The sequence below is a fragment of the Mesorhizobium sp. P2_C7 genome, assembly GCF_056404515.1.
The window spans coordinates 57,672-169,877 of the sequence record NZ_JBFUDW010000007.1; the positions used below are offsets into that span (position 1 = coordinate 57,672).

Annotated in this window: 116 protein-coding genes, 1 tRNA gene and 1 pseudogene (1 of these 118 cut by a window edge); 69 read left to right on the forward strand and 49 right to left on the reverse strand. The window is 60.8% G+C overall.

All coding sequences use genetic code 11. The features are described 5' to 3' along the window. The 29 genes from AC1D2G_RS16035 to AC1D2G_RS16175 form a co-directional block, all read left to right on the forward strand. Window positions 1–15, forward strand: partial view of a hypothetical protein gene (locus tag AC1D2G_RS16035; RefSeq protein WP_477415206.1) — the final stretch only. The gene continues 435 nt to the left of window position 1, outside the view; 15 of the gene's 450 nt are visible here — the last part of the coding sequence; the start codon falls outside the window, past its left edge; the stop codon is at window positions 13–15. Between the two features lie 204 nt (window positions 16–219). Further along, entirely contained in the window at window positions 220–387 is a 168-nt protein-coding gene (locus tag AC1D2G_RS16040) for a hypothetical protein (RefSeq protein WP_256754852.1), read from the forward strand. A gap of 135 nt (window positions 388–522) precedes the next feature. Continuing rightward, window positions 523–963 carry a hypothetical protein gene (locus tag AC1D2G_RS16045; RefSeq protein ID WP_477415208.1) on the forward strand — a complete coding sequence of 147 codons (441 nt, stop codon included), beginning with the start codon at window positions 523–525 and terminating at the stop codon, window positions 961–963. Window positions 964–1,585: 622 nt separating this feature from the next. After that, a complete protein-coding gene (locus AC1D2G_RS16050; RefSeq protein WP_477415209.1) occupies window positions 1,586–1,912 on the forward strand; it encodes a DUF736 domain-containing protein in 327 nt (108 codons plus the stop codon). Window positions 1,913–2,089: 177 nt separating this feature from the next. Beyond that, window positions 2,090–2,350, forward strand: coding sequence for a DNA -binding domain-containing protein (locus AC1D2G_RS16055; RefSeq protein ID WP_112099290.1), 261 nt, complete (start codon window positions 2,090–2,092; stop codon window positions 2,348–2,350). Between the two features lie 136 nt (window positions 2,351–2,486). Next, window positions 2,487–2,735, forward strand: a complete 249-nt coding sequence (locus tag AC1D2G_RS16060) for a transcriptional regulator domain-containing protein (RefSeq protein WP_082583225.1) — start codon at window positions 2,487–2,489, stop codon at window positions 2,733–2,735. Then, the gene (locus AC1D2G_RS16065) at window positions 2,707–3,252 is read left to right on the forward strand and encodes a DUF2285 domain-containing protein (protein WP_477415212.1); all 546 of its coding nucleotides are present in this window, start codon (window positions 2,707–2,709) and stop codon (window positions 3,250–3,252) included. Before AC1D2G_RS16060 ends, AC1D2G_RS16065 begins: the two co-directional genes overlap by 29 nt. A 141-nt stretch (window positions 3,253–3,393) precedes the next feature. Next, entirely contained in the window at window positions 3,394–3,675 is a 282-nt protein-coding gene (locus AC1D2G_RS16070) for a helix-turn-helix transcriptional regulator (protein ID WP_008877975.1), read from the forward strand. A gap of 17 nt (window positions 3,676–3,692) precedes the next feature. Beyond that, a complete protein-coding gene (locus tag AC1D2G_RS16075) occupies window positions 3,693–4,853 on the forward strand; it encodes a replication initiator protein A (RefSeq protein ID WP_477415214.1) in 1,161 nt (386 codons plus the stop codon). Beyond that, complete coding sequence (locus tag AC1D2G_RS16080) at window positions 4,850–5,338, forward strand: DUF2840 domain-containing protein (RefSeq protein ID WP_477415215.1); 489 nt, start codon at window positions 4,850–4,852, stop codon at window positions 5,336–5,338. Before AC1D2G_RS16075 ends, AC1D2G_RS16080 begins: the two co-directional genes overlap by 4 nt. Then, window positions 5,335–5,880, forward strand: a complete 546-nt coding sequence (locus AC1D2G_RS16085; RefSeq protein WP_477415217.1) for a S26 family signal peptidase — start codon at window positions 5,335–5,337, stop codon at window positions 5,878–5,880. Before AC1D2G_RS16080 ends, AC1D2G_RS16085 begins: the two co-directional genes overlap by 4 nt. A gap of 70 nt (window positions 5,881–5,950) precedes the next feature. Further along, complete coding sequence (locus AC1D2G_RS16090; RefSeq protein ID WP_477415219.1) at window positions 5,951–6,286, forward strand: DUF736 domain-containing protein; 336 nt, start codon at window positions 5,951–5,953, stop codon at window positions 6,284–6,286. Between the two features lie 3 nt (window positions 6,287–6,289). Beyond that, window positions 6,290–7,063, forward strand: coding sequence for a lytic transglycosylase domain-containing protein (locus tag AC1D2G_RS16095; RefSeq protein ID WP_477415221.1), 774 nt, complete (start codon window positions 6,290–6,292; stop codon window positions 7,061–7,063). A 243-nt stretch (window positions 7,064–7,306) separates the two neighbouring features. Beyond that, window positions 7,307–9,046, forward strand: coding sequence for a relaxase/mobilization nuclease domain-containing protein (locus tag AC1D2G_RS16100; RefSeq protein WP_477415223.1), 1,740 nt, complete (start codon window positions 7,307–7,309; stop codon window positions 9,044–9,046). Between the two features lie 27 nt (window positions 9,047–9,073). After that, window positions 9,074–11,056, forward strand: coding sequence for a conjugal transfer protein TraG (locus tag AC1D2G_RS16105; protein ID WP_477415225.1), 1,983 nt, complete (start codon window positions 9,074–9,076; stop codon window positions 11,054–11,056). A 7-nt stretch (window positions 11,057–11,063) separates the two neighbouring features. Beyond that, window positions 11,064–11,519 carry a ribbon-helix-helix protein, CopG family gene (locus AC1D2G_RS16110; RefSeq protein WP_457152980.1) on the forward strand — a complete coding sequence of 152 codons (456 nt, stop codon included), beginning with the start codon at window positions 11,064–11,066 and terminating at the stop codon, window positions 11,517–11,519. A gap of 398 nt (window positions 11,520–11,917) precedes the next feature. After that, window positions 11,918–12,265 (forward strand): type II toxin-antitoxin system RelE/ParE family toxin, encoded by a 348-nt coding sequence (locus AC1D2G_RS16115; protein WP_420107526.1) that lies wholly within the window; start codon window positions 11,918–11,920, stop codon window positions 12,263–12,265. Further along, complete coding sequence (locus tag AC1D2G_RS16120) at window positions 12,262–12,579, forward strand: helix-turn-helix domain-containing protein (protein ID WP_023707464.1); 318 nt, start codon at window positions 12,262–12,264, stop codon at window positions 12,577–12,579. The genes AC1D2G_RS16115 and AC1D2G_RS16120 overlap by 4 nt, the downstream gene beginning before the upstream one ends. A gap of 215 nt (window positions 12,580–12,794) precedes the next feature. Next, on the forward strand, window positions 12,795–13,811 hold the full coding sequence (trbB, locus tag AC1D2G_RS16125) for a P-type conjugative transfer ATPase TrbB (protein ID WP_477415227.1): 1,017 nt from the start codon (window positions 12,795–12,797) through the stop codon (window positions 13,809–13,811). A gap of 35 nt (window positions 13,812–13,846) precedes the next feature. Then, a complete protein-coding gene (locus AC1D2G_RS16130) occupies window positions 13,847–14,140 on the forward strand; it encodes a TrbC/VirB2 family type IV secretion system protein (RefSeq protein WP_245331107.1) in 294 nt (97 codons plus the stop codon). A gap of 29 nt (window positions 14,141–14,169) precedes the next feature. Then, a complete protein-coding gene (locus tag AC1D2G_RS16135; RefSeq protein ID WP_477415229.1) occupies window positions 14,170–14,436 on the forward strand; it encodes a VirB3 family type IV secretion system protein in 267 nt (88 codons plus the stop codon). Window positions 14,437–14,449: 13 nt separating this feature from the next. Then, window positions 14,450–16,903 (forward strand): conjugal transfer protein TrbE, encoded by a 2,454-nt coding sequence (gene trbE, locus AC1D2G_RS16140; RefSeq protein ID WP_477415231.1) that lies wholly within the window; start codon window positions 14,450–14,452, stop codon window positions 16,901–16,903. Further along, entirely contained in the window at window positions 16,900–17,658 is a 759-nt protein-coding gene (gene trbJ / locus AC1D2G_RS16145; RefSeq protein WP_477415233.1) for a P-type conjugative transfer protein TrbJ, read from the forward strand. The genes trbE and trbJ overlap by 4 nt, the downstream gene beginning before the upstream one ends. A gap of 8 nt (window positions 17,659–17,666) precedes the next feature. Further along, the gene (gene trbK-alt / locus AC1D2G_RS16150; RefSeq protein WP_477415235.1) at window positions 17,667–18,062 is read left to right on the forward strand and encodes a putative entry exclusion protein TrbK-alt; all 396 of its coding nucleotides are present in this window, start codon (window positions 17,667–17,669) and stop codon (window positions 18,060–18,062) included. A gap of 1 nt (window position 18,063) precedes the next feature. Beyond that, complete coding sequence (trbL, locus tag AC1D2G_RS16155; RefSeq protein ID WP_477415237.1) at window positions 18,064–19,425, forward strand: P-type conjugative transfer protein TrbL; 1,362 nt, start codon at window positions 18,064–18,066, stop codon at window positions 19,423–19,425. A gap of 2 nt (window positions 19,426–19,427) precedes the next feature. Beyond that, window positions 19,428–20,111 carry a conjugal transfer protein TrbF gene (gene trbF / locus AC1D2G_RS16160; RefSeq protein WP_128287979.1) on the forward strand — a complete coding sequence of 228 codons (684 nt, stop codon included), beginning with the start codon at window positions 19,428–19,430 and terminating at the stop codon, window positions 20,109–20,111. After that, window positions 20,108–21,247 (forward strand): P-type conjugative transfer protein TrbG, encoded by a 1,140-nt coding sequence (trbG, locus tag AC1D2G_RS16165; protein ID WP_477415239.1) that lies wholly within the window; start codon window positions 20,108–20,110, stop codon window positions 21,245–21,247. Before trbF ends, trbG begins: the two co-directional genes overlap by 4 nt. After that, a complete protein-coding gene (locus tag AC1D2G_RS16170; protein ID WP_477415241.1) occupies window positions 21,244–22,488 on the forward strand; it encodes a TraB/TrbI/VirB10 family type IV secretion system protein in 1,245 nt (414 codons plus the stop codon). Before trbG ends, AC1D2G_RS16170 begins: the two co-directional genes overlap by 4 nt. Window positions 22,489–22,490: 2 nt before the next feature. Continuing rightward, window positions 22,491–22,715: a DUF2274 domain-containing protein gene (locus tag AC1D2G_RS16175; protein ID WP_352846406.1), complete on the forward strand. Its 225-nt coding sequence runs from the start codon at window positions 22,491–22,493 to the stop codon at window positions 22,713–22,715. Between the two features lie 57 nt (window positions 22,716–22,772). Here AC1D2G_RS16175 and AC1D2G_RS16180 read toward each other — a convergent pair whose 3' ends face one another. Then, window positions 22,773–23,720, reverse strand: coding sequence for a LysR family transcriptional regulator (locus AC1D2G_RS16180; protein ID WP_477415243.1), 948 nt, complete (start codon window positions 23,718–23,720; stop codon window positions 22,773–22,775). An 11-nt stretch (window positions 23,721–23,731) separates the two neighbouring features. Continuing rightward, a complete protein-coding gene (locus AC1D2G_RS16185; RefSeq protein ID WP_477415245.1) occupies window positions 23,732–24,727 on the reverse strand; it encodes a class I SAM-dependent methyltransferase in 996 nt (331 codons plus the stop codon). Window positions 24,728–25,005: 278 nt separating this feature from the next. Between AC1D2G_RS16185 and AC1D2G_RS16190 the strand changes: the two genes are divergently transcribed. The 4 genes from AC1D2G_RS16190 to AC1D2G_RS16205 all read left to right on the forward strand — a co-directional run bounded on the left by AC1D2G_RS16190 (window position 25,006) and on the right by AC1D2G_RS16205 (window position 30,510). Then, entirely contained in the window at window positions 25,006–25,893 is an 888-nt protein-coding gene (locus AC1D2G_RS16190) for a helix-turn-helix transcriptional regulator (protein WP_477415247.1), read from the forward strand. Window positions 25,894–26,000: 107 nt separating this feature from the next. Then, window positions 26,001–27,206, forward strand: coding sequence for an MFS transporter (locus tag AC1D2G_RS16195; RefSeq protein ID WP_477415249.1), 1,206 nt, complete (start codon window positions 26,001–26,003; stop codon window positions 27,204–27,206). Next, entirely contained in the window at window positions 27,172–28,608 is a 1,437-nt protein-coding gene (locus tag AC1D2G_RS16200; RefSeq protein ID WP_477415251.1) for a hypothetical protein, read from the forward strand. Before AC1D2G_RS16195 ends, AC1D2G_RS16200 begins: the two co-directional genes overlap by 35 nt. Window positions 28,609–29,136: 528 nt before the next feature. Continuing rightward, on the forward strand, window positions 29,137–30,510 hold the full coding sequence (locus tag AC1D2G_RS16205; protein ID WP_477415252.1) for a PleD family two-component system response regulator: 1,374 nt from the start codon (window positions 29,137–29,139) through the stop codon (window positions 30,508–30,510). 197 nt (window positions 30,511–30,707) lie between these two features. On the opposite strand, the gene AC1D2G_RS16210 is transcribed toward AC1D2G_RS16205, so the two are convergent. Both AC1D2G_RS16210 and AC1D2G_RS16215 read right to left on the reverse strand, forming a co-directional pair. Beyond that, window positions 30,708–32,144, reverse strand: coding sequence for a Cap15 family cyclic dinucleotide receptor domain-containing protein (locus AC1D2G_RS16210; protein ID WP_477415254.1), 1,437 nt, complete (start codon window positions 32,142–32,144; stop codon window positions 30,708–30,710). After that, entirely contained in the window at window positions 32,137–32,589 is a 453-nt protein-coding gene (locus AC1D2G_RS16215; RefSeq protein ID WP_477415256.1) for a hypothetical protein, read from the reverse strand. Before AC1D2G_RS16215 ends, AC1D2G_RS16210 begins: the two co-directional genes overlap by 8 nt. Window positions 32,590–32,858: 269 nt before the next feature. Here AC1D2G_RS16215 and AC1D2G_RS16220 point away from each other — a divergent pair, with 269 nt between their 5' ends. From AC1D2G_RS16220 to AC1D2G_RS16245, 6 genes and pseudogenes are all read left to right on the forward strand, one after another. After that, a complete protein-coding gene (locus AC1D2G_RS16220) occupies window positions 32,859–34,313 on the forward strand; it encodes a hypothetical protein (protein WP_477415258.1) in 1,455 nt (484 codons plus the stop codon). Next, complete coding sequence (locus tag AC1D2G_RS16225; RefSeq protein WP_477415260.1) at window positions 34,306–35,124, forward strand: hypothetical protein; 819 nt, start codon at window positions 34,306–34,308, stop codon at window positions 35,122–35,124. Before AC1D2G_RS16220 ends, AC1D2G_RS16225 begins: the two co-directional genes overlap by 8 nt. Next, entirely contained in the window at window positions 35,124–36,437 is a 1,314-nt protein-coding gene (locus AC1D2G_RS16230) for a hypothetical protein (RefSeq protein WP_477415262.1), read from the forward strand. The genes AC1D2G_RS16225 and AC1D2G_RS16230 overlap by 1 nt, the downstream gene beginning before the upstream one ends. After that, window positions 36,434–37,474, forward strand: coding sequence for an OmpA family protein (locus AC1D2G_RS16235; RefSeq protein ID WP_477415264.1), 1,041 nt, complete (start codon window positions 36,434–36,436; stop codon window positions 37,472–37,474). The genes AC1D2G_RS16230 and AC1D2G_RS16235 overlap by 4 nt, the downstream gene beginning before the upstream one ends. A gap of 58 nt (window positions 37,475–37,532) precedes the next feature. Then, window positions 37,533–37,679 (forward strand): annotated as a pseudogene (locus AC1D2G_RS16240) (DUF4236 domain-containing protein); the annotation flags it as partial. 126 nt (window positions 37,680–37,805) lie between these two features. Then, window positions 37,806–38,687 (forward strand): hypothetical protein, encoded by an 882-nt coding sequence (locus AC1D2G_RS16245; RefSeq protein ID WP_477415606.1) that lies wholly within the window; start codon window positions 37,806–37,808, stop codon window positions 38,685–38,687. Between the two features lie 30 nt (window positions 38,688–38,717). Here AC1D2G_RS16245 and AC1D2G_RS16250 read toward each other — a convergent pair whose 3' ends face one another. Next, complete coding sequence (locus AC1D2G_RS16250; RefSeq protein WP_477415266.1) at window positions 38,718–39,545, reverse strand: thermonuclease family protein; 828 nt, start codon at window positions 39,543–39,545, stop codon at window positions 38,718–38,720. 36 nt (window positions 39,546–39,581) lie between these two features. Continuing rightward, window positions 39,582–40,031 carry a Ros/MucR family transcriptional regulator gene (locus tag AC1D2G_RS16255; protein WP_477415268.1) on the reverse strand — a complete coding sequence of 150 codons (450 nt, stop codon included), beginning with the start codon at window positions 40,029–40,031 and terminating at the stop codon, window positions 39,582–39,584. A 697-nt stretch (window positions 40,032–40,728) separates the two neighbouring features. Here AC1D2G_RS16255 and AC1D2G_RS16260 point away from each other — a divergent pair. From AC1D2G_RS16260 to AC1D2G_RS16290, 7 genes are all read left to right on the forward strand, one after another. Then, the gene (locus tag AC1D2G_RS16260) at window positions 40,729–46,317 is read left to right on the forward strand and encodes a DUF3320 domain-containing protein (RefSeq protein WP_477415270.1); all 5,589 of its coding nucleotides are present in this window, start codon (window positions 40,729–40,731) and stop codon (window positions 46,315–46,317) included. A gap of 72 nt (window positions 46,318–46,389) precedes the next feature. Continuing rightward, window positions 46,390–47,649, forward strand: coding sequence for a metallophosphoesterase family protein (locus AC1D2G_RS16265; RefSeq protein ID WP_477415272.1), 1,260 nt, complete (start codon window positions 46,390–46,392; stop codon window positions 47,647–47,649). After that, entirely contained in the window at window positions 47,646–51,116 is a 3,471-nt protein-coding gene (locus tag AC1D2G_RS16270; RefSeq protein WP_477415274.1) for an ATP-binding protein, read from the forward strand. Before AC1D2G_RS16265 ends, AC1D2G_RS16270 begins: the two co-directional genes overlap by 4 nt. An 86-nt stretch (window positions 51,117–51,202) precedes the next feature. Continuing rightward, window positions 51,203–51,574 (forward strand): hypothetical protein, encoded by a 372-nt coding sequence (locus tag AC1D2G_RS16275; protein WP_477415276.1) that lies wholly within the window; start codon window positions 51,203–51,205, stop codon window positions 51,572–51,574. A gap of 18 nt (window positions 51,575–51,592) precedes the next feature. Continuing rightward, window positions 51,593–52,153: an ABC-three component system protein gene (locus tag AC1D2G_RS16280; RefSeq protein ID WP_477415278.1), complete on the forward strand. Its 561-nt coding sequence runs from the start codon at window positions 51,593–51,595 to the stop codon at window positions 52,151–52,153. Next, the gene (locus tag AC1D2G_RS16285) at window positions 52,150–52,671 is read left to right on the forward strand and encodes an ABC-three component system middle component 5 (RefSeq protein WP_477415280.1); all 522 of its coding nucleotides are present in this window, start codon (window positions 52,150–52,152) and stop codon (window positions 52,669–52,671) included. Before AC1D2G_RS16280 ends, AC1D2G_RS16285 begins: the two co-directional genes overlap by 4 nt. Further along, window positions 52,658–54,577: an AAA family ATPase gene (locus AC1D2G_RS16290; RefSeq protein ID WP_477415282.1), complete on the forward strand. Its 1,920-nt coding sequence runs from the start codon at window positions 52,658–52,660 to the stop codon at window positions 54,575–54,577. The genes AC1D2G_RS16285 and AC1D2G_RS16290 overlap by 14 nt, the downstream gene beginning before the upstream one ends. Before the next feature lie 710 nt (window positions 54,578–55,287). Here AC1D2G_RS16290 and AC1D2G_RS16295 read toward each other — a convergent pair. From AC1D2G_RS16295 to AC1D2G_RS16310, 4 genes are all read right to left on the reverse strand, one after another. Further along, complete coding sequence (locus AC1D2G_RS16295) at window positions 55,288–56,244, reverse strand: DUF4238 domain-containing protein (protein ID WP_477415284.1); 957 nt, start codon at window positions 56,242–56,244, stop codon at window positions 55,288–55,290. Then, window positions 56,244–57,011, reverse strand: a complete 768-nt coding sequence (locus AC1D2G_RS16300) for a hypothetical protein (protein WP_477415286.1) — start codon at window positions 57,009–57,011, stop codon at window positions 56,244–56,246. Before AC1D2G_RS16300 ends, AC1D2G_RS16295 begins: the two co-directional genes overlap by 1 nt. A gap of 399 nt (window positions 57,012–57,410) precedes the next feature. Beyond that, window positions 57,411–57,650, reverse strand: a complete 240-nt coding sequence (locus AC1D2G_RS16305) for a helix-turn-helix transcriptional regulator (RefSeq protein WP_477415288.1) — start codon at window positions 57,648–57,650, stop codon at window positions 57,411–57,413. 247 nt (window positions 57,651–57,897) lie between these two features. Further along, a complete protein-coding gene (locus AC1D2G_RS16310; protein ID WP_477415290.1) occupies window positions 57,898–58,134 on the reverse strand; it encodes a helix-turn-helix domain-containing protein in 237 nt (78 codons plus the stop codon). A 71-nt stretch (window positions 58,135–58,205) separates the two neighbouring features. Between AC1D2G_RS16310 and AC1D2G_RS16315 the strand changes: the two genes are divergently transcribed. Next, window positions 58,206–58,814, forward strand: a complete 609-nt coding sequence (locus AC1D2G_RS16315; protein WP_477415292.1) for a helix-turn-helix domain-containing protein — start codon at window positions 58,206–58,208, stop codon at window positions 58,812–58,814. A 16-nt stretch (window positions 58,815–58,830) separates the two neighbouring features. Here the strand turns inward: AC1D2G_RS16315 and AC1D2G_RS16320 are convergent, their stop codons facing one another. The 4 genes from AC1D2G_RS16320 to AC1D2G_RS16335 all read right to left on the reverse strand — a co-directional run bounded on the left by AC1D2G_RS16320 (window position 58,831) and on the right by AC1D2G_RS16335 (window position 62,481). Then, window positions 58,831–60,084 carry a CapA family protein gene (locus tag AC1D2G_RS16320; protein WP_477415294.1) on the reverse strand — a complete coding sequence of 418 codons (1,254 nt, stop codon included), beginning with the start codon at window positions 60,082–60,084 and terminating at the stop codon, window positions 58,831–58,833. A gap of 74 nt (window positions 60,085–60,158) precedes the next feature. Beyond that, window positions 60,159–61,007, reverse strand: a complete 849-nt coding sequence (locus AC1D2G_RS16325; protein ID WP_477415296.1) for a transporter substrate-binding domain-containing protein — start codon at window positions 61,005–61,007, stop codon at window positions 60,159–60,161. Between the two features lie 51 nt (window positions 61,008–61,058). Then, window positions 61,059–61,808 (reverse strand): ABC transporter permease, encoded by a 750-nt coding sequence (locus AC1D2G_RS16330; RefSeq protein ID WP_477415298.1) that lies wholly within the window; start codon window positions 61,806–61,808, stop codon window positions 61,059–61,061. 13 nt (window positions 61,809–61,821) lie between these two features. Beyond that, window positions 61,822–62,481: an ABC transporter permease gene (locus AC1D2G_RS16335; protein WP_477415300.1), complete on the reverse strand. Its 660-nt coding sequence runs from the start codon at window positions 62,479–62,481 to the stop codon at window positions 61,822–61,824. A 272-nt stretch (window positions 62,482–62,753) separates the two neighbouring features. On the opposite strand from AC1D2G_RS16335, the gene AC1D2G_RS16340 reads away from it, so the two are divergent. Then, a complete protein-coding gene (locus AC1D2G_RS16340; RefSeq protein WP_477415302.1) occupies window positions 62,754–63,647 on the forward strand; it encodes a LysR family transcriptional regulator in 894 nt (297 codons plus the stop codon). A gap of 797 nt (window positions 63,648–64,444) precedes the next feature. On the opposite strand, the gene AC1D2G_RS16345 is transcribed toward AC1D2G_RS16340, so the two are convergent. Next, window positions 64,445–65,137, reverse strand: a complete 693-nt coding sequence (locus tag AC1D2G_RS16345; protein WP_113192528.1) for an SOS response-associated peptidase — start codon at window positions 65,135–65,137, stop codon at window positions 64,445–64,447. Continuing rightward, a complete protein-coding gene (locus AC1D2G_RS16350; RefSeq protein ID WP_477276202.1) occupies window positions 65,137–65,418 on the reverse strand; it encodes a hypothetical protein in 282 nt (93 codons plus the stop codon). Before AC1D2G_RS16350 ends, AC1D2G_RS16345 begins: the two co-directional genes overlap by 1 nt. A 92-nt stretch (window positions 65,419–65,510) precedes the next feature. On the opposite strand from AC1D2G_RS16350, the gene AC1D2G_RS16355 reads away from it, so the two are divergent. Continuing rightward, window positions 65,511–65,804 (forward strand): hypothetical protein, encoded by a 294-nt coding sequence (locus AC1D2G_RS16355; RefSeq protein ID WP_477276200.1) that lies wholly within the window; start codon window positions 65,511–65,513, stop codon window positions 65,802–65,804. Between the two features lie 3 nt (window positions 65,805–65,807). Then, the gene (locus tag AC1D2G_RS16360) at window positions 65,808–66,038 is read left to right on the forward strand and encodes a hypothetical protein (protein ID WP_477276198.1); all 231 of its coding nucleotides are present in this window, start codon (window positions 65,808–65,810) and stop codon (window positions 66,036–66,038) included. Between the two features lie 541 nt (window positions 66,039–66,579). Here the strand turns inward: AC1D2G_RS16360 and AC1D2G_RS16365 are convergent. Next, window positions 66,580–67,023 carry a Ros/MucR family transcriptional regulator gene (locus AC1D2G_RS16365; protein ID WP_477276196.1) on the reverse strand — a complete coding sequence of 148 codons (444 nt, stop codon included), beginning with the start codon at window positions 67,021–67,023 and terminating at the stop codon, window positions 66,580–66,582. Window positions 67,024–67,141: 118 nt separating this feature from the next. Further along, on the reverse strand, window positions 67,142–68,236 hold the full coding sequence (locus AC1D2G_RS16370; protein ID WP_477276194.1) for a site-specific integrase: 1,095 nt from the start codon (window positions 68,234–68,236) through the stop codon (window positions 67,142–67,144). 128 nt (window positions 68,237–68,364) lie between these two features. On the opposite strand from AC1D2G_RS16370, the gene dusA reads away from it, so the two are divergent. Then, entirely contained in the window at window positions 68,365–69,360 is a 996-nt protein-coding gene (gene dusA / locus AC1D2G_RS16375; protein WP_477415304.1) for a tRNA dihydrouridine(20/20a) synthase DusA, read from the forward strand. Between the two features lie 15 nt (window positions 69,361–69,375). On the opposite strand, the gene AC1D2G_RS16380 is transcribed toward dusA, so the two are convergent. After that, the gene (locus AC1D2G_RS16380) at window positions 69,376–70,080 is read right to left on the reverse strand and encodes a TIGR02281 family clan AA aspartic protease (protein ID WP_477304100.1); all 705 of its coding nucleotides are present in this window, start codon (window positions 70,078–70,080) and stop codon (window positions 69,376–69,378) included. A gap of 13 nt (window positions 70,081–70,093) precedes the next feature. After that, the gene (locus AC1D2G_RS16385) at window positions 70,094–70,327 is read right to left on the reverse strand and encodes a DUF1289 domain-containing protein (RefSeq protein ID WP_095091520.1); all 234 of its coding nucleotides are present in this window, start codon (window positions 70,325–70,327) and stop codon (window positions 70,094–70,096) included. A gap of 198 nt (window positions 70,328–70,525) precedes the next feature. Between AC1D2G_RS16385 and AC1D2G_RS16390 the strand changes: the two genes are divergently transcribed. Then, the gene (locus AC1D2G_RS16390; protein ID WP_477415306.1) at window positions 70,526–71,524 is read left to right on the forward strand and encodes a nicotinate-nucleotide--dimethylbenzimidazole phosphoribosyltransferase; all 999 of its coding nucleotides are present in this window, start codon (window positions 70,526–70,528) and stop codon (window positions 71,522–71,524) included. 25 nt (window positions 71,525–71,549) lie between these two features. Here AC1D2G_RS16390 and AC1D2G_RS16395 read toward each other — a convergent pair whose 3' ends face one another. Then, window positions 71,550–73,070 (reverse strand): sensor histidine kinase, encoded by a 1,521-nt coding sequence (locus tag AC1D2G_RS16395; protein WP_477415308.1) that lies wholly within the window; start codon window positions 73,068–73,070, stop codon window positions 71,550–71,552. Window positions 73,071–73,144: 74 nt separating this feature from the next. On the opposite strand from AC1D2G_RS16395, the gene AC1D2G_RS16400 reads away from it, so the two are divergent. The 4 genes from AC1D2G_RS16400 to AC1D2G_RS16415 all read left to right on the forward strand — a co-directional run bounded on the left by AC1D2G_RS16400 (window position 73,145) and on the right by AC1D2G_RS16415 (window position 75,693). Then, complete coding sequence (locus AC1D2G_RS16400; protein ID WP_477415310.1) at window positions 73,145–73,765, forward strand: thermonuclease family protein; 621 nt, start codon at window positions 73,145–73,147, stop codon at window positions 73,763–73,765. 50 nt (window positions 73,766–73,815) lie between these two features. Continuing rightward, the gene (locus tag AC1D2G_RS16405; RefSeq protein ID WP_477415312.1) at window positions 73,816–74,427 is read left to right on the forward strand and encodes a glutathione S-transferase; all 612 of its coding nucleotides are present in this window, start codon (window positions 73,816–73,818) and stop codon (window positions 74,425–74,427) included. Further along, a complete protein-coding gene (locus AC1D2G_RS16410) occupies window positions 74,367–75,092 on the forward strand; it encodes a uracil-DNA glycosylase family protein (protein ID WP_477415314.1) in 726 nt (241 codons plus the stop codon). Before AC1D2G_RS16405 ends, AC1D2G_RS16410 begins: the two co-directional genes overlap by 61 nt. Before the next feature lie 109 nt (window positions 75,093–75,201). After that, the gene (locus tag AC1D2G_RS16415; protein WP_006205209.1) at window positions 75,202–75,693 is read left to right on the forward strand and encodes an Lrp/AsnC family transcriptional regulator; all 492 of its coding nucleotides are present in this window, start codon (window positions 75,202–75,204) and stop codon (window positions 75,691–75,693) included. Between the two features lie 15 nt (window positions 75,694–75,708). On the opposite strand, the gene AC1D2G_RS16420 is transcribed toward AC1D2G_RS16415, so the two are convergent. The 13 genes from AC1D2G_RS16420 to moaA all read right to left on the reverse strand — a co-directional run bounded on the left by AC1D2G_RS16420 (window position 75,709) and on the right by moaA (window position 85,392). Then, window positions 75,709–76,278, reverse strand: a complete 570-nt coding sequence (locus AC1D2G_RS16420; RefSeq protein ID WP_477415316.1) for a DUF3299 domain-containing protein — start codon at window positions 76,276–76,278, stop codon at window positions 75,709–75,711. A gap of 46 nt (window positions 76,279–76,324) precedes the next feature. Then, a complete protein-coding gene (locus tag AC1D2G_RS16425; RefSeq protein WP_477415318.1) occupies window positions 76,325–76,840 on the reverse strand; it encodes a GNAT family N-acetyltransferase in 516 nt (171 codons plus the stop codon). A gap of 25 nt (window positions 76,841–76,865) precedes the next feature. Then, window positions 76,866–77,570, reverse strand: coding sequence for a DNA alkylation repair protein (locus AC1D2G_RS16430; protein ID WP_477415320.1), 705 nt, complete (start codon window positions 77,568–77,570; stop codon window positions 76,866–76,868). A gap of 8 nt (window positions 77,571–77,578) precedes the next feature. After that, window positions 77,579–78,448: an NAD(P)-dependent oxidoreductase gene (locus tag AC1D2G_RS16435; RefSeq protein WP_477415322.1), complete on the reverse strand. Its 870-nt coding sequence runs from the start codon at window positions 78,446–78,448 to the stop codon at window positions 77,579–77,581. A 111-nt stretch (window positions 78,449–78,559) separates the two neighbouring features. Next, window positions 78,560–79,429, reverse strand: coding sequence for an ABC transporter permease (locus AC1D2G_RS16440; protein ID WP_477415324.1), 870 nt, complete (start codon window positions 79,427–79,429; stop codon window positions 78,560–78,562). Beyond that, the gene (locus AC1D2G_RS16445; protein WP_095091530.1) at window positions 79,426–80,145 is read right to left on the reverse strand and encodes an ABC transporter permease; all 720 of its coding nucleotides are present in this window, start codon (window positions 80,143–80,145) and stop codon (window positions 79,426–79,428) included. Before AC1D2G_RS16445 ends, AC1D2G_RS16440 begins: the two co-directional genes overlap by 4 nt. A 75-nt stretch (window positions 80,146–80,220) precedes the next feature. After that, complete coding sequence (locus AC1D2G_RS16450) at window positions 80,221–81,006, reverse strand: ABC transporter substrate-binding protein (protein ID WP_095091531.1); 786 nt, start codon at window positions 81,004–81,006, stop codon at window positions 80,221–80,223. Window positions 81,007–81,163: 157 nt separating this feature from the next. After that, window positions 81,164–81,673, reverse strand: a complete 510-nt coding sequence (gene mobB / locus AC1D2G_RS16455) for a molybdopterin-guanine dinucleotide biosynthesis protein B (protein ID WP_477415326.1) — start codon at window positions 81,671–81,673, stop codon at window positions 81,164–81,166. After that, on the reverse strand, window positions 81,670–82,302 hold the full coding sequence (mobA, locus tag AC1D2G_RS16460) for a molybdenum cofactor guanylyltransferase MobA (protein ID WP_477415327.1): 633 nt from the start codon (window positions 82,300–82,302) through the stop codon (window positions 81,670–81,672). Before mobA ends, mobB begins: the two co-directional genes overlap by 4 nt. Window positions 82,303–82,346: 44 nt before the next feature. Continuing rightward, window positions 82,347–83,267: a DMT family transporter gene (locus tag AC1D2G_RS16465; protein WP_477415329.1), complete on the reverse strand. Its 921-nt coding sequence runs from the start codon at window positions 83,265–83,267 to the stop codon at window positions 82,347–82,349. A 121-nt stretch (window positions 83,268–83,388) separates the two neighbouring features. Further along, window positions 83,389–83,748 carry a hypothetical protein gene (locus tag AC1D2G_RS16470; protein ID WP_095091535.1) on the reverse strand — a complete coding sequence of 120 codons (360 nt, stop codon included), beginning with the start codon at window positions 83,746–83,748 and terminating at the stop codon, window positions 83,389–83,391. Between the two features lie 118 nt (window positions 83,749–83,866). Beyond that, the gene (locus AC1D2G_RS16475) at window positions 83,867–84,340 is read right to left on the reverse strand and encodes a hypothetical protein (RefSeq protein WP_477415331.1); all 474 of its coding nucleotides are present in this window, start codon (window positions 84,338–84,340) and stop codon (window positions 83,867–83,869) included. A 56-nt stretch (window positions 84,341–84,396) separates the two neighbouring features. Then, window positions 84,397–85,392: a GTP 3',8-cyclase MoaA gene (gene moaA, locus AC1D2G_RS16480; RefSeq protein ID WP_477415333.1), complete on the reverse strand. Its 996-nt coding sequence runs from the start codon at window positions 85,390–85,392 to the stop codon at window positions 84,397–84,399. 199 nt (window positions 85,393–85,591) lie between these two features. Here moaA and AC1D2G_RS16485 point away from each other — a divergent pair, with 199 nt between their 5' ends. Next, entirely contained in the window at window positions 85,592–85,945 is a 354-nt protein-coding gene (locus AC1D2G_RS16485) for a gamma-butyrobetaine hydroxylase family protein (RefSeq protein ID WP_477415335.1), read from the forward strand. 66 nt (window positions 85,946–86,011) lie between these two features. Beyond that, window positions 86,012–86,623 carry a pyridoxamine 5'-phosphate oxidase family protein gene (locus tag AC1D2G_RS16490; protein ID WP_095091539.1) on the forward strand — a complete coding sequence of 204 codons (612 nt, stop codon included), beginning with the start codon at window positions 86,012–86,014 and terminating at the stop codon, window positions 86,621–86,623. Window positions 86,624–86,755: 132 nt separating this feature from the next. Here AC1D2G_RS16490 and AC1D2G_RS16495 read toward each other — a convergent pair whose 3' ends face one another. Further along, complete coding sequence (locus tag AC1D2G_RS16495; RefSeq protein WP_378916515.1) at window positions 86,756–87,208, reverse strand: MarR family winged helix-turn-helix transcriptional regulator; 453 nt, start codon at window positions 87,206–87,208, stop codon at window positions 86,756–86,758. A gap of 47 nt (window positions 87,209–87,255) precedes the next feature. On the opposite strand from AC1D2G_RS16495, the gene AC1D2G_RS16500 reads away from it, so the two are divergent. Then, window positions 87,256–88,167 carry an alpha/beta hydrolase gene (locus tag AC1D2G_RS16500; protein ID WP_477415337.1) on the forward strand — a complete coding sequence of 304 codons (912 nt, stop codon included), beginning with the start codon at window positions 87,256–87,258 and terminating at the stop codon, window positions 88,165–88,167. 13 nt (window positions 88,168–88,180) lie between these two features. On the opposite strand, the gene AC1D2G_RS16505 is transcribed toward AC1D2G_RS16500, so the two are convergent. After that, the gene (locus AC1D2G_RS16505; RefSeq protein ID WP_184874214.1) at window positions 88,181–88,576 is read right to left on the reverse strand and encodes a rhodanese-like domain-containing protein; all 396 of its coding nucleotides are present in this window, start codon (window positions 88,574–88,576) and stop codon (window positions 88,181–88,183) included. 58 nt (window positions 88,577–88,634) lie between these two features. After that, window positions 88,635–89,249, reverse strand: a complete 615-nt coding sequence (locus AC1D2G_RS16510; RefSeq protein WP_477415339.1) for a TetR/AcrR family transcriptional regulator — start codon at window positions 89,247–89,249, stop codon at window positions 88,635–88,637. A gap of 99 nt (window positions 89,250–89,348) precedes the next feature. Between AC1D2G_RS16510 and AC1D2G_RS16515 the strand changes: the two genes are divergently transcribed. Both AC1D2G_RS16515 and AC1D2G_RS16520 read left to right on the forward strand, forming a co-directional pair. Next, complete coding sequence (locus tag AC1D2G_RS16515; RefSeq protein WP_477415341.1) at window positions 89,349–90,095, forward strand: 3-oxoacyl-ACP reductase family protein; 747 nt, start codon at window positions 89,349–89,351, stop codon at window positions 90,093–90,095. A 212-nt stretch (window positions 90,096–90,307) separates the two neighbouring features. Beyond that, window positions 90,308–92,185, forward strand: a complete 1,878-nt coding sequence (locus tag AC1D2G_RS16520) for a L,D-transpeptidase family protein (protein ID WP_477415343.1) — start codon at window positions 90,308–90,310, stop codon at window positions 92,183–92,185. A gap of 45 nt (window positions 92,186–92,230) precedes the next feature. On the opposite strand, the gene AC1D2G_RS16525 is transcribed toward AC1D2G_RS16520, so the two are convergent. From AC1D2G_RS16525 to AC1D2G_RS16535, 3 genes are all read right to left on the reverse strand, one after another. Continuing rightward, window positions 92,231–92,716, reverse strand: a complete 486-nt coding sequence (locus AC1D2G_RS16525; RefSeq protein ID WP_477396630.1) for a hypothetical protein — start codon at window positions 92,714–92,716, stop codon at window positions 92,231–92,233. A gap of 101 nt (window positions 92,717–92,817) precedes the next feature. Next, window positions 92,818–93,558 (reverse strand): lysozyme inhibitor LprI family protein, encoded by a 741-nt coding sequence (locus AC1D2G_RS16530; protein ID WP_477415345.1) that lies wholly within the window; start codon window positions 93,556–93,558, stop codon window positions 92,818–92,820. Window positions 93,559–93,941: 383 nt separating this feature from the next. Continuing rightward, the gene (locus AC1D2G_RS16535) at window positions 93,942–94,199 is read right to left on the reverse strand and encodes a PepSY domain-containing protein (protein ID WP_457154209.1); all 258 of its coding nucleotides are present in this window, start codon (window positions 94,197–94,199) and stop codon (window positions 93,942–93,944) included. Window positions 94,200–94,387: 188 nt separating this feature from the next. On the opposite strand from AC1D2G_RS16535, the gene AC1D2G_RS16540 reads away from it, so the two are divergent. Next, entirely contained in the window at window positions 94,388–94,660 is a 273-nt protein-coding gene (locus AC1D2G_RS16540) for a hypothetical protein (RefSeq protein ID WP_477415347.1), read from the forward strand. A gap of 51 nt (window positions 94,661–94,711) precedes the next feature. Here AC1D2G_RS16540 and AC1D2G_RS16545 read toward each other — a convergent pair whose 3' ends face one another. After that, window positions 94,712–96,232: a winged helix-turn-helix domain-containing protein gene (locus tag AC1D2G_RS16545; protein WP_477415349.1), complete on the reverse strand. Its 1,521-nt coding sequence runs from the start codon at window positions 96,230–96,232 to the stop codon at window positions 94,712–94,714. Here AC1D2G_RS16545 and AC1D2G_RS16550 point away from each other — a divergent pair. Beyond that, window positions 96,232–96,528 carry a hypothetical protein gene (locus AC1D2G_RS16550; protein ID WP_477415351.1) on the forward strand — a complete coding sequence of 99 codons (297 nt, stop codon included), beginning with the start codon at window positions 96,232–96,234 and terminating at the stop codon, window positions 96,526–96,528. The genes AC1D2G_RS16545 and AC1D2G_RS16550 overlap by 1 nt on opposite strands. A gap of 87 nt (window positions 96,529–96,615) precedes the next feature. On the opposite strand, the gene AC1D2G_RS16555 is transcribed toward AC1D2G_RS16550, so the two are convergent. Beyond that, entirely contained in the window at window positions 96,616–96,849 is a 234-nt protein-coding gene (locus tag AC1D2G_RS16555; RefSeq protein WP_477415352.1) for a hypothetical protein, read from the reverse strand. 451 nt (window positions 96,850–97,300) lie between these two features. Here AC1D2G_RS16555 and AC1D2G_RS16560 point away from each other — a divergent pair, with 451 nt between their 5' ends. Then, the gene (locus AC1D2G_RS16560; protein ID WP_477415354.1) at window positions 97,301–97,654 is read left to right on the forward strand and encodes a hypothetical protein; all 354 of its coding nucleotides are present in this window, start codon (window positions 97,301–97,303) and stop codon (window positions 97,652–97,654) included. A 279-nt stretch (window positions 97,655–97,933) separates the two neighbouring features. After that, window positions 97,934–98,152 carry a hypothetical protein gene (locus AC1D2G_RS16565; RefSeq protein WP_477415356.1) on the forward strand — a complete coding sequence of 73 codons (219 nt, stop codon included), beginning with the start codon at window positions 97,934–97,936 and terminating at the stop codon, window positions 98,150–98,152. 1,567 nt (window positions 98,153–99,719) lie between these two features. Here the strand turns inward: AC1D2G_RS16565 and AC1D2G_RS16570 are convergent. From AC1D2G_RS16570 to AC1D2G_RS16580, 3 genes are all read right to left on the reverse strand, one after another. After that, window positions 99,720–100,394, reverse strand: coding sequence for a peroxiredoxin-like family protein (locus AC1D2G_RS16570; protein ID WP_457154210.1), 675 nt, complete (start codon window positions 100,392–100,394; stop codon window positions 99,720–99,722). Window positions 100,395–100,807: 413 nt separating this feature from the next. Continuing rightward, window positions 100,808–100,882, reverse strand: a tRNA-Val gene (locus AC1D2G_RS16575). Between the two features lie 138 nt (window positions 100,883–101,020). After that, entirely contained in the window at window positions 101,021–101,704 is a 684-nt protein-coding gene (locus tag AC1D2G_RS16580; protein WP_477415358.1) for a phosphoglycolate phosphatase, read from the reverse strand. Between the two features lie 389 nt (window positions 101,705–102,093). On the opposite strand from AC1D2G_RS16580, the gene rpiA reads away from it, so the two are divergent. The 3 genes from rpiA to gor all read left to right on the forward strand — a co-directional run bounded on the left by rpiA (window position 102,094) and on the right by gor (window position 104,928). After that, window positions 102,094–102,825: a ribose-5-phosphate isomerase RpiA gene (rpiA, locus tag AC1D2G_RS16585; RefSeq protein WP_477227217.1), complete on the forward strand. Its 732-nt coding sequence runs from the start codon at window positions 102,094–102,096 to the stop codon at window positions 102,823–102,825. After that, entirely contained in the window at window positions 102,812–103,420 is a 609-nt protein-coding gene (locus AC1D2G_RS16590; protein ID WP_457154959.1) for a DUF2059 domain-containing protein, read from the forward strand. The genes rpiA and AC1D2G_RS16590 overlap by 14 nt, the downstream gene beginning before the upstream one ends. Window positions 103,421–103,536: 116 nt before the next feature. Beyond that, the gene (gor, locus tag AC1D2G_RS16595; RefSeq protein WP_477227216.1) at window positions 103,537–104,928 is read left to right on the forward strand and encodes a glutathione-disulfide reductase; all 1,392 of its coding nucleotides are present in this window, start codon (window positions 103,537–103,539) and stop codon (window positions 104,926–104,928) included. Between the two features lie 69 nt (window positions 104,929–104,997). Here gor and mgtE read toward each other — a convergent pair whose 3' ends face one another. After that, complete coding sequence (gene mgtE, locus AC1D2G_RS16600; RefSeq protein WP_477227215.1) at window positions 104,998–106,362, reverse strand: magnesium transporter; 1,365 nt, start codon at window positions 106,360–106,362, stop codon at window positions 104,998–105,000. Window positions 106,363–106,633: 271 nt separating this feature from the next. Continuing rightward, window positions 106,634–108,526, reverse strand: coding sequence for an ABC transporter ATP-binding protein/permease (locus AC1D2G_RS16605; protein ID WP_477415360.1), 1,893 nt, complete (start codon window positions 108,524–108,526; stop codon window positions 106,634–106,636). Between the two features lie 512 nt (window positions 108,527–109,038). Between AC1D2G_RS16605 and AC1D2G_RS16610 the strand changes: the two genes are divergently transcribed. Further along, on the forward strand, window positions 109,039–109,530 hold the full coding sequence (locus AC1D2G_RS16610; RefSeq protein WP_477415361.1) for a hypothetical protein: 492 nt from the start codon (window positions 109,039–109,041) through the stop codon (window positions 109,528–109,530). A gap of 49 nt (window positions 109,531–109,579) precedes the next feature. On the opposite strand, the gene AC1D2G_RS16615 is transcribed toward AC1D2G_RS16610, so the two are convergent. Continuing rightward, window positions 109,580–110,260, reverse strand: coding sequence for a DsbA family oxidoreductase (locus AC1D2G_RS16615; protein ID WP_477415363.1), 681 nt, complete (start codon window positions 110,258–110,260; stop codon window positions 109,580–109,582). Between the two features lie 18 nt (window positions 110,261–110,278). Further along, on the reverse strand, window positions 110,279–112,099 hold the full coding sequence (locus AC1D2G_RS16620; RefSeq protein ID WP_477415365.1) for an extracellular solute-binding protein: 1,821 nt from the start codon (window positions 112,097–112,099) through the stop codon (window positions 110,279–110,281). Between the last annotated feature and the right edge of the window lie 107 nt (window positions 112,100–112,206).

A 112,206-nucleotide genomic window follows, 5' to 3' on the forward strand; every position in this document is an offset into this window, starting at 1 on the left:
TCCCGCTGCTCCTGACTTGAAGATGACCACACCCCGCGATCCATTGCGCTGATCCTTGGTCCGGTCGACGGCCTGACGCCATCAACCCGCAAGGGGTCGGACTACGCGAAGCGTGCCGCCGCTCCAGCTTCGCCTTCGCGGTGATCGCGGCCATCGGCCGAACACATCGGGCGCCTGTCAGCGGGGGAGGGTCCTCCGCTTCAAACAGGAGCCGGATCGATGTCCTTCGCCGACGCACATGCCTTCGCCTTCAGCCTCGCCGCCACTCTCATGGTCACCATCGTCATCTTTCGTGCTGGCGACGGCACTCTCTCGGTCGTGCCGTCGAACGAGTATGACGGCGACGACACCGCCATCATCGGCGAAATCGACCCGTTCGCCCCATGACGGGGCGGACATCGCGCCTGGCGATGCAAGAACACCGGCGGGTTTCGCCCGTGCTTTTCCTTTGCTACGCTGTGCACTGCGCCAGGTGGTGGTGGAAGGCGCAATCGCTAGAGCTGTTCTTTCGGAGACACCACCATGATCATCCTCGGCATTCTCCTTTGCATCGCGGCCATCGGCATCTTGTGCTGGTTGCTGTTCACGCTTGCTATCGTCGCCCTTCCGTTGTTCGTCGGCGTCAACGCAACTACATGGGCATTCAACACCGGTGCCGGCTGGTTTGGCGCGATCCTTGTCGGCATCCTCGCAACCGGGTTGACGCTCGGCGTCGGCCAAATCCTCCTCGGCGTTATCAGACCCATGTGGGCGAAGCTGGCGATCGCAATGGTCTTCGTCGCTCCCGCGATCGTTGCCGGCTACCATGCCACTCATGGCATCGCGAAGCACATGATGCCTTCGGAAACCTGGCAGATCGTCTTTTCCGCCATTGGCGCGGTCGCCGTCGGCGTCACGGCGTTTCTCCGGGTCGCGGGCATGGCCGCCGGCGACCAATCCGGTAGGGGCATGGTTCGAGCTTAAACCCGCGCGAGCGAGGCGGATGGACCAGAGCGATGAAGGCTTGGCCTCCTTGTCATCGGTGGTTGGAGCACTCGGGATGCATGCCAAGGATCGAGCAACGGCCACGCTCCACGCCGGCGCGGCCTCGTTTGTGGACTTGGACTTTCTTCGGTCGACGCCGCAAGGCAGGCCGACAAGTCGGTGGCAGGATGGCAGCGCGGCCGGTGGCTGCGGCGTTGGAGGTGCGTGGGGTTCCCGGCGCCTGGAATGCGTGGACGACGCCAGTGAACTCGTAGCGATCTGCTGGAGGTGCGTTGGACGCCAACGTCTCCGTTGCCAATCTGTCCCAAGAGCGCTCCAAACGGCCTCTTCAATGGGCTGATCTGGCCGAAGGACGGCTGAAGCCTCGACCGCCTAGGCCGCAACGCCGCGTCTCTACTTTCTTCCCCTGCCGGCTCCCACCCCATGCCGCAAGCGCATGGGGACCCCGAGCGCCGCCATTCCTCGCGAGACAAGAAAGTCGTTCTTGCGCCGTCCTCCGCGTTGCTCCGGTCGCAAGCGATGCGTCGTCGGCCGCCTCCGGCCAAGTGATCGCCATCGAGGCCGCATGGTGCGGGCTCGGAACAGAAAACGGAGACTTACAATGGCTACCATCGGCACCTTCAAGAAGTCCGCCTCGAACGAGTTCACCGGCGAAATCGTCACCCTCAGCGTCCTGGCCAAGAACGTGCGCATCGTCCCAGACAACCGCGCCACCGGCGAGAACGCTCCCAGCCACCGGGTGCTGGTAGGCCGCGCCGAGATCGGGGCCGCCTGGTCGAAGACCTCCAACGAAGGCCGCGATTACCTGGGTCTCAAGCTCGACGATCCGAGCTTCAACGCCCCGATCTACGCCAACCTCTTCGACGACGAGGAAGGTGAGGGTTTCTCGCTCATCTGGTCCCGCCCGAACGCGCGGCGGGGTGACTAAGGACCCGCGCAGGCCCCGGCCGGAAGGCCGGGGCCTTTTTTCGCGGACGTCCGGGTCGGTTCACTCAAGCCGAGAGCGATGCTGAAACCGCATCGCCTGATGCCGATCAACCATCCTCCGTCGGCGCTGTTGTTTCTATAAAATACAGGCTTTCACTCTGTGGAGACGAGGCAAGCGATGATCGAGCCGTTTGACGAAACCGCGCCGACCAGTGACGAACTCACCGAATACGATCGGGAACACGTCAAGCTCTATGTGCGCCTGCTCGACGCCGCCGACGACGGCGCGGACTGGCGCGAGGTGGTCGAAATTCTCTTCGGCATTGATCTGACGAAGGAGCCACAACGCGCCCGGCGAATCCATGACAGCCATCTGGCGCGAGCGCGCTGGATGGCGCGTGCTGGCTACCGCCATCTTTTGCGTCAACCAGGCAGCTAGCACCACCGCTCCTGTCGTTCCCGGGTGATGCCGTTTCGGCATCACCCGATGCCCGGCGAGGGTCTTCCACCAATCGCTACAACCCGGAATTGTTTTGAGGCGGGGTCTACGCGTTTCTTGCGTGAGGAGCTCTTGGATGAGGCCGGATACGTCGCATTGGCGAGACAATGCCAGCTATGATTATTTCGATACATTGCCCGTCGAAGGGCTCGCCTGGGAGTGTCTGCGGCGTCACGAACCCTATCAACGGCACTATCAGGCGCTCCTGACCACCAGGGCCGAAAAAGCACCCTTCCACTTTGAGACACAGCGGCTGTGGGGGTTGCGATTTCCCGGCCAGGCCGGATTTGTCCGCCTTGGCGCAAGACGTTCTGTGGTCGCCTGACGTCGATCCAGCTGTGGTTTCTCTCGTGCCGGCGCCGGAATTCCTGTCGTCGTTGCGATCGGCGCCTTTGACCGGTCTTGGGGCGGTCCACGACAGCCCGGAAGGACGTCACATCGTCCACAGTGCAGGCGTCGCGACCCAACTTCTCCTTCTGCCGGGCAGTGATCCGCACGGCCACGTGGCGGCGCTGATCCCCTTGGATGCAGAAACGTTGGGACGGATCGAAGCACTCACCCGTTTCTGGCGTTCCTTGCAGGGGCGCCCAACGGCTTCGGACACGCGTATGACCCCACAGCAGCGCCGCCGGTTTCGTCTGATGATGCAGGCCGCTGACGGCCGTGCGAACGGCGCGAGCTACCGCGACATTGCGGTTGCTTTCTATGGACACATGCGCATCGCCGCCGATCCTTGGAAGACCTCGGCGTTGCGCGATGCGGTGATCGGCCTGGTCGAAGGCGCCACCGCCATGATCGGCGGCGGCTATTTGCAGATCCTGCGTCATCGCCGTCGACCGTAGCGGTTCTGGCTCCGGACGAGGGGGTGGGATTTTAGCCTCCCTCAACTTCCCCATCCCTTGCGAAGCCCACTCTCCGCCACCGTGGTCGCCGTCCACCGCTGAACGCCAGCGGCTGCCCAAAACCCCACGGAGGTCCGACCCATGCGACCCGATATCGCCGTTTTGCCGCCGCGCTTCCTGCGCACCAAGGAAGCCGCGGATTTCCTCAGCCTGTCCGCCCGCACGCTCGAAAAGCACCGTACCTATGGCACTGGTCCTTCCTACCGCAAGCTCGGCGGCCGTGTCGTCTATGCCGTCGACGACCTTCAGGCTTGGGCCGAACGCGGCGCTGTCACCTCTACATCCGACCCGCGGGGATCGGTCCTGCCGGCCAAGCGTCACACGTCGACGCCGCCGGCGCACGGCGGACGATACGCACGCTGACCGCGCGCGGATTTCAAATGGTTTCGCGAAACCAATCCCTTTCGGAGCGCGGGCAACTCGACCTGTTCCGGGCGCTGCCTGGCGACTTCGCTCCACGAGACGCGCAGGATCTCATGGCCTATCCGTTCTTCTCCCTTTCCAAGACCCATCGCGTCACCCCGATCGATTTTGCCGCGGGCAACGTCACGATCCGGGTCGAAGCCGTAACCGATCATGGGATGGCGACCATCTGGGACGCCGACATCCTGATCTGGGCCGCGAGCCAGATCGTCGAGGCGCGCGACACCGGGCTTCGTACCTCGCGCCTGATGGCCGCCGCGCCCTATGAGATCCTCACCTTCGTCGGCCGCGGCAAGAGCCTGCGCGACTATCAACGCCTGAAGGCGGCGCTTGACCGGCTGCAGTCGACTACCGTCTCGACGACCATCCGTCAGCCTGCCGAGGGCAGGCGTCACCGGTTCTCATGGATCAACGAGTGGCAGGAGCGCATCGATCGCCATGGTAAACCCGCGGGGATCGAGTTGATCGTCCCCGACTGGTTCTACCAGGCAGTCCTCGATGACGCACTCGTGCTGACGATCGATCGCGCCTATTTTGACCTGACTGGCGGGCTGGAGCGCTGGCTCTATCGGCTGGTGCGCAAGCATGGCGGACGCCAGCGCGACGGCTGGCGCTTCGACTTCCGTCACCTTCACCAGAAATCCGGCAGCCTGTCGCCCCACAAGCGCTTTGCCTTCGAGCTGCGCGACATCATCCGCCGCCAGCCGCTGCCCGGCTACACGCTCTTCCTCGAAGTGGAGATGGGCGGCCGGACGCTGCTCGCCTTCGAGCGGATCGCCTCCGGTGGAAGGCCTGTGGACAGCCTCGTGCTATCGGGAACCGGACCTATCGTGCCATCGGGAACCGCAGGCACGTGCTATCAGGAACCTAAACGGGGCCTAACCCTTGGAAAGCAAAGCCGAAATCGCGCCCTTAACTTAGAGTCTAACCCAGAGTCTAACTTTGAAGCGCGCGCGCGTGATGTGCAAAGGGTCGTCCGACGAACCAGCGACGCACTCAGCATAGACACCGAAAAGGCCTCAAATGCGCGACCGGTTTCTGACGGCAGCAGCACGGCAACCGGCGTCTCCGAAGCCCCGAATCCGCCTCTTAATCCGTGCTCGGGAGCCACCCGATGAGCGCCGCCACGCACCACGCTCGCGACGAACTCGTCCATGTCGAACTGACCTGGGTCGAGAAGAAAATTGAGAACTGGATACGCTTCGGCACCCACGCCCAGGAACAGATCGTTGATCGTCGCCGGCGCATCCTGTCCTATCGCCCCGGCGCGGTCTTCGCCTTTGTGCGCTGGGCGGCGAACGACTTCGGAACGATCATCTCACGCATCGATATCGTGCGTGCGGTCGCGCGTGGCGAAGCCTATCAGACACTGCCCTTCGTGCGCCCCGGCGGCGACATCCTTCTGAAGGTCGAGAGCTGGCCCAAGGTGGAACGCGTGCTGCAGGCGATCGACGCCATCCAGCGCCTCGACATCGAGCCTGAGTTGGTGTCGCCCGATCATTGGCGGCACATCCACAACCGGATAACCGCCGGCCACGCGCCGCGCAGCTACACACTCGACCAACATCGCGCCTTCCTGCTGCGCAAAAGGACCGAGCCGTGACGCGCGCCGGGATCATCCTCGCTAGCGTTCTCGCAACCATGGGCGTCGGCTATCCCGGCCTCACTTCGATGCCCACGAAGCTCATCTGGAATGCGTCAGCCAGCGCACCGATCGGCTTCTACGCGATCGACGTCGACGGACCCTTCGAGGTCACCGATCTTGTGGCCGTCGACGCGCCCGAGCCACTCGCCGCGTTCCTCGCTGATCGCGGCTATCTGCCGAGGGGCGTGCCACTCATGAAGCGCATCCTTGGCGTTGCCGGGCAACGTGTCTGTCGCTCGAACCTCACCATCACCGTCGATGGCGTCGAGGCGGGCGCGGCGCTCGAGCGTGATCGGACAGGCCGTGACCTGCCTGTCTGGCAGGGCTGCCGCCGCATCCCCGCCGGCGAAGTCTTCCTGATGAACCGGCAGGTCCGCGACAGCCTTGACGGCCGTTACTTCGGCCTCCTCGCAACCAGCCAAATCATCGGCCGCGCCGTCCCGCTGTGGACGGACGAAACCGGCGATGGCCGCTTCGAATGGCGCGCGTCAACGCGGTGAGCGCGCGACCGGCGGCGCGCGTCGCGCCGCCAGCCTTCATCACCGCACCACTCCAAAACAGGAGCCTGACATGCAACAGATCGGGGAATTTACGCGCCAGAAGACTGGCTATAGCGGGCGCATCCACACGCTCAGCCTCAACCTGGATATCGCAATCGTGGCGGCAGAGGCGAGCGAAACGGAGAATGCGCCTGACTACCGCGTTCACGCTGGAAGCGAGGACGGCCCCGAGATTGGCGCCGGCTGGAAACGCTCCAGCGAAAAGGCCGGAGACTATGTCTCGATCCAGCTCGACGACCCGACCCTCGCGCAGCCGATACGCGCGAACCTCTTTCGCAATGGCGACGACAAGACGTCCTGGTCGCTGCACTGGGCGCGTCCGCGCGACCGCAGCGAGAAGGATTGAACGATGCGCGCTCGCCGTCCGTCGACGAGCCATCGCGGTGCGCCTGGGCCGCTTCGTGCTGCCCGGCGCATGGCTCTGCTCCTCCTTTGCGGCCTGTCCGTTGCGACCGTCATGCCGGCGCCGACCTTGGCGCAGGAAACACCTCTCACACGATCGTCGCAGCGCGAACCTTTTGGCGCGCACATCATCGAAGCCTCGCATCGCTTCGGCGTTCCGACTGCGTTGATACGCGCCGTCATGCGCAAGGAGAGTAGGGGCGACGTGCGCGCCGTCTCCAGCGCCGGCGCCCGCGGCTTGATGCAGATCATGCCCGGCACATGGGATGATCTGCGTGCCCGCTGGTCGCTCGGCCACGATCCATTCGATCCCCGTGACAACATCCTGGCCGGAACGGCGTATCTGCGCGAACTGCACGATCGCTTCGGCTCGCCGGGGTTTCTGGCCGCCTACAACGCGGGACCTGCACGCTACCAAGCCTACCTCGCCGGGCGTCCGTTACCGGCCGAGACCCGCGCCTATGTCGCAGCACTTGCCCCACTGATCGGTGAAAGCGAGGGTATGCGCCCTTTCGCAGTCGCGTCTGTCGAGGCCATTCCCTGGAAGCACGGCTCGCTCTTCGTGGGTCAGTCGGATCGCATACAAGCTGTCGCTCTCGTGCCGACCGAGCGCCCAGAAAATGACGTGAGCTCCGCGCCCAGCGTGCGCGATGTCTCCGCCATCGTGCCGCTGTCCGGAGGCCTCTTCGTGGCGCGAGCCGGCGAAGGGATCCAGCCATGAGCGCGCATGGGCGTTTTCGCGCAGCCGCAAGCTCCAGCGCACCGTGGCGTGGATGGGGGCGGGAGGGGTGCAAAACAACCGGAAGATGGCGAGATAAAAGGCCGCGAGGTGCGGCGTCGGTCGGTTGTGTTGTTTCAATAGGTTATGCAGCATTTCCACGAGGTGCGAAGATTTGGCGCACCGCGCCAGAACACCGATCTGCCTGTGATTTCCGTGGCTTGACACGATGTGCGGATCTTCGCCATGAACGGTGAGGATGGTTTCCGAATCCGGCCCGGCCGCATTCGCTCGCCCCGCGCCCAGCGGGCGAGGCCCTTCATCGCGCAGGCGCTTGCTGCCGCCCAGAAGGCCGGTGCCCATATCTCTCGCTCCGGCCGGATCAGTCCGGGCAATCGCTCGAGCTTCGGGCGTGGCCGCTCGGCGAGCGTGCGCGCGAATCGCATCCTCACCGGCCGCTCGCGAGCCGTGATCATCAAGACACGCCTTGTGCGCCATCACGCGCGCAGCGCCCCGCTTGCCGCCCATCTCGCCTATCTGCGTCGCGAAGGCGTCACCCTTGACGGGGAGAAGGCAAGGCTGTTCGGGCCGGAAGGCGGGGAGGTGGATGGCGGTGCTTTTGCCGAGCGGTGCGGCGACGATCGGCACCACTTCCGCTTCATTGTCTCGCCGGAAGACGCCGTCGACATGGCGGATCTCAAATCTTTCGCCCGCGACCTGATGGGCCAGATGGAAAAGGACCTCGGCACGAAGCTCGATTGGGCGGGCGTCGATCACTGGAACACCGACAACCCCCACCTCCACATCATCCTGCGCGGCCACGCCGATGACGGGCAGGATCTCGTGATCTCGCGCGACTACATCAAGGAGGGGATGCGCGCCCGTGCGGCCGATCTTGTTACCCAGGAGCTCGGCCCGCGCAGCGATCTCGACATCCATCGCAATCTGCAGCGCCAGGTCGAAGCCGAGCGCTGGACCCAGCTTGACCGGCAGCTTGTTCGCGACGGGCGCGACCGAGGCGTCATCGACCTTGCCACCGCCGCGAACGCCCAGTCCGACGAGTATCAGGTGCTGAAAGTCGGGCGGGTGCGCAAGCTCGAAACCCTTGGCCTTGCCGAACAGGTCGGACCGGGCCAGTGGATCATCGACGACAAGGCCGAGGCGACGCTGCGCGAGCTTGGCGAACGCGGCGATATCATCAAGCGGATGCACCGCGCCCTGACCGAACAGGGTATCGAGCGCGGCGCGGCGAGTTATGTGCTGGCAGCGGAGCGTCTCGACACGCCGATCGTCGGTCGGCTGGTCGACCGCGGTCTCGATGATGAGCTGAAGGGCAGCGCCTACGCCGTGGTCGATGGCACCGACGGCCGCACCCATCACATCAAGCTATCCGATCTGGATGCAGCGGGCGACAGCGCTCCGGGTTCGATCGTCGAACTGCGCAAGTTCCATGACGCGCAGGGACATGGGCGCGCAGCACTTGCTGTCCGTTCCGACCTCGACATTGAGCAGCAAACGACCGCCGCCGGCGCAACCTGGCTTGACCGCCAGAATATCGCCCGCCAACCGATTGCACTCTCGGAAGGCGGGTTCGGCGCCGAGGTGCGGCAGGCAATGCAACGCCGCGCCGACCATCTCGTCGAAGAGGGCCTCGGCGAGCGGCATGGCCAACGCGTCAGCTTCACGCCCAACCTGATCGACACGCTGCGTCGCCGCGAGCTGGAGGCGCTCGGGCAAAAAATCTCCGCTGAGACCGGCCAGCCCTTCAATCGCGCCCGCGGCGGCGACTACGTCACCGGTTCCTACCGGCAACGTTTCATACTCGCGTCGGGCCGTTTCGCCATGATCGATGATGGCCTCGGTTTCCAACTGGTGCCTTGGACGCCATCCCTGGAAAAGCATCTTGGCCGCCACGTCTCTGGCGTCGCTCGCAATGACGACGGCATCGACTGGAGTTTTGGCCGCAAGCGAGGCCTCGGCCTCTAACCTCATGTTGAAGAAAGGACCGCTTCCATGTCCGCCACCAAGATACTCTGGGGCCAGATCCTCGCTGTGTTGGCGATCGTACTGTTCACGACCTGGGGCGCGACGGAGTGGGTGGCCTGGCGCCTGGCATTCCAGCCCGAGCTCGGCAGGCCATGGTTCCATGTCCTCGGCTTTCCGTTTTACCTTCCGCCGTCCTTCTTCTGGTGGTGGTATGGCTTTGATGCCTACGCGCCGTCGATCTTCGTGGAGGGAGCCTTTATCGCGGCGTCGGGCGGTTTCGCCTGCGTCGTCGTCGCCATAGGCATGTCGGTCTGGCGAGCCCGCGAGGCCAAGAAGGTCGAGACCTACGGCTCCGCCCGCTGGGCCGACAAGCAGGAGGTCAAGGCAACTGGCCTTCTCGGCTCCGATGGCGTGGTGCTTGGGCGATATGACGGTGCCTATCTGCGCCACGACGGACCGGAGCACGTGTTGTGCTTCGCGCCCACACGTTCGGGCAAGGGCATCGGCCTTGTCGTCCCGTCGCTGCTGACCTGGCCGAGCTCAGCCGTCGTCCACGACATCAAGGGCGAGAACTGGCAGCTCACCGCGGGCTTCCGCGCCAGGCATGGCCGCGTCCTGCTGTTTGATCCGACCAATCCGAAATCCTCCTCCTACAATCCGCTGCTCGAGGTGCGCCGCGGCGAATGGGAAGTCCGCGACGTGCAAAACATCGCTGACATCCTGGTCGATCCCGAAGGCTCGCTCGAGCGGCGAAACCATTGGGAGAAAACCAGCCATGCCCTTCTGGTCGGAGCGATCCTGCATGTCCTCTACGCCGAGCCGGACAAGACGCTTGCCGGCGTCGCCGGCTTCCTCTCCGATCCAAAGCGCCCGATCGAATCGACGCTGTCCGCGATGATGAAAACGGCGCATCTGGGTGAGGGCGGTGCGCATCCGGTCATCGCCAGCGCCGCCCGAGAACTCTTGAACAAATCCGACAACGAGCGCTCTGGCGTGCTCTCGACCGCCATGTCGTTCCTTGGCCTCTATCGCGATCCTGTGGTGGCAGAGGTGACCCGCCGCTGCGACTGGCGCATCACCGACCTCGTCGACGACAAGCGTCCGACGACACTCTACCTCGTCGTGCCGCCGTCCGACATCAACCGGACGAAGCCGCTTATTCGCCTGATCCTCAATCAGATCGGTCGCCGCCTGACGGAAGATCTCCAGGTGAGGGCGCAGGGGCATCGGCTGCTCCTGATGCTCGACGAGTTCCCGGCGCTTGGCCGTCTCGACTTCTTCGAGTCGGCGCTCGCCTTCATGGCCGGCTACGGGCTGAAAAGCTTCCTGATCGCTCAATCCCTCAATCAGATCGAGAGGGCGTACGGCGCCAACAACTCAATCCTCGACAACTGCCACGTCCGGGTAAGCTTTGCCACCAACGACGAGCGCACCGCCAAGCGCGTGTCCGATGCGCTMGGAACAGCGACCGAGATGAGGGCCATGAGGAACTATGCCGGCCACCGGCTGTCGCCATGGCTCGCTCATCTCATGGTTTCCCGCTCGGAGACGGCTCGCCCGCTGCTCACGCCTGGTGAAGTGATGCAACTGCCGGCCACCGACGAGATTGTCATGGTCTCGGGTGCGCCGCCGATCCGCGCCAAAAAGGCGCGCTATCATGAGGATGCACGCTTCAACGAGCGTATCTTGCCACCTCCGGCGTTGGTGGCGGCTGTGGAGGGGAGACCGAACGACTGGACCAGCCTGCCTCTGCCTTCCCATCCCCGGATTGTCGAAGCCAGGTCGGCGCCGTCGGCCGGGGATGAGGATCAAACTGATTCCGAACGTCGTCGGCAACCTGAGCTCAGTCGCGTCGAGCCGGTCGTGAAGCCATCGACCCAGAACGAATTCGAGATCGATCACCTGGACGACGTGGACGACGATGTTGCCCGCAATCGTCGATTGACGCGCCTCATGCAAGGCATTGCGCGGCAGGCCTCCCTCGACCCTGGCGACGGTGTGGATATGTGAGGCTCCGATGGCAAAGGCTCCCCGCAAGCAACGCCTGTCCGTGTATCTAGATCCTAAGGCGATGAGCAGGCTGGCCGAACATGCGGCGCGCCGAGATCTTTCACGGTCGCTCGTCGCCGAGGCGGCCATCGAGTCGTTCCTCTCGCCCGATGCCGCCGAGCGACAGGAGGCGGCGATCACCAAGCGGCTCGATCAACTCGATCGCCGTACGGCACGCCAGGAGCGCGATCTTGGAATTGCCTTGGAGACGCTCGCCGTTTTCGTCCGCTTCTGGCTGGCGACAACGCCAGCGTTGCCCGAGCCCGCGGCGCAGGCTGCCCACGCCAAGGCTGGCGAGCGCTATGATGCCTTCGTCACCGCGCTCGGCCGGCGCCTGGCGAAAGGGCCAAAGCTTCGACAGGAAATCTCCGAGGACATCGATGGCCGCCTGGACACACTCCAGCCCGGCACGCCCGTGGGCTAAATGGACGGGCGGACTGAAGATTCTGCAAGCATCGATATGTCAAAACATATCAAAGCGTTGGAATGATATGTTGTTGTCATAGATCACGCCTTGCCGACCTGTCGAGTTTGGCAGAAGAGGACTAGACAGCCGCAGGGTGGCGTCGTTTCACGGGAACCACGTTGAGTCATGCTGCGGCAACCACGGGACAGATCTGGCGCGAAATCCGCAATTTAAGATCCGTGGCTACATGAAGGACCACGCCTTTCACAAGTTTCTATGATCACTTGGGAAAAACGGCTGCTTTCACCTGAATCAACTATTTTCAGCGGCTGGTCGGTGTCAGGATTCGTCGTTGATAATTATAGTCTGTATGCTATAAGGCAAGGGGAATGAAAAACCAAAAGCCCGCAGTATGGATGGGGTCGTCGAAGGCCGACCTGCGCGAGTTTCCGGTCGATGTTCGCCGATTGATGGGTGTTGCAATCAACGACGCCCAGAATGGTGAGGAGCACCCGGCTGTCAAAGCCCTGAAAGGCTTTGGGGGCCGCAGCATCCTCGAGGTGGTCGACGACTTCGACGGAGATACCTATCGGGCCGTCTATGCCGTGCGCTTTGCCGGGGTGATCTACGTGCTTCATTGCTTCCAGAAGAAGTCGAAGAAGGGCAGGGAGACACCCAAGCACGAAATCGATCTCGTGACAGTGCGATTGAAGGCGGCCGAGGCGCACTACCGCGAAAACTATGGGAAAGGAACAAAGTCATGACAGAAGACATCACCGCCGAAGTGAGCAGCGGCAACGTGTTTGCGGACCTCGGCTTTGACAATCCCGAAGAGGAATTGCTCAAGGCCAAGCTGGCCCGCGAGATCCGCGCCATTATCAAGCGCCGGCGCCTGACCCAGGCGAAGTCGGCCGAACTGCTCGGAATGAAACAGCCCGACGTCTCCGCGATCGTCACCGGGCGCACGGGCAAGTTTTCAATAGACAGGCTGGTTCGCTGTCTGGACCGCCTCGACTACAAGGTCGACGTGGTGGTTCGCCACAAGCCTCGACGGTCAACTCGTGCTGAAGCCGCTTGATCAGACGGCTTTGCCGACGAAGCATAATTGAGGGCGAGCGCCGCCCTTGCCTGAAGATCGTCAGCCTTGATCACAGGTCGGCACCGCCAATCTCCTGTATTTGCACGCTACGCCACTACGCCTCGATATTGGTGTTGAAACCACGCGAGATGCGGCTCTCTTAATCATCCCCGTCCAGGGGCCGCCCATGTTCCCCGGATCGAAACGGGGACAGGATGGCAGCTTCGCCTCACAATTCAGAAGGTCTGGCGCGCGGCGCACGCATGCTGCGCACAGCGCTGGGATCGGCGATCGCGAGCTATCTCGACGACGCGGGCATCGTCGAAGTGATGCTCAACCCCGATGGACGTTTGTGGATCGATCGCCTGTCCGAGGGGTTGTCCGACACGGGAGAGCGCCTGTCGGCAGCGGACGGCGAGCGCATCGTTCGCCTCGTTGCTCATCATGTCGGTGCTGAAGTCCATGCCGGCGCCCCACGCGTCTCGGCCGAGCTGCCCGAGACAGGGGAGCGGTTCGAGGGGCTTCTTCCTCCCGTCGTCGCGGCGCCTGCCTTCGCGATCCGCAAGCCTGCCGTCGCCATCTTCACCCTTGAAGACTATGTCGCGGCCGGGATCATGTCGGCGTGCCAGGCGGACGCACTTCGGTTGGGCGTTGCCAGCYGCGCGAACATCCTGGTCGCTGGCGGCACATCCACGGGCAAGACCACGCTGATCAACGCATTGCTGGCCGAAGTGGCCAAAACCGCCGATCGCGTCGTCATCATCGAGGACACGCGCGAACTGCAATGCGCCGCGCGAAATCTCGTGGCGATGCGAACGAAAGACGGCGTCGCCTCGCTCTCCGATCTCGTTCGTTCATCGCTGCGCCTGCGCCCCGACCGCATTCCGGTCGGCGAGGTGCGCGGAGCCGAGGCGCTCGAACTGCTGAAGGCCTGGGGCACCGGCCACCCCGGCGGCCTCGGGACGATCCACGCCGGCAGCGCCATCGGCGCGCTGCGACGGATGGAGCAACTCATCCAGGAAGCCGTCGTCACGGTCCCGCGCGCGCTGATCGCCGAAACGATCGACCTGATTGCCGTCCTTTCCGGCCGCGGCTCCGCGCGCCGGCTGTCCGAACTCGCCCGTGTCGATGGCCTTCGCCCGGACGGCGATTACCAGGTCACGCCAGCCGTCATCGCGGGCGACGACAGCCCGACTTTCCCCATCCAAAGCCCTGAAGGAGAAAATCCGTGATCCAACGCCTGCGCCTCGCGCGCCATCGTCTCGCCATGACCGTTTCCGTTCCCACGCTCATCCTGGTGATGGCCGCGCCCGCTTTTGCCTCCGGCTCGTCGATGCCGTGGGAACAGCCGCTGCAACAGATACTCCAGTCGATCGAAGGCCCGGTCGCCAAGATCATGGCGGTGATCATCATCATCGTCACCGGCCTGACACTCGCCTTCGGCGACACGTCGGGCGGATTCCGCCGGCTCATACAGATCGTGTTCGGCCTGTCCATCGCCTTCGCGGCGTCGAGCTTCTTCCTGTCGTTCTTCTCGTTCGGCGGCGGAGCGCTGATCTGATGGCGGGTTCGGTCGAACAGGGCGGCCCAATGCCCGATCATGCAGTGCCGGGCTACACGGTCCTCGTGCACCGCGCGCTGACCGAGCCGATCCTGCTCGGCGGCGCCCCGCGCGCCATCGCCATCATGAACGGGACGCTCGCGGGCGCCGTGGGGCTGGGACTGCGTCTGTGGCTGGTCGGCCTCGCAATCTGGGCGATCGGCCATGTTGCCGCCGTCTGGGCCGCCAAGCGCGATCCGCTTTTCGTCGACGTCGTTCGCCGGCATCTGCGCATCCCGGCGCATCTCACGGTCTGAGGGGGGCCATTGGATGATGAATCTTGCCGAATATCGCAACCGAAGCAGCCGGCTCGCCGACTTTCTGCCCTGGGTGGCATTGGTCGGCGCCGGAATCGTCCTCAACAAGGACGGCAGCTTCCAGCGCACCGCGCGCTTTCGCGGTCCTGATCTCGACAGCGCCGTTCCCGCCGAACTGGTTGCCGTCGCCGGCCGGCTCAACAACGCCTTCCGCCGTCTGGGGTCCGGCTGGGCGATCTTCGTGGAGGCGCAGCGCCATGCTTCGACCCGCTATCCCGACAGCCACTTTCCGGATGCGGCCTCGACGCTGGTCGATGCGGAGCGAAAGGCGGGCTTCGAGGAGGCCGGCGCGCACTTCGAGTCCAGCTACTTCCTGACGCTCACCTATCTTGCGCCCGCCGAAGACACCGCCCGTGCGGAAAGCTGGCTCTACGAAGGCCGCGAGAAGAAGGGCCTCGACCCCAATGCGGTGCTGACCGGGTTCACTGACCGCAGCGACCGCGTCCTGCGCCTTGTCGAAGCCTTCATGCCGGAGTGCCGCTGGCTCGATGACGCCGAGACGCTGACCTATCTGCATGGCTGCGTCTCGACCAATCGCCACCGTGTCCGCGTTCCCGAAACGCCGATGTATCTCGATGCCATGCTGGTCGACCAGCCGCTGACCGGCGGTCTTGAGCCGAGGCTTGGCGCGTCGCATCTGCGCATTCTGACCGTCACGGGGTTCCCGACCGCGACCACGCCGGGTCTGCTCGACGAACTGAACCGGCTGGCCTTCCCGTATCGCTGGTCGACACGCGCGATCCTGCTCGACAAGACCGATGCGACCAGGCTGCTGACAAAGATCCGGCGTCAATGGTTCGCCAAGCGCAAATCGGTCGCCGCGATCCTCAAGGAGGTGATGACCAACGAGGCGTCCGTACTCGTCGACACCGACGCCGCAAACAAGGCCGCCGATGCCGACATGGCGCTGCAGGAGCTCGGCGCCGACTATGCCGGCATGGCCTATGTCACGGCGACGGTGACGGTGTGGGACGATGATCCCGGCATCGCCGACGAAAAACTGCGCCGGGTCGAAAAGGTGATCCAGGGCCGCGATTTCACGGCAATGATCGAAACCATCAACGCCGTCGACGCCTGGCTCGGCAGCCTGCCGGGTCATGTCTACGCCAACGTCCGTCAACCTCCCATCTCCACCCTCAATCTCGCCCACATCATTCCGCTGTCCGCGGTGTGGGCGGGGCCGGAACGGGACGAGCATTTTGCAGCGCCCCCTCTGCTCTTCGGCAAGACCGAAGGCTCGACCCCGTTCCGGCTTTCGCTTCACGTCGGCGACGTTGGCCATACGCTGATCGTCGGCCCGACCGGCGCGGGCAAGTCCGTGCTTCTGGCACTGATGGCGCTGCAGTTCCGCCGCTACGCGGGCTCGCAGGTATTCGCCTTCGATTTCGGCGGCTCGATCCGCGCGGCGGCGCTCGCAATGGGCGGCGACTGGCATGATCTCGGCGGCGACCTCAGCGATGGGGCGATCGACAGCGTCAGCCTTCAGCCGTTCGCCCGCATTCATGATGTCCCCGAGCGTGCCTGGGCCGCCGACTGGATCGTGGCGATCCTGACGCGCGAGAATGTGACGATCACCCCTGAGGTCAAGGAGCATATCTGGACGGCGTTGAGCTCCCTGGCGTCCGCGCCTGTCGAGGAGCGCACAATCACCGGTCTGGTCGTGCTGCTGCAATCAAATGATCTCAAGCAGGCATTGCGCCCCTATTGTGTCGGCGGTCCCTACGGCCGGTTGCTCGATGCCGAGCGCGAACAGCTCGGATCAGCGTCAGTCCAGGCATTCGAAACCGAAGGGCTGATTGGAACGGGTGCTGCGCCCGCGGCCCTGTCCTATCTCTTCCATCGCATCGAGGACCGGCTCGATGGCTCGCCAACCCTTCTCATCATCGACGAAGGCTGGCTTGCGCTGGACGATGAGGGCTTTGCCGGCCAGCTCCGCGAATGGCTGAAGACGCTGCGCAAGAAGAACGCTAGCGTCATCTTCGCCACGCAGTCGCTCAGCGACATCGATGGTTCGGCAATCGCGCCCGCGATTATCGAGAGCTGCCAGACCCGGCTTCTGCTGCCGAACGAACGCGCCATCGAGCCGCAGATCACGGCGATCTATCGCCGCTTCGGCCTCAACGATCGGCAGATCGAGATCATCGCGCGGGCGATGCCGAAGCGCGATTACTACTGCCAGTCCCGTCGCGGCAACCGGCTGTTCGAGCTCGGTCTGTCGGATGTGGCACTCGCCCTTTGCGCTGTATCCGCGAAGACCGACCAGGCCGCGATCGCCCGCATCGTCGCCGAGCATGGCCGCGACGGGTTCCTCGCAGCCTGGCTCAGCCACCGAGGCGTCGGTTGGGCCGCCGAACTCGTTCCCGTCCTGACCAGCCCCGCCCTCACCAACAAGGAGAAGTCCCCATGAAAATGCGTCGTTCACTTGCCATGCGGTTCGCTGCCGCCCTGCTTGCCGCACCCGCCGCATTATCGCCCATCCTGGCGACGCCGGCACAGGCCTTCATCGTTTTCGATCCCTCGAACTATTCGCAAAACGTCTTGACGGCGGCGCGCTCGCTGCAGCAGATCACCAACCAGATCACCTCGCTTCAGAACCAAGCGCAGATGCTCATCAACCAGGCCCGCAATCTCGCAAGCTTGCCATTCTCCTCGCTGCAACAGCTCCAGCAGTCCGTGCAGCGCACGCAGCAACTGCTCGGTCAAGCACAGAACGTTGCCTATGACGTCCAGCAGATCGATCAGGCCTTCCAGCAGAAATACGGCAACGTCTCGCTGTCGGCTTCGGATCAGCAACTCGTCGCCGACGCGCGCTCGCGCTGGGGCAACACGGTTGGTGGCCTTCAGGATGCCATGCGTGTGCAGGCGGGCGTCGTCGGCAACATCGACACCAATCGCAGTGAGATGTCGGCGCTGGTCGGCCAGAGCCAGGGTGCGACCGGAGCGCTTCAGGCAACGCAGGCCGGCAACCAGCTCCTCGCGCTTCAGGCGCAGCAACTCGCCGATCTCACCGCTGTCGTCGCCGCGAACGGTCGGGCGCAGGCGTTGCAATCGGCAGAACAGGCCACTGCCGCTGACCAGGGCCGCGAGCAGCGCCGGCGCTTCCTGACGCAGGGCTCGGGCTACCAGCCCGGCAGTGCGCAGATGTTCTATGGCAAGAACTGAGGCCCGCGATGGACGGCAAGATCCTCGCTCGCATCGGTGCAGTCGTCTTCATCGCGGTCGCTTTGACAGTGACCGCAATCGAGATGAGCAGCAAGGACGATGAGCCTGACGCCCCGGCGATGCGGGACCGTTCCATCGCGTCACAAGACCCGCTCGCGGCCGAATTGCGCCGCTGTTCCGGGATCGGCGAGGCAGGCCCTCGCGATCCCGGCTGCCTGAAAGCGTGGGCAGACAGCCGGCGCCGGTTTCTCCGTCAACGTGACACGGCAACCGCGCCTGCCGCCGTTGCCCCGAAAACGTTATTCCCTGATGTGCCGGCATCAGCCAACCGGAAAGAAGGGGCGCGAACGGATGTGACCGCTCCCGCGATGCAGGTCGAGCCGCCCCGGCCGGAGATTCACTGACATGGGCGGCATGGGCGTCATCGACCATTTCCTCGAAGTCTTCACGCGCTACATCGACGGCGGCTTCGGCCTGCTCGGCGGCGAGGTCGGCTTCATCGCCACGACCTTGATTGTCATAGACGTGACGTTGGCGGCGCTCTTCTGGTCCTGGGGGGCGGACGACGATATCATGGCGCGCCTCGTCAAGAAGACGCTGTTCGTCGGCGTCTTCGCCTATCTCATCTCCAACTGGAACAATCTCGCCCGCATCGTCTTCGAAAGCTTCGCCGGGCTTGGCCTGAAGGCCTCGGGAACGGGTTTTGCCGTCGACGATCTCATGCGCCCGGGCAAGGTGGCGCAGACCGGGCTCGACGCCGGCCGGCCGTTGCTGGACTCGATCTCGAACCTGATGGGCTATTGGTCCTTCTTCGAGAACTTCATCCAGATCGCCTGCATGTTCTTCGCCTGGGCGCTGGTGCTGCTGGCCTTCTTCATCCTCGCAATCCAGCTCTTTGTCACCTTGATCGAGTTCAAGCTGACGACGCTCGCCGGTTTCGTGCTGATACCCTTCGGTCTGTTCGGCAAGTCCGCCTTCATGGCCGAGCGGGTGCTCGGCAACGTCATTTCGTCCGGCATCAAGGTGCTGGTGCTCGCCGTCGTCATCGGTATCGGTTCGACTCTTTTCTCCGAGTTCACCGCAGGCTTCAGCGGCAACACGCCGTCGATCGACGACGCCATGGCGATAGTGCTGGCCGCGCTGTCGCTGCTCGGCCTTGGCATATTTGGACCTGGCATTGCCAACGGTCTCGTCTCCGGCGGCCCGCAACTCGGCGCGGGCGCGGCGGTCGGCACCGGGCTCGCCGCCGGCGGCATGGCAGCAGTGGGCGCCGCGGCCGCCGGCGCCGTCGTGTCCGGAGGCGCGGCTGTCAGCGGCGGTGCAGCAGCGGCGGCCCGTGGCGGTGCCGCCACCGCGGGCAGGGCATCCACAGCCTACAATCTCGGCGCGGCCGGAGACTCTGGCTTTTCCGGCGTCGCATCCGGGCTCGGCGGTGTCATCAGCGCCGGCGCCCAGGGTGCCATCTCACCGCTCAAGCGCGCGGCCAACAATGCGGCAGGCAGCATGAAGCACAGCTACCAGTCCGGCGCTCGCGCAGCCTTCGAGACGACGGGCGGATCATCCACCGCTGGCACAATCGGCGCGAACACTGGCGAAGCCGGCTCCGCTCCCGTCGCGTCTTCCGTAGCCGAAAGTCAGCCCGCCTGGGCGAAGCGCATGAAGCGCTCGCAACAGATGACCCATGGCGTCCAGGCCGCCGCCCACGCCGTTCGCAGTGGCGACAGCCATGGCGGCGGCTCCTCGATCAACCTCTCTGAAAGAGACTAAGCATGTTCAAACGACCGTCCACGCACTACGGCAGATCCCCACAACCCGAGACGCCCTACCAACGCGCTGCACAGGTCTGGGACGAGCGCATCGGTTCGGCTCGCGTGCAGGCGCGCAATTGGCGTTACATGGCCTTCGGTTGCCTGGCGCTCGCCGCCGGGTTCTCCGCTGCGCTCGTCTGGCAATCCGCCAACGGCTCGATCGTGCCCTGGGTGGTGCAGGTCGATCGTCTCGGCCAGGCGCAGGCTGTCGCCCCAGCGGTCGGCGACTATCAGCCGAACGATCCGCAGATCGCCTTCTACCTGGCGCACTTCATCGAACAGGTGAGGTCGATCCCCGCCGATCCGGTCATCGTGCGGCAGAACTGGCTGCGCGCCTATGACTTCGCGACGCAGGGCGGGGCGCTGGCTCTCAACGACTATGCGCGCGCCAATGACCCGTTCACCAAGGTCGGCAAACAGCAGATCGCCGTCGACGTGTCGTCGGTCATCCGCGCATCCCCAGTGAGCTTCCGCATCGCCTGGGTCGAACGCCGCTATCAGGACGGCTCCCTTGCTTCCACGGAGCGCTGGTCCGCGATCCTTACAATTGTCGTGCAGCCCCCGCGCGACGCCGACGCACTGAGGAAGAACCCGCTCGGCATCTACATCAACGCCATCAACTGGTCGAAGGAGCTTGGACAATGACGCCCGCACTCTTCAAGGCCGCCCACTGGGGGTGTCCAACTTTCCTCATCCACGCAATGCCGGCTTTCCGCAAGATGGCCTTTCCAGCACTGCTGCTTTGCACTTCGGCGCTTGCAGGCTGTGCCACCAGGCAGAAGCCGCCGGAGATTTCCTATGACGATCCGATCCCGGCCGTGCAGGCCGTCGATCCGCCCCCGCCCGTCAAGGTAGTAGAGCTGTCAAAGCCGCTGCCGCTTCCAGGCCAGTTGAAGCCGGTCGGCAAGGACGCAAAGCCCGAGCCGGAACCGTCCGATCCGACCGCGCGCGTGAACCTGGCCAATGCGGCCGCGCGCATGCAGCCTGTCCGCAACGGGTTCATCAACTCGATGCAGGTCTATCCCTTCGTCGATGGCGCGCTCTATCAGGTCTATGCCTCGCCGGGACAGATCACCGACATCGCGCTCCAGCCCGGCGAGCAGCTCGTCGGCTCCGGCCCCGTCGCCGCCGGTGACACCGTGCGCTGGATCATCGGCGATACCGAGAGCGGTACGGGCGGGACCAAGCAAGTCCACATCCTCGTCAAGCCGACGCGCGCCGAACTCATAACCAATCTCGTCATCAATACCGATCGGCGTACCTATCACATGGAGCTGCGCTCGACGCCGTCGACCTATATGGCATCGGTTTCCTGGCAATACCCGCAGGACCAGCTCATCGCCTTGCGCCGTCAGGGCCAACAGGCTGAGGCTGCGCAGCCGGTCTCGACGGGCATCGATCTTGCTCGCGTCAATTTCCGCTACGATGTGACGGGCGATCACGCACCGTGGCGGCCGTTGCGCGCCTTCGACGATAGCAAGCAGGTGTTCATCGAGTTCCCGCGAGGCATCGGCCAGGGCGAGATGCCGCCACTCTTCGTGGTTGGGCCGGAAGGCGACACGTCGGAACTGGTGAACTATCGCGTCCGCGGCAACTACATGATCGTCGATCGGCTGTTTGCCGCAGCCGAGTTGCGCTTCGGCGCCGGCAAGAACCAGCAGCGCATCCGCATCTCTCGCACCGATGGGGTAAGGAGCAGTCGATTTTCATGGATGCGTGGCCCTGGTGAGACCCCGAAAGCGACGAACCTCCGAACAGACAGCGGAGGGTCGCCATCATGAGCAACAGATTGGATCCCGGGAAGGAAGAGGGCCGGGGGCCGATGAATGACGCCCGCCCGGAGGCGCCGGTCGAGGATGACGCCCGGCCGTTGACAGGCGAGCCGGCCGCGGCCATGCGGCTGCGCGCTGAGCCGCCGCGCGTGACGCGTCTGTCCCGCAAGGCGCTGGCCGGACTGGGGCTCGCCGCAAGCCTGACTGTCGGCGGGGCGCTGATCTACGCGCTGCAGAACCGTCAGCAAGGCCAGGGTCAGGAGCTCTATTCAACCGACAATCGCTCGACCCCCGATGGGCTCGCCGGCTTGCCAAAGGACTATGCCGGCGTTCCGAAGCTTGGCCCACCGCTTCCCGGCGATCTCGGCCGCCCAATCCTCGCCGCACAGAATGGCGGCCCCGCGCTGTCGACGGGCCCCATCGGCCCGGACCCGGAGGAGCAGCGCCGGGAGCAGGAACTGGAAGCGGCAAGAACCGCGCGCCTGTTCGCGTCAACGCAAACGCGGCCTGCGGATGAGGCGACTGCCGCTCAGCCGACGACAGAGACCATGCCAAGGCCAGATCTCGCCAGCCTTGGCCTCGCGCCGCAGCCAGCGACGCCCTCGGCGCAGGACCGCCAGCGCGCATTCCTCGATCAGCCACAGGACAAACGCACCGTCTCGGCCGATCGCGTCGCGGCGCCGGCGTCGAAGAACGTCCTGCAGGCGGGCGCCGTCATCGCAGCCGCCCTCATCACCGGCATTCGTTCTGACCTGCCGGGTCAGATTACCGCGCAGGTGACGGAGAATGTCTATGACAGCCCCACCGGCCATATCCTTCTCATTCCGCAGGGGACGCGCCTCATAGGCCAGTACGACAATGGTGTCGGCTTCGGCCAACGCCGCGTGTTGCTGGTATGGACCAGGCTGATTTTTCCTGACGGCCGCTCCATCGTGCTGGAACGTGAGCCTGGAGCGGACGCCGAGGGCTATGCTGGCCTTGAGGATGGCGTCAATTATCATTGGGGCGAACTGTTCAAGGCTGCAGCACTTTCCACGGTTCTGAGCATCGGTGCGCAAGCAGGCTCATCGGGCCAGGAGAGCGACATAGTGCGCGCTCTGCGCCAGGGTGCTTCCGACAGCATCAGCCAGGCAGGCCAGCAGATCGTCCAGCGGCAGCCCAACATAGCGCCGACACTCACGATCCGACCGGGATTCCCGGTGCGCGTGATCGTCACACGCGATCTCGTGCTCGAACCTTATGGAAGCTGAAAATGGCCAAGTTGAAACTGGGTCCGATCGCCGACGACAAACCCGTCAAGGTCACGGTGGAGCTTCCTGCGGCATTGCACCGTGACCTGACCGCCTATGCCGAGATCCTCGGCCGCGACGCAGGGCAACGGCCCGCCGATGCGCCGCGCCTCATCGTCGCGATGTTGGAAAGGTTCATTGCGACGGACCGGGGCTTTGCCAGGGCGAAGCGCTCGGAGGGTGGTTAAAAGCCGGACGACTGAAGTCGAACCGGGTCAGTCGCGCCTCCCAGTCATGACGTGATTTCAGAAATCTCCACTCAGCGTTCCGTACTTCCCTGGATTGACGGGGGTTGCCCCCAGGGATGTTGCGGACACCAAGTTTCTTGCGGTCCCAACCAGTCGCAAAAGCGCACGCTTTGGGTTCGATTCCAGCCACACCGCCTTGATCGAACTGACGCCGTTCGGATCGTCGATGGGTTTCCACACCGTAGCGTCGATGGCAACTGTCGTGGCAAAACCCTCGCCCGCCAGAGTCGCGCCTTGACCGAGTTGCACCTTGAGGATGACCGTCGCTTCGCTAGCGCGACATATCTGGACAGTGGGGCCACCATTCGCAGCAATATGCTCCAGCAAACCCAGATCCTGCGGCGATGCGCCTGAAACCAGCAGGCACGTATCTGCAAGATCTGCCCATGTGACCGCAAGCCTTTCAGCAAGCGGATGGTAACGTGGCAGGAGAACGAACAAGCGCTCGTGCGCAAATATCTCGCTACGGCATAGGGCGGCGTTCTCAAGCCCATGCGTGAAGACGATGTCGAGGCGCCGACGGCGTATAGCCGCCAGGCACTGTTCGACTGGAACGTCTTCGATCGCGACGCACACGTCCGGATGCAAACGGCCAAAACGCTCGATGAGACGTGCCACGAACGTGCGCCCCATCTGGGCGCATAACCCTATCCTGACCGTTCTGGCATCCTGGTGACCGCGACGACTTCCGGCCAGGGCATCGCGCAAGCCTTCATAATGAGCGCGGACAAGATCGACCCAGTCCCGACCCGCCTCGGTCAGCCGAACGCCATGGACGTCGCGGTCAAACAACTGCATGTCCAGCAATTGCTCGAGAGCAACGATGTTGCGGCTGACACAGGATTCCCTCACTCTGAGAACTCTTGCAGCCTGCCTGAGGCTGCCATGGTCGACAGCTGCGAAGACATGGTCCAAACGGCGGAGCGTGTTGTTGACCTGTCCCAAAGCTCAGGAGCCTATTCCTGCGCGGCGGCGACGTTAACCGGCAGGGTCGGATACAAGCTGGTTTCGTAGACGTACTCGTGCGGAATGGCTGGAGTGGCCATCTGGGAGAGGTACCGGTTCAGGTTTTCCTCGCTATTGCTCGCAGCCAGGCTACAGAAATTTCCGCTGTTCCACGTCAGGGAACAGTAGCTGAAATGCGCACGTATTGCGTCCGCCATCTGTGCCAAAGTCACCTCATTGCCGAACATCGTATCCAGAACGAGGGTTTGCTTCTTCTCGATTTCGTCTGGGGGAAAATAGCGCGCCTTGAAGCCGAAATCCTTCTGGTGTTCGCGACGCCGGTAATCCGGCTCCTCGGCAGCCCGGAACTTCTCGACGAAGACGAAGATTCCGTCGTGCTTGAGGTGCTGGGTCACGAACTCGATCTGGCTTGCTCTGTTTGGCGAGTACATCTGAAAGGTCGTGTCCTCGAGAATAATATCGAAGCCGTGGGCGAAATTTGCCAGTCGCGGATCTGAACCCAGGACGTCCTTGGTCAACTTATGGAAGGGGCCAATGAAGAAGTCGGCGTGCGGTGGTTCGCCATAGGCCATGAAGCTTGTGTAGTTCTCCGCGTTTGGGCTGCACGACAGCGTGCGTATCTGTCCCTCGGACAGTTCCGACAACGTTCTCGCCATCGTGCCTTCCGCCGTTCCAAGGCTGTATAGCGAAAGCGGAGTGCCACGATGGCGCGCATATTTCAGCACCGCGCGGGCCATCCGGCACTCCTCTTCCAATCTGTAGGGAATGCTGCCGTGATAGTGCTGGTCGAAAAATCCCTGGCGGGTCGCGTGCAGGGCAACCAGATCGCGCTGCAGTTCATCGCTCGGCAGTAGGCGGGCGTCGGCCACGGGCTTCCGGATTGGCATCCCGCTCTTTCCGGCGGCGGTCGCTGCGAAAAAGCCGGCTAGTCCGTTGATCCGCGGACCATGGTCGCACTCAGCCAGAAAGTCGTCGAGTCCACGCATCGCAGTATGCCTCCAGCACCGTTCCATTGGTGTGATGCCGATACGTCGATGGGGGAAATTCCACTAAGATAAGTGTGGTCTAATATTTCGCCGGGCTCAAGTATTGGCTGAGCCAACTGGTAGGCCTGCCGGATACAGGCGGCTTTCACTCGCTTGCCATTTTTTCGCTAAAGTCACATCTTCTACCAATCCAGAGTTATTTGCGTGTTGTTCAGCAACCCATGGTTCGCCACATCACGCAACGACTGGCCACTCGCCAGTAAGGAGACTGTGGATACGTGAATACTCTTGCCCTCGACCCGACCGAGAACCGCCATTCACGCCACCAATCGCTTGCCCACACGTATGAGAACTGGGGGAGCGTGCGGGCCGACGTAGTCAAAAGGACCGGGCTTGAGCGCCAGGAGACAAGAATCCTCCAGCCAAACCATGTGTTCTTGATGAACCTGAAGGGCACAGCGTGCCGCGGAGAAGACATTGTGGACGGGCGCCGGATTACCTTTTTGCCGCGCCGGGCCGGTTCGATAATCTTCATGCCCGCCGACAGTGATTGGAATGGGTGGGACGAGGGGGACGCGACCGCTTCCTACCTCCTGGTCTCGATTGAAAAAGGGTTCGCCGATGACGTGTTTGCGGGAATGGCTCGCAATCGCGCGGCAGTGCTGCCGCCTTCGATCGGATTTCGGGACACCACTGTAGAGTTGGCGTTGCAGAGGATTGTCTTGGAGCTCAAGCAGCCTGACCCCATCAGCGCAACGATGGTGGAATGCCAGGCCACGCAATTGCTCGGGCAAATGTTCAGGTTGAACGGCGTCCATCAGGAACCGGCAAAAGGCGGTTTGTCATCGTTCGATCTCAAGCGAGCGGTGGGAATGATCGAGGCCTTGTCGGGCGGCAGGCCTACGCTCGCCGATTTGGCAAAAGAAATTGGGGTTAGCAGGTTCCATTTCTGGAGGGCCTTCAAGCAGTCGACAGGCATGACACCGCACGCATTCATTGCGCAGCGCCGATTGGAGCACTCCGCGGATATGCTGCGATCGACAAATTTGTCGGCGACGGACATCGCGATGGAATGTGGTTTCGGCAGTTCGAGCCATTTCGCGACCGCCTTTAAGCGGGCCTTCGGCGCGGCCCCCACGGAATTTCGTCGTAAGTGCAGAATCTAGGTCGCCGCTTGTCGGTTCTCAGCAACTATCGGAAAAGCCCAACATCACAGTAAAGCAGGCTTGGCGGAAGAAGGTATCCATCGGCGATCAGCCCGGATACGCCGCTCATGTCAAACCTGGTTCGAATTCGTAACGGCAAAGGACGGGCCGACCGGTCCAATCCCTGCCTCGGATTCCTGGCCAGCACGCTATCGGCGGCTGTTGCCCGAAACGGCTACTACATCGCATCCGCCTGGATCCTCGTTGAGCGAGGGTACGGAACTGCCGGCGTGGCGACGTTCCTTGCGATCGCAAGCATTGTCGAATTCATCGCGAGCCCTCTGGCCGGCGTAGCTGCGGATCGATTTGACAGGCGATGCTTGAACGTTGCGGCCGACCTCGGCCGCTTCGTCGTTTTGCTGGCTACCGCTTGCGCGCTTCTCTACATGGACGTGTTTCTGATTATCTGTCTGTCAGCGGCCCTCTTTTCGTTTTGCGACCGTGTCGCGCTTACGAGCTCTCAATCAATGATCCCCGTCATCGCTGACGGCCGCGATCTTGTAGCCTCGAATTCCGCCGTCTTCTTCGTCATGCAGTTCGGCAATCTCGGCGCAGCTCTGCTTGCAGGGCCTTTGCTGGATGAGCGCTCCCCAGCCCTGCCATTCACCGTTCTTGCTGCCTTCTTCCTGTTTTCAGCGGGCTGCCTTGCCTTGATACGGCTGGAGCCGGTTTCGAGCGATGTACGCATCGCCAAAATCTCTGCAGCACAATTCGATCTGAGCCTGCGTCGTCTCATCGTCGTCTACGCGCTTCTCTATACAAGCGCTCTGCTTGTCAGCGTCATGGGATCGAGTTTCGTCTTCCAGGAGCAGAAGGGTACTGCCGTGGATTTCGGCTACCTCGAGGCAGCATGGTCGGCTGGCTCACTGATCGGCGCGGTCTCTCTGTCCCAAATTGAAAGAGCGATGGGTGCCCATGCGCGGCATCTCATGCTTTTGGCCTTAACGGCCCTGGTACTCATGGCGCTGGCATATCTGCGCACGCCCTGGACAGTGATCCTTTTTGCCGCGCTCGGATTTCTATACAATCTTGGACGCGTCAGCGTTGAAGTCACATTGCAGTCGCGTGTATCGGTTTATCTGTTGGGCCGGGCAAAAGGCATTATGCATAGTGTGGCCGTGGTGCTCGGGTTACTCGTCTTTGGCATCGCCGCCGCTGCAGGAGATCGAGCGTTTCCTTCGACGATTTTCTTCAGCTTCGGAGTGGTGCTCCTCATCAGTATTTTGTGTTTGAGCGTCGGTGCCGGTCAGCCACAAGAAAAAGGTGAATCGTGAGGTGGAAGAGCTAGCAGCAGGTGCAGATGCGAAACAGGCAGTCCTGGGGTCGCTGACCGCACTCTACCCCTGGATGAGCCCATATCATTCCCGGCCGATACGCGACTATGCGATTCGCCTGTTCGAAGCGCCAGCTTCCAGGTCCGTGCCAGAAATCCGATTTCGAGCCTTCACCAAACTACTAGACATCATCAGGAAGGCATCGACACGAAACGGGTTGTCTGACGATACCGCCTCGGAAATCTGCAGGGATTTCGAAAAGCGCCGCGTGTTGCAGACAGGCCCTCATTTGTTTCTCCTTATGGAGCCAGAAGCCTATTACACGCATATCTTCAGCCTCCTTGGTCTCTCCGCGCATGGCTGTTCGACCTATGTTTCCTACGCCGTTTCGACGGTGAATCTCGTTGAAAAGCCACGCAAGGGACCAGGCTGGCTCACCGTTGACGGGAAGCCGATCAACGTCTTCGGCCTCAGCCGAAGCCGGATGATCGGATACAGCCTGTTAGCCGGGCCGGGACCCTATAGGTTCGAGTTGTTGCCGACGGAGCCAAACACGGGGGGAGACGGCCTCACGCTGCTTCGTAGCTTTCTGCCGAAGACGCAATTCGAGCGGCCCGCGCACGCCATCAAGGCAGCCAATCTCATCCTTTGGCCAAAAATGTTCGGAGGCCGCTTTGCCTTCCTGCAGATCGACGACGAAGATGTTGCCGACCTGGTGGCCGACCATCTGTCGGACGAAAATTCCTGGCTACGCATGAGACTGCTGGAAGACCCGAAGTTCGCTTCCAACATCCTTGCCGGCCTCGACGGGCTCGCGTCTGGCCCCTGGAGCGGCTGGCTCGCTCGGGGCACTGATTTCTTCTGGTTCTATGAAAATGGCAAACGCCGTCCGCTGCGTCTGATCGCCGGCGAACTCATCGATCCTGCGACCGGTATGAAGGTGGCGGGCTTCACAGCCCCCGACATCCTCGAGCGGCTGGCAAACCGCAGCCTTGTCCCGAATCTCCTGCTGATGTTTCTGGTTTTGTCGATCCTGCCCGGCGTGCGCGCGCTTGGAGGCAGCTATCAGCCGATCTACTACCCCCTGATGCGCTACGTCGTCTGCCGGGCGCTCGAGGCCGCAGGCGTGGATGGAGATCTTCGGCAGGCTCTCGCAACCGACGACGTACCGGGTGCTTGGGGACATCGGGTAATTGAGTGTGATGATGATCCGTTCGAGCTGTTCCTAAATGGCAGGAACGGCAGGATCAGTGATCTTATCGACCATTTGGGCGACATTTCCTTCGCCGAGGCATGTGGAAGCATGAAAGGCTTCGTGTCGGACCCGTCGTGGCATGAACTTCACAGACGACTGCGGAACGGGCTGATTGCGCCGGCCGATGAGGAGTGGGCTTTTTCCTGAAATGTCTTGGGCGCTTCCAGCAGTTAGCGCGGGCACGCGGGATTGCGAATGTCTGCTTCGCGCCTCATTTCGGTCATTGACGCAATCACTACCGCAGCCTCAAAGCTGACATCACGCGGTATAGCGTCTGCAATCTTGTCTGCTTGGAAACGACGGCGAACTAAATGGAGGACGGATGCCCAAGGTCAAAGGTAAGAGCGCTCTTAACAAGGAGCGAGCCAAAACAGAGAAGCTCCTCAAGAAGGTAGGATACACGGCCTTGAAGGAGGCTGGTGTGGTATCCAAGGGACCAGAACTCCCAAATCTAAAGATTGAAAAGCGAGGGAAGTAGCGCAGCCACTCGCGCACTGGCTTACTGCGCCTCATCCAGGTCATCAGAGTTAGCTCTGCCATTGTCTCAAATCGGAAGCTAACGACGACCGCAAAGGAGATCGCGGGAGCACCTTGTTGGCTGAGCGCAGGTCTAGTGTAAAGTGTGTGCTGGTATTGTAGTCGATAGTGTTCAATCAATTCCAATCCGGGTTCGTCATGACCGCGCGTATCCTCGTCGCCGACAGTATCTCTGCCAATGCGCGGTTGCTCGCGGTCAGGCTCTTGGCCGAATATTTTGAGGTGCTGACGGCGTCCAATGGGCTCGACGCCATCGAGACCTGTGAAAACGGCAAGGTCGATGTTGTGCTGCTCGATATGATGATGCCCGACATAGAAGGGTTCGAGGTCTGCAAGCGACTGAAGAGTGGTCCGGGGACTTCACATATCCCCGTGGTCATGATCACCGCGATTGACCGGGTTACGGACCGCGTGCGCGGCCTCGAGGCCGGCGCCGATGATTTCCTTACTAAGCCGATAAACGACCTGCAGTTGATGACGCGGGTTAAGAGTCTGGTCCGGTTGAAGTCGCTGACCGATGAACTGCGTCTGCGCGCCTCGACCACCCACGACATCGGCATCGAGGCGCTTTTGAACCGTAGTTCCATGTTTGATGGCGCGACTCTGAAAGCGCTCCTGATCGACGAGCGCAAATCCTCTTTCGAACACATCCAGAAAATGTTGCACGGCAAGGCCGAACTCGACATTGCCATCGATCCGCATACCGGCTTCTTCCAGGCCGCCGAGACACCGTATGAGTGTGTGCTGATCTCGACCGCCTTTTCCGATTTCGATCCGCTACGGCTGTGCTCGCAGTTGCGTTCGCTCGATCGCACCCGCTTCCTGCCGATCATTCTACTGGCTGACATAGGCGAAGAGGGGCGTATCATCCGCGGCCTCGAACTGGGCATTAACGACTATGTGATGCGGCCGATCGACCAGCAGGAGCTGACAGCGCGGCTGCGCACGCAGGTACGCCGCAAGCGCTACAATGACCAGCTGCGCGCCAGTGTCACCGAGAGCATCGAGATGGCGGTGATCGATTCTGTAACAGGTTTGCACAACCGAAGTTACTTAGACAGCCACCTACAGACGCTGTTCGACCGAGCTGTGGCCCGCCGGCGACCATTATCGGTGATAATCACCGACGTCGACCTTCTAAAGTCGGTCAACGACACACACGGCCACGATGCAGGTAGTGATGTGCTGCGTGAGTGCGCGCGCCGACTCCGCAAGAATGTGCGCGGCATCGACCTTGCATGCGTCTACGGGGTCGATGAATTCGTAGTGGTGATGCCGGACACAGACAGCACGGTTGCCGAAAAGGTTGCCGAACACATTCGCGCCGAGATCGCCCAACTGCCGTTTGCCATCGGTCACGAGGGCAAGACGACCGAAGTCACGGTCAGCGTTGGTGTGTCTTCGGTATTCGAAAGGCCGGATACAGTCGCGGCGCTGATAAAGCGCGCTGATGTCGCCCTTTACAAAGCCAAAAACGGCGGCCGCAACAGGGTGGTCGTTGGTCATGATTGAAGCATTGCGGCCGAATGTTGTTTTGGAACTTAGCTTTGGCTACGTGACGGAAGTCCGCTAGGTCTGGTGAGCGGCAGGGGCTATCGTGGACTGATCACCATCAGAGTGATGGCAAGATCGGAGCAGCGCGTCCTAGATGAAAAGCTCGACGGACCGTTCACCTCGCGATCATGTCCTTTCGGTGGTCCTGCATTCTGTCAGACTGAGAATCTGCCGATCAAGAAGTTCCGAAGAGCTTCGGCAGACGCACGCGCCGCAAACGGCTTGAAACGGTCCGCCTTGTTGGGATCGGCATGATCCATAACCCCCTTGATGACGATCCACTCGCCGATAGCACACTGCTTTGCGATCTCACCGATTGTGGCAGCTTCCATCTCAAGCCCCAACACGGTGCGCACGCCGCTGCGCTTCAACATGTCCCAGGTCATGCCGTCTTTGACAACGACGTTTCCGCTGGCGATTGGGCCAGTCTTAATTTCAAAGGGTAGGGTTTTGGGGGGATCAACATCCATGACGAGGGAGCGTTCCACAGCACTTCTTCCTACTTCGGTCAGTTTTATCGAGGTCCCCTCTATTGTCAGGTCCCCGGACTTCTCTAGATCAACAAGCGTCGCGGACCACTCCCCGTCGACAAAATAGCGTTTACGTGCTGGCAGCACTCGTGGATCGAAGCCTTGATAGAGCTTGTGCATCAGCCATAATCTGCGCTCCCCATCGTTTGGATGACCGAAACTCGGGAGATCGCGAGGATCGAGAGACTGCGCCGCCGCAAGCCATTCCTTAGATATTCGCGCCTGGCGGATGTCGCTGAAGAATTCGTCCTTTTCACGTTTTCCTTCGTCGTACTGATAGGCAACCTCTGAGACGACAATATCACCAAGCTCAACATCGCCTGGGTTGCCAGCGCAAACCCCGCACATCACAAGACATTTAGGTCGGAGATAGTTGGCCAGGTTTGTCGCCACCGGGCTTGTGCTCACTGACCCCATGCGACTCGGTCTCGCTAAAGCGATACTGAAGCGCGCCTCTTTTCCTACGAGGAAGGACCCGACTAGATAGTCGTCGTTGAGATGGGTCTTTCGCGGTAGCCATTCCGGCACGCCGTCTGGCGACCCAGCCCGCGTGCCAAACACAGCGCGTGCCTCAGCGAACTCATCGGCAATGGCGGTTATTAACAACACATCCACAGAACCGTCCTGTGGGCCGACTACCGCGCCCTGAGACTCGCGGCTGAGTTTGAAAAAGCCTTTCGACAACTGGCTTGTCCAATAGTTCCCACTCAATTCGCCGGTATGCTCATTCAGTCGAAGGATCGCCGCACCCTTATATGGGTTTACTGCGTCAGACCACATAGCCTTGGGTTCAACCTCGTACATGTAATGAATGACGGGCCGTCCTGACAGATCATGATCAGGCTTGGCGAGGATCGTGCGAGAATCCGAGCCGATCGAATACACTTGCATGTCGATCCCCCAATCGCTCTGACGAATGATGGCGGTTGCATCGACCTTGCCGATCCGGTCACCCCTTTGCCAGTGGATTTCCATCTTCCAAGTCCCGCCAACGGCCGGGAACGCTTCCAACATCATCGATCCGTGCGGTCCGGTCTCTTCTGAGCGATTATCATCAGGCATCTGCGGCTACCTCCATACCGTCTTTGAAAATGACCACGCCGTAATGTGTGCTCGCTACACCTGCCGCGATAACGCCCGGCAACGCCGACCCGAACAGTGCTGCCAGGTAGCGTCCGCCATGCCTTAGGGTGGGATGCGGTATCACCACCGATCGTAGGATCGGGGGCGAAAAATACACGGACAGCGAGGTGATCTCCAAGGTCGATGAAAGAAGATGGAATCCGTCATGAAGATCGCTGGAGTCCCTGGAAATCGAACTCAAGACCCCAGTTGTAGATCCTCTGCGGGGCGTGACAGAACTAGGCCGCAATGGAAAAGTTGGAAGAGTATCGGGGGTGTCACTGACCAAGACCCCGATACCTGAAAACAGCGTGCCGCTCTCATCGCGAACGCGTCGCAGCAAGCCGTAAAGGCTTCCAACAATAGCTTTGGCTTGGTCTGTCATCTCCACAACCTACATAGTTTTCGCATCAAAAACTCCATGCAAGTGCGGTCGCATCGGCGAAATGCGCGCTCAAGCCCGGCGGAAAAGAGTGTTTTGCCTGGCCTACTCATTCGCCGAGGCCCGCGTGCCACGGCAGCTATCGCCCTCATTTTTACATCAGACGATCGTTTCGTGAGCAGTGGGCCGCAGCATTATGAAGACGCAGTTGCCCTTTGCTTCTACTGTGCATAGAAGCCATTTGTGCTGGGGGCTGATGTAGGAAAATTTGAGTGCGGGGGCGTGCAGTGGGATCAAAATTCGAAAAACTAAATAAATTGCGAGAGTCTCTGCTGGACGCAAATCACGATTTCCGCGCTACTACCCAATTGTTCAATAGCCTGGATGTCGCGAAAATTGATCGCGAAATGGATCTCGCAGGTCGTGGAACACAGCGGGGAGAGGCGAACCAACCTCCGAAGGCGGCCAAGACTTTCGACGATGTTGAGCACATGGTGATCGAGAGGGTCGAGGACGAAAAGAAGGCTGCACACCACACCCTCGAGGACAGCCTACAGCTTCTGTCCGGACGACTGGCTGGCCTCGACTTTGAAGAGCAGTTTGGTCTGATCCGTCAGGCGAACGCCGCCAGTGTTTCCGACTTCAAGGCCTCGATCGCAGTGGGCCTGGACGAACTTCACGGCTTGCGCAAATCGCTCAACGATGCAGAGAAGGAACACGACTGGTTCAAACAGAAGCACGGGCTTGTCCGCGCCGTGAGGGTTCAGCACGGAGCGGCCCATGTTTTCCGAGTCTCCCTGCTAATCTTCCTGTTCCTCATAGAAACGGCGATGAACGGAAATTTCCTTGCGAAAGGAAATGAACAGGGATTCTTTGGCGGGCTCCTCGAAGCCGCCGCGTTCTCGTTTTTGAACATCGGCGCCGCTCTGCTTTTCGCAATATTCTGTGCACGCCTGGTGACCCACAGATCGTTTTTCGTGAAGCTGATCGGCGCGCTGTCGATTGTGGCCTATATCGGATTGGCATTGACCATAAACTTGGCGCTTGCGCATTACCGCGAGGTTAGCGGGTCCTTTGTGGACGGAGCCGGCGTCGAGGTCGTGCGCAGCATGCTCGCCAATCCGGCTGGCCTTATGGACGTGAAATCCTGGCTTCTGTTCGGCATCGGTCTCATGTTTTCGATCTTTGCGTTTATCGACGGCTGGTTCGTTCTCGACCCATACCCAGGCTATGCGGGTGTCGAAAACAGATTGGTCGCTCGCAGGGAAGACTACATCGAGCGCAAGAGCGAGCTCATCGAGGCGCTGCAAGAGGTGCGCGATGAGCACAACGAGAAGGTGGAGGACATCGTCAAGCGGCTGGGGAGCAGACGCAGGGAGCATCGGGCGATCATCGATCATCGGTCGAGGCTGCTGACGCTCTTTGCGCAGCATCAAGACCAGCTAGAGCGAGCCTGCAACCAGCTTCTCGCAAAGTACAGGGAGGCCAATATCCAGGCCCGAACAGAGCCAGCGCCAAAACATTTTGCCACGCCCTACAGACTCGAGCGCATAAAACCCCTGATATCGTCCGACGATGAATGGAGCGAGAAGGACCTGGGCGCCTCAATTCGTGACGCGCAGGAAGAACTCAACGCTCAGGTGCGGCTCATCGGGCTGGAATGCGAGCGCGGGATCGAACAGTACCGAGATCTCGACAAGCTTCATCCGGACAGCGTGAATGGCTAGGCGGGGCCGCAGAAGAAAGAATGGCAGTGGCGGCACCATTGTGGCAGCAGTCGGATTGGCCGCGCTATCGGCTGCGATGCTGGCCGGTTTTGTTTTGATGTGGTCGAGATCCGGGAAGGACCAAATCGACGCCAGCACGAATTGCCCGTTGGGCGGTCCTGTAAGCCTGACGGCGGTCTTGATCGACGCCACCGACCCGATTTCGCCAATAACCATGGCCGATTTGAAGAATGAATTCCGTAAGACCATTGGGCGCGTCGAGCCCGGCGGCTATCTGAGGATATTGACTCTAGGCCCGACCCCCGGCGACCTGACTGTGATGTTTGATGGATGCAACCCGGGCGATGGCTCGACGGTCGACAGCTGGACGAACAATCCGTCCCGGCGGCAGAAGAAATGGGAAAATGCATTCGAGGACCCTCTGACGAAGCTTCCCGACCAGATTCCCAATGGAGAATCGGCGAGCCAATCTCCAATCATGGCCGGAATTCAAAAAATCAAACTGTCGCTATTCGATAGCGATTTGGCGAAAGAGAAGACCGCAAAGCGAATAATAGTCGTGTCGGATATGATTGAACATACGGCGCTGTACTCACAATATCGTTCGGGTCTCGATTATCAGAAGTACCTTGATAGTTCGGCTGACAGGACCTACGGGACATCGCTTGATGGCGTGGGGGTTACGATACTCTATGTCGATAGGGCGAAGAAGCCATTTGGCTCTTTCGAACATGCAGAGTTCTGGACCCGGTGGGTTCAAGGTCATCATGGCGAGTTTGAGAAGCTGGTAGGGTTGGAGGGGTTAAACTGATGGCCAAGAAGCGAGGGGAGTCTTTCTTGGGACATCCGAGCCTGCCCCTTGTCGTCTTTGCGACGCTAACCCTGGGCGGCTGTGTGTTCATCGCAATAGCCAAGCTGTCGGGCGTAGACCCGATAATGGCGGCGAGCGCACCTGTATGCCTGATGCTCATCTATCTTGCCGCGTCCGTCTTCACCGGCAAGCTGCGGCTCCACGATGAGCAGACTGGCGACAATCTCTACTACATGGGTTTCTTGTTTACGTTGACGAGTCTCGGCGTATCGCTGTTTCAGTTTGGTTCCGAAGGATCCACCGACACAATCGTGAGGAACTTTGGTATCGCGGTGACGTCGACGATCACGGGCATTGCTCTGCGGATCTTTTACAATCAGATGCGCCGCGATCCTGCCGACATCGAACGGACGGCCAGGCACGAACTCGCGGATATGACGCGTCGTGTAAGAGCTGAGATGGAGAGTGTAACCAGGGAATTCGCTGACTTTCGCCGCGTCAGCAATCAGATGTTGGAGGAGGGTTTTGCCGAAATTGCCGTTCAAGCGGAGCGGAACGGAGAGCACATAAGATCGGCGCTGGATAAAATCGCGATGGAATCGATCAAACCGGTTCAAGAGGCCTCGGGAAAGCTCAGCAACGCTTTGAGCGATAATTTTGGGCAGATCGAAAGTCAGTTCTCGTCGATCGCGCAGCGCGTCGAGGCGGCAGCCGATCTGCTCGACAAAGCCAACAGCTCAATGTCCTCTTCAGTTGGCAGACTGGGTGAACAGGCCGACAGCGTAGCCACCAAGTTGGAGAAGGTTGTCGTCCCTGATGAGGTCCTTAAGAACGATTTGGCGCCGATGGTGAAACTTCTTGGCAGCGCGGTCGCTCAGTATGCTGTCAAAACAGAGACGGCTTCGCAGGAACAGCAAGCCCGCATGGCGGGCATCGTTGATGCTGTGGCTAAAGTGGCCGCAGGTGTGGAAAGGGCTGTGGCAGCCGCAGAGCAAACAGCGGAGAGCGTCCAAGCGCAACAGCGCTTGACCCAGGCGCTTGCTGCAGTGGTGCAAAAGCAAAGCAAGGACACCGGAGACCTTGTCGCAACCTTGGCAGGAAGAACCCTTCACGCGCCGAGGCCTGTTCCCCCTCTCAACGCTCCTATCGCGATCGAACAGCCACTGACAGATCTGGCCGCAAATGACACCGTCGAGAGCGCACCGATTAGGGTCGAGCCTGAGCCCCAACCAGATGCTTTCCAAACTCTGGGAAGCGAGCCTCCCGCCGAACGAACGGAACCGCCTAAGCGAACCAGTTGGTGGGGCAGGTGAGTGACGCTGGCGGGACTTCGGTCGCCTTCGAGCGCAAGGGTTACGGCCGCGGTTTGATACTGGGCCTGACCATGGCCGAGACGATGCTGCTTTTGGTGTTCTGCCTGCTGCTAGCAGCCGGTGCTATCATCACCAAAAAGCAGAAAGAGACCGATGAGGCACTGCGAGCCGCTCAATCAAACAAGGAAAACGTGCAGAGGCTCGAAGCCGAAAACAAGCGGCTTCTGGCTCAGATAAAAGCGGTGTTTCAGCCCGCGAGCGGAGGAACCGTTCCCGACGAAGAATGGCGCGAGCTGGTCCTGGCCAAGGATGCTGTTAAGTCGGTCAAGCAAGCAGGTATTTCTCTGGAGGAGGTCGTGCGAAATGCCCCTGTCGCGAAGGTCCTTGCGGACAACGACATAAGCGTTGATCAGGCCAAGGCCATGATCGATGCGGCGAAGGTCTTGAAAGAATTTGGTTACATCGGCACCGACAAAGGGCTGCAGGATCTGACTGATGCGCTCAAGAACGCTGCAGAGCCGGCGCAAGCAGCAAAACCTCACGATTGGCCGCCGATCATTAGTCTCAGCGAACTGGATGGCTATAATTTCGATACCGGAAGCGCAGAGCTTTCGGATCCGTTCAAAACAAAGTTGCGCGATCTTGCGAAGACAATCGCCGGCACTGCGACCTCGTACGGTGTCGACGTGATTGAGGTGATTGGACACACGGACGAACAGGCAATGGCGGGCGAATCCTCCAACATGGACAAGGGGCTCCAGCCGGTCTTGTCAGGGAAAGTGGAAATCGGCTCACTCCATCCCGCCGACAATGCCGGCCTTGGGCTGGCGCGCGCGATTTCAGTTACGAGTGTGCTCAGTGACATGCCCGCATTAAAGGGGTTTACGATATTGCCGATGTCAGGTGGTCAGCTCATCCTGCCCGGCGATCATCTCACCGACGGAGCGCAGATGGGCGATGTGAGGGCTCGAAGACGCATCGAGATAAGGGTACGGCAGCGATCAAAATTGGCGCCGGTTGGTGGCGCCAAGCCATGAATGGGGACGAGACACTGGCGCCTTAGCCGGTACGGCAGTTGTTTGGGGGGACTGTGCTATGGGGTTTTACGTTCGAAAATCGATCAGTGCGGGACCATTCCGCTTTAACTTTTCGTCCGGCGGGGTTGGCGCTTCCGTTGGCGTGAAGGGCCTCCGCATCGGCACTGGGCCACGAGGTCACTACATCCACGCCGGCGTCGGTGGGCTCTATTATCGTGGCACTTTAGGCAAGGCTAGCGCCAAGAAGGTAGTCCAGCTCTCTCAAACCCCATCTGCGCCGCAACCCCGTCCACTATCCTCGCCCCCGGAGTACGTCTCTGACGGCGTCGTGATGAGAGAAATCGAGTCCCGCGATGTGGTGGAGATGCGTGACGAGACATTTGCCAACGTGCTCGATGAAATCAATGCCAGGCAATCGCAGACGCGGCTGTCCGTAGCACTCGCGGTTCTGTTCGGGATTGCAGGTTTCCTTGTGGGGACCAAGCTCGGAGGTGCCGCACCGGTGCTGGGCATCGGTGCCTTTGTGCCGGGTATGCTCATTGGCAAATGGTTTGACAGCTACCGCCGGGTAAGCGTGCTCTATTACGATCTGGAGAAAGACGCGGAGGCCGCCTACGGGCGACTTGTCGGCGCGTTCGAAACTCTCACCGGCTGCGGAGGGAGATGGCATGTCGCTGCCGGCGGCAAGATAGAGGATCTGACGGCTTGGAAGCGAAATGCCGGGGCCAGCATGCTGGTCGACAAAAAGCCCACGACACTTGAAAGCTCCTTGCCGAAGGTTGTGCGCAGCAACGTTACTCCGCCTTCAATCCATGTGGGTCGGCAGGTGCTCTTCTTCATGCCTGACCTAGTGCTGGTGAAGGACGGAAACCGATACGGCGCAGTCGGATATGCCGATCTGCAGACCCAATTCGCCCCGAGTAATTTTATCGAGACCGGCAAAGTTCCATCCGATGCGGAGATCGTGAGCTACACCTGGGCTCACCCAAACAAAAACGGTGGGCCCGACAAGCGCTTCAAAGACAATCGGCAGATCCCTGTCTGCCGCTATGAAGGGTTGCGGTTTTCTAGCCCGTCCGGACTTAACGAGCTGGTGGAATTTTCCAAGACAAACGTCAGCCAGCCCTTTTGCCAGGCTCTATCGGCACTCGCGCAATTGCATCGAAGCTCCGACCGCCAATCCATAACACTGGACGCGCACTCAAGGGACTGATAGTGGCGATGGCTCAAAGCATGGCCTAGGTCAGCAAACGCCTTCGCATGGAATCCCATCGCTATCTCGATCCAACTTGCTCCCCCATGAGCAGTTGGCGAGATACCAACGCGCTTCTTCGCAAGATGAAATCTGCGTGCAAAAGCGGCGAGGTTGGCATGAGTAGCTCTGTGCTACTTGGCGACGGCTGATAAGCCCAAGGGGGCTTTTGGTTGGGCTCGCAGCTTCGGCATGTTGTTCGCGCCAATCCCAAGGGTTATCAAAAGTCCCAATCCAGATTCCAACCTTTGCGGTTGCAGCATTAGCTTGCTGTGGCGCATAGGCGCCGTGGCTATAGCGGGGCCAGTCCAAGGCTCGACCATGTTCGACCATCCAGGACGCGACGCTGACACCGTCCGCGCGCCGACAGTCACCGACGAAGCGACGGTACCGATCCCATGAAACAAAGGTGCATTGGACAGGCCGCGAAGCCGCAAGGAAATTCGCCAGTGCTTCGGCCGCCTGGCGCCCGCAGGGGTATTGATGTCCGCTCGCGTCATTGCAGTATTGGCGGCTTTCAGGTGCATCGATGCCGTTGAAGCGGACGCGCTGCCCGTGGATCTCTATCGTGTCTCCATCAACCACCGATGCTATGCCGACAATCGGCGCCGGTCTCGACCCGGTCGAGTTTGCTATATCCAGACCACCTAACTGGTCGCCCGAGCCTGTAAAATGGTGGGTGGCGTAAGCAGCCAAGGCCACCACGATCACTAGGATCAGGGGCAAGGGCACATCTGGAAAGAAACGTCTGCGGACGATTGGTTCCGCGCCGCGCCTTGGTCGCGCGCGGCGACGATGAGAATAGCGATTGCTATTCAATTTCCGATCCTTTGCGAAACGCAGGCTGCATGATTTCTAACGTGCCTTTGCCCGCTTCGTGGGCGCCTTTTTCGCAGGCGCTGGTTTGCGACCGAGGCCCATTGACTTTGCCAAGTTAGAGCGACTAGCCGAATAGTTCGGCGCCACCATTGGGTAGTCGTTTGGCAGGCCCCATTTCTGACGATAGGCATCGGGTGTGAGGCCAAAATCCGTATTCAGATGCCTCTTAAGAGACTTGAATCTTTTGCCGTCCTCGAGGCAGATGATGTAGTCTGGAGTAACTGAGCGCTTGGGATTGACCGCTGGAATTTGGGTCGGCTTCTCTGGTTCGGTGATCTGACCGATGCGCACTAAGGATGAGTTTATGCTCGCAATGAGGTCCGGCAGGGAAGAGACAGGCACTGGATTTTTGCTTACATAGGCCGCAACGATATCGGCGGTAAGCTCGATCAGCGCGCCGGCGGTGTTTTCGATTTCGTCAGCCAATTCATTGCTCCACAATTTGGCAATATAACACCCATCTATTACTTCTCCGTCGCAAAAACCAGCCGCCTCCAGCGGATGAACGCGTCCACACCACGCGCATTATCTCCAGATCGTGGAGTACCTAAAGCACTCAAGATTCGACGAAGAGCTTACTGATTCTGAATCTTGAACGTTATGGGAGCCGCAATCTGCCCGCCGTGTGCCGCCATTGCCGTTGGAAACCCGTGGCGACCTTTGCCTAATATTTGAATGGCGTTTTCTTTGTATGACCGAGAAAGCGGCTTGAGAGTAGCCGATGGATGGATTTAGAGTCGCAGAGAGTGAGGATCGTATCTATGACATTTTCGAACGATCTGCCCAAGGGTAAGCCAAAGGGTGGTGTTGCCGACAGGAAAGACAGGGGATTGGACCGAGCTCCAAGTCCAGGGGCAGTGCGATTCCGCGACGGATTCTCCACGTCGGACCAAGACCTTATCGACGCAGCAATATATGGGAGCCGGGAGCGGACATCCTCGTCAGACAGCGATTAATGGGAGGTCTGGGACCAAAAATTGTTACTTTGGCCCGTACCGGATATCCCACAATACCAAACCCTTTTCAGGGTTGATTGCAGTCGTCTGAAGTTGAAAACGGCTGTTTCTTCTTGTGCGAACCCCCTACGCAGGCTCAAGGTGGTCCGCCTTGAACGGGGGGGTAAGTGTTGGACGTAAAGCAGTCAGTCTTCCAAAGCGATCTGCCGCTGAAGGAGAAACTCGAGCGCGCCAGGATGGAGTTGCTCGATCTTTCCGCTCGCAATCGACTTTTGAATGTGCCGCGGTTTTCCAAGAGCGCGAAGACGATCGATATCGTCGACGAGAAGTCGTCCGAAATTTATCGGTTGCTGGTGACCGAAGGAAAGGCTTTTACCTTCCTGGCCGGCAAGCCCGATAGGCCGAAAGCGGGCCAGGATGGAAGCAACCCTACAGACGAGGAAATCGACTATTCCCCCGTCGCTCTTGCTCAGCCTGAGGACGAGGAAGTCGACGATAGAGGGATATCCGCGCGACACTTTGACACCAAGCTGCAGACGCGTATGACCCCAACTGGACTGCAGCGGCGGCTCCTTGATCTCTACCATGATGCCCGCACACTCGAGGAAGAGCAGGGCGTCAATATCCTCTTTCTGGCCCTTGGAATGCTGAAGTGGATTGACCCGAACAACAAAGAAAACATCCGTCAGGCTCCTCTCATTTTGGTGCCGGTACGGCTTGAGCGAGGGGCCGCTGGAGAAAAGTTTCGGCTGCGAGCTCGTCCGGAAGATCTTACCGCAAACCTCTCCTTGGAACTCTATCTCGACCGCATCCACAAGCTCGCCCTGCCGCGTTTTGAAGTGGGAGACGACTTCGACGTCTCGGCCTATCTCGATGCCGTTGCCGAAGCAGTGTCGACCAAAGAGGGTTGGCAGGTGCTTGCCGATGATATGGTGCTCGGCTTCTTCTCGTTCGCTAAGTTCTTGATGTACCGTGACCTGGATCCGGATCTCTGGCCGGATGGCGCAAAGATTATCGAACAACCGAAGATCCGCTCGCTTCTTTCAGATGGTTTCGAAACACGCGAACCGCTGATGTCGGACGAGATTGCGATTGATCCGCATATTGCGCCTGCCGAAATGTTGCATATCGTCGACAGTGACAGTTCTCAGACGCTGGCGATCCATGATGCAAGAAAGGGTCGCGACCTCGTTATCCAAGGTCCTCCCGGGACAGGAAAATCGCAGACGATCGCGAACATTATCGGGTCGGCCGTTGCCGACGGAAAGACCGTGCTGTTCGTTGCGGAAAAAATGGCCGCACTTGAGGTCGTGAAGCGACGGCTTGACACTGCGGGGGTGGGGGACGCCTGCCTTGAACTCCATAGCAACAAGGCAAACAAGCGCATGATGCTGGAGGAGTTGCGGCGCACCTGGCAACTCGGATCGCCTCGCGGACAGCTTGCTTCTTCCCTTACTGAACGCCTGCTGGAGGCTAGGGATAAACTCAATGCACATGCTACAAGGATGCATGTTCCATATGGAGCCTCCGAACTCACCGCTTATCAGGTTCTAGGTCAGCTGACCCGCCTAAGGCAGGCCGGGCAGAAACCCGTGGACATCGAACTTACGGACGCCACAAGCTGGACAAATGACGGCGTTTCGCAACGTCGCAAATTGCTCGATGAGGTCTCTCAGCGGATCAACGAGATCGGCTTGCCCATCCACCACCCATGGAGGGGAGTTGGCCTGGATGTCGTTCTTCCAACGACCATTGAGAGGCTCGTCCCACGCATTGCGTCGTTGCTGGATCAAGACACGGCACTGCACGCCAAACTGGTCGATATTGCTGAGCGGATCGAGGCCAAGCCTCCGCAAATTCTCAGCGACAGCGGCGAGATAGAAGATCGCGCTGAACTCCTCGCGTCGGCGCCTGGCCTTCCTGCCGAGGCGCTCGTCTCGCCGGTGTGGGATGAGCGTCCGAAAGACATTTCATCGCTTCTCTGGTCAGGAACGGATTTCGCCCGCAAATCCGAGGAACTGTCGGAGAAGTTGGCCGCGACGGCTATCGACACGCCAATTGAAGGTCTCGAGACAGAGCTTGCAACGCTTCCCTCGGAATTTCCGAAAGATGGTTTCCATCGTGCGCGACAGCTGACCGTGCTGCTTCCGCGCTTGAGGGAAGAAGCTGAGCGCCTGAATCAGGAACTCGGATCGGCGATATTGCCTGACACGTTGGCAGGCTTGCTCAGGCTGGTCGTGACCGGCGAGCGAGTAGCGGCAGCACCTGACGCAAGTCCGGAGGCTTTTGCAGCCACCGTTTGGGACTCCGGACTTGAGCAAGCAGGCGATCTGGCAGAGAGCATCGCGACGCTTGAAGCTGCTCGAGCAGAACTCCAGGGGAAAGTCGTTGACGCCGCGTGGAACACCGAGGTGGCCGCGGCGCGGCAAGCGCTCGCCACACACACCGGGATATTGAAAGCATTGAACGGCGACTACCGTCGCGCCACTGGACTTGTGCGGACTATTGTGGTCGACCCTAGCGCGCCTGCGACGCAGACAGTTGGTCTCCTCGACCTTTTGATGAAGGGTCAGGCTGCCGCAGCAAGAGTCCGCGAAGGCGACGCTTTTGGCCGTTCCGCCTTCGGGGCAGATTGGCGTGGGGAGCGATCGCCATCTGCGCCACTGCTAGCGCTAGTGGAATGGATGCGCACTTTACGAGGGCTGGGCTCCGAACCTCGGATTATCGCCGGCCGGATGGCGGAACGCTCCGAGGCCGGTGCGCGTGCAGCGCGAGTTCGTAAGGTTATCGAAATCGGTCGGCCGATTATCGAGGGTTTCTGGAACGATCTCGGGCACCTCGCGTCATCCATGCTAGGCGACGTGGCTTCCGCCGAGCGGGCCTCGCTGCAACTGATGGAAGCGAAGGCGAGCACTGTAGCTCAAGCCGATGATACGTCACGACAGGTTCTGACTGACGTTCCGGATCTGATCACTGAGCGGGTGGAGCTACTGCGCCGACTAGTCAGACTACAAGCGCTTGCTCAAGAGATCGATGCCGGGGAAAGCCTTGGCAAGTTCGCGTTCGGCTCGTCGTGGCTCGGTCGAGGATCCGATTGGGCTTCTCTCACGCAAGCCGAGCTTTGGCTGAGAGAAAATGGCTCCATCCGACATTTGGCTGCGCGACTGCCTGAAAGAATCGAGATCGCAAACTTAGCTCGTTCAGCACGTGAAGCGACCCAAGCGGCAGCGCAGGAATTGAAGGCGCTTTCAAGCGATTTGAAAGCCGATGCTTCCTCGTTGTTTGGAGTACACGATTTTCCGGACGTCGCGATAGGCGCGGTCGTTTCTCGACTGCAGGGTTGGCTCGATCATCAGGAGCAGCTCTCGAAATGGGTTGCCTATGAAGAGCGATCCGAAACGGCCCGAAAGGCTGGACTGGGACAGTTGATAGACGGCCTGGCCAACGGCCAGATTACAACAGGATCGGCGCGATCAGTTTTTGACATGGCGTACTACGAACGAATGTTTCTAGCGATGGCGACCGATGAGCCGGAGCTGGCAAGGTTCGACGGGGAACTGCATTCAAGGGCTGTACGTGACTTCGCAGATCTGGACCGCCAGCGCATCAAGGCCGGCGCCATCGAAGTTGTAACGGCTCATCACCGGAAAATTCCTTCAAGAGACGGCGGAGCTGGACCTGTCGGACTGCTTCGTTCTGAGATGGCGCGCCGACGAGGCCACATGCCCATCCGCCAATTGATGCAGAAGGCAGGCCCTGCCATCCAGGCGCTGAAGCCAGTGTTCATGATGAGCCCGCTTTCGGTGGCGCAATTCCTGTCGCCCGGCCGGATGTCCTTCGATCTGCTCGTGATGGACGAGGCGTCTCAGATACAACCCGTGGACGCGCTTGGCTCGATCGCCAGAGCCAATCAGGTGGTCGTTGTTGGCGACGAACGCCAACTGCCACCCACGACATTCTTCGCGAAGATGACAGGCTCGCAGTCTGACGATGACGAGGGAGAGGGCGCGCAGGTCGCCGACATTGAAAGCATCCTCGGCCTGTTCACGGCCCGCGGCTTGCCGCAGCGTATGCTCCGCTGGCACTACCGTAGCCGTCACCAATCTCTAATCGCAGTATCCAACAGCCAGTTCTACGAGAACCGGCTTTTCATCGTGCCAAGCCCCTATACTCAAGAGGCAGGCATGGGGTTGCGGTTTCATCATGTGCCGGAGGGGGTCTTCGATTCCGGCGGAACAGGAACCAATCCGGTAGAGGCGAGAGCAGTAGCCGAAGCGATCATCCGTCATGCGAAGGTGAACCCGCAAGAGACTCTAGGCGTTGCAACATTTTCGGTTAGCCAACGCCGCGCGATCCAGGATGAACTCGAAGCGCTGCGGCGACTAAATCCCGATACGGAGGAGTTCTTTCACGCGCATCCCAGCGAGCCATTCTTCGTCAAGAACCTTGAGAATGTTCAAGGCGATGAGCGCGACGTGATCATGATCTCAGTGGGGTATGCCAAGAATGCGCAGGGATATATGGCCATGCGTTTCGGCCCTCTTGGTGCGGAAGGCGGCGAGCGTCGGCTCAACGTCCTCATAAGCCGCGCCAAGCGCAGCTGCGAAGTATTCGCGTCCATCACCGACGAAGACATCGACCTGGAGCGCGGTAAGGGGAAAGGCATCTTCGCCTTCAAGCTCTTCTTGCACTACGCGAGAACAGGGCGAATTTCGCTTGCCCAAGCCACGGTTCGCGAAATGGATTCAATCTTTGAAGAACAGGTAGCCAACGCGCTGATCGAAAAGGGTTATCAGGTTCACGCTCAGGTGGGCATTGCCGGCTTCTTCATCGATCTCGCGGTTGCGGATCCGGAGAGGCCAGGCCGCTATATTCTTGGCATCGAATGCGATGGCGCAGAATATCATTCATCTCGCTCTGCCAGGGATCGAGACCGGCTTCGGCAGTCTGTTCTGGAAGACCATGGTTGGATTATTCATCGGATCTGGAGCGCGGACTGGTTCCAACGACCTCGTGAGCAGCTGGAGCGAACCATACTAACGATTGAGGCTGCCAGAAAGGAACTCGATGAGCGGGCCGAATTGGGGGTCCAGAGAAATCGAGCTGTAGCCGTGCAGGTTGTTACGGTCGACAGAGGCAACGTGACGGAAATCGGTCTCGAAAGCACAAACGGATCCGAGACACCCAATCGAGCCTACGAAGAGGCCGAACTAAAGCGACCGGGATCGTTCGAACTCCACGAGACGCCCAGCGGAATCATGGCCGGACTGGTCGAGCAGGTCGTGGCTACAGAAACGCCAGTCCATGTCGACGAAATAGTTTCGCGTATTCGGGACGCCTGGGGTCTGCAGCGGGCCGGTGGCAGGATTCAGGATGCAATCGAGCGGGGGGTAAGCATAGCACAGGGAGGTGGTGCAGTAGCCCGTCGCGGCAACTTCTGCTTCAAGCCAGGTGCTCCTGTTCGTCTCAGAGATCGCAGTGGGGTCGTGTCCGCTGGATTGCGCAAGCCCGAAATGATTGCGCAGGACGAGGTCGCCCAAGGCGCCATGGAAGTCGTGAAATCCAACCTCGGTGCTACAGAGGAAGAAATCGCCACAGGCGTTGCCAGGATGCTCGGCTTCAAAGCCACAAGCGCACAATTGAGGCAGCTGATTTCAGCTGGGGTCGCGGATTTGGTTGCCAAGGGATTGTTACGGTCCCAAGACGGCTTGTTGGTGGCCGGCGAATCCGCGAGCGAGAAATTAGCTGAACTGTAACCGGGGCGCCGCAGCGCCCTCGTTGCAATTTCTGTCGAAGCTCGGAACACCTCTTTCCCTGGCGGAGGCCGAATGGCATTTCGATTCGTACACACGGCCGATATTCATCTCGACTCGCCGCTGCGTTCGCTGGCGTTGCGAAATCCCGATCTTGCCGGGCTGGTGGGCGACGCCAGCCGCCAGGCATTCGTTTCGATAGTGGATCTCTGCCTTGAGGAACGTGTGGACGCGTTGGTCATAGCCGGCGACCTCTACGATGGCGATCAGACTTCGATGAAGACAGCGCGCTTCCTGGCATCGCAGATGACACGCCTGCACCAGGCCGGCATCAGGGTTTTCAAGATCCGCGGCAATCACGACGCCCTGTCGCGGATTTCGAAACAATTAGTATTTCCCGACACCGTTACAATCTTTGGCGGTCGTGCTCAGTCGGTATTGCAGACAGCCGGCGGTCTGGACGTCGTTTTCCATGGTTTGAGCTTTGCGAACCCTAAGGCGCCGGACAGCCTGCTGACCAAATATCCGGCTGCTCGTGAAGGGGCCGTCAACGTAGGCATCATGCATACCAGTCTGGCGGGATCGCCCGGACACGACGTTTACGCGCCCTGCAGCATCGCTGACTTGCACGCCCACGGTTTCGACTATTGGGCCCTCGGCCACATCCATGCTCGCCAAGTCCATCCTGGCATCAGTACCGTGGTGATGCCGGGAATACCGCAAGGGAGGGATATCAACGAGGCCGGCGAGAAATCAGTCACCCTGGTGACGGTGCGCGACGACCGTTCGGTGGAGATCGAGGAGAGGCTGACCAGCGTTGCGCAGTTCGAACGGGTGAGCGTCGACCTTACCGGAGCAGTGGAGTGGCCCGAGGCAGTCGCACGTGTTCGCCACGCACTCGAAGAGATGCGGGCCGCCGTCCGGTCTCGTCATGCTGTGGCCCGCATTGGCCTGACGGGAACGTCACCACTGATGTGGGCGCTGATCCGCGACAAGGACCTCCTTCTTGCCGAAGCCGAACAGGCTGCGGAACAGCTAGGCCATACATGGGTGGAGAAGCTCGAGCTTGACCTCGCACCACCTCGGGCGGAGACGGTCGAGGATATTGCTGATCCGATTTTTGAACTTGAGCAATCCATGCACGCCGATGCCACCTCGGAGGCCTTCCGCGCCGAGGCGAGGGCGTTCGTCCAAAAGATCGTCGCCGACCTTCCGGCCGACGGACGCGATTTTGCGGGGAAGGACGAAGCCGGGCTGGAACGGTTCCTCGATCAGGTGCTGTCCAAGGGCGCAGACTTGGTGACTGCCCGCCTTAAGTCCGGTGGATCGTCATGAGGTTGCGGCGCCTTGACCTCATTCGCTATGGAAAGTTCACCGATGGTTCGATCGACTTCGGACCCAAACCGGAATCCGGACCCGACCTGCATATCGTGTTCGGCCTGAATGAGGCCGGAAAATCGACCGCGCTTTCCGCCTATCTAGACTTGCTGTTCGGCATCGAGGAGCGGAGCCGCTACAACTTCCTGCATGAGTACGGTGCCATGCGCATCGGCGGGGTCCTGGAACTGGCCGGCTCCGAACACGCGTTCACGCGTACGAAACAGCGTACTAATTCGCTATTGAACGCGACGGGCCAACCGGTGAGCGAGGTGGCGATCACGGCGCATCTCGCCGGACTGTCGCGTGACGCTTACACGACGATGTTTTCACTCGATGACGAGACGTTGGAAGCGGGCGGGAAGTCGATCCTGGAGTCGCGGGGCGACCTCGGCAAGCTCCTTTTCACGGCCAGCGCCGGTCTTGGGAACGCAAGCGATACGTTGCACGCCCTCGAGGCCGAAGCAGACGCGCTGTATCGGAAGCAGGCGCATGGAACCGAACTTGCGCTGCTGAAGAAGCGCCTCGTTGACGTGAAGTCGCGCAGGGATGCGATCGACACCCTTGCATCAACCTATGAGGGCCTGGAGGCCGAGCGTCTCGACGCAGCGCAGCAGTACGACCGGACCATCAGCGACCGAGCGGTGCTGGCGGCCAGGCTGGATAGCATTGCTCGTCACGTGCGGGCGGCGCCGATGCTGGCAGATATCCGGCGCAAGATTGCCCGGCTGAATCAGCTGCCGGACATCGCCTCCCCAGCCCGCACATGGACGGGCAGTGTCACCGACCTGATCGATGACGATGCTAGCCTCAGAACACGGCTGTCCGCAAACATCGACGAGGTCGAGCGCCTGGAGGCAAAAGTCACTGCGGTCGACGAGGATGAACCGATCCTGTCGATTTCTGAACGCATCCGCGGGCTGGCGGAGAGCAAGGTGCGCCATACCGCGGCCGGCTTTGACTTGCCCGCTCGCAGGATGGGGCTGCAAATCCTCAACAACACCGTGGCAAACTGCCTTGCCGCCTTGGGCCGATCTTCCGAGTCAGATCCTGCCGCGCTGCTTCTGCCTGCCGTCACCGTTGGCGTCGTTCGCGCCATGGTCGAGCAGAGATCCGGGATTGCTGCCGGGGTGCGTGCCGCTCGCGACGAGGCCGCGGCGGCACTCGATGCGCTGCAGGCGGCAAGGCAGCGGGTCGGTGAGGAAAGGGCGGTGCCTGAACCCGCCAGGGCTAGACTGGGCTCGGCTTTGTCGAAAGCGCGAGCAAGCGGACACCTGGCAGAGATCAGGACGGCTCGCGAGGCGGAAGATGCGGGAACAATTCGATGGGCGGCGTCGCTCGCGCGCTTGCGTCCATGGACCGGAGATGCCCTTGCTCTCGCCAACGTCGCGATTCCGAGCGCCGGGCACATTACCGTTTGGAAGACAGTAGCGTCAGAACTGGCAAGGAACACCGCCGTACTTACCCAACGCCTCGCCGAAAACGAGGGCAGCCATGCCACGCTCGCAGCACGATTGGATGCCCTTCGTGCCTCGGTCGACGTTGTCGACGATGAAGCGGCTGCCGCCATCCGCCATGTCCGCGATGATGCGTGGGCAACGCACCGCGCAGCGCTGACCGGTGACACCGCTGACGATTTCGCCGTGGCATTGGCGCGCGATGACATTGCCAGCGCAGGCCGGCTGGCCGGCGCGGCGGATCTGGCCGGAATCCGGGCAACGACCCGCGACCTGGCCGAGGCCGCGGCCAATCTGTCACGCAACGGCATCCAACGCACACAGCTCGGCAAGGATGTGGATACCCAATTGTTGGAAATCCGCGCGGCCGCTAGAGACCTGCTCGGAGACGCTGTGGAACCTTCGTCTGAGCGCCTGATCGAAAGGATTGAGGATCAGATCGAGGCGCGCAGCGATGCGCTCGCTGCCTGGGAGCAGATCGAACTTGCCCGCAGGAAGGCGGAGCGAGCCGCTGACGCCGGCGAGCAGATACGCTCGGAAATGAGAGCAGCACTGGAAAGCGTCGGCATTGTATCAGAGCCCGGCGACACCCTCGAAGCAATCATAGCCATCGCGGAGCTGTTTCTAGACCGGCAGCGCAAGGTCGATGCAGAGTATGCCGAGGCGCTCAGGATGGTGGGCTCCAAAGAAGAGGATCTAGCCGCCCGACGGGTTGCCGTAGGCGTGGCAGAGCGTCGCGAGGAGGAATGGCTGGAAGGTATTGCCGAAGCGCTCAAGGGAACGTGGCTCGAAAGCGGGCTCTCCGCGACCGGCGTCGGCACTGTGCTCGATCAATTGGCCGAACTGTCAAGAAGTCTGCAGGAACGGGACGACCTGCAGCTGCGTATCGAAAAGATGGAGGCCGACAGGGCGAACTTTCTGGTCGAAGTCATCGCTGTTGCGGTTGAAGCCGACGAGCCGACGAAGGATGGCGAGCCGGAGCAGTTGACCATCCGCCTTGCCGAGCGCCTAGAGCGCGCCGAGCGGACACGCGAAACGAAGGCAAGCCTCGGCAACGACCTGAAACGTCTGAGGGAGGCGCGCGACATACTCGACAACGAGATTTCGGCACACGAACGCCGTAAGAACGAGGTGCTGGGCGTCTTTGGTGTCGCCTCTCTGCCCGAGGTTGTTGAACGCGACGAGCTGCTGCGTCAGCGGGATGGCTTGCGGGCTACCGTCGCCGAACTAGAGGAACGGGTGGTGGCGGAACTCGCAGTCGACGGATTCGAGCAGGCACGCTCAATCCTGGATGCGAGCGATTTCGATAGCCTCGCGGTCGAGAAGGCCGAGGGCGAGCAGAGGCTTCGCCAGTTCGATGAAATCACCCAGCAACAGCTGATCCGGCAGACGCGCGCGGCCGACAAGCTTGACGCCGTCGGCGGTGATAGTGCGGTTGCACGTCTGGATGCTGAACGGCGCACAACCCTGCTGGAAATCGAGGAGAAGGCCATTCGCTACATTGAGCTGAAGCTTGGCATCATGTCGGCTGGAAATGCTTTGCGGATCTACCGTGAGACCCATCGCTCCGGGATGATGGCGCGCGCATCAGACGCGTTCAAGCTAATGACGCGTGGCCAGTATTCGGGGCTGACAGCCCAGCCTGTAAAAGGTGGCGAGGTGCTCATTGCTGTGCAAGGTAACGGGCAATCCAAGGTCACCGACGCGCTTTCAAAGGGTGCGCGCTTTCAGTTGTACCTTGCCCTGAGACTCGCCGGTTACTACGAGTTTGCGCAATTCCGGCCCTCGGTTCCCTTCATCGCCGACGACATCATGGAAACCTTCGACCATATTCGCTCGGAGGAGGTTTTCAGATTGTTTGGGGAGATGGCGAACACAGGGCAGGTCATCTATCTCACGCACCACAAGCACTTATGTGAAATCGCTGAGGCTGTCGTGCCGGGAACGAGGATCCATCAACTCGAATAGATGTCGTCTGGCCCATGAGTTTTGAAAGAGCGCAAGCAGGTGGACAACCGCTCTTAACCTGACGGCAAACGGCTGCTTTGCGCCTCATGTCGGCCGAAACGGCCAAGCTTGCCATTGCAGACATTATTGCAGATCTGTTCCTGGGTCGGACATGCGCCACAGACAGACGCCTGATTAACAAGACCCTTTCTTCAATCAGACGACTTTCGTCCACGAACTGTGTTAATAAGCGTTTGGGCAAGCAAAAAAACGAATCGGGAGGGCGTATGTTTGGTCAGTACTCGTCCGAAATTTGGAGTTTCCTCGGTGGTCTGGTCGGAGGCGGTATCGGCGGCTCGCTTCTCACGCTGAAAATGGTTCGCCAAAACAGCGTTAATGGCAGCGGTTCAGTTGTGGACCAAAGTCGCACACGGGCCGGAGGCGACATCGTCGGCGGTAACAAGTCTGACCGAAGCTAGCTCGGTCCCGACCGCTTGATGAAGGGGCTCGTCGATCAGAACAGTGCCACTGCGCACGGCGACATCGTCGGCGGTAACAAACTCACGATTGTGAATCATGAGGCTCAATTGAGCTTCGTCGGAGTGCTAATCAAAAAACTTCAGACGGAGGTTGAGAAAAAGGTTGAAATTCAGCATGTTATAGAAAAGCTTCAGCAGTTTCAGCAATATAAATCCGTTTCCGACGGAGTGATTGGCCTCGAAGCAAAGCTCGACAAGGCAGGCCGCTCCCACGAAAAAGACATTGCTCTGGAAACGAAAGAGGCATTCGCAAAGCTGCTCGAACGCTGGTCTCTATATCCTTCAGCCCAAGAGATATTCGCGCACCTTTTAGGGCGCGCGGTTCACGAATTTACCTATTCTATCTCACCCAAAATTGGCTCGCTGGACGAAAGTGGTATCAACCAACTCATCACAGATCGCGTAGTCACGCCTACCATTTCCGAATGCGGTACCGAAACCGTAGACTTCTCTCATGCAGCCGCGATGGGCATGATCTATTGGCTGGCCGAGCGCTGTTTTGTGAGGTGGCACAAGTGAATCAAATCGCCTTCCAGCCGGCATTTGACCCACTGCATGCAGTATTCCGGCTCCTGCGATTGCGAGATTTGTTCCGCAAACCTCCTAAGCCTTTGGCCATAGATCACGTCCGAATTTTAGATTTCTATCTCCTGTTTCCGTTCAGGCTTGCCGGCATGCGCGCTCCCGTCACCATGCGCACGCTGAAGGTAGTTGCCAAGAGCTACCAGCACACCGTTCCATACGGGGAACAGCCCGATGATCGTATGGTCTTCAATCGTATGGAACCGATGCAGAAGGCCGCTCTTCAGGCCTTGGCGCTGCGATCACTGATCGACAAGGAGGCGCTTGAAAACGGCACTGTAGTGGCGACTGCGGAGCAGCTTCCAGAACCTGTTGTCGCGCGGATTCTTGCAGCCAACGCCTCCGAGGCGGACCTTCTCGCTGTTCTCGGAGCTTTGGCAGAATTTCCGCTTAATGGCATGGACGGACTAAAGCACCGCACTGGCCTATTGGAGCATCGTTATGATGCAGTTTGAGCCAACCCTGATCGTCAAACGCCTGGTGGTGTATCGCAACACCAATCGCGTTTTTGACGAACTCTTTCATCCTGGCGTCAATGTGATTCGAGGTGAGAATTCGTCTGGCAAGTCCACGGTGTTGAATTTCCTCTTCTATGGGCTGGGCGGCGATCTCGCCGATTGGAGCGCCGTGGCGCTTTTATGTTCAAGCGTCAGCGTCGAAGTTTCAATAAATGGAAATAGCGCGATCCTATCACGTCAAATCTCTGAGCAAAGTGGTCAGCCGATGGAACTGTTTGGTGGCGACTTTGAGGCTTCGGAACGCGCGCCAAGAACGGAATGGGTTAGATACCCGTACAAGCGCTCAGAGTCCAAAGAGAGCTTCTCTCAAGCCCTGTTCCGACTTTTGGGCATTCCTGAGGTTAAGAGTGGCGAGGCCGCTCAGAACCTAACAATGCATCAAATTTTGAGACTCCTGTACGCTGACCAACTGAGTCCGCTTGAAGACATCTTCAGGTTCGAACGATTTGATCCCCCTTTGCTGCGCGAAACGATCGGAAGGCTGTTGTGCGGTGCCTATGACAATGCGCTGTACGAAAACGAAGTTGAAATCAGAGTTCGAACTCGCGAATTCGATGAAGTGAGTGCGCAGTTGCGAACGCTCTTGTCTGTCGTCGGTGGATCAGGACAACCCCTTACGATGGATTGGATTGAGGCGGAGCGTTCTGTTCTGTTGGCTCGTCAGGCCGAACTTCAAACTGCTATCGAGACGGCCGAACGCGACCTTTTTGCGGGTGCTAAAGCTGTGGAGGTGACGCTCCAAGCTCAACATCAAGCGTACGATCGCCTGCGGTCTTTGCAGGGGCAAATAAGTGAGGTGCGCTCTCAACGTGACTCAATCGCGCTAACGATCGCTGATTCCGATGCATTCGTTCAAAGCTTGCAACGCAAGCTCACTGCTTTGACCGATACCTCGACCGTGGCCCAATATTTGGGTGAAGTGAAATTTGCCTTCTGTCCATCGTGCTATTCACCGATTGATGAGAGTGATGACCATTCCAAGTGCCATCTCTGCAAAACATCGTTCGAGAGCGCAAAGGCCAGCGATCGAATTGTAGCGCTTATCAACGACACCGCTTTACAGATCAAGCAATCGACGTATCTCCAGCAGAAGCGCCGCTCTGAGCTATCTAAGTTGGACGCCAGACTTCACGATTTGACCGCCGAATGGAACAAGGCTGCGGAAGACCTTGCTGCACTTCAGAGACTGCCTACAACGGATGGCACTTCAGCGCTCCGCAAACTCCAACGCGAGGCGGGATACCTTGAGCGGCAACGCGAGAACCTCGAAGAGACAGCTAAGATAGCGCAACGGGTGCATGACCTTTCACAAACCAAGGGGGCACTAAATGCGCGGATCACAGAGCTGCGCAACGAGAATGACGTGCTGAAGGCATCTCAAAGCACTCGATTGGAATTAGCTTACAGTCGTATCGAAGCCGAAATCTTGAAACTGCTTCACAACGATCTCAGACGCGAAGAGGCATTTGAAGCGGCTAGAAGCGTTCAGTTCGAATTTGGCGCAAATCGGATCAGCGTTGACGGCCAAAGCTATTTCTCTGCGAGCTCACGGGTCATCCTGAAAAGCAGTTTTTATCTCGGGTTCTTCGCCGCAGCGAATAAAAATGCGTTCTTCCGACATCCTCGTTTTGCGATCATCGACATCACAGAGGACAAGGGGATGGAGGTTCAGCGAAGCCACAATTTTCAACTACAAATCGCACGAGTGTCTCAGGAGAGCGCCGTCGATCATCAGGTCATTTATGCGACCTCAATGATTGCGCCAGAGCTGGACGACGAAGCCTACACCATCGGCCGTTACTACACGCGGGATGACCATACTATTGGTATCAAAATGAGCTAGGAAGCTGATGACGGTCTGGAGCGTCTGTGTCATTTCTGAAGCGACGCTAGCCTCACACACAAGTCCGCTTTCGTTTGCGAATGCCTGCCAGCTGCCAGTCCGCTTGCGATCCATTTTCGCCTAAAGAGCTTGGTGATTGGCGGCGGTAGCTCAGCCTGTGGACAAAACCTATATTCTCCGCGAGCAGACCCGGCATGGAAGCGGCGCGCGTGAGTTGGAGTGCAGTGCATGTTAGCCCAAATCTATAGATCAACGTCCCCGACGCGAACGACCTTGCGGGCTGTGTTCGACAGGGAGTGCTCCTGGGGCCAAGACCGTGGCGGTCGGCTTCCCGAGGTTGGACTGGAGAACGCGCCCTAGCGCCGTCTTGCTCGGCAGCTTTCGCGCGGTGTGAGAACGTGCGTGCGCGTTAAACCTGGCGTAGAGGGATTGGCTTCTAGTTGGCTGAGCGCTTGGATCTTCAAGGTCGCGATGTGTCGGAGCCGGCCTCAACGGCGAGGTCTGCTATCATGAGCGATCGGCTCGAAAGTTGCCGTACCGGTTTCGGCCCCATATCGGCGACGGGAAATCATTTCCTAGGTGGAGCACTTGGGGCGACGTCTACGGCACCTATTGGGTGGGAAGCAGAATGGCGCCTTTGGGCAATCTGATTGGACAAGCGGACATGCGCTCGGCCCTCACACACTGCTGCTACGCGCCAATAGCAGACATCAGCCCCCACCTCTCGCCTGTCGTTCCAAAGCCCCGCCAAGGTCCTGGCCTCGGACGTAGGGCTCTGTCCTGGTGTGGAGCTCGAACGACCCGTCGCGAGCATAGAGCTGCTTGGTCGCATATCGAGCAATGCTCGTATTCAGTGCGGCAACCTGGTCGCGGCGATGATCTCGCTGCGCGGGCTGTTTGACGAAAAGCCCGACCAAGGCGAGCTCAGGCGAGATCGTGAACATAACGATCGTATTTTGGAGGCCGAACCCCGGCGAGTACGGCCTCGGCTTTCCGTCAGCCCAATCTAGGATTACCGGATCGTCGGACGTCGCGTAGGTGCAGCCAGGCTCGGCCGAGACGAAAGACCAGCTCCTGCGAGCCAGCTGTTCGAGGGCCGGCTGGACCGCCTGGAGCTCCAATCCGATCAGGTAGGTCCGATCGATCGCGATCTCGTATCCGCCGCGATCGATGAAAGCCCTCATATCCTCGTAGTTGATGTCATCGCGGATCGGGACGCCGTTCTCTCGAGCCTCCTTCACCGAGTCCTGGAATCGATCCCTGTCTTTCAGCATCATACCCATCATGCCGTTGACAATCTTGAGATGAAATTCTTCGTTCATCGACCTGAAGCGTGGATTGCGCACGGCCACATTCGCCATCAGCAGCATGACCGAGGAAAAATGGGCGTCGGAAGGGAAGCCTTTGGCGGCGATCGCCTCGGCGAGATGCCCTGAGATTTCACTCTCGATCTCAGCCATCCCGTCTTCGATGTGATTGGGGTCGAAGCCCTTGACGTCGATGCGGAAGAAGTGGCGCCGGCTGCCGACGTTCCGGACCAAGGTCTCGAACGACTTTCTCGTCGACTGATCGTAGCAGAAGACCTTGGCTTTCCGCTTATCACCGCCAACGCTGAAATTCCGCAGATAGAACTGAGGGATGAAGTGGTGATTTGCCTTCTCTGCCACTATTGCCCGCAATGTTTGCAGACCCGCGGAGGCCTGACTTTGTCGATCACCGCCGATATCGCGCCGAGGATCTGGACGACGAATGGCTCTGGTTCTTTGTGGTAGGTGACATCTATAGCCGCCCAGATCAGGCCGATCGTCAAGAACGTGTGCTCTCGAAGACCGATGTCCAGCTGCTCTCTGCTTAGATCGGGGGCACCCTCGTCACAAGCATAGAGTGCCGTATCTCGGAAGTTCGCGCGCTTGTGAACATACTCCACCATAGTTCGGATATCCGGGAATCGGCTGACAAAGGCATCATTGGCGGCGGCGGGAGACGGGTTCTCCCCGTCCTCATTGAAGGAGAACAGCCGAAGCCCCAGCGGATACACGACCTTTTTGTCTCCCGATCTGACCTTTGCAAGCAGGTCATCGGCGGCAGGATTGTGAGCGATCGCCAGCTCGATCTGTTCCGCATGGTCGGCGATCACCTGGGCGTAGGACGCGACCACGACCTTCTGGGCGTGATCCCGGATATTCATCTTGCTCGCCCACGTCCTGTAGCCGTTCGCTTTCGCCGAAGCGACGAAGCACGCCACCGCCTCCTCAGTCGCGTGCGTCGCACAGAAGTAGGAGACGGTCGTGGATATGTCCGCAATCTTCTGAGCTCTGACCAGGTGGTTCCGAGCGTTCACAGCGCACGATAAAGCCCGGCCCGACAGCCGGTCATAAACCTTCTTCGAGACCCAGTCCGCTACCGGATGGTCGATTAACGCCTTCACGACCACCAATTCCCTCCCGGCTTGTAGACCCGATTCGCGGTTCGGTATCATCCTCGCAAGTATGCAGGAGAAGCTGATGCCGCGCGATATTTGCAGATAGAAAAGTATGGGAGTGGCCGCTTTCGGGAGGCGGCCGAAATGCTCCGAATTTCCGGAATGATGTCAGTGGCCGAACGGCGGCTTATCACCGAAGTCTTCTAAAACCGGACGGTCCGGAATCGGCCCAAAGCCGGTCCTTGGTGCGTACGAACTCAAATGTCCACTTTTTGGCGCGAAAGTGCCAGAAGTTGGTGTCTGCAACGGTTCACCTAAACACCTTTGCAAACCGAAGCAGTTGTCTTGAATTCGCACACCAGGATGGCTTCAGATTTGGGCAAATCGCTCGAAGCGGTGCGTTCGGCGCCGCTAGCGCCGTTTGGCCAGGCGCACGCCAGCACCGCCGCCGTTCTCCGGAATAAATTCTATACCGGCAGCTTCGAACGCTTCACGAATGGCACCAAGGTTGTTGCGATGTGGGACGCGCAATCCTCGTTCGAAATCCACAACCGTAGCGCGCGAAACACTTGCAGATTCGGCCAGTTCAGCTTGGCTCCAGCCTAGCATCGCTCTTGCGCCTCTGCATTGCTCCACGGAAATTTGGCTCATTAGGTAAAATCAGACTTTTTGGTTGACTTTGGAGCGAATGTCAGCTTAAATGACGGACGTTAGACAATTTGCAATCAAGTTGACGGACGGATGGTGCAGCAACTGCCCAGGCTGACCACAACCAAGCTTCAGCGAGCTCGGATCACGGCTGATTCCGACAATACCACGACTTTGCCTCTCGTCATCCGCAGGAGGTTACTTGTGGCAAATTGCAATTGCGAGAACCTGTCTTTCCGTCACGGGACATTCAAACCTGAGGATCTAAGAGCCGTACACCTTCACCCTTTTGACCAGCAGACAGGAATTCGACACCCGCTTTTATCAGAGCCGCCTCAATGGCCTGCAGAGTGCTGATCCGGGAATCTACCTTGCCGTTTTCCAACCGGACCAGCGCATTCAGCGACACAATTGCCTTGTCGGCAAGCTCCTGCTGCGACCAACCAAGCAAAGCCCGTGCGGCTCGAATCTGTCGTGGACTGACCATGAGTCCACAATCGGCAGGCCGATATTGTTTGCCACCTATAGGGTCATTATGCACCCTATAAGGTATATTTAATGGCGATTCGATCTGCAGTTAACACGGGTGTGAGGAACCGGGAGCGTGCGCGACAGACTCTCTATCCGACTTTGCTTGTGGAGGATCAAAAGGCCTTGTTGAAACCGCAACGCTCCGTCCTCTTTCGGACGGGGCCGGAGCCAAAGATCGACAGTGATCCTCATCCCGCCGATCGGCATGTCGGCAGGCAGATAGCGACCGTTCGCGTCCAGTCCGACATATCGCAAGCCCAGCTTGCCCGATCGATAGGGATCAGTTTCCAGCAGCTCCAGAAATACGAGAACGCGCGGAATCGCGTGAGCGCGTCGATGCTCTACGAGATCGCCAGCTCGCTCGGCGTTCCTGTCGGCCGCTTCTTCGAAGGCCTACCGGGAAACGATGAAGCCCGCGTCGAGGCGCGGCCCCTGCCGGTCGATGAGCGCCTGCATTTCATCGCCAGCGCGGAGGGCCGGCGCCTGATTGAGGGGCTGTTGAAGCTTCCGCCGCGTGTGCGCGGTCGCGTCTCGTCCCTGATCGCAGCGCTAGGAGAAGAACTGGCCCTGCCAGACACAGAGGCGGATAGCGAAGCGGCCGGCGAATCCGCGCCGGCCGAATGCAAGACCGTCTGACGGCCAGTTGCGCTTGTCAGCCAAATTTTCGGGTAGCGGGCAGGGCGATGCGGCCGCAAGCCGAGGATACTTCGATTTCGACGCCGAACGCCCGCGAGCGGGTGGCGAATCCCTCGAGGATGTCTCGCGCCGCGCTTCCCGCGACGGCGACGGGTACCGATCTGCCCTTTGCCGATCCGAGAGACTGGGCCTCCGCCCCGATCACGACGGGCAGGAGGTCTATTCCCGCTAGGTTTCCGTCAGCTTCATAACGGCACGCGGCGACAATGCTTTGCCAGACTTCCGGTGGATCCCATTCGTTTTCGTCGGGGTGCACATGGAAGAGGAAATTTCCCAGACCGTAGAAGATCGGCGAGCCACTGTAGATTTCCACGGCTTGCAGCACTGGAGCGCCGTGGCTGACAAAGAGGTTGGCGCCGGCGTCGATGCACATCCGGGCGAAGGTCTGCACCCAGCGCGGCACGTCCTGCCAACCTGGTTCCCAATGATGGTGGTGCAGATAGGCGATGACGAAGTCGCCCTGTGCCGCCGCTTGGCGGATGGCGGACAGATGGACACTCGCGCTCCGCTGATCGACTTCGATCAGACGGCCGAAATCGGCGGCTTGCGTAAACACGGTGCCGTAGAAATTGATCTCCTTGTCAGCCGAGACCTCTACCGGGTCCTCCGGTTGCGCATAATTGGCCAGTTCAAATGGGGAGCTTTGCAAATGAGCGCCCAGCCTTGCCAGTCTGCTGAAATGTCCGTCCGGCACCTCCATCTTGCGAAAGGTGTTCAGACGATTGACGCCGGGCCGAGCCGGCCGGAAAGCCGTGCGGTCTTCAGCATACATGTTGGTCGGGCCTGGGCCTGCATCCAGCGCGAGAAGCGCGACCTCGCGCGCGCCCAGCCGGCGGCGGCCCAGTTTCCTCGCATTCGTCTCGTCAGCCCCGATGCCGGCATGGAGGAAGCCCCGCGCTTCCACTTCCTCCAGCGTCGAGAGGATGCCGCCAGAGCCGAGATCGAAAGCGTGGTTGTTCGCCAGCGCAAGCGCGTTGAAACCAATGGCCTGCAATGCGTCGAGCACTTCAGCCCTGGAATAGCCGAAGTATTTGCCCTTGGTCGGCCACCCGCCGTGCTTGCCGAGGATCGTCGACTCGAAGTTGGTGAAGACGACGTCGCCTTGGCGCAGGAAGTCCGCAACCGCGATGAAGCGTTCGTCTTTGACGTCACGAATGTCGTGCTTGATCAGGGATTGGCCGGTAACGACCGCGCAGAACTGGTCTTTCATGGAACTCGCCTTGAAGGAGGGGAGGGCGCCGGCGTTCCGGCCAGCGCCAAGTCAATGTGGAAGTCGGTTGCCGCTTATTGCGAGACGGCCGGTGAGATATCGCTCTTGAACCATTTCAGGCTCAGCGCCTTGATCGTCCCATCCTTGGTGGCCGCGTCGATCGCCGCGTTGAACTTGGCCAGCAACTCGGCCTCGTCCTTGCGCATGCCGGCGCCGACGCCTGGCCCCCAGAGACCGCCCTTCAGTTCAGGCCCGAAAAACACCACATCCGAGCCGGCAGGCGTCTCCAGGAAATCCCGCCAGGTGAAATAGTCCGCAAGGCCGCCGTCGATGCGACCCGCCGCAAGATCGAGCTTCATGTTGTCCTGGCTGTCATAACTGCGAATGGTCACGACATCGCCCAGCATTTCCTTCACGACTGCTTCCGAATTCGACGAGCGCAAGGCCCCGATCGCCCTGCCGGCGAGTGTCGATCTGAGGCGTTCGATGGTCGCCTTTTCCTTGGCCCCGAGGCTCGAGAGGTTGACCTTCTGCTTGATGTCGCCAGGATCGAGACCCAGGTCCTTGCGCACAACGAACTGGTTGAAGCCGGTGGCGTAGGGAACGGAGAACGCGATCTTCTGCTTGCGTTTTTCCGTGATCGCCATGCCGGACATGATCACGTCGAACTTGCCGACAAGCAGTGCCGGAATGATCCCGTCCCAATCCTGCGGGACGAAGGTACATTTGATCTGGATGCGACGGCACAACTCCTGTCCGACATCGATATCGTAGCCGTAGAGTTGACCGTTCGCGTCGGTGCTGTCCCAAGGCGGCGAAGCACCTTCGGAGGCGATCGAAATGACGCGCTCGCTTTTCGCGCTCGCCGGGAATGCCGACATCAGGGATGCGATAGAAACAGCAATAGCCAGGGGTATGCGCATGATGCACCTCTTCGTTGTTTAAGATGGAAAGGGCCGCCACAAACCCACTGGTCAGGGCAGGGGCGTCGTGATCTCTGGATCAGGTAGGGCGGGGCGCAATCGCGCCTTTCGACGTCGCACCGGTTGGCCGTCGGTCGAAAGCCATCGCTCCAGCAACTGGATCGCTTTCACCGCGATCGACGTCAGCGATAGATAGATCGCTCCGGCGACGATGAAGATCTCGTACGGCGCGAACGTGGTCGACACCATCTGTCTCGCCATGCCGGTTATCTCGAGCAGCGTTACGGTGCTCGCCAGCGACGAGCCCTTGATCATCCCCACGACCTCGTTCCCGTAGGCCGGAAGCGATATCCTGAAAGCGATCGGGAAGGTGACCAGGCGAGCGATCTGGAAGCGTTTCAAGCCGAGAGACGTGGCCGCCTCGGTGACACCTTTGGGCACGGACTGGAGACCGCGGCACAGGATCTCGGTGGTGTGCGCCGCGCTGTTCAGCGAGAATGTCAAAAGGGCGCACCAGAAAGGATCGCGCAGGATCACCCAGAAGATGCTGGCTCGCACCGCCTCGATCTGAGCGAGGCCATAATAGAGCAGGAAGAGCTGAACCAGCATCGGCGTGCCGCGGATCACATAGGTGTATGCGAGCACCACCAGCGAGAGGCCGGGACGTCCGAACGCACGGATGAACGCCAGCGGCACCGATAGAAGAAATCCGGCCGTCAGCGACAGGACCGTCAAGGTCAATGTGAGACCAACGCCCGAGGGCAGGACAACCAGTGCGTCAAACATCAAGCCGAGATTCATCGGTCGCTCTTTCCTACTGGCCGAGTGCCGGATAGCGCCGCTCAGCCAGCCGGATCGAAAGCAGCGTGACGGTGGTCAGCGAGAGGTAGAGGGCGGAGGCCGCAAGGTAGAAGGTCAATGGCGCGCGCAAGGATCCGGCCCCCACATACGCAACGCGCATGATGTCGGTCAGGCCGACGATCGAAACCAGCGCGGTATCCTTGAAGAGCGAAGTCCAGAGATTGCCATAGGCCGGCAGCGCCAGCCGCAGCATCTGCGGTCCGATGATGAACACCCAACGCTGCCAGGCGTTCAGCCCAAGCGACTTTGCCGCTTCGGCTTGACCCGCTGGCACCGCCGCAATCGCGCCGCGAAACACTTCGGTCGCATAGCCGCTGAAGACGACCGAGAGCGCGATAACCCCTGCGGTGAATGCGTTCACCTCCACGTACCGACCGGCGATCTTGCTGGCGAGCGTCGTTCCGCCGAAGTAGATGAGCAGGATAATGAGAAGTTCTGGTACACCACGAACAACTGTCGTGTAGGCCGTCACGACGCTGTTGAGGCGCGGCTGTGCCGTGCCCTTCGAAATGGCCAGAAACAGCCCGAATGCCGTACCCAGGCAGCCGCTGACAAGAGCCAGGCTTATGGTCACGGTGAGTGCGACAACAAACTGAGTAGTAAAACCACCCATGGGGCGCTTTCCTCGACTCGCAATACCGCAGGATACGCCGGCCCTTTGTCGCGCGGACTCAGACGTATAACCCAAGGTTGCGAATTGTTATATTGGTAATTTGGAGTTAATTGGAGATGTTGCCCAATTCTAGCGTGTGAAATTACACACTCAATCTATAAGTTTTATTATTTTATCTATAACGCACCGTTATATACTGAGGCGGTTCGTTGCTCCCCAGGTTGGCGGTATCTGCTTCCCGGGTGGGCGTTATCAGGGAAAGGAGCGCAGGGATGGAGTTGCTGCAGAGCGACCTGAAGCTCCGTCAACTGAAGGTGTTCCGAGAAGTGTTGCGGGCCGGCTCGACAAGGCGAGCAGCGGTTGCGCTCGGGATAAGCCAGCCCGCCGTCAGTCAACATGTGAAGCAACTCGAGACCGCGCTCGGCATCACACTCTTCAAGAGATCAGCCAACCGGATCGTCCCCTTGCAGGAGGCCTGGGAACTCCTGCGAAACGTGGAACTCGCCCTGACGTCCCTGGATCGGCTGGAAGCATCGATCTTCGCTATGAAGAACGAGGAAAAGCAGCGGATCGCGATTGCCGCTCCTTCTGTTTTCGGTTTCGTGACCTTGCCCAAGGTCGTGGCGATCATCCACGCAAAGACGGCTTCGAATGTCCGGTCGATTTCGGGAAGCTACGAGCAGATCGGCGAGCACGTCCTGGCCGGGCGGGCAGATCTCGGTATCTCGAGGTTGCCCTTGGATCCGAGTCTGTTTGAGTGGGCGCCGCTTGGGTCGGCCCGAAATGTATGCATCTTTCACCCCGACCACCGCTTTTCAAAACAGACCTGTATCGAGGCACACGACCTGGCAGGCGAAACGATCGTCGATATCGATCCCCAATTCGCCGCCCACCAGATGAACTTCAATGCCTTGCGCTTCGCCGGCGTTGAGCCGGACATACTCGTGGAATTCGATTGCAACGGTCACGAAGCCGGATACGTTTCGGCTGGCCTAGGCATTTCGATAACCAATGAGATCATTGCGCGCGAATACGCGGCGTTTCACTTGGGAATAAGGCCAGTGGAGCCGTCCGCGCTCTATCACTACGTGGCGATTTGGCAGAAGGGCAGGACCTTTTCCAACGCATTGAATGTATCGCTCGAGGCGATCATCGCTGCCTTTTGAGCTGAAGGCGCGTGACGCGCGCCTGTTCCACCCCATTGCATGCTTGGTTGAAAAGTCGCAACGTCAAATAGAGTTGGCTGGTACTCCGGTTGCTCCGCGCCTGACGTTCACCTAAATGGCCCCGTCCGTTCTTACGTAAGGTAAGGCCAATCTGCCAAGAACTTGACGCTATCCGGACGCTGGTCCCAGCAGCAGGGGTTGTTACCTCACAGACGAGGTGATCCGAGGGTCCGTATGCGAACCTCCGTCAAGCGTCAGCGCAGCTACAAATAGTGCTGCCGAAATCAGAAATGGAGCCAAGAGGATTGCAGCGCAGGTGGGATTGATCTTTCGCATACGGTGACCTTGCGCTGCCCATTTTAATCAAACCCAAACAAACATGGTAAATTCGGGCCGTTCCAGCCGCAGCGACATCAACTAAGAATTCATGATGTCATAAGGCGCGAGACCGAAGGCGCGGACGTCGGACAGGGCCTCCCTGACCTCGCGTTTCATCCGTCTATCCTGCAGGCGGCGGTCGTCAACGTCGTTGGGCGGTGATCTGGAGACCAGCGCGGCTCACGGCGAACACGTCGCGCTTTGTCGCGCGGGTCATTGGCGCCATCCTGCTCCAGAAAGATGTTGCTCGCCTTCGCCGCGGTGCTCCATGCAGAACCAGTGCGAGGGCTGACGCGGCTTCGAAAAGCCGAACCCCGCATCCTTGCCGCAGCCGGCGTGCTCGCACGCGTGATTGTCGATGCGTCGTCGATCGCGCGGGGGCGCTGTCATACCTTCGGCAAGTCGTGAGGGTTCGTCGCTCATAACGGGTTGATCGGCCCAACGAGACCTGGATGGTCATTGGGCAACTTATTGACGGCGCTCGTGTTCACATCACGCCCGACACGGTTGAACTGAAGCTGGCCGTCAATGTCGTGACTGAGAATATCCTTGAGGCTGTCCTGGGGTGTCGCAGGATCTAGCCAGGCGTCATAGTAAGCCTGGTCAAGGATGACGGGCTGCCGATCGTGCAACTGCTTCATCGCCTCTGCGGCGGGCTCTGTGATGATGGTGCAGCTTGTGATGTCGAGATTGGAATTGTAGGCCCAGAGGCCTGCAAACGAGAATGGCGCGTGGCCGGGCTGGTAGATGTGCCAAGGGTCCTTCTTCCCGTCAGCCGGCGAAATGGTCCATTCATAGAAACCGTCCGCCGGGATCAGGCAGCGCTTCGATTTGAAGGCGTCGCGAAAGGCTGGCGCGGTATCGACGCCCTCAATTCTCGCGTTGAACATCGCCGCCTTGGGTATCTCCTTCGCCCAGAACGGAACCAGCCACCAGCGCCCTTCGCGTAGTCTGTGGTTGCCATCCTCACCGGCAGTGACGAACGGCACGTCCTGCGTTGGCGCGATGTTGTAGCGTGGTTCGTCATTGCGGCCGATCTCGGCCGCTGCCGTCAGCCGGTAGAGCCGGTGGATTTCAGACCAGGTGAGATATCGCGTGTAGCGGCCGCACATCAGTGGCGAGCGCCGCCGGTGTTCTGGCTCTCACGGAGATAGATGTCGGCCTGATGGCGTATGGCCTCTGCCAAAGACAATGCACGATCGAGGTCATCGGGATAGTTCGCCAGGCACCAGATAGCGGTCAGTTCGGCGATGGCCGCCTTTTGGCTGAGGGGTGAGAGGCCGCGCATCTGCTTTCCCATCTTGCTGACGGCTCGATGAATGGCGGGCATCTCGCGCCGTACCGTGGCGTAAATCTCGGGCTGTTCGGCTTCCGTGGCAATCAACGGTTTCATCAGGTGTCTCCAATTTACCCGCAGTGAACAAAATAGGAACACGAGAGTCAATCCCTCTTGACGGAACAGGAATATGTTCCTCTTTTGTCAGCATGGCGCACGATCCGATCGACACGCTGGGGAAGGCGACCCGGCACAACATGCTTGTGAAAGCCGAGTGCAGCTGCGGCAACGTCCGCTACTGCCGATCGGCGGATCTGATGATGGTCTATGGGGGCGGCGCTGATCCGCTCCGGCTGAAGTTCGATTGCAGCCGCTGCAAGCCTCAGATCAAGATTACGCTGATGGAGGTTCACCCTGAGCACTTGCCGAAACGGCTGATGATCCACAAGCCAATGAAGGTGGACGGCAAAATCGTCTGGCACATGGAAAGGTTTCGGGGGTAGGGCATGGCCAGGTCGAAAGGTTCGCAGCAATTCTCACAGGCCGAAATTGAGCGCTTTGTAGTAGCCGCAGAAGCGCTGCACCTGAGCATCGTAAAGCCGTTTATATCGCCGCATTGCGACCACTACCGTCAGACGCGCGTCCTGCATGAGATGCTGTTGAAAGCCGTGCGGGAAGTGACCGGGAGGGAGGTGCCGTTCATCCAGTGGAGCGGAACCGGGCCGTCCAAGCCGTAGTGCTCTAGCCGTTTTCACAGCCTATGCCGTCGCCGTCCCGGTCGAGATCATAGATATCCGTGCCTACGACAGTGACCGGGCCGCGTACGTATGCTGGACCGTTGCCCTTTCCAGATGAGCAATCGACATCGCTGGCTATTGGAACACACGCCCCCGCGTAGTTGGGGTCGCAGGCTTCCTGGGCATGAGCGCAGCCGATGATGGATGCCACACCGAGACCGATCGCGCCAAGACGGCGAAAAACCATCTATTTCCCCCGCCGATATAGTTCTCAGCTTTGGGTGCGTGCGTCAATTCTATGCTTCGAGCCTAAGAAAATGGCTGGCGCCAGCTTGGGAGGTGTTGCCTGATCGGCGCCAGCCAGACGGTATCAGGTCCGCCGCAATCCAAGCGCTAGCTGATTCTTGACGTAGCGTCATGCCGTCCTGCGATGGGACATATAAGCTGGCACTGAAATTGCTTTGCAAGGTGTGTTGGGGTTAGGGTTGGGCATGGGGAGGCTCGCCGTCTCGCGAATGGGACGGCGAGCCTTTTTGCCCTATTATGCTTTGCGCTTGCCTGGAGTCTTCTTCGCCGGCGCCGCCTTCACGCCCAATCCGGCTGCTTTCGCCAGAGCAGATCGCGTGGCGGAGTAGTTCGGCGCAACCATGGGATAGTCGTGCGGTAAATTCCATTTTGTGCGGTACTCCTCAGGGGAGAGGCCAAAATCGACGTTCAAGTGCCGTCTCAGCGACTTGAACCGCTTCCCGTCCTCCAGGCAGATGATGTAGTCAGGAAACACTGATTTCTTCGGATTTACTGCGGGGACAAGCTCCGCCGCAGGCTTCGTTTCTGGCTGTCTAATTCCCGACAGAGACGCGTGAACCGAAGCGATGAGATCGGGCAAGCTCGTCACCGGGACCGGGTTATTGGCGACGTAGGCGGAGACTACATCTGCGGTGAGTTCGGCTAGTTCGGTCGAATGGTTGTGGGTTTCGTCGGTCATCGTCATTCCTTGTGGTGTTCAATTCTACTGGCAATAGGCGTAGCGACATTATGGAGCAAGCCGCGGCTAGGACGGCACGTTAACGTTATAGCTGACCCCGCTCTTCCCGAAGGTGGTATTAGCCGATTGCTTGCCGCAACTCCGTATTTGGCGGTGTCTGTTGAAGCCTCGCCGCGATCACATGAAGATGCTCCGGCCTCAAATGGGTATAGCGGCGGAGCATCTTCCAATCCTTGTGCCCGGTGACCATCGCGACCTGCTCGATGGTGAAGCCAGCTTCGAACAGGCGGCTTGTGCCTTCGTGACGCAGGTCGTGGAAGTGCAGGTCCTCGATCTTCAATTCATGACACGCACGTCGGAAGGCGGTTCCGGTCGACTTCCCATTGTAAGGAAAGATGCGTCCCTTTCCCTCAGTGGAGAAACGCTGCTCTTCGAGGATCGCGCGGGCGTCGTAACCACTCACATCGAGGAGCGGGATACGCATGTGATTGCCCTTCTTGTGGCGTGGGTCCTTGCGATCTCGGATCAGCAGGGTGTTGTTGCGGTCGTTGAGGTCCTCCCAAGTGGCGTTGCAGATTTCCCCGAGCCGCATGGCGGTTGAGATCGCAAAGCGAATGATCTTATCGACGGGGATAATCTGGAAGTTGTTTCCTCTGAAGTATCGGATCAGGGTCTCTATCTCCTCAAGCGTCGGTCGCCGATCGCGCTCGTTGCCCTTGCCAACAAGACCCAAGCGGGTGAGGGCGACACGACCAAGCTCCACCGGCTCCGCTGAATAAGGCAGTCCATGCACAGCCGCGCCGTGCACCAGCAATGTCCGGATGTATCCGATATCTATTCCAACGGTGACAGGTCCGGCGCCTTCCTCGGCTCGTTCCTTGCCGAACTTGATGACCTGTTCGCGATTAAGATCGGCGATGTTGAGCCTTCCGAGCCTGGCTCGTAGCAGGTCCAGGCTGAATGCCTTCGAACGCCCGATCACCTTGCCAACTTCCGTCATATCCGCGATATGCAGGTCGATCAGGTCGGAAACCGTTTTGATCCCGTCCTTGTGCTTGGGAGCAGGCTTCTGACCCAGGTCGATTTCTCGCTCAATTCGGCGCGCCCACATCTCGGCGTCCTTGCGGAGCGAGAAGCTGGTGGTGAGGTAGTGGCCCTTGCAGCGAACCTGCACACGCCACTTGCCGGAAGCCAACTTGTTGATGGATGCCATGGGTGGTCTCTTTTTCGTGCACGCTGTGTGCACAGGGAGGAGTACAAAATGCGAAAACTGACGGATATCGTGTCGTACAAACGGCGAACGTGTGCACGTTTTAAGGTCCTGAAAATACGAGAAAAAGTGTGATAAATCAAGCTCATAGGATTTCCGTTGCGCCTATGATGGATTGGACGGATCGGCATTGCCGGTTCTTCCATCGCCAGCTGACCAGCCGTGCGCTGCTTTACACCGAGATGGTGGTGGCCGACGCGGTTATCCATGGCGCGCGCGAGCGGCTGCTTGGCTTCGATGCGGCGGAGCATCCCGTCGCCTTGCAGGTCGGTGGCTCAGATCCCGGAATACTCGCCGAGGCGGCGCGCATCGGCGAAGCCTTTGGCTATGATGAGATCAACCTCAATGTCGGCTGCCCGTCCGACCGCGTCCAATCGGGCGCTTTCGGCGCCTGCCTGATGAAAGTGCCTGGCCTCGTCGCCGACTGCGTCGCCGCGATGAAAGCGGCGGTGGCGATTCCCGTCACCGTCAAATGCCGCATCGGCGTCGACGAGCAGGATCCCGAGCCGGCGCTCGATACGCTGGCGGACGGTGTTTTCGAAGCCGGCGCCGACGCGCTGTGGGTGCATGCGCGCAAGGCGTGGCTGGAAGGGCTGAGCCCCAAGGAAAACCGCGACATCCCGCCGCTCGACTACAGCCGCGTCTATCGGCTTAAGGCCAGAAAACGAAACGAATTCATTGGCATCAACGGCGGCATCCAGTCGATCGAGGAGGCGCGGGCGCATCTCGACCATGTCGACGGCGCCATGCTTGGCCGCGCCGCCTACCACACGCCTGGCATCCTGGCCGGCGTCGACGCCGCCTTCTACGGCGTCAAGTCCGACGCGTTCGATTTCGCCGCGCTGATCGATGCCATGGCAGAGTACGCGGCCCACCATATCGAACAGGGCGGGCGGCTTGGCCATGTCACCCGCCATATGGTCGGACTGTTCCATGGCTTGCCCGGCGCGCGCCGCTACCGCCAGATCCTGTCCACCGATGCGACCCGGCCCGGTGCCGGACCGGACGTGCTGAAAACGGCCTTCGCAGCCGTCGAGTTCGGTGGAGCGGCGGCCGAAGCGGCCTGACGCGTTAGGTCGGGGTCAATCCCTGAGGATCATGCGGTCGCCGCGCACATCGAAGCCCGACAACGAGCCGATGAAGTTCATGCCAAGCAGGCTCTGGCTGAGCATGCCGGGTGCTGCAATCATCACCGGCATGTCCTTGCGCACGATGCCGCCGATCGCCAGTTGATCGGTCTTGACGGCCGCGGCGCGCGCCATGCCGTTGGCGGTCGAGACCGGTATGGTGTAGTTGAGCGCCGCTGGATTGAATCCGGATGCCTGGGCGTCCTCGGACGTCAAGACGGTGCTGGTCGCGCCGGTATCGACCACGGCCCGCACTGGATTGCCGTTGACCAGGATGCGGGCTTCGAAATGGCCGTTGTCCGCCTTGTCGAGTGTCACCGTGGCGTGGCCGTCCTCGACGCCCAGAGCCAGCGGGCTGCCGGGAACAAGGCCTGCGGTGACGCGGCTGGCAACGTCCTGCAGTTCGTATCGATACTGGTAGCCGGCGATCAGCGCAAGCGCGATGGCCGCCCAGGCGCCGAGGTTGCGGGCCATGGCGCCCAGGGGCCTGCCTGAGCGAAGCAGGCCGGCGCCGACCAGCGCGCCAAAGGCGCCAAGCCAGATCAGCCGACCAAAATCGTAATTCTCGACCCCGAGCGTGCTGCCGGCGGAATCGTTGAGCATGAGCAGGACTGCTCCCACCCCGATTGCGGCAATCAGTATCCAGAACAGGCGGTTCATCTGTGTGGTCGCCTCACGAAAGCGCGTCGCGTTCGCGCGTCATGCGAGCGCGGCGCGTTTCCCGCCGCGGCCGACGCTCGACTGTTTCCAGACGGGCAGGCAATTCAGCCATGACGGAGCGACGCGTTTCGGGCGTCATGCCGATCCAGGCGCCGATTTCCTCGCGCGTGCGTCCGCAACCGAAACAGAAGCCGGTTTTCATGTCGATCGAACAGACCAAGATGCACGGGGATTCGATGACCGTCATGTCTTTCTCTTGAGGGTTTCCATCAGGAATCCCTTGTTCCACCTCCACATGGTGCAACCGCAAAGCCAATGCAAGCCCTCGCAATTGCGCCCTTCGCGGCGACCTTTGCGGCAAATGCATGGGCATGATCCAGGAGGTTGTGCCAACCGCGCAAGGCGGCTATGCCGCTCACCAACTCAGGGAATGAATGCCGACGACATGACCAGCGCGCTGCCTTTCGACGATTTTCGCAACCTGTTGGCCAACTTGCCGGCAGTCGACACGACAGCCGAGGCCCGTGTTCGAACGCTGTTTGCCAAGGCCGACAAGCCCGTCAATTCGCTTGGTCGCATCGAGGACATTGCCGCCTGGCTAGCGGCCTGGAGCGGGCGGGCTCCGCCCGCCGTGACAAGGCCGTTGATGGCGGTCTTTGCCGGCAACCATGGCGCCACCCGGCATGGCATTTCGCCACGGCCGGTGGCGGCGACGGCCAACGCGGTCGAGCTTTGTGCCGCCGGAGGTGCTGCCATCAACCAGATCTGCATTGCCAATGATCTCGGGCTGAAGGTTTTCGATCTCGCCCTGCACATCCCGACCGCCGACTTCACCGAGGATGCCGCATTGGACGAGCACGGTTGCGCCGCCACCATGGCCTTCGGCATGGAAGCGATCGCGGGAGGCACCGACCTGCTTTGCCTCGGCGATCTCGGCGTCGGCAACTCCACTGTTGCTGCGGCCCTGTTTGCGGCGCTGTTCGGAGGCAAGGGCGCAGACTGGGTCGGCCCGGGATCCGGCGCCGGTGCGGCGATGCAGGCACGCAAGGCTGAAGTGGTCGATGCGGCACTGGCCTTTCATGGCGGCCACCTCGGCAACCCGTTGGAGGCGCTGCGCCGGGTCGGTGGCCGTGAGTTCGCGGCGATCGCCGGCGCCATCCTCGCCGCACGGATGCAGAAGATACCGGTTCTGCTCGACGGATTTGCGGCAACGGCGGCTGCGGCAGCGCTGCATGCCGCCAACCCCGCGGCACTCGACCACTGCCTTCTTGCCACCGTGTCGCCGGACCCCGCGCATGCCAGGGCCGCCGAGCGCCTCGGTCTTCGCCCGTTGCTCGATCTGGGCATCGGCCATGGTGAAGGGGCAGGGGCCGCTCTTGCCGCAGGCTTGGTCAAGGCAGCGGCGCTGACCAGTTCAGGCATGGCGGCGGCCGTTCGGGGTTAGACGCCAGACACACGAGCGAAGTCTGCTATCGCCGCCGCGCCGCCACCGCCGCGGTCGGCAGCGCCGGCAGTTCTTCCATCACCCGGCTCAGCGGGAAGATGGCGATCGCTTCTGTGCCTTCGCGCAGCTTGGAATGAAGTTCGAACTCGCCGCCATGCATGGCGAGCAGGCCTTGCACGATCGGCAGGCCGAGCCCGGTGCCTTGCTCGGCGCTCTTGATGGCAATCGAGCCCTGACCGAAGGCCGAGAGCACCACCGGGATTTCGTCCTCGGGGATGCCGGGACCATTGTCCTTGACTGAAATGTACTGTCCGCCACCCGCTGTCCAGCCGACGCGAACGCGGATTTCGCCGCCGCTGGCGGTGAACTTGATGGCATTCGAGAGTAGGTTGAGCGTGATCTGCCGCACCGCCCGTTCGTCGGCGAACAGGCGCAGCAACTCATGCTCGAAATCCTGGATGACGCGGATATCCTTGTTGCGCGCCCTCAATTCCATCATGTGACAGCAATCCTCGACGATGTTGAGCAGCATCACCGGCTCCTCGTTGAGCTGGTAGCGGCCGGCCTCGATGCGCGACAGGTCGAGGATTTCGTTGATCAGGTCGAGCAGGTGCTGGCCGGACTCGTGCACGTCATGGGCGTAGTCGCGATAGGTCGGGTTGCTCATCGGTCCGAGCACCTCGTTCGACATCACCTCGGAAAAGCCAAGAATGGCATTGAGCGGCGTGCGCAGTTCGTGGCTCATCGAAGCGAGAAACCGCGACTTCGCCAGATTGGCGTCTTCCGCCCGCCGCCGCGCCTCGTCGGACATCGATTTCGCCGTCTCCAGTTCGGCGACCAGCGCATCCTTTTCGGAGCGGAACGACAACAGCATCAGGGACGCGCGGTTGAGGTGACGGGCGACATAGGCGAAGAAGGGCAACGACACGACCAGCAGCCCCACCATGATCGCCCCGACCGGCATCCACAGCTTGACGCCGGCATAGGCGTAGAGCGCCACCGGAACGGCAAAGGTCGCCAGCAAGGCGCCGCCCAGGGAGGAGGTCATGACAGCGGTGGCCGCCATGGCGACCAGCAGCACCACCGCTTTGACAACCTGGAACTGGTCGGGCAGGCAGGTGCTGCAGCCAAGCCAGACGAACCACCCCCAGCCGAGCCCGCAAAGGAAGTGGCCGATCAGCAATTCCCTTTGTGTTTGCAATGGGTTGAGCTCGGAAGCTTCAGTACGCTCAATGCGCCGCGCCAGGAAGGTGACGATGATGTAGCAGGCGAGCGTGAACAGGGCCCAAAGGCCGATCTCATTGCCGACGCCGGTAAACCGGCCGGCTGCCGCGATCGCCAGAACGAGCAGCGGGATGGCGATGGCGCCGCTTGTCATCGCGCGGGCGTGGAGCTTCAGGAGTTCGCGATCAAAGTCGGGATTGCCGGCCTGCTGCGAAAGACGGTCGCGCGTCTTGCGCACCGCGCGCGCGACATCGCTGTTGCGATGAGGTTTCCTGCGGTCCACTATGAACTTGTCCGCTGTGTTCGAGCGTTGCAAGGGCATGAAACTTCAATTTATGCGAGCAGCGGTTTCCAAGTGTTAAGCTACGTTCGAATGATTAACCAACCGTTTGTCATATGAGCCGTTCATGGGGCACGAGGCCGCGTCGGCGATACGCTGCGCCACCCCGAAGCTTGGGGCGCAGGCTGATGGATTACGGGCTTACCGTCATCATTCTCGGATTGCTGATCCTGTTGGCGGCTCGTCTCGACCGGGTGGAAACACGCAAGACGGAGGGTGTGGCAATCGTCAACGATGGCGATTCCATCACGCTTGGCGCCGAGCGTGTCCGTATGCGCGGTATAGACGCTCCAGAATATACGCAGACCTGCCGCAGGAATGGCGCCGACTATCCCTGCGGCACGCTTGCGCGCCAGGCGCTGGTGCGACTGATCGCCGGCAAGCCCGTCTCCTGTAGCGGCTGGCAGAGGGACCGCTACGGCCGGTTGCTTGGCAACTGCACCGCCGGCGACAAGGATCTCAACCGCGCGCAGGTGGAGGCGGGCTGGGCGGTTGCGTTTGGCGGCTTCGAGAGCGAGGAGGCCACGGCCCGTGCGGCAAGGGTCGGCATGTGGGCGGGTACATTCGACCGGCCGCAGGACTGGCGCGACAGCCATCACGGCGAAGTCGTCGAGAGAAAGCACGGCACGCTGGCGTCGATCGGCGATGCCGTGCGTGAGATTTTTCGGTTCTGGTAACCCCGTAAGGGGTTGAACTCTATGGTTGTTGGGAAACCGGGAGGATGGGAATGAAGTTGTTCGACGGTGGCCGCGCACCCAATCCGAGGCGGGTCCGCGTTTTCCTGGCCGAGAAGGGCATCACTGTTCCGCTGGTGCCCATCGACATGGGCGCGCTGGAGCACAGGAAGCCGTCGGTCAGTTCGCGTAACCCTTTGCAGCGTCTGCCGGTGCTTGAACTCGACGACGGCACTATCCTCACCGAATCCGTCGCCATCTGCCGTTATTTCGAGGAGTTGCAGCCCGAGCCGGCCCTGTTCGGACGTGGCGCGCTCGGCAAGGCGCAAGTCGAGATGTGGCAGAGACGGATGGAATTCAACCTGCTCAGTTGCGTCGCACAGGCCTTCCGTCACATCCACCCGGCGATGAAGGAATGGGAAATTCCGCAAATTGCCGAATGGGGCGAGGCCAACAAACCCAAGGCCGTGGAATTCCTCAGGCTGCTCGACGGTGAACTGGGCAACCGGGAGTTCATCGCTGGTGACAGCTATTCGATTGCCGACATCACCGGCCTGATCGCCGTCGACTTCATGAAACCGGCACGCATCAAGGTGCCGGACGAATGCGCGAATGTGTTGCGCTGGCATCAGGCGGTTTCCAGCCGGCCGAGTGCGGCCGCCTGACCATGATCCTGAAAAGCGGAAGCCAGTTTTCGGACGAGATCACGGTCGACGAGGATGCGCTCGAAAGCTTCGCCGAGACGGTTCGCGCTTGCCGCATCTGCGTCGAAAGTCCGATCGGCAAGCCACTGCCGCACGAACCGCGACCGGTGTTGAGACCATCGTCCAGGGCCCGCATCTTGATCGCCAGCCAGGCGCCGGGAACCAAGGCGCATATCACAGGCATGCCGTTCACCGACGCCTCCGGCGACCGCCTACGCAGCTGGCTCGGGGTGACGAGCGAGGAATTCTACGACATCGATAAGTTCGCCATCGTGCCGATGGGCTTTTGCTTTCCTGGCCAGGATGCCAAGGGTGGCGACTTGCCGCCGAGGCGCGAATGCGCGCCGGCATGGCGCGCGCCGTTGATGGCGTTGATGCCGCGGATCGATCTGGTGCTTACGATCGGCATCTATGCGCAGGCCTGGCACATGGGTGCCGTGCGCCGACCTTCGTTGACCGAAACGGTGATGGACTGGCGTGCCATCTGGGATCAGCCCGGCAGCCGGAAAGTGCTGCCGCTGCCGCATCCGTCGTGGCGCAACACCGGTTGGCTGAAGAAGAATCCATGGTTTGAAATGGATTTGCTGCCATTCCTGAGATCGGAAATCCGCTATCGTCTCGATTGAACTTTCAGCAAGAAATCACTCGCTTTTTGCCCGATCGGCAGAATTTCTTTCTTGTGAAAGGCTCCAATAAGGCGGAATATAGCCAATCTATTCCCCCGGAGAGAAAAAGATGGACCGCCTCGATAGAAAAATTCTCCGCCTCTTGCAGGAGGACGCGACACTCGCGGTCGCCGACGTTGCCAAGAAAGTCGGGCTGTCGACGACACCTTGCTGGCGGCGCATCCAGAAGCTTGAGGAAGAGGGCGTCATCAAGCGGCGCGTCGCCATCCTCGACCATGAAAAGGTCAATGTGCGGGTCACCGTCTTCGTGTCGATCCGCACCAATTCGCACAGCCATGAATGGCTGCGGCGGTTTTCCGAGGTCATCCAGGAATTTCCCGAAGTGGTCGAGTTCTACCGCATGAGCGGCGATGTCGACTATCTCCTGCGCGTCGTGGTGCCCGACATCGCCGCCTACGACGCCTTCTACAAGCGACTGATCGCCAAGATCGAGATCCGCGACGTGTCGTCGTCCTTCGCCATGGAGCAGATCAAATACACGACCGAGATCCCACTGGATTACATGGTGCTGGACAAGGAATCTGGCGCCAACGCCGCTTGAGCTGACCCGGGCTTCTCAGTTCTTTTTCTTGTTGAGAAAGCTCCAGGGTGAGTTCACCGGCAGCGTGATCGTGTCCGGCACGCTGTCGACGCTCACCACATCGGCCTTGCGCACGGTGTAACCGGACTGGATGACGCTGACGCCATCGAGTATGAACAGCTGGCTTTTCTCCATAGCCGGCTTCAGCGCGCCGGTGACGGCAACCGGCTGATAGGCCTCCGACATCTTGTAGGGGTGGGCCGGCGTGACCAGCACGATCTGGTTGGGCGGCGGCGTCGGCATGTGGCTGCAGGCGCCCGTCCACGGCACCAGCAGGAACTGATAGACAAGGTCTCCGTCGCGATCGACGGGCAATGCATAGCCTGCCAACTGGATAGTCTTGTCCTGCAGATTAAGCGACAGCGTCTCGCCATGGTCGGGCAATTTTGCCGCGATCATTGGCAGCCCGACGTTTTCGGCTGCGGTCTGCGTCGCCGGGCGCAGATCCCTCCAGAATATGTGTGCGGTCTCGGCCGAAGCGCTGGCGGCGGCCACGCACACAAACAACGCTGCGAGCGCTATGGATGATCCGATATCGTTGCTCATTGGCCGCTTCCTTTGGACCCGAGTAGAGACGCCGCTGCCAATGGCGTCAACGCTCGAGCCGCATCACATGTCTGCGAGAACCGGCCATGCCGATCTCGTGGAACCCGCGCGCCGCAAACATGTCGCGAAAGCCCATGAAGCTGTAGCTCGGCGATGCCTGATCGACCAGATAAGCCTCGATTGTTCCGGCCCCCTTGGCGAAGGCGTGATCGATGGCCGCGTCGAGCAGCGCAGCTGCCAACCCGCCGCCTCGCAAGGCCCTTGGCACATAAAAACAAACGATCGACCAAATATCGGTCTGGCTGTCGTCCTGTTGGCGTGAAAGCTTGCGATAGGTCTGGCGTGGCGCGACCGAGCACCAACCGACGGTCTTGCCATCAAGATGGGCGAGGATGCCGACCGGCGTGCCGGCGTCGACAAACGCCATCATGGCCCGCTTTTTCTCGTCGTTCTCGACATGCTCGCGATTGGGCAGAGGACGCCAGGCCATGCACCAGCAATATTTCGGTGCGCCCGGCTGTTCGAACAGGTTTTCGAAATCGGCGCGTGTCGAGCGCGTCACTTCCGTAAAGCGGATTTCAGGTCCGTCAGCCTTTCCTGGCGGCGAGGCGCTCGAGCGTCCTGGTATCCGATAGTTCCTTCACAGCATCCTTGCCGATCCATCGCGCCGTCTTGTCCGTCGATTGCGCGAGCCGTTCGGCGACAGCAAGGGCAGCACCGTGCATTTCCATCGACCGTTTGCCGATCGAACGAAGGGCCCAGTTGATGCCCTTCTTCACGAAGTTGCGGCCGTCTGTGGCATGCGCTTCGATGATCGGCAGGAAGGCGAGAAAGGTCGCCTCGGGCTCTTTCTTCCGGTGGACGACAGACCAGGCCATCATGGCAAACGCCGTGCGTCGAACGAATTCCCGTTCATCGGCCGCAAACTCAGCAATCAGGTCTTTCCAGGCGTCCGTGTCGACGAAGAGATCGGAGACGCCGTCGACGATATCCCAGGAGTCGAAACTCGACGCCCATTGTCTTGCATCCGCTGCAGAAAACCGCTTCGGATCGGCCGTGACGGAAGCGATGAACTGCGCCTCCATGATGCCCGTCTGCCACAGCGCGAAAGCGCGCTCATGGTTGCGTTTGATTTTCCTGGCAATCTGCCGCTGCACGCCGTGCGAGATGCCAAGCGCACGTTCGATCTTGATGCCGTAGCGCAGCATGCCAAGGCGATTTTCCTCCGAGCCGATCGAGCGCAGATGCGCGACGATTTCGTCGGCACTGGATTGGGGCGAAAGCTCGGTCATCGCGAACCTTATTTTTCCAGGCGCGCCAGCAGCGAGGACGTATCCCAACGCTTGCCGCCCATCGCCTGCACATCCTTGTAGAACTGGTCGACAAGTGCTGTCACCGGCAGTTTGGCTCCGTTGCGGTCGGCCTCGGTCAGGCAGATGCCAAGATCCTTGCGCATCCAATCGACGGCGAAGCCGAAATCATATTTGCCGGCATTCATCGTCTTGTGCCGGTTCTCCATCTGCCAGGAACCGGCCGCACCCTTGGAAATCACCTCGATCACCTTCTCGATGTCGAGCCCGGCTTTCTTGCCGAAATGGATGCCTTCTGCCAGGCCCTGCACGAGGCCGGCGATGGTGATCTGGTTGATCATCTTGGTGAGCTGGCCAGCACCGGCCGATCCCATCAAGCCGACCATGCGCGCATAGGCATCGATGACGGGCCTGGCCCTGTCGAAAGCGTCCTGTTCGCCGCCGACCATGACCGTCAGTACGCCATTCTCGGCGCCTGCCTGGCCGCCGGAGACCGGCGCATCGAGAAACGAAAAACCACCGGCCTGCGCGGCCGCCGCCAGTTCGCGCGCGACCTCGGCCGAGGCCGTTGTGTTGTCGATGAAGACCGAGCCTTTCTTCATCGATTTGAAGGCACCTTCGGGACCTGTCGTCACCGAACGCAGATCGTCATCATTGCCGACGCAGGAGAAGACGAAATCCTTGCCCTCGGCCGCCTCCGCCGGCGTCAGCGCGAGGCTGCCGCCATGCTGGCCAACCCATTGCTCGGCCTTGGCCTTGGTGCGGTTGTAGACGGTGACGTCATGGCCACCCTTGATCCTGAGGTGCCCGGCCATCGGATAACCCATCACGCCAAGACCGAGAAATGCCACAGATGCCATGATTTTATCCTTCAGACGGAAACGAAATTCGCTGCGAAAGCTCTAGGCTCTGCGCTCATTTCGTCAAGACGCCTGTGGGCTGATCGACTGGTGCAGGCAATATGGAATTGGTCAACGCTTCAGGTGGATGGTGATCCGGCGTTCGATCCATTCAATGCCATGACGCAATATCTCGACCATGACGAGGTAGACGACGGCGACCCAGATATAGGCCTGAATGTCGAAGGAGTTGGCGAAGGCGAGCTTTGCGTTGCCCATCAGGTCGTAGACGGTGATGATGGCAACGATGGCCGAAGCCTTGATCATCAGGATCAGCTCATTGCCATAAGGCCGCAAGGCAACGATCAACGCCTGCGGCAGGATGATCTTGCGCAAGGTCTGCAGTTTGTGCAGGCCCAGGGAAGCAGCGCCTTCCCACTGGCCCCTGGGCACGCTCTCGATGGCGCCACGCAGGATTTCGGCCTGGTACGCGGCGGTGTTGAGCGCAAAGGCAAAGACGCCGCAGTTGAATGCATCCTTGAAAAAATCCCAAAGCGTGAATCGGGCGACGGACAGCCCATCGCTAAAGACGGGAAGGTAGATGCCGAATTCGCTGAGTTGCGGCCGGAAAGAGCCGACGCCGTAATAGACCAGAAACGTCTGGACCAGCAGCGGCGTGCCACGGAAAAAGTAGACATAGCAATAGGCGAGGCCGGATAGGATTCGGTTCTTAGACATGCGGCCGTAGGCGACGGGGAGCGACAGTATCGCCCCAAGCACCATCGCTATGGCGACCAGCGACAGGGTGACCCCAAGCCCGCTCAGATAGGCCGGCGCATATTTGGCAAAGAAGGCCGGATTCCAGGCAAGGACGAGATAGGCAACAATGCCCAGGCCGAAGGCCACCCACAGGCCGACGAGCGCATAGCCGGCGATGCGGGGACGCGGCCAGCCCCGCGCCCGTGGCGGTGGCCGTTCGACCATGGTGGCTGTAGCGCTCATCGTTGTGCCTCCCGCCGGCCGAGCGAGCGCAGGATGGCGCTGGTGGCGAAGGACGACACGATGGCCAGGCCGAGAAAGACCAGGGCCGCCACGCTATAAAACAGGAACGAGTGCTTGGTGACGCGAGCCGCCACACCGGCGTTGCGCAGCGTCTCGGCGAGACCGACGACCGACACCAGCGATGTATCCTTGAGCAGACTAAGCCAGCAGTTTTCCAAGCCGGGAAACGCGATACGAAGCAGCTGCGGCAAGATCACCTTGCGCATGGTCAGCCAGTTGGAAAGGCCGATGGCATAGCCGCCCTCATACTGGCCCTTCGGTATGGCGCGGAATGCCGACAGGAAAACTTCGCTGGCATAGGACGAGAAGATCAGGGAAAGCACGATCATGCCGGCGACGAAGCCGTTGACGTCGATGGTCGCGTCGGGCCGGAAATATCGGATGAGATGCTGCAGCAGAATTGGCACGCCGAAGAAAAACAGGAAAAGCGTCACCAGTTCCGGCAGGCCGCGGAAGACCGTGGTGTAGATGTTGGCGGCGAGGCGCAGCGAGGGTTCTTCGGACTGTTTGGCGTATGCAATGAAAAAGCCGATCGTCAGCCCGATCGGCAGCGTGGCGAGTGCGAGCGCGACGGTAACCAGGGCGCCATAAGCGATATCATCAAGCCAGCCATCGGGTCCCCAACTGAGAAGTGTCCATAAGCTCTGGGCTGGCATTGACTGGTCTTGTCTCCACGGCGATCACAGAAGACCTAGAGGCGGCGGGAGACCCCCGCCGCCTTTGTCATATTATCAGGATTCGGCGCCGAAGACGTCGAACTTGAAGTACTTGTCGTTGATTTCCTTGTACTTTCCATTGGCGCGAATGGCTTCGATGGCCGCATTGAACTTGTTGACGAGATCGGTCTCGCCCTTGCGTACGGCAATGCCGGCGCCCGGTCCGAAGATGTCGACCGGTTGCGGCGACGGCTGGCCGAGAATCTTGCAGCATGCGCCATCAGGCGAATCCAGCCACTGCTGAAGCACAACAATATCGTCCTCGATGGCGTCGAGGCGACCATTGGCAAGATCTGCCTGCTCCTCCGGGCTGCTCGGATAGCCCTTGACGGTGCTGTCAGTGTAAGTCTTCGAAGCATAGTTGAAATGCGTGGTCGTTGTGGCGACACCAATGGTCTTGCCAGCGAGATCTGCCTTGGTCACGCCTTTCAGCGTGCTGTCTTTAGGCACGGCCAGGGCCGACGGCGTGTTGTAATATTTGTTGGTGAAGTCGACCTTCTCCTTGCGCTCCGGCGTGATCGACATCGAGGCGACGATGGCGTCGAACTTGCCGGCCTGGAGAGCGGGGATGATGCCGTCCCAATCCTGGGCGACGAAGGTGCACTTGACCTTCATCTGGTCACAAAGCGCCTTGGCGATGTCGATGTCGAAACCGACGAGCTGGCCATCGGCGGTGAGGTTGTTGAAGGGTGGGTAGGCGCCTTCGGTGCCGATCCTCAGGGTCTTTTCCTGGGCCTGGGCTACGCCGAGCGTCAGCAGCGCAGCCGATGCGGCAAGCGCGATACGCAGTGCAATACGCATGATAGTCCTCTCTTTATGGTCCCGGCCGTCGTTCCAAACGGCTCTGTGGGGCGGTGCTTTTGACCGCCCGCTGGCGCGATACTCCCACTCTTTCCAAGAAAAAAGCAACTGCAAAACCGCAAAAATGGGCAAGGCTATTCTGCCGCTGCGTTAGCTCTCAAGCAACGAGCCCAATGTCCCGCTCGATGAAGTCGGCTATTGATTTCACATCGTCGAGATCGAACACCGGCAAGATCTCGCCTTCGGCCGCAAAATCGGCGGCGACAGCGACGATGTTGGGATCCGTTGCCGATAGCGGTGTGCGGTCCTTCGCTTCCAGCCGTCGAGTTTCGATCTTGCGGTGGGCTTCGCGCTTGTAGCCTTCGACCAGCACCAGATCGCACGGCGCGAGCCGAGACAGGATCGCCTCTAGCGTCGGCTCATTCTCACCGCGCAGTTCGTGCATCAGCGCCCAACGGTTTCCTGACACGATCGCGACTTCGGTGGCGCCAGCCTGCCGGTGGCGGAAGCTGTCGGCGCCCGGCTTGTCGATGTCGAAGTCATGATGGGCGTGTTTCACCGTCGACACCTTCCAGCCGCGCCGGACAAGTTCGGTGACCAGCCTTTCGGTCAATGTCGTCTTACCGGAATTCTTCCAGCCGGTGATGCCGAAGACGCGTCTGTTCATGATTTCATGCTCCGCAACAAACGTTCAGCCTGAACAAGATCATCGGGCACATTGATGTTGAAGAAAGGGTCGACCGGTTGGCCTGCGGATTGCGGAACCGGGAATTCCACCTCGACAAATCCATGCCGGTCGATGAAGGCCGAAACCCGCCTGATATCCTCATCGACCAGAAAGTGCCGCAAGGCGTCCCGACAGTCCGTCGGCCACAGCGCGAAGGTCGGATGGCGCTTGCCGGCCGAGCAAGCAACGCCAATCGAACCAGGACGCTGATCGGTGGCTGTCGCCAGTCGTTCGACAAGATCCAGCGGCAGGAAGGGCGTGTCGCCGGCAGCGGTGACGACAGTCTTGCAAGCCGTGTTGGCGGCGGCCCATTCGAGGCCGGTCAGGATTCCGGCAAGCGGTCCGGCAAAGCCGGTCACAGTGTCGGCAAGCACTGGCAGCTCGTAGCGTGAGAAGCGTGTGGCGTCACCGTTGGCGCTGAGCGCCAGGGGGGCGACCTGCGGGCCAAGGCGCGACACGACCTGGTCAAGCACGCGACCCCTGCCAAGCGGCAACAGGCTCTTGTCGCCACCGCCCATTCGTCTTGATTGGCCGCCGGCCAGAATGATCCCTGCAACATCTCGCTTCATGCCACCGAGCCTGTACGCCAGCCGTCGGAAATCACAAGGGCCGACTAGATTCCGTCCGGGACCATGCTTGGCCCGGTGCTCTCGGCAACGATCTTACGCCGGCCGACGACCCGCTCGCGGTAGAGCGCATAGAGGCCGGAGCCGATGATGATCGTTGCGCCGACGATCATCGGCAGATCGGGAATGTCGGCGAAGACGAACAGGCCAAGCAGGATCGACCAGATCAGGGCCGTGTAGCGGAACGGCGCGATGAAGGAGATGTCGCCCGCCCGCATCGCCATGATGATGAACTGGTAGCCGATGAGCACCAGCACCGCGGCGAGCGCCAACAAGGCTGTGCTGTTTCCCGTCATCGGCGTCCAGCCCCCCATCGGCGCAAGCAACGCGGCTCCCAGGATTGTCATGGCAAACGCGGTGGCGGTCGACACCAGCAGCGTCGGAATGGCCTTGGGAATCCGCTTGGTGGCAAGATCGCGTACCGCACAACAGGCAACGCAGGCCAGCGCCACCAGCGAGTAGACGCTGAACCCCTCGAAACCTGGCCGCACGATAACCAGCACGCCGGCAAATCCGATGGCGATGGCCAGCCAGCGCCGCCAACCGACGCCCTCGTTGAAGACAAGTGCCGCGCCCATCGTCACCGCCAGCGGCAACGCCTGGAGGACAGCCGAGACACTGGCGATAGGCAAATGGGCGAGCGCGATCAGGAACGTCACCGTGCCGCCGGCTTCGCCGAGGACGCGCAGCGCCACCATTGGCTCGAGCATCGAGCGCAGCCGAACGAGGGCACCGCGCTGCCAGGCAAGTGAGCCGACGAACAGGGTGGCAAACGCTCCCCTGATCAGCATGACTTGCGCCATGTTCATCGATTGCGACGAGTATTTGGTAATGGCGTCGTTGAGGGTGAAGCCGGCCATCGCCACCACCATGAACAACGCGCCGCGAAGGTTTGGAGAAAGGGGCAAGATGACTACCGGCTCTGCTTTGCTTAAAGCCTGTAGCAGTCGGGCATGAAACAGCAACAGCAAAGGGCTGGGCCACAGGATTGTCCGGTGCCCAGAACATAGCCTGCCATGGTGGCGGACCTTATTTCTTCGGCGTCAGAATTTCGGTGCCGTTGCCTTCCTTGCCGGCGATCGTCCACAGGCCGTGCAGCGACCCGTCATCCTCGACCTTGTAGACGACAAGGCCGATGTCCTTGCCCATCACATAGCCGGCCGAGAAGGCGTCGTCATTGCGCATGCAGATACCGTCCGAAGACGAGCCGCCCGTCTCCCAATGGATCGCGCAGGTCGTCCCGCTGGTCAGCGTGATGGTGGCTTCGCCACCATAGGCCGAGCCGTCGAAATTGGTGCCGGCGACCGTATACGTGCCGCCGATCGACTGGGCCGCAGCGGGCAAGGTGGCGAGGCCAAGCAATGCGAACGAAAGAAGAAGTTTGCGCATGGTGTATTCCCCCGGAGCGAAAGACCGCTACGAGACGGAGGCTAAGCGCGAAAGCGCCACCGGTAAATCAGGCGAACATTCGCGTGCGGAGATTTGTCCACGGTGTGGCCGAAAATGCTCATGGTCCCTTGAGGCTGCCGGCGATGGCGCCGACCAGCGGATCGTATTTCGATTTCAGGGCCGGCGGGTAATCGATCCAGACCGTTCGGATGACGCCATCCCGGCCGAACAGACGTCGCTCGTAAAAGATCTTTCCATCCTTCAAGCCCGACAGCACCGCCCAGTCCTTGCCGGCCTTGCTGTAGGTGACCTTGTAGCCGGGTTCATCGCTGGTTTTCTCAGCCGCGACGAACCCCTTGGGCGTGTCTTTGTCGATGTTGAGGATCCCCGAGCAGATCAGGCTAGCGCCGTCGGCACTCAGCCATTCCTGTCCGTCGCCATTGTCCGGCTCGGGCTGGCGGTCGGTGAAGATGTCGTTGGGAAAGGTGCAGACGGTGCCGAAGCGCTCATTGGTGTAAGTGAATGGCGCGGCAATGGCGTTTGTCGCTGCAATTGTTGCGATAACCGCCAGAAATGACGAACGACTCAGCATATCCCGCCTCGAAGCCAATGACCCGGAGGCGATCCTGCATGAATTTCGCGCAAAGATCAGCCGCCGGTGACGCTCATGTGCCGCGAAACGGAGGGCCGGCTGGTGCGGCGGTCGATGATGAAGTCATGGCCCTTCGGCTTGCGGCCGATCGCCTCGTCGATGGCCTCGGCAACCAGCTCGTTGCCTTCGGACGCACGCAAGGGCGCGCGCAGGTCGGCGGCATCCTCCTGGCCGAGGCACATATAGAGCGTGCCGGTGCAGGTCAGCCGGACGCGGTTGCAGCTTTCGCAGAAATTATGCGTCATCGGCGTGATGAAGCCGAGCCGTCCGCCGGTCTCGGCGACATGCACGTAGCGGGCCGGGCCGCCGGTCTTGAAGGGAATGTCGGCCAGCGTGAACTGGCGTTCCAGCGACGCGCGCAGCAGCGACAACGGCAAGTACTGGTCGGTGCGGTCAGCGTCGATCTCGCCCATCGGCATGGTTTCGATGACCGTCAGGTCCATGCCGCGGCCATGCGCCCAACGCATCATGTCGGGCAGTTCGGCGTCGTTGAAATCGCGCAGCGCCACCGCGTTGAGCTTGACCTTCAGCCCGGCCGCAAGTGCTGCATCGATGCCTTGCATGACCTTGTCGAGATGGCCCCAGCGGGTGATCTTGTGGAACTTGTCGGCATCGAGCGTGTCGAGCGAGACGTTGATGCGCTTGACGCCGCAATCGGCGAGCTCGGCGGCGAAGCGCGACAGCTGCGAGCCGTTGGTGGTCAGCGTCAATTCTTCCAGCGCGCCGCTTTTGAGATGCCGCGACAGCTGGCGTACGAGGTGCATGATGTTCTTGCGAACCAGCGGCTCGCCGCCGGTGAGGCGCAACTTCCTGACGCCTTTTTCGATGAACACCGTGCACAGCCGGTCGAGTTCTTCCAGCGACAGCAGGTCCTTCTTCGGCAGGAAGGCCATGTCCTCGGCCATGCAATAGGTGCAGCGGAAGTCGCAGCGGTCGGTGACCGACACCCTGAGATAGCTGATGGTGCGCCCAAAAGGATCGATCATTTCCATGCTTCAAGCAATTCCCGTGGCCGTGAGCGGCATCGTTATATACCGCTATGTGATACGATCCGGCCTGCCATTCAAGATACCGCTTCTCGATCTTTGGTAACATTCCCTGGCCGACATCGCATGTCGGCTCACCTCAACGGCCTTTTCCCTTCCTGCGAAGCAGCGTAGGGAAGGGTGGATTGCCACGGGATCGAACATCATGACCGCACCCAGGGAACTCCGGGTCTCGAAAGACCGCAAACTGCTGTCGGTCACCTTTCCCGATCATCGGCCGTTCGAACTGCCGGCGGAGCTGTTGCGTGTTGCTTCGCCATCGGCCGAAGTGCAGGGCCATTCGCCGGATCAGCGGGTGACGGTCCCAGGTAAGCGCAATGTGGCGATCCTGAAGATCGAGCCGGTCGGCAACTACGCGGTGCGCATCACCTTCGATGATTTCCACGACACCGGCATCTTCACCTGGCATTACCTGCACACGCTCGGCCACGAAAAGGACGAGCGCTGGAATGCCTATCTCGCCGAGCTTGCTGAAAAGGGCTTGAGCCGGGACCGCTAGGCCGTCGCTGTCGTCAAAACGTCATCGATGTGGGGTAGCGCCGGCAAAGGTTTGGAGACGAGGAAGATGTCGGTCATCACCACGGTCGAGCAGCTCGAGGCGCTCTATGGCGTTCCTGGCGAAGCCTCGTTGGTCAAGGAACTCGACCACGTCATTCCTGAATACGCCGCCTTCATCGAGGCCTCACCGTTCGTTGCGCTGGCAACCAGCGGACCAGAGGGCCTGGACTGTTCGCCGCGCGGCGATCTCGCCGGTTTCGTGCGCATCGTTGATCCGAAAACGCTGATGATGCCGGACCGTCGCGGCAACAACCGCGCCGATTCGCTGAAAAACATCATCCGCGACCCGCGCGTCGGTCTTTTGTTTCTCGTGCCGGGCTCCGGCACGACGCTGCGCATCAACGGTCGGGCCCATATCACGACGGATACAGCGCTGTGCGCGTCGTTCACCGTGGACGGCAAAGCGGCGCGCTCGGTCACTGTCGTCGATATCGATACGGTCTACTTCCAATGCGCCCGCGCCATTGTCCGCTCCGAGCTGTGGAACCCGGCAAGGCATGTCGACCCGAAGTCGCTGCCGACGCCCGGACAGATCCTGGAAATCACCAGCCGCAGGAACATCGACGGCGAGACCTACGACAAGGAATGGCCGGAGCGGGCGAAGAAGACGATGTGGTAGGTTTCGGGGCTGAAAGGGCTAGAGCATGATGCCGAAAAGTGTGAAGCGGTTTTCGGACGACATCATGCTCTATATCTTTGATTTAGAGGCGGATTCAGATTTCAGGTCGATCCGACCTGAAATCATCCGGCTCTAGGCGTCTTTCAGCACATCATAGATCTTGCGCATCTGCTCGCCGATCATGTCGCATTGTTCCGGTGTCGACTGGCTCATCGCCTTCTCGATCAGCGCCATGTGCACTTTCAGCGCCTGCATCAGCAGCGCCTCGCCGGCTTCGGTCAGTGCAAGCCGCAGGATGCGCTTGTCCTTCTCGTCGCCTTCGCGGCGCAGCAGGCCACGCGCCTCCAGCTGCGGCAGGAGCATTGTGATGTTGGAGCGGCCGACGAGCAGCTTGCGGGCAAGGTCGTGCTGCGACATGCCGGGGTGGCGATAGAGGTTCATCAGCACGTCGAGCTGCGCCGGCTTCAGGTCGAGCGGCGCCAGTTTCGTCGCCAGCGTGCGTTCAAGCACATGGCAGGCGCGCGCCACCGCGACCCAGTTGCGAAAACGCGGGTTGTCCCAAGGTAACTCTTGTTTATTGTTCATCTTTGAACTATTATGTTCATGCTTGAACGTATGGATGGATTCTCACTATGGCATCAATCGGGCTGAAGGTCATCCGGCGGGTGTTTGGTGCGGCTGAGCGTATTGCGCCGCGCCTGACCGGACGCGCGGCTTTCGAATTGTTCTGCCGCACGCCGAATGTGAAGGCGCTCAGCGATGGCGAGCGCCGCGCCGTGGACCGTGCGGCCGCGTTCATGACCGAGGCACGCCATCACCGGCTGAAGACCGCGACCGGCTGCGTCATGGTGCACGAATTCCGGCCGGAGCCGGGCAGGGCGGCCGCCGGCACAGTGCTTGTCGTGCATGGCTGGCGTTCTCGCACCGAATATATGCGTGCGCTGATCGAAGGCTATCGCGCGGCCGGCTACAGGGTGGTTTCGCTTGACCTGCCTGGCCACGGCCAGTCGCAGGGCCGACGGCTGAACATGGTCAATGCCGTGGATGCGGTTCGGGTCGCCGGCCAATGGTTCGGCCCATTCGTGGCTGTTGTCGGCCATTCCTTCGGTGGCGCCGTCGCCGCCAATGCCCTCGCCGGTTCGGTCAAGAACATCCCGCCGCTGGTGGCCGGACGCCTGGGGCTGATCGCGGCGCCCAGTTCCCTGCCGGCGATCTTTGCCGACTTCAGCCGCATGCTCAATGTCGGACCTCGCTCGCAGGCCGCCATGGCGGACCGTGTCGAACATCTTTCCGGCCGGCCGCTGCACGAATTCACCGGCGACCGCCAGCTCGCCGATGCGCCGGTGCCGACCCTGGTCATCCACGCACCGGACGACCGTGAAGTTCCGGCCGACCATGCAACACGCTATGCCGGCGCCGGCGGCCATGTGCGGCTCTACTGGGCCGACGGGCTCGGCCACCGCCGTATCCTTGCCGACAAGGGCGTGGTGGGACGCGCGGTCGGTTTCGTCGGCGAGCATCGCGAGCCGTCGCTGCTGCACTGAACGGTGATCGAGGCTATTTCTTCTTCCCGCCGGGCTCGACCGGCAGTCCGGCCGCCTTCCAGGCGGTGTAGCCGCCAAGGATGTGCTTGACCGGCGATAGCCCCATGTCCTGCGCCGTCTTGGTGGCCAGCGCCGAGCGCCAGCCGCCGGCGCAGAAGAAGACGAAGCTCTTCCCCGAGGCGAAGAACGGCTTGTGATAGGGGCTTTCGGGGTCGATCCAGAATTCCAGCATGCCGCGGGTGACATGCTTGGCGCCGGGAATCCTGCCGTCGCGTTCGACCTCGCGCGGATCGCGCAGGTCGACGAAGATGGTGTCTTCATCGTCAAGCAGCCCGGCCGCTTCCTCCGGCGACACCACCTCGATCTCGGCATTCGCCTCATCCAGCAGTTCGCGATACCCTTTTTTCACAGGCTTGTCCTCCCGACCGGCTGGCTGTCTGGATTTGCAGCACAATGGCCGGCGTTTGTCACGCTCTGTCCGTGCTGGCCATCGTCTGCCACGCCGCCATCGCGCCGGCCACGGTTGCCAGAAGCGCCGAATGCGAGGCGCCGTCGCGAGCCTGGATCGACATGCCGTGCTGGACTGTAGCGTAGAAAGTGGCGGCAGCGCTGCAGTCGAAGCTCGCAGGCAGTTCGCCTTCGGCAACGCCGCGTTCGAGACGTGTGCGCAGGGCGGCGTGATTCTCGGCGCGACGACGGCGCAGATCGTCGCAGATGGCGCCGCGGCTGGAGTCCTGGTGCAAAGCGCCGAGCGTTATCAGGCAGCCCTGCGGGCGATCGGTCTGCGCGTAGGCTTTCGCCGTCAGGCACAGAAATTGTTCGATCGCCTGACGCGCGGTCGGCGCTTCCTCGAGCGCCAGCCAGATGTCGGAACCCTCGGTGCGCGAATAGAAATCGGTCGCCTCGAGGAACAGCGCCTCCTTGCTGCCGAAGGCGGCGTAGAGGCTGGGCGAGTTGATGCCCATGGCGGCGGTCAGCTCACTCATCGATGCGCCTTCGTAACCACGAGCCCAAAAAACCTCCATTGCGCGGTGCAGGGCTGCGGTTCGATCGAAGGTGCGGGGGCGGCCTCGTTCCGACATGACGCTCTTTTCTGTGTTGATCGATACATAATTCAGTTGACGCGGCCCGGCAAGGCTGACAGATATTTATGTATCGATCATTACAAAAAGGAGAAACAAATGTCATCCAACAGCTTGAACGGCAAGGCCGCGGTCGTCACCGGCGGCAGTCGCGGCATCGGTGCGGCGATCGCACGACGGCTTGCCGCCGAGGGCGCCAGCGTCGCGCTGACCTATGTGCATGGCGAGGAGCAGGCCCGCTCGGTCGTTGCCGAGATAGAGGCCAAGGGCGGCCGCGCCATCGCCATCAAGGCCGACAACCGCGATGCGGTGGCCATAGACAAGGCCGTCGATGACGCCGTGGCCGTATTCGGCCGGCTCGACATCCTGGTCAACAGCGCCGGCATCTGGCGTGCCGCACCCATCGATACCCTGTCCCTCGCCGATTTCGACGAGACCATGTCGGTCAATCTCAGGGCCCCGTTCATCGCCTCGAAGGCGGCGGCAGTGCATATGGGCGAGGGCGGCAGGATCATCTCTATCGGCAGCAATCTTGCCGAGCGGGTGACCGACACCAGTCTTGGCGCCTATTCGGCCAGCAAGGCGGCGCTCGTCGGCCTGACCAAGGCCTTGGCGCGCGACCTCGGCCCGCGCGGCATCACCGCCAATGTCGTCCACCCCGGTTCGACCGACACCGACATGAATCCGGCCGATGGCCCGCACGCCGAACACCAGCGCCAGAAGATGGCAACGCCGCGCTTTGGCAAAGCCGAGGACATTGCCGGCATGGTCGCTTGGCTCGCCGGACCGGAAGGCCGATTCGTCACCGGCGCGGCGTTGACCATCGACGGTGGCGCCAACGCCTGATCCCCGGAGGATTTCCCTCGGCCGGAGCGGAGACACCCCGCTTCGGCCGTCACGATGTTGTGAAACCGTTCTGCAACAAGCCTTCCAAAATTTATGGAAGCTTAACGAAATCAGTATGAATCAGTATAGTCGCGCCTTACATCCGCCATGCGGTGAGCGAGATCGTCTTAACGGTGCGGAACGGGAACCGGGTACAACCGGGCGGGTGATTCATGAAATTCCTCCGAAACAAAGCAACAGTGATGCCGCTGGTGGCGATCTCGGCAACGCTGGCCTTCGGTGTGCCACAGGCAGGCGCGCAAGGGCTCTTCGACATGCTTTTCGGAGGTGGCGTCAGGCACGAGCCGCAAGGTGAGTTTCCACCCGCGCCGCCCAAGCACAAGCCGAAAGTGCCGGGTGGTGGCGGCGTAAAAATCAGCAGCCCGTCCTACTACACCTACAAGGCCGATCGGCTGGTGCGCATCGACTTTTCCGCGCTGGCCGTAGCACCAATGCCGGCGGCTCCGCAGGACGCCGCTTTCGTGCCTTCGGCCACGGGGGCTGCCTTCCACGACGCGATTGCCGGCTTGAGCGACTACGAACTCTATGCCGAGCCCGATATCGCCAAGGCGCTGATCGCCTACTACTCGGCCAATCCGGATTTCATCTGGGTCACCGGCACGGGCCTCAACAGCCGCGCGCAGGATGCGGTGCGGGTGCTGGGCGAGGCAGCGAGCTACGGCCTCGAGCCGGCCGACTACACGGTCAACGTGCCCGCCGCCAGCGCCTCGCCGGCCGACGCCAATGCACAGCTGAAAGAGCTCGTCCGCTTTGAGATGGCGCTGTCGGCACGCGTGCTGCGCTATGCCCATGATGCCCAGAATGGCCGCGTCGAGCCCAACCGCATGACCGGCTACTATGATTTCCCGGCCAAGCCGCTCGACTTGCAAGGCGTGCTGAAAACACTGGCGCATACCCAGGAAGTGCGCACCTATCTCGAATCTCGGCATCCTCAGAATGCGGAATACCAGGCGTTGCGCGTCGAACTGGAAGCCCTGCAGGCCAGCGCCGAGAACGAGATCGTCGTCGACCCCAAGCTGTTGCTGAAGCCGGGCGAAACCAGTCCCGAACTGCCGAAGCTGCTGACCCTGATCGCCCGCAATCTCGATGACGAGATGGGTGGCGCCTATGGCGAGACCCTGGCGAGGCTGGCCACCAGCGAAGTCTATGTCCCGGAACTGGTTCCGGTGATCGAAGCCGTGCAGAAGAAAGCCGGCATGAAGGGCGACGGCGTCATCGGACCGCGCACCGTCGCGACGCTGGCCGGAACGTCCAAGGCCGACAGGTTGCTGAAGGTTGAGGTGGCGCTGGAGGAACTGCGCTGGCTGCCTTCCGATCTCGGCAGCCCGCGTGTCTTCATCAACCAGCCGGCCTTCACCGCGAGCTACATCGACAATGGCGAGGAAAAGCTGAAGACGCGTGTCGTTGTCGGCCGGACCACCAACCAGACCGCCTTCTTCTACAACCAGATCAAGCAGGTCGACTTCCATCCCTATTGGGGCGTGCCGCAGTCGATCATCGTCAACGAGATGCTGCCCCGGCTGCGCAGCGATCCCGGCTATCTCGACCGGGCGGGCTACGAGGTCACCGATTCGCGCGGCAAGCGCATCCCTTCGTCGGCGGTCGACTGGGGCGCGTATGGCGCCAACATTCCCTACAGCGTGCGCCAGCAGCCGAGCGAGGCCAATGCGCTCGGCGAACTGAAGATCCTGTTCCCCAACAAGCACGCAATCTACATGCACGACACGCCGCAGAAATCGTTCTTCAACCAGGACATGCGTGCGCTCAGCCATGGCTGCGTGCGCCTGCAGGATCCGCGCGGCATGGCGGCCGCCGTGCTCGGCATCTCGGTCGACGATATCGCCGAGAAGCTGAAGCACGGACATTCGACCGAGGATGTGACGCGCAAGATCCCGGTCTATGTCGCCTATTTCACTGCCTGGCCGGATATGTCCGGCAAGGTCGAATATTTCGGCGACGTCTACGATCGCGACACGCGGCTGAAGCAGGCCTTGGACGCCACCGAGGCGGTGCGCTCGCCGTCGAGTTGAGCAACGGCCGTTTTCGACTTCTAGAGCGTGTCGGCTGAAACAGTTTCAGCCGAGCTCAAACAGGGGGCGCCGGAAACCCGCGTCGCGTCCGGCGATCAGCCAGTACACCAATCCGGCGACAAGGCCGGCAGCGGCGATGATGCCGATGTCGGCCCAGCGCTCGGGGTCCATGTCTTCCGCTGAACTTGGCCAGATCAGGAAGAAACCGCCGGCGGCGGCCGCGGCGCCGAAAACCATGTGCAGCAGGAAATTGCGCAACGAGAAGAGTTCGGCAATCAGCGCGAAGATGAGCGTCTGCAGTGCGGTCACCACAATGGTCAGGAAATAGACGAACATGCCGAGCGGCGGAACCACAAGGACGGCGATCGGCGAGACGCCCATGACGTCGAAATAGGCGGGCGCGTTGGGTAGGGAACTGAGCGCGGCGTAGATCGCCACGACAGCGATCAAGCCGACCAGCACCGATACGAGGTAGCCGGCCAACATCATCAGTATGCGCTTCAGCACGTGCTTCGCCGTCGCCATGCCCATCCCCCATGCGGCGCCTATGGGCCGCAGTCAGCCATCAAAGCGAGACTGACGCAAGGGGAGGGGAAGAGGCGCCTCTCCGCCAAGATTCCGGAAGCGGCAATTCAGGCGCCGCCGCACATATGCTCCGAGTCCGGCAGTGCCCATGATGCTTTGATGGCGAGATCGATGCCGTAGTAGACGCGGCCGCGCTCATCGTGCTTGGGGCAGTCCCTGGGAATCGAGATCAGGCACATGACGGCCGCGTCGCCGACCTTCGAGGCGGCCAGGCCAGGGTCGCGATCGTAGGAGACGGCGCCGCCGTCATTGGTGAATGTCGCGGCGCTGCCGCCATCCGGGTTGGCCGTTTCCAGCGGATCGTCGCCAAGCCGCGTGGTCAGCGTCTTGATATGGGTGGAGGCGCATTGGCCGATTGCCGAGGGTAGCGGCTGGTCGGTCTCTTTCGGGTTTCGCGCCGCGGCTTCCAGCGCCTTCTTGCCGACCAGCGCGATGTTGTAGTCCTGCACCCATTGCGGCGCGGCGCCATAGGTTTGCAGCGCGTTGTTCAGCGCGCTGACGATGCAGGCGGTGTCGTTCTTGCAGGCATTGCGGTCGGCATTCAACCCGCGGGCGATCTTGCGCTTGTCGCCGCCGAACGCCGGCTCGAAATCCTTGAACGCCTTGGCGACCAACAGGTCGATGGCCGACAGCTGCGGATCGGCGCAGATCGCCTTTTCCGCCGGCAGGCTTGCCTTGGCGCAGTCGAAGGATGGGCCATCGGCCCGCGCCGGAGCGGCCCCAAGGATGCCGCCGGCCAGGATGATGGCCAGCACGGCCAGACGACGGGTTAGAACGGAAGATCGCATGATTGCCCCCAAGCCACGATTGCCCAAGGCGCGGCCCACACCCTGGCATGCATGTCATACCTCAAGAATGGACAATTTTGGGCGAGGCCAGGGCAAAAGCCCAGACCAATGACAGGTTCGACTTGAGGCGAAGACCACCAATTGTCGAAGTCGGCGCCGCCCCTCATTGCCCTGCCGGGCATTTCTCCCCGTAGAACGGGGAGAAAGAGGCCGGCCGCACCGCTGGCGCTTTTTCTGCAACGCTAGAGATTGGCGAAATCGGCGATGAAGGCGTCCCTCGCCCCGTCACTATACGGGGAGAGGATGTCGGCAGGCAGGTGAGGGGCGGCGCCAGCGCGAGGAAAGGCCAATAGAACTAAATTCAAGGCTCCTGCCGACGCACTCTATTTGGGCTCGGCGGTCACGGGATCGTAGGTGATTTCGACCTTGGCCTTGTCGGACGTATAGTAGGTGACGACGTAGGCGCCGCTGTCCCAGTCGACTTCCTTCACATAGCGAAAGCCGTCGCGCTTCTCGACCTTGGCGAGGATCTCCGACAGTTTCTTGGCGTTGGGCGGCGGCAACAGGGGCTCGTCCGCGGCAAAGGCCGGCCCGCCGGCGAGAAGAACGGCGACGCTTGTCGCCAGCAGAAATCTGGACATGGCTTTCCCTCAAGTTCTCGTCGGACAGAAACTCGCTGCCATGCCGGTTTGTTCCGCAGCTGAAGTGCGTGGCGATTGAGTTCACCGATTGCAGGTTTCGGAAGAAGAACCCCATGCGCCAAAAAAACCACGATGCGCCGCTTCAGTATTCATGGCCAAATGACGTTGGCGGTTCATTGGGGGTCTACATGTGCACGCGTCACATGGTCTTGCTTGCACTGTCGGTGCTTTCCATCCCGGCCGTTTCCATGCCCGTGCAGAAAGCCCAAGCGCTGGAACCTGAACGCTACACGGTCTATTGCGCCGACGACCGCATCGAGGTTTCGTTCTGGTATCTCGAACAGATGAAGGTGCGGAACGGCTCCGACGTCTGTCAGTTCCAGAGCTATACGAGCTACAGCAGCGCCCTGAATTTCGCCCAGAAGAATTTTGGCGGCGAAGGGGCGGACTGCAGCTGCTAGCTCTATTGCATTGGATTGCGATGTTGAGGAAAGCAGGCCCGGGTGGCGGCCCTAGCCTTGGTCCTCATAGGCTGCGAGTGCCTTGGCGACGCCGGCAATGAGGTGTTCAGCATCACTCGCGTGTTCAAAGGCGATTCCGGTTTGCGCAAACTCAAGCGGCGAGTAATCAGGCGCCATCCGCTTGACCTCTGCCATAATGCGCTGAGCTTCCTTCAGTTCGCCGAGTTGAGCGTGACACCCCGCCAGCCTTGCCAGTCGCCAGGGGGTCCTCGGGGGGACCTTGGACATGCTGACAAGCGCTGCCTTGTAATCTCCAGCTGAGTATTGGGCGATGGCGCGATCATAGTGGTACCAATCAGGATGGATCGGGTTGATCCGTATCGCACTGTCAATCGCCGCGAGTGCTTCAAGCGGCCTGCCTCTCATCGTGAGCAAGTAGCCCATTTGCGCAATCGTATCGGCGTCATATGGATTGAGGTCGAACGCGCGTTGAAGGTGATGTTCGGCCGCTTCGAACCGACGGGCAGAGATCAGGGCCTGGGCAAGCACGCGATGGCAGCGTGGCTCTTCGGGCGCCAGGGTCACCGCACACTCCGCACGGTCGATCAATGAAGCAAGCAACGCCGAGGATGCCTCGGCATAGCCACCGATAATGAGATCGGCGAGCGCGGTGTAGGAGTGCGCCAAAGCATAGGTCGGGTCCTTGTCGACCGCAGCCTGAAAGAGATCGCGCGCGGCCTGATTGTCGTCATCGCCATATCCGCGCAGCCGGGCCAGTCCACGCAGGACAAGCTCATATGCGGCCAGGCTATCGGGAGGCTTCGGAGTTGCCTGCTTGATACCCGCGTCGTCAAGCCGAGCGACCAGCCGGTTCACCACACGGCTGGCGATTTCTTCCTGCATTTCGAAGATCTGGCCGCCAGAAGCAGAAAACGTATCGCTCCAGAGGACTTCACCCGTCGAAGCGGTCATGAGACTAACGGTGACCCGCATGCCGTCTGCGCGGGTCGTCGCCCTGCCGCGGACCAGATAGGTTGCGCCGAGCCTGTCGCCAACGGCACGCCAATCGGAAGCGGAATCCGAGACAAATGCAAATCCGGAATTGCGCGCCAGCACAACGACCGTTCCGAAGCGAGCCAACGCATTGACAATGTCCTCGGCGAAACCGTCGACCAAAGGGGAGTCGTCCGGCGCACCTTCATTGCTGAAGCGCAGTACCGCAACGCTCGGCTGTCCAGAGCGCTCTTGTCTTGGCGTATCGGGAAGAGAGAGGACGTAGCCGCGTTTGGCAACCGTGCGGATAATGGTTTGGCTTTCGTCCTGCAGCGCCTTTCGCAACTCCCTGACCGCCTGCGTCAGTGAGTCCTCGGTCACGAACACATCGGGCCATACCGCTGACATCAGTTCAGACTTGGTCGCGACACGCCCGACATTCCTGCTGAGGTAAGTTAGCAGATCAAACGCCTTGCAGCGCAGAGCAACGGGTTTCCCATCGCGGACAAGCAGCCCACGGGCAAGATCAAGCTCGCAACTGCCAAGTGCCAGTATGGGCCCACCGCTTTCTTGCGACATTGAATGCCGATCTGACCAGCTCGACCAAACGCAGCCTGATTGGGGTCTCAATCGGCTCGGACGTCAAGGGATCAGAGGAATTTGACCTGTCTTCACCTTGGCTGGAAGTCATCCGCCTCTCCACGGCGATGATCTCCAGCATTTCGAACATTGTTCCAGGCATGGGCGCACAAGGGGACCCAACCATGACGCTGGACGCAAATTCCAGCAGTTCCTGCCGGGCGGCTTGGCGCATGTTCTCATTCAGCGACATGTTCGACCTCATCCGGTTCGTTCTTCAGAACAATGCAGCCTAGGAACGGCCGCGTACCGGAAGATTTCTGAAATTCTGCTGAATCTCTCCCCTTGACGCGCTTGCGGTCGGGGGAGGCCGCCCGCTTAACTTACGCGGCGCGCCGTTGAGCGGGGTGGAGACCTGAACGCGTTCGACGAGGGTCGACGGCGGTCACGATGCTGTGGTGGTGATCGCAATAGACGCGATCCGGCGAAGTTGGCCCAGCACAAAAACGGTAACCGCCGGGTACTGACGCGTCTTCGCTCACCGGGAAGCGGCACTGATAGACGCCTAGCTGAATGAGGGGGACGTCTCTCGAAGTTGGTCTGGTATTTTCAGGCATGATTTTCAGGTTCCTAGTTCATGGCCATCTCCGGCTGACGGCCGCAATGCGCCGCGTCAGGGCGAGCTTCTCTCGTTTTGGAGGGCTGTGGATCACCATATGGTGTTGGTTGCAGCATCAATGAAGCCCGAGGCCCTGCTTTCGGAAGCCAGTTGTTGCGACTTAAGGCCACACTTACCGCTAGCGTGTGGTTGACAGCGCGAAGGCATCCGGCGGGCGATGTTGTCGCCCCCGGGTTAATCGGCAGGCGGGGTGAGGGGTGCCTTGTGGCCCCCAAGCGCGCGGCGCTTTCGGTTTTCAGGGCCCTCAACCGGCCAGCCCCGGGAGGGCGATCTGCGGGTGCGAAAACATTTTGTCAGCAGACAGGATGGTCGCGTCCCAGAGCATCTCTCCGAACCGTTGCGCCGGTGCTATAGTGTGCCCGCATGATCAGACAGCAGGGATATGAGGCATGCCCGAAGTCACCCGCCGTACACTTCTCGCGTTCGCCGCCGTGGCCTCGGTCGTTGAACCGACGCTTGCTGAAGGGGAAGGCGCCTCGCCCGAATTGCGGTCGCTGATCGGAGCCCATGAAGCCACCTATGCCGGGCTTTACAGGGTTGTTCATCAAGCGGGCAGTAGCAGCCACGAACGCAAGAGGGCCGACCGGATTGAACAGGACGCATTGCTGGCCATCTGCGCCTATCCTGCGATCAGCCGAGGCGACCGACGGGCTAAGGCCGAGTACCTGTTGGCCGCTGAGGCTCGGGGCGAACTCGACCTGGAAGAGCACATACAGGCCATCCTGCACTCGATGAAGCGCTGATCGCGGGCTCGACGCCATTGTCTTTCCGCGCCGGCGCGGGGTTGGTCGCTCATACTGGAATTCCCACCGCACTCAGCCCGTCGTCGAAGCGACTCCCCAAGCGTGGCAACCCCGGCTCGAACCAACGGTTTGCATAACACCTGCTATCCCGTGCAGCCGATGTCCGCAACTGCGCCGCGACTGACCAATATGCGAAGCGACCGACATCACGGTGCCGGGTGTTCGGGCTCCAAACTGAAGTTGGCGCACGCCCTTGACGTACGGCGGAGGCGTTCCCATATGCGTTTTGGCGCACTGCGCGCCGAAATGAGCAATCAGCTAATCGCAAGCGAAAATCAGCAAAATCATCCAAGCGCACAAATCAGCAAAAATCAAATCCAGCTAAACCGATCAAAAATAAGCAAATCAGCACGCGCAAAACACACAGCACCCAATCAGCGAAAAATTATCAGCTCAGCAAAACTCAAAATCAAATCACATTTCAAACGCCGCAACTGACAGTGGCGTGGCCACGCCCATCGGTTGCACCAAAACCTGAATTGGATTTCGAAATCTCGACATTAACCCCCATTGGGTACTGTCGGCGCCTGCAGACCCGGAAACGCCAAGAGAATGGTTATCCGCGTCAAAATTGAACTCAAGCTGGAACTAAAGACGGTCCTCAAGATCGTCGTTTTCCTGATCGGCTACTTCGGTAGTTAAATGGAGGGGCATCGCGAGGTGCCCCTTTCCGTTTCCAATATCGGTCACCGACTGCCGCGTGGTTTAGCCCGCCGCTCCAGCCCGGCCGGAAGCTTGCCGGTCCACAGATAGACCTTGTGGTTGCCATGTCCGCTTGCGTTTGGGGCCTCGGAAGCCCTTGGGGTCGAAGGCATCAGCAAACAGCACACCGTCTTGCCGCATCCGCATGATGGTCTTGGTGGGCGAGCTATCGCCCACGTTGGCTATTTCCCGGTTCGTGATGTGAACTTGCCACACCAGCAGCCAGATAGCGCGGGTTTTGCGCCGGTTCTGGTGCTTGGTCGGCGGCTTTGGTGTCGGATGCTTGCCTCACACCGGCCCGGCTATTGAAGCCGCCAACGTGACCGCTCGACTTTACGACCTCGTCCACCCCTCCCGGGTGCGCTGGCCCTGCTTCAGCCTGATGCACCGCTACTCGAAATCCTTGATAGGGCTCTCGCCGCCCACCGCGATCCCAACGGGGAGGTGGCGTGATGGGGACGCCGCTTATCGGTATCGTCTTGGTGCATTTCCTGACCAGCGATGACATGGACGCTTTCATCTGGCGGATTGGGCGCGGACATCGAGGCTTCAACGCCGCGAAGTTTGCTCTGCGCAAATCTGGCTGGCGCACTTGGCGGGATGAGGTAAAGCTCAGGAGATCGGCAGAGGTAAAGAAAAAAGGCCCCGGTTTAATCCGGGGCCCTTGATTGGTGCGGGCAGACGGAGTTTCACCGCCCAACGGTTCTCCCGTCTCATGATTTCTGGGAATAGCTCACCATCTGGATGATCGCGTGACTGCCCACTCTCTAACCCGCAGAACCGCGAGAGCGTTGAAGCCAATTTTCAGTGCTGTTTTCATTTGCCTCTCCAAATTTGCATTAGGGGTTGGAAACCAGAGAATGCAAGGCCAGAGAATGAGCAGCCACGTTACGACATCTTCGATGGAAATACCCAGAGTCACGAGTGCCGAGCTCTGAATTCATCGCTGCTGATGTAAGGAGGCGATGTCCAATCTGCAAGTTTATCAGCACCCGCGCTTCGCGCCCCCACCCCGGCCACACCCAAAAAGGGCGCCGCAGTGGAGCACCTGGGAGCGTCGAGTTCATCCGGCCAAGATTCTGCACTAGGCCGAGGTCTTTTTGATTTACGCGCCAGTTACACGCCGATGCCGATTTTCAGAGATTTGCGTAGGCGCCAATTCATCCAACGTTTCTTAAGTAGTTGGATGGTGGACGATGCAGGGACTGAACCTGCGACCCCACCCGTGTGAAGGTGAGAACTCGCATTTCTGCGGTTTACTGCAACATCTGCTATCCGTGCACCCGCTCAGCGCACTGCGCCGCTACTGACCAATATGCGACGCGACCGACATCATCGCCTCAGAGTTCGGGTGGGCGCCCAAGCCGCCATCGAAAACTTCGGAGAACGTCCAGCGAACGACGCCGTTGCGGTCGAGCAGGAACTGACCGGTGAGCTGGCCCACGCCGGTCGCCATCATTTGCTGGTCCGCTTCAGTGATATCGTAATTGTCTTTTTTGTTCAGATATTCGAGCGTGGCAAACGGATCCATCGGCTCAGGCATTTCGCCCGGCACGTTGAGCCGCATCGCCTTCACATCGCTCATCGAGACCTTGTGCGGCAATGCGCTCTCGCCCTCGGTTATTTGCATATTGGGCAATCCAAAGGCGCGGTGTGAAACGCGCTCCGGATCGGATGCAGCAAGCAAACCAACCATCGGATGGTACCGGAGATAAAGGCGCGCCCGCTCGATGGGCGTGTTCACCACCGTGAGGCTTTCGATGCCCTTTGCGTTAAGGGCTGGTGTGAGCAGCGAAACCGTCGCGATATGACGCCTGCAAAACGGACAATGCAGACCTCGATACAGCCCAACCAACACTGGCTTCTCGCCGCGGAAATCGTCGATAGCTATCTTGCCCTCGCGAGTAATTGCGTCGAGTACGAAATTGGGCGCTCGTTCGCCCAGTTGCAGAGGGCCTACGTCGGCGCGGTCAGACATGCTTGATCCTCCTCGCGGCTCAATCCAGTGACGAAAGCGCGGCGGTACTTCCGGCTCCAGCCGGTGTTCGGCACACACGTCCTGAGCCTGCTGAAATTGCAATGTAGCACAGAGATGGGCGGACGTTGAGGCGCTACCTAAGGCTACGCCTTGGGGAGCCGCTCCTGGCGCGCAGAAGCAAACGGCTGGCAATCAAGGAATCGATTACAGGTTGGAGCCTACCAACGAGGGGAGCATTTCGGGCCTTCGGGACGGAATACCGCCGTGAAAGAGGCGAAGCCAGCTGCTCAGTTCCCGACGCCGGTGTCGAAAACAATCGTCGAATTGGTGGCGACATAGCGGCGAAACGAAAAAGGCTTAGATCGACGATTTTGGCCAACAAATTAGTAAGCTGCTGGCTTTTTTAGGGATTTTGGTGGGCGATGCAGGGATTGAACCTGCGACCCCACCCGTGTGAAGGGTGTGCTCTCCCGCTGAGCTAATCGCCCGCTCGTTGCCCGAAGGCCAAGCGAGCCGCGATATAAGGGAGGCAGGTGCGGGAAGTCAAGGCGGTGTCAGGCGTTCCGGCAGGGATCGGATTGTTGTCCTGTGGACCCGCCTCCGACGTGACGCCGGCTGCTTTCTGGTCAGTTCCCCGCGGCGACGATCAGCCTTTGCGCCAGATCGAGCGTCAGCGCGTCGAAATGCGAGATCACCGCCGAGGGTTCGAATTCGCGCACATGGCGGTCGGTGTAGCCGAAATCGACCGCCACCACTGGAATGCCGGCGGCCTTGGCGGTGTCGATGTCGGTCTGCGAATCGCCGACCATCACGGCGTGGTGCGGATCGCCGCCAGCCAGTTTGATGGTTTCGATCAGATGACGCGGGTCGGGCTTGCGGAACGCGAACGTGTCCTGCCCGGCGATTGCGGCGAAATGCTTCGTCAGGCCGAGCGCCTCGATCAGCGCCAGCGAGTTGGCTTCGTATTTGTTGGTGCAGATGGCCAGCAGATAGCCGGCGTTCTCGAAGCGGGCGATGGCCTCGACGACGCCGGGGTAGGGGCGCGATTTGCCGGGGATGTTGAGGGTGTAGTGGTCGAGGAAGAGTTTCAGCAGCCGGTCGTGCTCCTCGACGTCAAGCGACCGCTGCTGGGCGGCATGGGCCCGCTCGATCATCACGCGGCCGCCGTGACCGACAAAGCGCCTGAAGCCGGCCTCATCGACCGCCGCGATGTGGCTGGCGGCAAGGCTGTGGTTCAGGCTGTCGAGCAGGTCCGGCGCTGTATCGACCAGCGTACCGTCGAGGTCGAACACGATGATCGGGCGAGTCATGGTCAGTCCTGGGCCAAGTTCAAGCAAGTGGCAGGCGATAGCGGCTGCGGCGCGTCAAGGCAAGCGGGATGGGGCAAGCGGGGCGGGGCGGTCTGGCAAGCAAGCCCCGCCGGACCGGGTATTTCGTGGCTTGCCGTCGGACATGAAAAACCCGCCATGGCGGCGGGTCGTTGGCGCAAATCAGCACCATGGACAATTATGTAGCATAGCTGCCATCAGCAGGTCAAGAAAAAATTCCTATCGGAGTTGCCGGACACATTGCCCCTGACCGCGCGTTGCCAGAACAGCCATGTTGCTCGTCGCCAGGGCGTACGCCGCTGCCAAAGGCTTTGACCCGACCGGCAAAAATGCTAGGAGCCCAGCAGCGAATTTCCGGGGCAGCAAGCGGCATGGATGCAAGACAGTTGAAGGTCGAAGCCGCGCGGGCAGCGCTCGCCTATGTGAGCGACGGCATGCGGCTCGGCATCGGCACCGGCACCACCGCCGAAGAGTTCGTGCGGCTGCTTGCCGAGAAGGTCGCCACCGGCATGACCGTCATCGGCGTGCCGACTTCGGAGCGCACCGCGTCGCTCTGCCGCGAGCTTGGCGTGCCGTTGTCGACGCTGGAGGAAACGCCGCAGCTCGATCTCACAGTCGATGGCGCCGACGAGGTCGATCCGGCGCTGACCCTGATCAAGGGCGGCGGCGGCGCGCTGCTGCGCGAGAAGATCGTTGCCGCGGCTTCCCAGCGCATGATCGTCATTGCCGACCAGTCGAAGATGGTCGGGACGCTCGGCCGTTTTCCACTGCCGATCGAAGTCAATCGGTTTGGCCTGCGCGCAACCGAAATCGCGATCGGCGCGGCGGCTGAAAAGCTCGGCCTTTCCGGCCCGGTCACATTGAGGATGACGGGCGGCCAGGCTTTTGTTACAGACGGCGGCCATTTTATCCTCGATGCATCTTTTGGCCGCATTCCGGATACAAGAGCGCTTTCGAATGCTCTCCACGCCATTCCGGGCGTGGTCGAGCATGGTCTTTTCATCGGGCTGGCGTCAGCGGCCATCATCGCCGGCGGCGACGGTATCCAAACTGTCCATGCCGCCCGAAAACCAGGGAGTTCTACCGATCATGATGTTGCATAACCGGGTTCGCAGCCTTTGCGCCGTTCTGGCGGCTACGGCCGTTTTCGCCTTCTCTTCGCCGGCGTTTTCGCAAGAAGTCACGGACTCGCACCTGAAGGCCGCCCGCGCGGCGGTCGCGGCGATCCACGCGACCGACCCGTTCGACAACATCCTGCCGCAGGCGGCAGCCGCGCTCGAATCGCAGCTCATCCAGAAGAACCCGGACATGCAGGAGCTGATCGGCAAGACCATCAACGAGAAGGCGCTGGCGCTGGCCTCGCGCCGCGCCGACCTCGAGAAGGAAGCCGCACTCGCCTACGCAAAAGTGTTCTCCGAAAAGGAACTGACGGATATCGCCGCCTTCTACAGTTCCGATTCGGGCAAGAAGCTGCTGGATAGCGGCCCGACCGTGACCCGCGAACTGGTCAAGGCAGCCGACATCTGGCAGAACGGCCTCGCGCGCGATCTCGCCCAGCAGGTTGGCGAGACGCTGGCTGCGGCCGCCAAGGCCAAGGCGCCGGCAGCCCCTGCCGCAGCGCCCGCGGACGCAGCCGCACCAGCCGATGGCGCCGCACCCGCCGACGGTTCGGCTCCCGCAGACGACACGCAGAACTGATCTTGCGTTTCCAAATGGCCTTGCGGCCATCGATGAAGCCCGGCTTGTCCGGGCTTTTCTTTTGCTGCCTGGCGGCCTACCTGTCACTGGATTTCTGAAGCTTGAGGAGCCGCCAGATGGCCGGTTACGACTACGATCTTTTCGTCATCGGCGGCGGCTCGGGCGGGGTGAGGGCGGCGCGCGTCGCCGCCGCACTCGGCAAGCGCGTCGGCATCGCCGAGGAATACCGCTATGGCGGCACCTGCGTCATCAGGGGCTGCGTGCCGAAAAAGCTCTATGTCTATGCCTCGCAATTTCCCGAGCATTTCGCCGACGCCGCCGGCTATGGCTGGACGGTGCCGGAGGCGAGTTTCGACTGGCAGACGTTGGTCGCCAACAAGGATCGCGAGATCAGCCGGCTTGAGGCGATCTACCAGAGGAATGTCGAGGGCGCCGGCGGCGAGGCCTTTCACTCGCGCGCCATGATCGTCGATCCGCATGTCGTGCATCTTCTGGGCGAGGATCGCACCGTCACCGCCGACCAGATCCTGATCGCCACCGGCGGCCGCCCGGCGCCGCATCCGGCGCTGCCCGGCCATGAGCACTGCATCTTCTCCAACGAGGCTTTCGATCTCAAGCAGCTGCCCAAGGCGATCATGATCGAAGGCGGCGGCTACATCGCCGTCGAGTTCGCCAACATCTTCCACGGCCTCGGCGTCGACACCACGCTGGTCTACCGCGGCAAGGAGATCCTCAGCCGCTTCGACATGGACCTGCGGCGTATGCTGCATGAGACGATGGAAAAGAAGGGGATAAAGATCCTCTGCCATTCCGTGTCCGAATGGATCCGCAAGCGGCCGGACGGCCGGCTCGACGCACTCGTCACCGGCGGCAAGGTGCTGACGGTCGACCAGGTGATGCTGGCCATCGGCCGCATCCCCAACACCGAGAACATGGGCCTGGAAGGCATCGGCCTGGAGATGACCAAGACCGGTGCGATCGCCGTCGACAAATACTCGCGCACCAACATCGACAACATCTGGGCGATCGGCGACGTCACCAACCGCGTGCAGCTGACGCCGGTGGCGATCCACGAGGCGATGTGTTTCATCGAAACCGCCTTCAAGGGAAATCCGACGGCGCCCGACCACGACACGATTGCGACCGCCGTCTTTTCACAACCCGAAATCGGCACGGTCGGCCTGTCGGAGGATGATGCGGTCAAACGCTTCCCCGACATCGAGATTTACCGCGCCACATTCCGGCCGATGCGGCACACGCTGTCCGGCCGCGACGAGAAGATGCTGACCAAGCTGGTGGTCGACGGCGCGTCGAAGCGGGTGCTCGGCGCGCACATCCTGGGACCGGATGCCGGCGAAATGGCGCAGCTTCTCGGTATTCCGCTGAAAGCCGGGCTGACCAAGGATGATTTCGACCGCACGATGGCGGTGCATCCGACGGCCGCGGAAGAGCTCGTCACCATGTACAAGCCGACCTATCGCGTGAAGGACGGCAAGCGGATGGATTGACCTGGCAAATGCCGGGGTTCAGCTCTCCACCGCGGCAAGGGTCTTGCCACGGCGGAGATCTGGGAATTGCTACAGCAGGGTGCCGCGCAGAATCACCAGCGCCACCGAGAAATAGATCACCAGCCCGGTGACATCGACCAGCGTGGCGACGAACGGGGCCGATGCGCTGGCCGGATCGAAGCCGATGCGTTTCAGGGCGAACGGCAGCATCGACCCCGACAGCGAGCCGAAGGTGACGATGCCGACCAGCGCTGCACCGACCGTCGCGGCGATCAGCGGCCAATGCGGCCCATAGTCGTAGAAGCCCATATATTGCCAGAGCGCGATGCGGCCGATGCCGACCACGCCGAGCATAGCGCCAAGCACGAGGCCGGTGGGCAGCTCGCGCAGCGCCACCCGCCACCAGTCGCGAAGACCGATTTCGCGCAGCGCCAGCGCCCGGATGACCAGCGAGGTCGCCTGCGAGCCGGAATTGCCGCCTGAGCTCATGATCAGCGGGATGAACAGCGTCAGCACGATCGCCTTTTCCAGCTCGCCCTCATAGCTCTGCATGGCGTTGGCCGTCAGCATCTCTGAGATGAACAGCGCGCACAGCCAGCCGCCCCGCTTCTTGATCATGGCGAGGAAGCTCATCTTCATGTACGGCTCGTCGAGCGCCTCCATGCCGCCGAAACGGTGCACGTCCTCGGTCGTCTCCTCGATCATCGCGTCGATGATGTCGTCGATGGTGACGATGCCGAGGATCTTGCCGTGGTCGACGACCGGGACGGCGAGCAGGTCGTATTTCGAGATCGTCTGCGCCAGGGTTTCGCGATCGGTCAGCGGGGTGACCGTCACCGGCGCGCGATCCGGCGCCACCGTCATGATCGAATCCTCCGGCTCCCCGGTGATCAGCCGGCGCAGGCCGGTCGAACGCATCAGGAGATGCGTCTGCGGATCGACGATGTAGATCGCGTAGACGGTTTCGCGCGTCCGCTCGACCTTGCGGATGTAGTCGAGCGTGCGGCCCACGGTCCAGTCCGAAGGCACGCTGACGAACTCCGTCGTCATGATCGATGCGGCGCTGCCTTCGGGATAGCCCAGAATGGCAAGCAGCGTGGCGCGCAGGGGCGGCGCAAGCCCGCCGAGCAACTCGGAACGACCCGGCTCGTCCAGCTCGCGCAGGATGTCGGCGGCGCGGTCTTCCGACATGGCGGTGAGCAGCTTGCCCGCCTTGGCGCGCGGCAGCGCCTCCATGAGTTCGGGCGCGCGGTCGAGTTCAGGCTGGTCGAAGATCTCGACCAGCCGCTCGAACGTCACTTCACAAAGCAGTTCCGTCGCGCTTTCTCGCGGCTCCCTGTTCAGGGCCTCGACAATGTCGGCGACGTGATCGTTGGCTAGGATACGGGCGATCGCGACGGCCTCGTCGCTCGCTACGGGGGTAAATTCGTTCATGGCTCACTCCTTGCCGTCCGGCAGGACATGAACCATTCAGGTCACGTCTAGGCGGACGGCTGTTGCGTTCGACTGTGACTGTCGCCAGGCATGGCGCTGTGACCTTTCCGCTTGCGGGTTCGCGTTTGACTGTCTGCAAGCCGGCGCAAGATAGGTGCGCGCCTTGCCGAGTCAATCGTGGTGAGGATGAAAAACGGTGCCGAATGGCACCACTCGCGAGACTGTGATCGGCGGCCGCCGCACAATGCGGCTGGCCGAGATCAACGGGTCGTCATTTCTGCTTCAGCCGGCGCGAGAAGCGCAGCCACTTGTCCTCGACCGGCCTTGGCTGGACAAGAATCGTGGTGAGTTCGACAGGCAGGGTCGGAACCAGAGGCTTCTTGGTGGCGACGCCGTCGGCGATCGCCACGATGCTATGGTAGAATTCTGCGCCGGCCAGCGATCGCGGCGCCACCGCCTCGTGCATGACGCTGATCACCGTGACATCGGGGCAGTTGTCCTTGATGGCCTGGTGGAAGGCAATCTTGCCCTCGGGGTCGAGCGCGCCGGTCGCCTCGTCGAGGAACAGCAGCCCCGGCTGCTGCAGCACGATGCGCGCCACCACCAGCTTCTGTTTCTGGCCGCCCGACAGAACCTGGTCCCAGCTTTTGCCTTCGCGGCTTGCGTCGCCTAGATGCGAGATGAAGTCGCCAAGGCCGGCCTTGTACAGCGCCGCCGCGACATCCGCATCGCTATGATTGTGCTCGGAGCCCGGCAGGCAGACCAGCTGTTTCAGCGTCACCTGCTGCAGCTTGACCTCCTGGGCGGCATAGAAACTCTTCACGCCCTCGGGGAAGACGATGGTGCCATGGCCATAGGGCCAAAGGCCGTTGATCGCCTTGATCAGCGAGGTCTTGCCGCAACCGGATTCGCCTTTCAGGAACGTCCACTCGCCGCGCCGGAAGCGCAAATTGGCGGCGCTGAGGAACGGGGTTGCGTCCTCGCCCTGATGCGCCAGTTCGAGCTTCTGGATGGTCAAGCCGAAAACCGGGTTCTGGCTGGCGTAGTGGAAGTCGGAACGGCCGGTCTGGCTGTAGAATTCCTGCGGATGCTGGACATTCTCGATCGCATTGGCCAGTTCGGTCACGCGCTGGCTGTTGGCGCGCAGCGTGGCGATGGCCGGCATGACGTGGATGAACCACGAACATTGGCCGATCAGCGAATTGACCAGCTCGGAGCCGGTTATGTAGCCCTTGAGATCGAGACCGTTGTGGATGAACGGCACCAGGCCCGGCCCGTAGGCGACGATGCGGGCGCCGATGAAATTGTAGATCAGTTCGAACGACATGTAGACGGTGTTGACGATGTTCAGCCGCGTCCATGTGCCGTCGATGTCGACATAGAGCCGGCCGTGCATGGTCCTCTGCACGCCTTCGCCCTGGGACGCCGCGACATGGAAGCTGCGGCGCAGGAATGTCGTCAGTTCGCCGCGGTAGCTGCCTTCGGCCTGCTGCATCCTGACGTTGAGGCGCTCGAGCAGGCCGCCGAGCTTGACCGCGATCCAGGTGTTCAGCGGCACATAGGTGGCGACGGCCAGGAAAGCGAGGACGGCGCTGCCATAGCTGCCGAGGAACTCCAGTCCCTTCACCTCGACGGAGTTTTCAAGCAGCTTCTGACCGACGAAATAGAGCGAGGTGGCGACGCCCAGCACGCCCATGGCGAGCCCGATGGCGCCGCCGGTCATGTCCTTGATGGATTCCTGGACGCGCTGGTCGATGTTGTCGGGTGCCGTTGCGCCGCTGCCGGTCGACGCATGCTGGGCATGAAAATGCGTATGATTGTTGTCCAGCAGTGCTTCGTTGAAGCGGCTGTCCAGCCAACCGCGCCATTTGCGGTGCAAGGTCGCCGAGACAAGGTTGCGGATGCCGGTAAAGCCGGCGTCCTTGAGCAGGACCAGCAGCACGAGGATGCCGGCATTGACCAGCAGCGTGCGAAGCGGCGTGGTGTTGGCGGCGTCGTGGAAGAAGGCGATCGAGTTGACCAACTCGCCGGAGGCTTCGGCGAACCAGACACCGGCCTTGCTGGACAGCGCCGTGAGCAGCGCGATCACCAGCGTCAGGGTCCAGGCTTCCTTCCACCGGTCCGAGAACCAGTAGGCCCGCATCAGGCCCCAGAAGGTACGCATCGACGATACCGGCGTCAGAAGCGATGGCCGTGCGGCATCGCGAGGTGTTTTTTCCGGTACTGACTCTTGCGTTGGTCTATCGACCCGAATCACGATCCCGCCCAAACCATTTTTGTTTTGTTACGGATGGTAACACCAATTGATCATTTTCTATTAATTTTTAAAGCTGGCCAAAGGGATTACCCCGGACGACCGTTGCCATGAGGCAACAGATTGCCGGGTCGAAGCGCCGTCAAACGGATCGGCAAAAGCGGAATATTGCTATTGATTTCAATTTGTTGAGGGACGCGGGAGGGCCATCGGCGAAGTTTCCCTTAGGGAAGGTTTTCACACGGGTTTGTGAACTCGAAAATCTAATTGACTGGTAAATTTCCTGACTGCGGACTGACCGAATCTTCGGAAATCTTCCGTTCGTGACCTCGCCAGAGGCAGAAAAGTGACCCGAAACGGTCGTTGCGGCAGGCGTGCCGGGCGGCACATCCAAGCCCGTTGGGTGAGGTCAGGAACCGCGTTTGACAATTGCTTCGTTCGGGACTGAACCTTGCCGGGCACTGTCGGCACCCATGCATGTCCGGTTCTCCAACGAGGAAGCTTCCAATGCTTGTACGCGCAGCCGCAACCCTGTTCCTCCTTGCCTGGCACCCCCTGGCGCAGGCCGCCGAGCAGAGCATTCCGGCGGGGCTGAGGGCCAGATCGAGTTCAACACGCCGTCCGGCAACATTGGCTGCATCTACACCCCGAAGGGCGGCACCAGCACCTATGAGCCGCAGGACGGCGGCCCGGAACTCAGCTGCTCCCGCGTCGCGCCGAGCTATGTCACCATCATCCTGGGACCCAAGGGGCCGGCGACTTTGATCAAGAACCCCGGCGAGCAGTCATGCTGCAGCGATGTCACCAAGCTCGCTTACGGCAAAAGCTGGAGCGCAGGGCCATTCTCGTGCGAATCGTCAACCAAGGGACTGACCTGCACGGCCACGGATTTTTCATCAGCAAGGCCAAGGTGACCGTGAAGTGACGCCGGCTCCCGCCGCATAAGGGCAGGGGCAGCCGGTCTCAGCCGGCCTTTTCCAATTCGCCGCGCGCCTTGGCGGCGGCCACCTGACGGATGGCATCGGCCAGGGTATCGGCATCCTGTGCGCCCATGACCGCGTATTTGCCCTCGAGCAGGAAGCACGGCACGCCTGTTATTCCCATGCGCGAGGCGGTGGCGATCTCGGTGCGAACCGCCTCGACGTCGGCCTCGGTCGGCAACAGCGTGGCAACCACGGATGCGTCCATGCCGGCCTCGCGCGCGGCTTCGACCAGCACGGCATGGTCGCCGATGTCAGCGGCTTCTTCGAAATTCAGCTGGAACAGGCGGCGCACCAGCCGGTTCTGCACGGCTTCGCCGGCGGCGCCGGCCCAGCGGATCAGGCGGTGTGCATCGAGCGTGTTAGGCGCCACCTTGATGGCGTGGAACGCAAACGAAATGCCTTCGGCCTCGCCCAGCGGCTCGATGCGGGCATGGATTTCGCGGATGCGCTCGTCGCTGCCAAACTTGGCCAGCATATAGTCGCGGCGATCCTTGCCTTGCGGCGGAATGGTCGGATCGAGCTGGAACGGCCGCCAGCGGACATGCACCTCGGTGTCGCCGACAGCTGATATCGCCCTGTCAAGCCGCTTCTGGCCGATGAAGCACCATGGGCAGACGACGTCGGACACAACGTCGACGGTGACGGCGTTCAGCTCACTCATCTCGATCTCCCGAAATCCTCAGTTCGGCTTGCGCCACCAGCTTGGCAGTTGATACCCAAATATGGGCGTCTTTTGCGGATGTTCCAGATAGTTCCAGTAGGCGATCCATTGCTGCGTGTTGTACTGCGTCGGCACCATGTAGTTGCCGGAGATCAGCAGCCGGTCGAGAACCCTGACCGCCGCGACATAGTCTTCCTTTGAACGCGCGCGCAGCATCGCGTCGATCGCAGCGTCAACCGCCGGATCGGCGACACCGGCCAGGTTGAACGAGCCTTCGGCCTTGGCCGCTTCGGATCCCCATCGGCCAAGCTGTTCGATGCCGGGCGACAACGAATTGTTGAAGCCGCTCGATCCGATCAGGGCCTCGAAATCGAAGCGCTGCTTGCGCGACTGGATCTGATCGCCGTCGAGGCTGCGGATGGTGACGTCGATGCCGATCTTCTCCAGCGTGCGTTGATAGATGCCGGCAAGCCGCTCCTCATCCTGCGAAGCAACCAGAATCTCGAAGCCAAACGGTTTGCCATCGGGATCGAGCATCGTCCCGTCCTGCACGTGATAACCGATGCTTTTCAAGAGATCGAAGGCCGCTTTCAGCACCTTGCGATCCTGTCCTGAGCCATCGGTGACCGGTGGCCGGTATGTGCCATCCATGACATCGGCCGGCACGCGGCCGGGGTAGGGCGCCAGCAGCGCCTTTTCCCTGTCGTCAGCCGGATGACCAAGCGCGGAAAGCTCGGAATTCTGCCAGTAACTCATCGCGCGGGCGTACTTGCCGCCGAACAGGTTCTTGTTGGCCCATTCGAAGTCGTAGAGCATGCCGAGTGCACGCCGCACCACCGGGTTGGCGAACTTCTGCAGCCGCATGTTGAACAGGAACCCGGTCACCACGGGCGGAATGCCAGTGTCGAAGGTTTCGGCGACCACGTCGCCCTTGTGGAAGGCCGGAAAATCGAGATCGCGCTCGCGCTTGACCGGATCGCCGTCGTCGTCGATGGCGCAAAGGCCCTTCTTGAACGCTTCGAGCTTGGCGTTCGCGTTGAGGAAATACTCGATGGTGATCTGGTCGTAATTGTCGAAACCGCGCTTGGCCGGGACGTCCTTGCCCCAATAGTCCGGGTTGCGCTTGAAAACGATGCGTTGGCCGGGCTGTACCTGCGCAACGGTGTAGGGGCCACTGCCGATCAATGGCTTCAGCGTCGTCTTGTCGAACGTCTCCTTGTCGAAGGCATGCTTGGGTATGATCGGCGTCAGCGCGATGATCAGGGGCGTCTCGCGATTGGCCTTGTCGTTGAAGGTGAAGCGTACGCTGTGATCACCGGTCTTTTCGAGCTTGGCGATCAGGCTCATGCGGGCGCTGTAGGGTGGACGGCCCTTGTCGGTATAGACATCGTAGGTGAACAGCACATCCTCCGGCGTCACCGGCTGGCCGTCGGACCATTTGGCTTTCGGGTTGAGATGGAACTCGATGCTCTTGCGCTCGGGATCCATGTCGGCGGTATCGGCGAGCAAGCCGTACAGGCTGAAGGGCTCATCGTAGTTGCGCTGCATCAGCGGCTCAAAGACGAGATTGCCGTAAGTCTGGTCCATCATGCCGCGCGCCGTCGTGCGCAGGCTCTTTAGGATGAACGGATTGAGATTGTCGAAGCTGCCGACGACGCAATAGGTGATCGAGCCACCCTTCGGCGCGTCCGGATTGACGTAGTCGAAATGCGTGTAGTCGGGCGGCAAAGCCGGTTCGCCCTGCATGACGATAGCGTGCTTCGGCTCCGATGCGGCCGGCTGATGCGAAAGGGCGAGAAACGATATCGCGGTGATCAGCCAAACAAGAACGCGGCCCATGACCGTCTCCTTACTGGGTCGGCTTGATGATTCGGTGCGCACCCTAGCATGAGGCAACTGCGTGCCGGCCAATGGCGTCATCAAGAATTACAAGTGGCGGGCTGGAT

Bases quoted from the DNA above. Each gene is read 5' to 3' on its own strand.
- AC1D2G_RS16040 (WP_256754852.1), top strand. From the start codon at position 220: ATGTCCTTCGCCGACGCACATGCCTTCGCCTTCAGCCTCGCCGCCACT.
- AC1D2G_RS16045 (WP_477415208.1), top strand. From the start codon at position 523: ATGATCATCCTCGGCATTCTCCTTTGCATCGCGGCCATCGGCATCTTG.
- AC1D2G_RS16050 (WP_477415209.1), top strand. From the start codon at position 1,586: ATGGCTACCATCGGCACCTTCAAGAAGTCCGCCTCGAACGAGTTCACC.
- AC1D2G_RS16055 (WP_112099290.1), top strand. From the start codon at position 2,090: ATGATCGAGCCGTTTGACGAAACCGCGCCGACCAGTGACGAACTCACC.
- AC1D2G_RS16060 (WP_082583225.1), top strand. From the start codon at position 2,487: ATGAGGCCGGATACGTCGCATTGGCGAGACAATGCCAGCTATGATTAT.
- AC1D2G_RS16070 (WP_008877975.1), top strand. From the start codon at position 3,394: ATGCGACCCGATATCGCCGTTTTGCCGCCGCGCTTCCTGCGCACCAAG.
- AC1D2G_RS16075 (WP_477415214.1), top strand. From the start codon at position 3,693: ATGGTTTCGCGAAACCAATCCCTTTCGGAGCGCGGGCAACTCGACCTG.
- AC1D2G_RS16080 (WP_477415215.1), top strand. From the start codon at position 4,850: ATGAGCGCCGCCACGCACCACGCTCGCGACGAACTCGTCCATGTCGAA.
- AC1D2G_RS16090 (WP_477415219.1), top strand. From the start codon at position 5,951: ATGCAACAGATCGGGGAATTTACGCGCCAGAAGACTGGCTATAGCGGG.
- AC1D2G_RS16095 (WP_477415221.1), top strand. From the start codon at position 6,290: ATGCGCGCTCGCCGTCCGTCGACGAGCCATCGCGGTGCGCCTGGGCCG.
- AC1D2G_RS16100 (WP_477415223.1), top strand. From the start codon at position 7,307: ATGAACGGTGAGGATGGTTTCCGAATCCGGCCCGGCCGCATTCGCTCG.
- AC1D2G_RS16110 (WP_457152980.1), top strand. From the start codon at position 11,064: ATGGCAAAGGCTCCCCGCAAGCAACGCCTGTCCGTGTATCTAGATCCT.
- AC1D2G_RS16115 (WP_420107526.1), top strand. From the start codon at position 11,918: ATGGGGTCGTCGAAGGCCGACCTGCGCGAGTTTCCGGTCGATGTTCGC.
- AC1D2G_RS16120 (WP_023707464.1), top strand. From the start codon at position 12,262: ATGACAGAAGACATCACCGCCGAAGTGAGCAGCGGCAACGTGTTTGCG.
- AC1D2G_RS16130 (WP_245331107.1), top strand. From the start codon at position 13,847: ATGACCGTTTCCGTTCCCACGCTCATCCTGGTGATGGCCGCGCCCGCT.
- AC1D2G_RS16135 (WP_477415229.1), top strand. From the start codon at position 14,170: ATGCCCGATCATGCAGTGCCGGGCTACACGGTCCTCGTGCACCGCGCG.
- trbE (WP_477415231.1), top strand. From the start codon at position 14,450: ATGATGAATCTTGCCGAATATCGCAACCGAAGCAGCCGGCTCGCCGAC.
- trbJ (WP_477415233.1), top strand. From the start codon at position 16,900: ATGAAAATGCGTCGTTCACTTGCCATGCGGTTCGCTGCCGCCCTGCTT.
- trbK-alt (WP_477415235.1), top strand. From the start codon at position 17,667: ATGGACGGCAAGATCCTCGCTCGCATCGGTGCAGTCGTCTTCATCGCG.
- trbL (WP_477415237.1), top strand. From the start codon at position 18,064: ATGGGCGGCATGGGCGTCATCGACCATTTCCTCGAAGTCTTCACGCGC.
- trbF (WP_128287979.1), top strand. From the start codon at position 19,428: ATGTTCAAACGACCGTCCACGCACTACGGCAGATCCCCACAACCCGAG.
- trbG (WP_477415239.1), top strand. From the start codon at position 20,108: ATGACGCCCGCACTCTTCAAGGCCGCCCACTGGGGGTGTCCAACTTTC.
- AC1D2G_RS16170 (WP_477415241.1), top strand. From the start codon at position 21,244: ATGAGCAACAGATTGGATCCCGGGAAGGAAGAGGGCCGGGGGCCGATG.
- AC1D2G_RS16175 (WP_352846406.1), top strand. From the start codon at position 22,491: ATGGCCAAGTTGAAACTGGGTCCGATCGCCGACGACAAACCCGTCAAG.
- AC1D2G_RS16185 (WP_477415245.1), bottom strand. From the start codon at position 24,727: ATGCGTGGACTCGACGACTTTCTGGCTGAGTGCGACCATGGTCCGCGG.
- AC1D2G_RS16195 (WP_477415249.1), top strand. From the start codon at position 26,001: ATGTCAAACCTGGTTCGAATTCGTAACGGCAAAGGACGGGCCGACCGG.
- AC1D2G_RS16205 (WP_477415252.1), top strand. From the start codon at position 29,137: ATGACCGCGCGTATCCTCGTCGCCGACAGTATCTCTGCCAATGCGCGG.
- AC1D2G_RS16210 (WP_477415254.1), bottom strand. From the start codon at position 32,144: ATGCCTGATGATAATCGCTCAGAAGAGACCGGACCGCACGGATCGATG.
- AC1D2G_RS16215 (WP_477415256.1), bottom strand. From the start codon at position 32,589: ATGACAGACCAAGCCAAAGCTATTGTTGGAAGCCTTTACGGCTTGCTG.
- AC1D2G_RS16225 (WP_477415260.1), top strand. From the start codon at position 34,306: ATGGCTAGGCGGGGCCGCAGAAGAAAGAATGGCAGTGGCGGCACCATT.
- AC1D2G_RS16230 (WP_477415262.1), top strand. From the start codon at position 35,124: ATGGCCAAGAAGCGAGGGGAGTCTTTCTTGGGACATCCGAGCCTGCCC.
- AC1D2G_RS16245 (WP_477415606.1), top strand. From the start codon at position 37,806: ATGAGAGAAATCGAGTCCCGCGATGTGGTGGAGATGCGTGACGAGACA.
- AC1D2G_RS16265 (WP_477415272.1), top strand. From the start codon at position 46,390: ATGGCATTTCGATTCGTACACACGGCCGATATTCATCTCGACTCGCCG.
- AC1D2G_RS16270 (WP_477415274.1), top strand. From the start codon at position 47,646: ATGAGGTTGCGGCGCCTTGACCTCATTCGCTATGGAAAGTTCACCGAT.
- AC1D2G_RS16275 (WP_477415276.1), top strand. From the start codon at position 51,203: ATGTCGGCCGAAACGGCCAAGCTTGCCATTGCAGACATTATTGCAGAT.
- AC1D2G_RS16280 (WP_477415278.1), top strand. From the start codon at position 51,593: ATGAAGGGGCTCGTCGATCAGAACAGTGCCACTGCGCACGGCGACATC.
- AC1D2G_RS16290 (WP_477415282.1), top strand. From the start codon at position 52,658: ATGATGCAGTTTGAGCCAACCCTGATCGTCAAACGCCTGGTGGTGTAT.
- AC1D2G_RS16305 (WP_477415288.1), bottom strand. From the start codon at position 57,650: ATGAGCCAAATTTCCGTGGAGCAATGCAGAGGCGCAAGAGCGATGCTA.
- AC1D2G_RS16310 (WP_477415290.1), bottom strand. From the start codon at position 58,134: ATGGTCAGTCCACGACAGATTCGAGCCGCACGGGCTTTGCTTGGTTGG.
- AC1D2G_RS16315 (WP_477415292.1), top strand. From the start codon at position 58,206: ATGGCGATTCGATCTGCAGTTAACACGGGTGTGAGGAACCGGGAGCGT.
- AC1D2G_RS16320 (WP_477415294.1), bottom strand. From the start codon at position 60,084: ATGAAAGACCAGTTCTGCGCGGTCGTTACCGGCCAATCCCTGATCAAG.
- AC1D2G_RS16325 (WP_477415296.1), bottom strand. From the start codon at position 61,007: ATGCGCATACCCCTGGCTATTGCTGTTTCTATCGCATCCCTGATGTCG.
- AC1D2G_RS16330 (WP_477415298.1), bottom strand. From the start codon at position 61,808: ATGAATCTCGGCTTGATGTTTGACGCACTGGTTGTCCTGCCCTCGGGC.
- AC1D2G_RS16335 (WP_477415300.1), bottom strand. From the start codon at position 62,481: ATGGGTGGTTTTACTACTCAGTTTGTTGTCGCACTCACCGTGACCATA.
- AC1D2G_RS16340 (WP_477415302.1), top strand. From the start codon at position 62,754: ATGGAGTTGCTGCAGAGCGACCTGAAGCTCCGTCAACTGAAGGTGTTC.
- AC1D2G_RS16345 (WP_113192528.1), bottom strand. From the start codon at position 65,137: ATGTGCGGCCGCTACACGCGATATCTCACCTGGTCTGAAATCCACCGG.
- AC1D2G_RS16350 (WP_477276202.1), bottom strand. From the start codon at position 65,418: ATGAAACCGTTGATTGCCACGGAAGCCGAACAGCCCGAGATTTACGCC.
- AC1D2G_RS16355 (WP_477276200.1), top strand. From the start codon at position 65,511: ATGGCGCACGATCCGATCGACACGCTGGGGAAGGCGACCCGGCACAAC.
- AC1D2G_RS16360 (WP_477276198.1), top strand. From the start codon at position 65,808: ATGGCCAGGTCGAAAGGTTCGCAGCAATTCTCACAGGCCGAAATTGAG.
- AC1D2G_RS16365 (WP_477276196.1), bottom strand. From the start codon at position 67,023: ATGACCGACGAAACCCACAACCATTCGACCGAACTAGCCGAACTCACC.
- AC1D2G_RS16370 (WP_477276194.1), bottom strand. From the start codon at position 68,236: ATGGCATCCATCAACAAGTTGGCTTCCGGCAAGTGGCGTGTGCAGGTT.
- AC1D2G_RS16380 (WP_477304100.1), bottom strand. From the start codon at position 70,080: ATGAACCGCCTGTTCTGGATACTGATTGCCGCAATCGGGGTGGGAGCA.
- AC1D2G_RS16385 (WP_095091520.1), bottom strand. From the start codon at position 70,327: ATGACGGTCATCGAATCCCCGTGCATCTTGGTCTGTTCGATCGACATG.
- AC1D2G_RS16390 (WP_477415306.1), top strand. From the start codon at position 70,526: ATGACCAGCGCGCTGCCTTTCGACGATTTTCGCAACCTGTTGGCCAAC.
- AC1D2G_RS16395 (WP_477415308.1), bottom strand. From the start codon at position 73,070: ATGCCCTTGCAACGCTCGAACACAGCGGACAAGTTCATAGTGGACCGC.
- AC1D2G_RS16400 (WP_477415310.1), top strand. From the start codon at position 73,145: ATGAGCCGTTCATGGGGCACGAGGCCGCGTCGGCGATACGCTGCGCCA.
- AC1D2G_RS16405 (WP_477415312.1), top strand. From the start codon at position 73,816: ATGAAGTTGTTCGACGGTGGCCGCGCACCCAATCCGAGGCGGGTCCGC.
- AC1D2G_RS16410 (WP_477415314.1), top strand. From the start codon at position 74,367: ATGCGCGAATGTGTTGCGCTGGCATCAGGCGGTTTCCAGCCGGCCGAG.
- AC1D2G_RS16415 (WP_006205209.1), top strand. From the start codon at position 75,202: ATGGACCGCCTCGATAGAAAAATTCTCCGCCTCTTGCAGGAGGACGCG.
- AC1D2G_RS16420 (WP_477415316.1), bottom strand. From the start codon at position 76,278: ATGAGCAACGATATCGGATCATCCATAGCGCTCGCAGCGTTGTTTGTG.
- AC1D2G_RS16430 (WP_477415320.1), bottom strand. From the start codon at position 77,570: ATGACCGAGCTTTCGCCCCAATCCAGTGCCGACGAAATCGTCGCGCAT.
- AC1D2G_RS16435 (WP_477415322.1), bottom strand. From the start codon at position 78,448: ATGGCATCTGTGGCATTTCTCGGTCTTGGCGTGATGGGTTATCCGATG.
- AC1D2G_RS16440 (WP_477415324.1), bottom strand. From the start codon at position 79,429: ATGAGCGCTACAGCCACCATGGTCGAACGGCCACCGCCACGGGCGCGG.
- AC1D2G_RS16445 (WP_095091530.1), bottom strand. From the start codon at position 80,145: ATGCCAGCCCAGAGCTTATGGACACTTCTCAGTTGGGGACCCGATGGC.
- AC1D2G_RS16450 (WP_095091531.1), bottom strand. From the start codon at position 81,006: ATGCGTATTGCACTGCGTATCGCGCTTGCCGCATCGGCTGCGCTGCTG.
- mobB (WP_477415326.1), bottom strand. From the start codon at position 81,673: ATGAACAGACGCGTCTTCGGCATCACCGGCTGGAAGAATTCCGGTAAG.
- mobA (WP_477415327.1), bottom strand. From the start codon at position 82,302: ATGAAGCGAGATGTTGCAGGGATCATTCTGGCCGGCGGCCAATCAAGA.
- AC1D2G_RS16470 (WP_095091535.1), bottom strand. From the start codon at position 83,748: ATGCGCAAACTTCTTCTTTCGTTCGCATTGCTTGGCCTCGCCACCTTG.
- AC1D2G_RS16475 (WP_477415331.1), bottom strand. From the start codon at position 84,340: ATGCTGAGTCGTTCGTCATTTCTGGCGGTTATCGCAACAATTGCAGCG.
- moaA (WP_477415333.1), bottom strand. From the start codon at position 85,392: ATGGAAATGATCGATCCTTTTGGGCGCACCATCAGCTATCTCAGGGTG.
- AC1D2G_RS16485 (WP_477415335.1), top strand. From the start codon at position 85,592: ATGACCGCACCCAGGGAACTCCGGGTCTCGAAAGACCGCAAACTGCTG.
- AC1D2G_RS16490 (WP_095091539.1), top strand. From the start codon at position 86,012: ATGTCGGTCATCACCACGGTCGAGCAGCTCGAGGCGCTCTATGGCGTT.
- AC1D2G_RS16495 (WP_378916515.1), bottom strand. From the start codon at position 87,208: ATGAACAATAAACAAGAGTTACCTTGGGACAACCCGCGTTTTCGCAAC.
- AC1D2G_RS16500 (WP_477415337.1), top strand. From the start codon at position 87,256: ATGGCATCAATCGGGCTGAAGGTCATCCGGCGGGTGTTTGGTGCGGCT.
- AC1D2G_RS16510 (WP_477415339.1), bottom strand. From the start codon at position 89,249: ATGTCGGAACGAGGCCGCCCCCGCACCTTCGATCGAACCGCAGCCCTG.
- AC1D2G_RS16515 (WP_477415341.1), top strand. From the start codon at position 89,349: ATGTCATCCAACAGCTTGAACGGCAAGGCCGCGGTCGTCACCGGCGGC.
- AC1D2G_RS16520 (WP_477415343.1), top strand. From the start codon at position 90,308: ATGAAATTCCTCCGAAACAAAGCAACAGTGATGCCGCTGGTGGCGATC.
- AC1D2G_RS16525 (WP_477396630.1), bottom strand. From the start codon at position 92,716: ATGGGCATGGCGACGGCGAAGCACGTGCTGAAGCGCATACTGATGATG.
- AC1D2G_RS16530 (WP_477415345.1), bottom strand. From the start codon at position 93,558: ATGCGATCTTCCGTTCTAACCCGTCGTCTGGCCGTGCTGGCCATCATC.
- AC1D2G_RS16535 (WP_457154209.1), bottom strand. From the start codon at position 94,199: ATGTCCAGATTTCTGCTGGCGACAAGCGTCGCCGTTCTTCTCGCCGGC.
- AC1D2G_RS16540 (WP_477415347.1), top strand. From the start codon at position 94,388: ATGTGCACGCGTCACATGGTCTTGCTTGCACTGTCGGTGCTTTCCATC.
- AC1D2G_RS16545 (WP_477415349.1), bottom strand. From the start codon at position 96,232: ATGTCGCAAGAAAGCGGTGGGCCCATACTGGCACTTGGCAGTTGCGAG.
- AC1D2G_RS16555 (WP_477415352.1), bottom strand. From the start codon at position 96,849: ATGCCTGAAAATACCAGACCAACTTCGAGAGACGTCCCCCTCATTCAG.
- AC1D2G_RS16560 (WP_477415354.1), top strand. From the start codon at position 97,301: ATGCCCGAAGTCACCCGCCGTACACTTCTCGCGTTCGCCGCCGTGGCC.
- AC1D2G_RS16565 (WP_477415356.1), top strand. From the start codon at position 97,934: ATGCGTTTTGGCGCACTGCGCGCCGAAATGAGCAATCAGCTAATCGCA.
- AC1D2G_RS16570 (WP_457154210.1), bottom strand. From the start codon at position 100,394: ATGTCTGACCGCGCCGACGTAGGCCCTCTGCAACTGGGCGAACGAGCG.
- AC1D2G_RS16580 (WP_477415358.1), bottom strand. From the start codon at position 101,704: ATGACTCGCCCGATCATCGTGTTCGACCTCGACGGTACGCTGGTCGAT.
- rpiA (WP_477227217.1), top strand. From the start codon at position 102,094: ATGGATGCAAGACAGTTGAAGGTCGAAGCCGCGCGGGCAGCGCTCGCC.
- AC1D2G_RS16590 (WP_457154959.1), top strand. From the start codon at position 102,812: ATGATGTTGCATAACCGGGTTCGCAGCCTTTGCGCCGTTCTGGCGGCT.
- gor (WP_477227216.1), top strand. From the start codon at position 103,537: ATGGCCGGTTACGACTACGATCTTTTCGTCATCGGCGGCGGCTCGGGC.
- mgtE (WP_477227215.1), bottom strand. From the start codon at position 106,362: ATGAACGAATTTACCCCCGTAGCGAGCGACGAGGCCGTCGCGATCGCC.
- AC1D2G_RS16605 (WP_477415360.1), bottom strand. From the start codon at position 108,526: ATGCGTACCTTCTGGGGCCTGATGCGGGCCTACTGGTTCTCGGACCGG.
- AC1D2G_RS16615 (WP_477415363.1), bottom strand. From the start codon at position 110,260: ATGAGTGAGCTGAACGCCGTCACCGTCGACGTTGTGTCCGACGTCGTC.
- AC1D2G_RS16620 (WP_477415365.1), bottom strand. From the start codon at position 112,099: ATGGGCCGCGTTCTTGTTTGGCTGATCACCGCGATATCGTTTCTCGCC.